Here is a 102,229-nt window from a genome sequence, read left to right as displayed (position 1 = left end):
CACTTGATACACCGTCAGCGCTCCCTCGCGCAGGGACAAGCCCATCGCCAGGTCACGACCGACAAAACTTCAGAAGGTCATTCACCAATCCCGCAACTCCCGTACGTCGTACGGCGTCCACGGAACCGGGAATGGTCCTCGGTTACACTAGACCCTCTTCACAATGTCCAAGACCCCTGATCCTCTCCTCGGAGACGATCAACAGGCGATCGCGATAGCGTCTCGCCTGTAATCTTTGCACAACGTCTTTTTGACAAACCCTTGTTGCTCTCTCCCAAGCCTCAACACCAGCCCGCTTAACGCTGAATGGTGGAGGCGATCGGGATCGAACCGACGACCTCATGCTTGCAAAGCACGCGCTCTCCCAACTGAGCTACGCCCCCGGAACCAATTCCGGACGCTGGGGATAGAGTGGTGGGCCAGGCAAGATTTGAACTTGCGACCTCACGCTTATCAAGCGCGCGCTCTAACCAGCTGAGCTACTAGCCCACGGGATCACGAAGCCTCAAGCCTCGCGCCGTTCTAAAGGGTCTGGAGAAGGGATGCGCCGACGGCGGAACCTACGGGCCGGTTAAAACCACGCTCACCCAAAACGGGCAAGCCGTGAACCCAGCGCAGGCAATCCTTAGAAAGGAGGTGATCCAGCCGCAGGTTCCCCTACGGCTACCTTGTTACGACTTCACCCCAGTCGCTGACCGTACCGTGGTCGGCTGCCTCCTTGCGGTTAGCGCACCGGCTTCGGGTAAAGCCAACTCCCATGGTGTGACGGGCGGTGTGTACAAGGCCCGGGAACGTATTCACCGCGGCGTGCTGATCCGCGATTACTAGCGATTCCAACTTCATGCACTCGAGTTGCAGAGTACAATCCGAACTGAGATGGCTTTTGGAGATTAGCTACCCCTCACGAGGTCGCTGCCCACTGTCACCACCATTGTAGCACGTGTGTAGCCCAGCCCATAAGGGCCATGAGGACTTGACGTCATCCCCGCCTTCCTCCGGCTTGTCACCGGCAGTTTCTCCAGAGTGCCCAACCAAATGATGGCAACTGAAGATGGGGGTTGCGCTCGTTGCGGGACTTAACCCAACATCTCACGACACGAGCTGACGACAGCCATGCAGCACCTGTCTTACCGTCCCCGAAAGGAAAAGTACGTCTCCGTACCGGTCAGTAGATGTCAAGAGCTGGTAAGGTTCTGCGCGTTGCTTCGAATTAAACCACATGCTCCACCGCTTGTGCGGGCCCCCGTCAATTCCTTTGAGTTTCAACCTTGCGGCCGTACTCCCCAGGCGGAGTGCTTAATGCGTTAGCTGCGACACCGAAGTTCTAAGAACCCCAACGTCTAGCACTCATCGTTTACGGCGTGGACTACCAGGGTATCTAATCCTGTTTGCTCCCCACGCTTTCGCGCCTCAGCGTCAGTATCGGTCCAGTGAGCCGCCTTCGCCACCGGTGTTCTTCCCAATATCTACGAATTTCACCTCTACACTGGGAATTCCACTCACCTCTCCCGAACTCAAGCCGCACAGTCTCAAGCGCAATTCCCAGGTTAAGCCCGGGGATTTCACGCCTGACTTGTGCAGCCGCCTACGCGCCCTTTACGCCCAGTAATTCCGAACAACGCTAGCCCCCTTCGTATTACCGCGGCTGCTGGCACGAAGTTAGCCGGGGCTTCTTCTCACGTTACCGTCATCATCGTCACGTGCGAAAGAGCTTTACAACCCTAAGGCCTTCATCACTCACGCGGCATTGCTGGATCAGGGTTGCCCCCATTGTCCAATATTCCCCACTGCTGCCTCCCGTAGGAGTCTGGGCCGTGTCTCAGTCCCAGTGTGGCTGATCATCCTCTCAGACCAGCTACCGATCGTCGGCTTGGTGAGCCGTTACCTCACCAACTACCTAATCGGACGCGGGCCCCTCCTTCGGCGATAAATCTTTCCCGATCAGCCTCCACGGCCAACCGGCTCATCCGGTATTAGCTCCAGTTTCCCGGAGTTATTCCGAACCAAAGGGCAGGTTCCCACGCGTTACTCACCCGTGCGCCACTAAGGCCGAAGCCTTCGTTCGACTTGCATGTGTTAGGCATGCCGCCAGCGTTCGTTCTGAGCCAGGATCAAACTCTCAGGTTCAATGCGGTATCTCATCGGCCTCGCGACCAACAAGAACCTCGACGGAAACCAACCGTAGTCGGCACCTAAACCCAAGTCCGTTCCTGTATCCCCAATCGCTCGGGGATCATTTCAGAGCATGTATTCAAGATGCGTTCTGGTCGTTTCCATGTTGCTGCCCGTACTGGGCCCATCATCGGAACCGCCGTCTGCGCATCCCTTCTCAAGACGTTCACTTGTTCAAGAACCCGTGGCCCAGACGCAAATACGCGCTCAAACCACAACCCCGTCCTTGGCCGATCCCCTGAAGGACCAACCCAAACCCGGACAGGAATGGCAAATTCCGTTTCGTCCAGCGGCGTCTCCGCCAGGACCGCCACCCCGTCATCACCAGCGTCAACCGCCAGAACTCAGGGATCGCTTCGCCGTCGCGCCGTTCGTTGTCGCCCGCCGCGTCGGTGAACGGGGTTATAGTGACCCCACCGGGGGGCTGTCTACAGAAATCTTGCAGCACCATGACGATTTTTGCCGAACCTCAAGACCCCATATATATGCTCGCGCGCCCGCGAGAATAAGGGCCACACCGCAGGATTTTGCCCACCTAATCGGAACAGGGCGACGATGAGGTCCGCCCCTGGGCGCACGCCGACAGGATGGCACGGCCTCGGTCTGACGACAGGAGGGCGTCCAAATCAGAGAACAAGCGGCGGCGCCAGTTGGGCCGCTCCCGGTCCGTGCCCGGCAGGTTCACGGCCTCCCCCTCCCCCGCCAGATCATCGGCCTGGGCCAGCATCAGGGCCGAGGGCGCCGCCGCGACGAAGGCGTGGATGGCGGCAGCCACCGCGTCGTCCAGTTCCCCATCTTCGGCGGGAAAATCGGCAGCCGGCAGCAGGCCGGCGGCGGCCACCTGATCCAGCAGGACGCACTTCTCCAGACGCCGGGCCGCCCGCGCTTCCACGGACGCGGTGTCGGTCAATAGGCCGAGGCTGCGCTTTTCCGTGATGTCGGCCCCTGTCCACCAACCAGCCAGGGTCGGCAGGTCATGGGTCGAGACGCAGGCGGCGGCGTTGGCCGGCCAGCGCACCGGGTCGCGGAAGCGATCCCCCTCCCGCTCGAACCACAGCACCCGGTAGGACAGGATACCGGCATCGGCCAGCCGCTCGCGGAAGCCTTCGGGGACGGTGCCCAAATCCTCCCCCACCACGGCGACGCCGGCGCGCTGGCTTTCCAGCAGCAGCCGGGCCAGCAAAATATCGAACGGCGCCCGGACATAGGCGCCATCGCGGCCGGAGGCGCCGTTCGGCACCCAGAACAGGCGGTTCAGGCCCATGACGTGATCGACGCGCAGCAGGCCGGCATGGCGCATGTTGGCCGCCAGCAACTCGGCGAACGCCGCCCCCGCCGTGGCCTCCTGCACCAGCGGAATGGGGGGCGGGAGGTTCCACACCTGCCCCTCGGCGGAGAACAGATCGGGCGGCGCGCCCACGGACGCGCCCAAGGCGAAGGCCCCTGGCGTCCCCCAGGTCTCCGCCCCGTCGGGGGCCGCCCCCACCGCCAGGTCGCGGTAAAAGCCGAGCCGCAGCCCCCCTGCGCTGCCGCCTGGGCAGCGGCGGCCAACTGGCGGTCCGCCAGCCATTGCAGCCAGACAGGGAAATCAGCCTCCCCGGCGGCGATGGACGCCGCGGGCGTGCGCGCAAGCTCCGGCCACGTGGCCCAGGGACCGGGATGCGTATCGGCCAGCACCTCGAACCGGGCGAAGCGCGCCAGGCTCTCGCCGCCGGCCGCGCGGAAGGCGGCCAGGTCCCGTAGGGTCGGATGGTCAGGATGACGCCGGGCCCAATCCTGGAAGCCGGCATGGGCGGCCGCCAGCGCCCGGCGCTTCAAGGCCCACACCGCCGGATAGTCGATGGCGCGACGGGCCGCCAACGTGGCCACCGCCAGGCTCTCTTTCGCCAGCAGGTTGGCCGCGGCGCCCAAGGGGTCGGCATCCCCCAAGGCGGCGATGTCGATATAGAGGGGGTCCAGGAAACGGCGATCCGAGGGATGGTAGGGGCTGGCCCGTTCCCGGTCGCCCCCGAACAGGGCATGAAGCGGATTGACGCCGATGGTGGCGGCGCCCAGGCCGCCGGCCCCGGCGCCCAGGCGGCCCAAGGTGGTGAAATCCCCCACGCCCTGGTCCCCCGGACGGCGCAAGGCATAGAGATGCGCACCGATGCCGAAGCAACGCCCATCGGCCAGCGCCGACGGCCAGTGCGCGCGGGGCGGCGCCACCACCACCGTTGCGGCCACTTCCGGCCGGTGGGCCAAAGCCAACCGGTGCACGCCCGCCGGCAGCGGCCCGATGTCCATGGTCACCGCCAAGCCGCGCCGGCCGTCAGGGGCCGTAACGGTATGACGGGCACCGTCCGGCACCCTGATCTCCCGCTCCCCTTCGCCCTCCAACTGCAGCACCAAGCCGGTGCCAGCCCCTGCTTCGGGCAGGGTCAGGCGCACCGGTTGGCCCGCAGTCGCCACCACCGTGCGGGGTAGCGGGCGGAAAGGGCCGTCGTTCGACAATTGCTCCAGCCCATCGCGCACCGCCCCATGGGTATCGGCATCCAACCCCATGGCCCCCAGCAGCGCGCGCTTACTGTCATCCGGCACCGTGTGATGGCCGCCCATCTCATCCCACCAGTCCGGGGCGATGCCGGCGGCGCGGGCGTAGCGATCCAGGAGGTCGGACGTGGGCAGGCCGCGCCGGAGCCCGGGGTCGGCAGCACGCTCGGCCAAGACGACCACGCTGCGGGCGCCCAGGGTGAAGGGGCCGGCCAGGACCACGTCCTCCCCCCACCCTCAGCACCACTGTCCAGCACCTGGTGCCAGGCGTGACCGGGCCGGTTCCAGGGAGGGACCGCCGTCCATTCCCGCCATCCCCGGTTCAGGAGGACGGCGACGCGGTCGATGGTGCCTTGCTCCGCCGGGGCGGCAAACACCGCGACCAGCGCGTCGGCGCCGCCCCAATCGCCCTCGGTCATCGCCTGGCCATCCAGGCGCAGCCATTCCACGTCGGGCACGCCATCGGACCCGGGCGCGCCCGTCAGGAAGTGGTCGGTCCGCAACGCGGGATGGTCGCGCCGCAGGGCGATGGCCCGCCGGGTGAAGTCATAGAGGCCGGTGTCGATGGCGCCGTGATCCAGCCAGTTCAGGCGATTGTCCTGGGCATAGGCGTTGTTGTTGCCGTCCTGGCTGCGTCCCGCTTCGGCCCCCATGCCCAGCATGGGCGTGCCCCGCGCCACCATCAGCGTGGCGATCAGGGCCTGCAGGTCACGGCGACGGGCGGCGATGATGGCGGGGTCGTCGCTGTCCCCCTCCACCCCATGGTTCCAGCTGGCGTTGTCGTCGGTACCGTCGCGGTTGGCCTCGCCATTGGCGTCATTATGCTTGCCCTGGTAGGCGACCAGGTCGGCCAGGCTGAAGCCGTCATGCGCGACGATGAAATTGACGCTGCGCGAGGGGCGGCGCTTGGCCCAGAACAGGTCGGACGATCCCGCCAACCGCGTGGCCAGCGCCCCCACCTTATGGTCGTCGCCACGCCAGAAGCGGCGCACGTCGTCGCGGAACTTGTCGTTCCATTCCCCCCAGACGGCGGGGAAGCCACCGGGCTGATAGCCGCCGGGGCCGATGTCCCAGGGCTCCGCGATCAGCTTGAGATCGCGTAGCACCGGATCCTGCGCCAGGGCCGACAGGAAGGGACTGTCGGGGTCGAAGCCGCTCCCGGTCCGTCCCAGGGTGGCGGCCAGGTCAAAGCGGAAGCCGTCCAGCCCCGCACGCACGGCCCAGGTACGCAAGGCGTCCAGCGCCAGGCGCATCATGGCCGGCCGGTCAACCGGCAGGGTGTTGCCGCAGCCGGTGTCGTTGACGTAATAGCGCGGATCGTCCCGGCGCAGGCGGTAGTAACGCGCGTTGTCCAGCCCACGCAGGCTGAGGGTGGGGCCCAGCTCGTCAGATTCGCCGGAGTGGTTCAGCACCACGTCCAGGATGACCTCGATGCCGGCGGCATGCAGGGCCGCCACGGCGGCGCGCACCTCCGCCCAGCCGCCCGGGGCCAGGCGGGGATCGGGTGCGTGGAAGGCGATGGGGTTGTAGCCCCAGGCGTTGGTGAGCCCCAACGGCGGCAGGTGGCGCTCATCCACCCAGGCCATGGCCGGCAGGATCTCCAGCGTGGTCACACCCAGGCGCTTCAGATAGTCCACGGCCGCGGGGTGGCCCAAACCGCCGAACGTGCCCCGTATCGCCTCGGGCACCCGCTCATGCAGGGCGGTGAAGCCCTTCACCTGGCATTCGTAAACCACGGTCCGGTCCCAGGGGACCCGGGGGCGCATCACGGGGCCGGGATCGACGGGCGCCTCCACCACCGCCTTGGGCACATACCGGGCGCTGTCAACCTGGTCGGCGCCCAGATCGGCATCGGCATCGCCCAGCCGGTGGCTGAACTGGCTGGGATGCAGGACGAAGGGACCATCCAGGCGGGTGGCGTACGGGTCCAGCAGCAGCTTCGCCGGGTTGAAGCGATGGCCGGCGCGGGGGTCGAAGGGCCCGTGGGCGCGCAGGCCGTAGCGCTGTCCCGCCACCACGCCGGCCACGAAGCCATGAAAGACATCGCCCGTCCGCTCCGTCAGCGACACCCGCGCCACCTCCGCCCCGCCCTCGAATAGGCAGAGGTCGATGGCCGTGGCGTGGGCGGAATAGACGGCGACGTTGATGCCACCGTCCACGACGCTCACGCCCAAGGGCTCAGGCTGGCCGGGGCCATCAGCCCGACGGCGCGGCGCCTGACCCGCAGAAAAATCGTCCATGGGAGCGCCGCTCACGGGCCACGTTCCTGAAGCAGGTCGCGGTAGAGCGCGGCATAGCGCCGGGCGGGGATGCTCCAGGAAACGTCCGTGGCCATGGCGTTGCGCCGCAGGCGCTTCCACACCGCCGGGTCGGCATAGAGGCCGGCGGTGCGCTGTATCGCCCCCTCCAGCGCCAGGGTCGAGGTGGGCTGGAACCGCACGCCGGTGCCGACGCCGGCGGCCACCGCCATCTCGTTGGCGTCGATCACCGTGTCGGCCAGGCCGCCCACGCTGGACACCACGGGGATGGCGCCATAGCGCAGGGCATAGAGCTGGGTCAGGCCGCAGGGCTCGAAGCGGGAGGGCACGATCAGCGCCTCCGCCCCGCCTTGGATGAGATGGGCCAGCGGCTCGTCATAGCCGATGACACAGCCGATGCGGCCGGGGTGGGCGGCGGCGGCGTTGCGGTAACCGCGCTCCAGCGCCGGCTCCCCCGCCCCCAGCAGCACCAGTTGGCCACCCGCGGCGATCAGGGTGGGGATGGCCTCCAGCAGCAGATCCAGCCCCTTCTGCCAGGACAGGCGGCTGACCACCCCGAACAGCAGGGCGTTGGGGTCGGTCGCCAGGCCGAAACGCTCCTGCAGCGCCGCCTTGGCCGCCGCCCGGCCCTTGAGCTGCTTGGCCGAAAACGGGGCGGGCAGGAAGGAATCGCTGGCCGGGTCCCAGATGGCGGTGTCCACGCCGTTGATGATGCCCGACAGATGGGCGGACCGGGCGCGCAGCAGCCCGTCCAGGCCCATGCCGGCGTCCCGCCCGCGGATTTCCTGGGCATAGGTGGGGGACACCGTGGTGATGCGGTCGGCCAGTTGCAGCCCCGCCTTGAGATACCCCACGGCGCCGTAATACTCGACCCCCTCCATGCCGAAGGAATGCGGCGGCAGGCCCAGGCGAGGCAGCAGCGTCGCCTCGAACTGCCCCTGGAAAGCCAGGTTATGCACCGTCATCACTGTGGCCGGGCGCCGCCAGCCATCATAGGTCAGGTAGGCTGGCGCCAGACCCGCCTGCCAGTCATGGGCATGGACGATATCGGGTTGCGGAACACCGCCCCGGCCCAGCCCGATTTCCGCCGCCGCGCGGGATAGGGCCGCGAAGCGCAAGGCGTTGTCCTGCCAATCCCGGCCGTCCGGTCCGATATAGGGGTTGCCCGAGCGGGCGAAGAGATGCGGCGCGTCCACCACGATGAGGGACAAACCATGGGCCGAGCCCGCCACCAGCCGGGCGGGGCCGCCGAACAGGTCGGCGAAGGCATGCACCTCCCGTCCCTCGCGCAGGGCCTCGGTCACGGTGGGATAGCCCGGCACCAGGGTGGTGACGGCCACATCCTCCGCCGCCAGGGCACCCGGAAGGGCCCCGACGACATCCGCCAGCCCCCCGGTCTTGATCAGGGGGAACACCTCCGAGGCGACCGAGAGTACGGAAATCGGCATGGGCATCTATCCTTCAGGCCTTCAGGCGATCGATCATGGCTTGGGTGATGAGGCAGACGCCGTTGGACGTGCGCCGGAAGCGCCGCGCGTCCTCCTCCGGATCCTCCCCCACCACCAGGCCGGAGGGGATGGTGACGCCGCGGTCGACGACCACCCCGGTCAGCCGCGCCGACCGGGCGACGTCGACATAGGGCAGCAGCACCGCGTTTTCGACGGAGGAGAAGGAGTTCACGCGCACGCCGGTGAACAACAGCGACCGCTTCAGCGACGCGCCGGAGACGATGCAGCCGCCCGACACCAGGGAGGAGATGGCCTGGCCGCGCCGCCCTTCCTCGTCATGGACGAACTTCGCGGGCGGCGTGATCTCGCTGTAGGTCCAGATGGGCCAGTCGTTGTCATACAGATCCAGGTCCGGCACCAGGTCGGTCAGGTCCAGATTGGCCTCGGCATAGGCGTCGACCGTGCCGACATCGCGCCAGTAGGGCTGGGCCTCGGAACTGGAGCGGACGCAGGAGCGGGAGAAGTGGTGGGCCACCGCCTTCCCGTGCTTCACGATGTAGGGGATGATGTCCTTGCCGAAATCGCGGGAGGACCCGGGCTCCGCGGCGTCGCGGCGCAACTGGTCGAACAGGAACTCGGTGTTGAAGACATAGATGCCCATGGACGCCAGGCAGCGGTCCGTCGACCCCGGCATGGTGGGCGGATCCTTGGGCTTTTCCACGAAGGAAATGATGCGATCGTGCGCATCCACATGCATCACGCCGAAGCTGCGGGCCTCATCCTTGGAGACCTCGAGGCAGCCCACCGTGACATCGGCGCCAGAGTCGACGTGCTGCTGCAGCATCAACTCGTAATCCATCTTGTAGATATGGTCGCCAGCCAGGATGACCATGTAACGCGGCTCATAATCCTGGATGATGTCCAGGTTCTGGTACACGGCATCGGCCGTGCCCTCGTACCAATGCTCCTCAGACACACGCTGGGACGCCGGCAGGATGTCGAAGCTCTCGTTCCGTTCCGGGCGGAAGAAGTTCCAGCCGTGCTGCAGGTGGCGGATCAGGCTGTGCGCCTTGTACTGGGTGGCGACACCGATGCGGCGGATGCCCGAGTTCAGCGCGTTGGACAGCGCGAAGTCGATGATGCGCGATTTGCCGCCGAAATAGACGGCGGGCTTGGCCCGGCGGTCGGTCAGTTCCATGAGGCGGGACCCGCGGCCACCAGCCAAGACGTAGGCCATGGCATGTCGGGCCAGCGGTCCCCTGCCGACAAAACGGTCACTGGATGCCCTGGTCATACGTTTAACGGGGCCTGTCACGGTCTTTCCCTCCCTGGGGCGGCTGTTGGCACCGCCCGTCATTGTCAAATCATCCCGTCTCGTCAGCCTTGATACCCGTCAAGGGCTAGCCACAGCGTCGCCAGCGGCGGCAGCGTCACCTCGGCCGACGCCGGCAGGCCATGCGATGGCTGGTCCGTGGCCATGACGGCGCCCAGGTTGCCCATGCCGGACCCACCATAGGCGGCCGCATCCGTGTTCAGGATTTCCAGCCACCGGCCCGCCGCCGGCAGGCCGACGCGATAGGCCGGGCGTGGCACGGGGGTGAAGTTGCACAGCACGGCCACCGGCCGCGCCCCCTGGCCCGAGGCTGGGTCCGCGAAGCGCAAGAAGGCGATCACCGACTGCTCACGGTCATCCACCACGCTCCAGCGGAAGCCGTCGGGCAGGCAGTCCGTCTGGTGCAGGGCCCCTTCGCGGCGGTAACCGGCGTTCAAGTCGCGGATCAGGCGGCGCAGCCCCTCATGCCGGGCGTCGCCCAGCAGATGCCAATCCAGCCCCTGTTCGAAATTCCATTCGGCGCGCTGGCCGAATTCCTGCCCCATGAACAGCAGCTTCTTGCCAGGATGGCCCCACATGAAGGCGTAGTAGGCCCGGGCGGTGGCAAACTTCTGCCAGTCGTCGCCGGGTATCTTCTCGATGATGGAGCGCTTGCCGTAGACCACCTCGTCATGGCTGAGCGGCAGGACGAAGTTTTCGGAAAAGGCGTAGAGCAAGCCGAAAGTCAGCTTGTCATGGTGCCATTTGCGGTGCACCGGCTCCTTGGACACGTAATCCAGCGTGTCGTGCATCCACCCCATGTTCCATTTGAAGCCGAAGCCCAGGCCGCCGGCATGGGCGGGCTGCGACACGCCGGGCCAGGAGGTGGACTCCTCCGCCACCGTCATGGCGCCGGGATGCTCGCCATAGACCAGGGTGTTGATGGTGCGCAGGAAGGCGACCGCCTCCAGGTTCTGGTTCCCGCCCTCCCGGTTGGGGATCCACTCCCCCTCCTTGCGGGAATAGTCGAGGTAGAGCATGGAGGCGACGGCATCGACGCGCAGGCCATCGACATGGAAGCGGTCCAGCCAGTAGAGGGCGTTGGCCGCCAGATAGTTCACCACCTCGCGCCGGCCAAAGTTGTAGATGGCGGTCTTCCAATCGGGGTGGAAGCCCTGGCGGGGATCCTGGTGCTCATACAAAGCCGTGCCATCGAACCGGGCCAGGCCGTGCACGTCCGTGGGGAAATGGGCCGGGACCCAATCCAGCAAAACCCCCAGCCCAGCGCGGTGCGCCCGGTCGACCAGGCGGGCGAAACCGTCGGGCGTGCCGAAGCGGGCCGTGGGCGCGAACAGCCCGATGGGCTGGTAGCCCCAGGACGGATCGAAGGGAAATTCGGAAATGGGCAGGAATTCCAGATGGGTGAAGCCCATGTCGGCGGCGTAGGGCACCAGCTGGTCCGCCAGTTCATCCCAGGTGAGGTAGCGTCCACCCTCCCCCCGCCGCCAGGAGCCCAGATGGACCTCATAGATGCTGATGGGCGTGCGGCGCGCGTCCATGGTTTTCAGATGCGCCATGTGGGCGTCATCCGCCCAATCGAACCGGTCCGTCCGGGCAACGACGCTGGCGGTGGAGGGGCGCAGCTCGCTGGCGAAACCGAAGGGATCGGCCTTCAGGGGCAGGACGGTGTTGTCGGCGCCCACGATCTCGTACTTGTAGATCGCGCCCTCCGCCAGCCCGGGGGCGAAAATCTCCCACACGCCGCTGTCGACGCGCCGGCGCATCTGATGGCGCCGGCCATCCCAGGCGTTGAAGTCACCCACCACGGACACCCGCCGGGCGTTCGGGGCCCAAACGGCGAAATGCACGCCGGGCACGCCCTCGTGCTCCTTGGGATGGGCGCCCAGTTTCTCATACAGCTGCTTATGCGTGCCTTCGGCGAACAGGTAATCATCGGTCGGGCCCAGGATGGGGCCGAAGCCATAGGGGTCGTCGAACTCCCAACCTCCGCCGGCATTGGCGCACCTCAGGCGGTAGCGGAAACGGCCCTTGCGCCCCGTCACCTTGCCCTCAAACACGCCGCCGTCATGCACGCGGGTCAGGGCCGCGATGACGCCGCTGTCCGCGTCCACGGCCTCCACCGTCTCCGCCCCCGGGACGAAGGCGCGAATGACCGTGCCCCGTCCCACCGTGTGCGGCCCCAGCACGCCGAACGGATCGTCATGCCGGGCACCCAGCAGGGCGCCAATATCCTCCGGGTCCGCCGTCCAGCCTAAGCCGCCTTTCGCCCGCGCCATCAGCCCTTCCTCAACCGGCGCTCGGGAGCGCCGGCTTGGGCAGGCCCCAGATGTCGGTGGCGTATTCCGCGATGGCCCGGTCGGAAGAGAAGAAGCCCATGCGCGCTGTGTTGATGATGGCGGAGCGCCACCAAGCCGGCGTGTCGTGCCAACGCGCGTCCACCGCGCGCTGGGCGGTGTAATAGGCGTCGAAGTCAGCCGCCACCATGAAGTAATCGTGGTAGCGCACGGCGTTGACCAGATCGCCGAAGCGCCCGGTATCACCTGGCGAGAACACGCCGGAGCCGACGGCGTCCAGCACCTCCTCCAGCTTGGGCGAGGCGGCGATGACGTCGGCCATGTCGATGCCCTTGCGCCGCCGCTCATCCACCTGCTCGGTGGTCAGGCCGAAGATGAAGATGTTGTCGTCACCGACATGCTCGCGGATTTCGACGTTGGCGCCGTCCAACGTGCCGATGGTCAGGGCGCCGTTCAGCGCCAGCTTCATGTTGCCGGTGCCCGACGCCTCCATGCCTGCGGTGGAGATCTGTTCCGACAGGTCGGCGGCGGGGATGATGGCCTCCGCCAGGCTGACGTTGTAGTTGGGCAAGAAGACCACCTTCAGCAGGCGGCGCACCACCGGGTCGCGGTTGACCACGCGGGCGACGTCGTTGGCCAACTTGATGATCAGCTTGGCCTGATGATAGCTGGCGGCGGCCTTGCCGGCGAAGATCTTGACCCGTGGCACCCAGTTGCCGCCAGGGTTGGCGCGGATGGCGTCGTACAGCGCCACGATCTCCAGGATATTCAGCAGCTGGCGCTTATATTCGTGGATGCGCTTGATCTGCACATCGAACAGGGCGTCGGGGCTGACCGAGACATCCAGGCGGCGGCGGATCAGGTTGGCCAGTTCCGCCTTCTTGGCGCGGCGAATGGCGCGGAACTTGTCCACGACGGCGGCGTCGCCGGCATACTTCTCGAAGTCCGCCAGGGCCATGGGATCGTCCATGACCTTGGGGCCGCAGCAGTCCACCAGCAGTTGGGTCAGGCCGGGGTTGGCCTCGAACAGCCAGCGGCGGAAGGTGATGCCGTTGGTCTTGTTGACGATGCGATCAGGATAGAAGCGATCCAGCTGGTGGAACAGGGTGCGCTTGACCAGGTCAGAATGCAGGGCCGAGACGCCATTGATCTTGTGGGAACCGACGAAGGCCAGGTTGCCCATGCGCACGCGCCGGCCGTGCGTCTCATCGATCAGGGAAAGTTCGGACAGCACGCCGCCGTCATGCTCGCCCCGGGACCGCACGGTATCCAAATGGCGGGCGTTGATCATGTAGATGATCTGCATGTGCCGGGGCAGCAACCGTTCCATCAGCGGAACGGGCCAGCTTTCCAGCGCCTCGGGCAACAGGGTGTGGTTGGTATAGGAGAACACGGCCGTGGTGATCTCCCACGCGTGGTCCCAGTCGAAATCCTCCAGATCGATCAGCACCCGCATGAGTTCGGCGATGGCGATGGCCGGATGGGTGTCGTTCAGCTGGATCGCCACCTTTTCCGGCAACAGTTCCAGGTCGCCATGGTGCTGCTTGTGCCGGCGGATGATGTCCTGCATGGAGGCGGACACGAAGAAGTATTCCTGGCGCAGGCGCAGTTCCTGGCCGGCCGGGGTGGCGTCACTGGGATACAGCACCTTGGAAATGGCTTCCAGCCGCACACGGGCGGCCAGGGCGCCGACATGGTCCCCCTGGTTGAAGGCGTCCAGCCGCAGGGCATCCGGCGCGCGGGCGGACCACAGGCGCAGGGTGTTGACGTGGCGGGCCCGCCATCCGGGAACCGGCGTGTCGAAGGCGATGGCGTCCACCGTCTCCTCCGGCCGCCAGTAGTGGCGGGTCACTTCCTCATTGACTTCGACCGTCTCCACCGTGCCGCCGAAGCCGACGGAATAGTCGACCTCCGGCCGCTCGAACTCCCAGGGGTTGCCGAAGGTCAGCCAGTTTTCCGGATATTCCCGCTGCCAACCGTCCTTGATGGCTTGGCGGAACAGGCCGTGGTCATAGCGGATGCCATAACCATGCGCGGCGATCTGCAGCGTCGCCATGCTTTCCATGAAGCAGGCGGCCAGGCGGCCGAGGCCGCCATTACCCAGGGCGGCGTCCGGCTCGATCTTGCGCAATTCATCGAGGTCGACGCCCAGGCTTTCCAGGGCCTCGCGCACCGGCTCCGTCAGGCCGGTCTCCATCAGCGCGTCGACCAGCAGGCGGCCGATCAGGAATTCCAGCGACAGGTAATAGACCCGCTTGCGCTTGGATTCGTAGGTGGCGCGGGTGGAGGCCATCCACTGGTCCACGATGCGGTCGCGCACCGCCAATGTGGTGGCGATGAACCAGTCGCGCTTGCTGGCCACCTCGGGGTTCTTGCCCACGGCGTACATCAGCTTGGCGACGATGGCGGCCCGCATCGCGTCGCTATCCACAGGTGCCGCGTCCGCCGGCGCTGGTGCGGGCACCCCCTGTTCCATGGCCAAGCCCCCGGCGGTCAGGTCCCCGGCGGTCAGGCTGCCGTCGCCGCCGGGCCCCTCTTTCGGGGAACTGGCCGAGGGGACAACCTCCGCGGTATCGGGAGAGGCGGGCGGAACAGGCTCATCAATCACGCTGTCGATCCTTTCAAGAGAAGAAGACATCGCTGCGCCAGCTTTGCATGTCCGCTGCACCGCGACAACAGGGACTCGCATGAAGGAATTAGGGCACAACCACACCGGGTCACGCCGTTGATAACGCGCTCCTTTGCGGCAACCAACCGCGCCATCCCCTTGTTCGGGGGAATGTCGCAGCGCGGCCGTCAGCGACGCGCCCTAATCTTGTGGCCGGCCACAGCGCCAGCACAAACCAACCCCAGAAGCCCCAGCCAGTCCCAGAAGCCCCAGAACGAGAGCCCCATGGATGAGGCCGGGTATGAACCGCCAAGACCACGCTCTGGTTCCCATCCCTCTTTGCCCCGAGCGAAAAGGGGCCGCGCGCGCCCATGCGCCATGGCTTTAAATTTTTCTGAAATAAAGCCTTGACCCGCTCAGGGCCTTCGCGTACATCACCGGCCTCACACGGCCTCGTCCCCTTCGTCTAGAGGCCTAGGACACCGCCCTCTCACGGCGGTAACAGGGGTTCGAATCCCCTAGGGGACGCCACACTTCCAGCCCTTTAGCTGGATTTTGCGGGACAATCACGGGGCAGTTTTCCTCAGCGACCATCGCGAGGATCTTCATCCCGTGGCCACCATCACTCCCCGGCAGAACTGAGACGGCCAGGCCATCGGCTACCAGGCCAAGGTCCGCCACATCGGTCACAAGCCCGTCTCCAAGACCTTCGAGAAGCGCCGCGATGCCGAACGCTGGGCGGAGTCCATCGAGACCGACATGGACCGGCACGTCTTCCAGGACTAGGGCCAGGCCGATGAAACCTCCCTGCCCCCCCTCCGCCGCCTCAGCGACCTCCCCCCGCAGAACAATCGCGAGCTTCCGCGACCGCATGCTGGCCGCCGACTAGGCCCCCGCCACGGTCGTGCGGCGCATGAAGCTCATCGCCATCGCGCGCGGGGTCGGGAGTGGAGCATCCACCTGCCGTCCAATCCCGCCGAAGCCAAGTTGACCGCCCGCCCGCTACATGACGCACCTGTTCGACATGCGCTGCCGCGAGAACGGCGTCGAGCGCTGGCTTACAAAGGTGAGGCATCTGCAAATGTCGGCATAATAGTCCAAACTATTCACGCTCAGTTCAATCCATAAAAGTCCAGAACCAAACACCTAATTATCTGGAACAAACACGTTTCTTAGAGAAAAAACAATGACGTATCCAAAATTATTACCATAGTCTGGGATAAGCATTGGAAAATTTGGCGAACCATGGCGCATAAATCACCTTTCTCGCAAGAATTTCACACACTTCCGCAGAATTAGAGGAATTAAACAGAATTGATCAATGTACTTCTCAGCGCGGGGAGATTACCCCGAAAGCGGTAGTCCAGGCCCCATGAAAGTCCGTGACGTAAACGGCCCATGGGAAGCCAAGCGCCTTTCCCGCCATGGGGGTTGGGGAGCGCCTGGCGGTCTGGCGGTGGTTGGGGGATGTTGGTCATGCTGAACGGTGGTTTGCGCCAGGCGCTGATGGCGGGGTCGTCGCTGGTCATTCTGGGGGCGCTGACGGCGGCACCGCGGCCCGCGGTCGCCGATACCATCGTCAGCACCAGCAGCGCCAGCGCCGTGAACATCAGCAGCGACCAGGGCTTGGTGACCATCCAGAGCGGCGTGGTCATCAGCGCCATCACGGGGGTGCTCACCAGGGCCGGCGTCAACATCGGCACCCTGGCCAACAGCGGCACAATCAGCGCCACCGCCGCCACCGGCATCCTCAATCACGGTATCATCGGCACCCTCATAAACACCGGAGCCATCACACCGGCCAGACAATGGCCGGGCATCATGACCGGTATCCTCAATAATGGAACCATCAACAGTATCCTGAACCTCGGTTCCATCAGCGGCGCTTCCGGCGCCATCGTAAATGGAACCAGGTACGTCATTGGAACCATCACGAATCAGGGAACGCTTTCGGGCCCAGGTCCGATCGTAAACTGGGGCACCATTGCTGAAATAGTCAATGGTGGCCAGATCAACGGATCGGCAACCGCGGTTTTTAACCGGAACGGTGGCACCATCGGCTCGCTGGCCAACGATGGCGCCATCACCGGGAAATTCGGGGTGTCCAACAATGGCGTCTTCACGCTGCTTGGCAATTCGGGGCTGATCAGGGCCACATCCACCGCCGTCTATGTGGGCAACACCCTGGGCACGCTGGTCAACAGCGGCACCATCACCGGCAGCCGGGGCATTCAAAACGTAGGAACGATCGGCTCTGTTAATAACGGCGGCCTCGTCGAGGGGCTGCTGTACAACGGGTTCTCCAACGACGGCGGCACCGTTGGCACTCTGGTCAACGGCGGCACCATCACCGGCCCCGTTGGCGTCAATAACACCGGCGTCTTCGCGCAGATCAACAACAGCGGCACTATCAAGGGTTCCTACACGGGATTATTCAATTCCGGCACCTTTGGCACGGTGATCAACAGCGGCACGGTCAGCGGCTATGTCGGGCTTTATGCTGGAGGAACCATCGGCGCGCTGGATAACAGCGGCACCATCACTGGCCACACTGGTATCAATTCCAACGGCACCGTCGGCACCCTGATCAACAGCGGCGCCATCACCGGCCGCCTTATCGGGGTTTCTTCCACCGGCACCATCGGCACGCTGGACAACCGCGGCACTTTGATCGGCGTGGGCGTCAATAGCGGCGGCGGTACGGGTGCGGGCGTCGCCAATTACGGGAGTATCGCCGCACTGTCCAACAGCGGTGTGATCCTGGTCGATGGCACCGGACATTTCAGCCTGGGCGTTGAGAATTTCGGCACCATCGAAACGCTGCTGAACAACGGCGGCACCATTGTCGCAACGCACAGCGGCGCCGGCATCCAGAACTTGGCGTTGATCGGCACCTTGGGGAACACCGGCAGCATCATCGGCGTCAGCACTGGTGTGGATAACAGGGGCACCATCCTGGTGCTCAACAATGATGGCACCATCACCGGCGCCAGCGGCCTGGAGAACAGCGGCAGCATCGGCACCCTGATCAACAGCGGCAGCATTGGGGGCTACGGGGCCCTGTTTCAGCATGATGGCGGCACCATCGGCACGCTGGTCAACAGCGGCACCATCAGCGGCGCCATCGCCAACAGCGGGGCCGGCGACCTGAGCATCGGCGGCGGCACTGCCGGCGCGGTTGGCACGATCACCGGTGGCCGCATCAGCAGCACGCAGTCCAATGTGGTGTTCACCTCGGGCGCGCTGGCCATCGGCGACAGCTTCGATGTCGGCGCCAACACGGTCGCCAACACCGGCGCCAGCCTGACCCTGACCAACGCGATCGGTCTCACGGGCAATTACAGCCAGTCGGCGGGCACACTGGTGGTCAACCCGGACGTCGGCGGCCAGTTGATCGTCAGCGGCGTGGCCAACATCAGCGGCGGCACCGTTCTTTCCAGCCTGTCCAGCACCGGCAATTACCTGGCGGGTGATTACACCCTGGTTCAGGGTACCACTGGTTCCAACTACGCCGGCGCCACCACCACCATCGTCGGCGACTTCCCCGGCCTCAGCGCCAGCGGCTCCACCGTCACGACGGATAACACCGTCGCCCTGCTGATGAACATCGGCAACGACTATGTCGGTGGAACGCTGGACGCCATCAGCAATACCGGGGTGGTCAGCGGCATCGGCACCGCCGTCTACATCGCCAGCACCGGGTCCCTGGGTACGCTGAGCAACGCGGGAACCTTGACCGGCGGAAACGACTCCACCGGCATCTATGTCGGCGGCACCATCGGCACGGTGATCAATGATGGCCTGGTCAACGCCGTCCATTCACCCAACAGCGGTGGCGCTCAAGGCGTGGTCGTGGACAGCGACGCCTTTGTCGACCAGATCATCAACCATGGCACCATCACCGCGTATTCAGGCGCCCTCCACGTCATCGGCTCGCTGGGGTCGCTGGTCAACAGCGGCGTGATCGCCGGTAACATCCTCAACACCGGTACCGCCGACTTGACGATTTCCGGGTCGGATGGCTGGCCCGTTGGCACGCTCACGGGGTATGCCACCGACAGCCAGGGAACGATCAGCAACCCCAATTCCAATCTGGTGTTCGTCAGCGGCAATCTGTGGCTGAACGACAGCATCAATGCCGGCGTCAATACGGTGCTGAACACCGGCGCCAACCTGGATCTGCCCAATACCGTTAGCATCACCGGCACCTACAGCCAGTCGGGCGGCAACCTGTCCCTGGAGACGGGCGCCCAACTGGTGGTCAGCGGGCCGGTCAGCATCACTGGCGGCGGTGTGACGGGCGGGTTTTCGCCGACCGGCAACTATCTGCCGGGGAATATCGTCGGCACGCTGATCACGGCGGGGGTGATCTCCGATTATTCCGGCGCCGTCGTATCCAGCGACCTGAGCGGGTTGGCGATCAGCGGGACCACGGGCAATGACGGCCGCGACCTCGTCGCTGTCGCCCAGAACTACTATGTGGGCGGCACGCTGGACGGAATCACCAATGCCGCCTCAATCACGGGTGTCACCTCTCCTGTCTTCGTCGCTCGGTCCGGCGTTCTGGGAAGCCTGGTGAATACCGGCCAGTTGTTCGGATTTGGCGGCGTCCTCAACGAGGGCGCCATCGGCACGCTGACCAACAGCGGTTCCGCCGGCGGCGTGTATGTTGGCATCAGCAACCAGGGCACCATTGGCGGACTGACCAACAGCGGCCAGATTTCAGGCGGCTCCACCGGTGTGGCCAACTACGGTACCCTGGGCACGCTGATCAACAGCGGCACCATCAGCGGCGCAAACGCCGCCATCATGAACGGCGGCGGCCTGTCCAGCGAGTCCACCGGCGTCGCTAATGTCGGCACCCTCGGAACGCTGGTCAACAGCGGCGTCATCGCCGGCAACATCGTCAATTACAGCACCGTCGCCCTGACCATCATCGGCGGCGCGGAGGGGGCGGTCGGCACCCTGACGGGCTATGATCCCACCAGCCAGGGCACCATCGTCAGCCCCGGCGCCAGTGTCGTGTTCGCGGGCGGCAGCCTGCTGCTGAACGACAGCATCGCGGCCGATGGCCAGACCGTGTTCAACACCGGCGCCACGTTGACGCTGCCCAGCACCGTCAGCGTGACCGGCAACTTCAGCCAGTCCGCCGGCATCCTGGACGTGGGCACGCAAGGGCAACTGGTGGTCAGCGGGGCGGCCAGCATCACCGGTGGCACCGTTCAGACCACGCTGTCCAGCACGGGGAACTATCTGGTCGGTAACGACGCCGGTACCCTGGTCCAGGGCGGCCAAGGGTCCAGCTATACCGGGGCCAGTGTCACCACGGGCGTGACCGGCCTGGCCATGACCGCCGGATCGGTCGCCGTGGGTGAGCAGATCGACCTGGTGGCGATGGCGGCCAACGACTATGTCGGCGGCACCCTGGACGCCGTGGGAAACTATGCGACCATCAGCGGTGTGGATTCCGCCGTCTACATCGCCAGCACGGGTTGGCTGGGCACGCTGGTCAACGGCGGCACCCTGGGCGGCAGCATCAATGGCGTCCTCAACCTCTTCGGCACCATCGGCACCCTGGCCAACAGCGCCATCATCATTGGTGGCGCCCAGGGCGTCCTCAATGACGGCGTCATCGGCGCGCTGTCCAACAGCGGCACCCTCAGCGGCGGGGACATCGGCGTCGGCAACGTCGGCACCATTTCGACGCTCTCCAATACCGGCACGCTGAGCGGCGGCCTTTACGGCCTGCTCAACCAGCGCCGGATCGACACCATCATCAACCAGGGGACCATCTCCGGCACGGTGGCGCTGTACAACCGGGGGGGCACCATCGGCACCGTGCTCAACTACGGCAGCCTGGTCGACGACGTCGCCCCCATGGCGGCGGGCCTGACGAATACAGGCCTGATCGGCCTGGTCGGCAACCACGGGACCATGACGGGTGCCGTATACGGCCTGAACAACACCGGCACCATCGGGACGGTGGACAACAGCGGCCTCATCGCCGGCACCGGCGCGAACGGCGGTATCGGTGTCTACTCCTCCGACACCATCGGCACGCTGGCGAACAGCGGCACGATCCGGGGCGTGACCACCGCCGTGCGCCTTGGTGGCTCGGGCAGCATCGGCCTGCTGTCCAACAGCGGCGTGATCGCGGGCAATATCCGCAACGGCAGCGGCACCGCCCTGACCATCGCGGGCGGGACGAATACCACCGGCACGCTGACCGGCAGCGATCTGGTCAGCCAGGGCACCATCCGCAGCACCGACGCCGACCTGGTGTTCGCGTCGGGCAACCTGCTGCTGAACGACAGCATCAACGCCGGGTCCAACACGGTGCTGAACGCCGGCGCCAGCCTGACGCTGCCCAGCAGCGTGGCCATCACCGGCAGCTATCGCCAGACGGACGGCACCCTGGCGCTGAACGCCGGCACCAATGCGCTGATCGTCAGCGGGGCGGCCAACATCACCGGCGGTACGGTTGTGGGTAGCCTGGACGCCGGCGGCAATTACACGGTGGGGTCGGCCGTCTACACCCTGGTGCAGGGCGGTGCCGGGTCCAGCTATGGCGGCGCCACGGTCACTAGCGGCCTGACCGGCCTGGCCACCGGCGGTGCCTCCGACGGCCAGAACCTGCTGATGACCATCGCCAACGACTATGTCGGCGGCACGCTGGCCAACCTCAGCAACAGCGGCACGATCAGCGCCGCCACCGGCATGTTCGTGGCCGGCACGGGCAGCGTCAGCACCCTGTCCAACGACGGCACGCTCAACGGCACCTGGGGTGTCAACAACCTGGGCCGCGTGGGTACGCTGCTCAACACCGCGCTGATCAGCGTGGCCGGCACCGGCATCATCAATGGCGGCACCATCGGCCTGTTGGCGAACAGCGGCACGCTGCTGGCCGAAGGCACCAACGGCATTGTCAATGTCGGCAACAGCAGCATTGGCACGCTGGTCAACACCGGCCGCCTGATCAGTACGCAGATCAACGCCGCGTCCGGCACGGCGGCGGCGGTGCTGAACCAGGGCACCATCGGCGTGCTGTCCAACAGTGGCCTGATCAGCGGGCCCGTCGCCCTGGCCAACAGCGGCACCATCGGCCTGGTCGCCAACAGCGGCACCATCGCCGGCGATATCCGCAATGACGGCGCCACCCCCCTCACCATCACCGGCGGCACCGATTTGTCGGTGGGCACCCTGACGGGCTACACCCTCAGCAACCAGGGCACCCTCACGAGCAGGTCCAGCGATCTGGTGTTCGCGGGCGGCAAGCTGCTGTTGAACGACGTCATCGACATGGGCGACCACACGGTGTTCAACGCCGGCGCCTCACTGGCGCTGCCCAACACCGTCAGCGTGACCGGCAACTACAGCCAATCGGCCGGCACGGTGGCGCTGGGCGTGGGCGCACAGCTGGCGGTCAGCGGCGCCGCCACCATCACCGGCGGCACGGTGGTGGCCACGCTGTCCAACAGCGGCAACTATCTGGTCGGCTCCATCGCCGGCACGCTGGTCACGGCGGGTGCCACCTCCGATTATTCGGGCGCCACCGTGGCCAGCGGCCTAAGCCAACTGGCGCTCGGCGGGACCATAGGCGGCGGCCGCGACCTGCTGGCCGTGGCGCACAATGACTACGTGGGCGGCGCGCTGGAGGCGATCGCCAACACCGGCACGATCAGCGGTGTCAACTATGCGGTCTACGTGGCCGCTTCCGGCATCCTGGGCAGCCTGGGCAACAGCGGCCTGCTGTCGGGCCGCTTCTTCGGCGTCAGCAATGACGGCGCCATCGGCACGCTGGACAACGGCGGAAGCATAGACGGCTACAACGGCGTGACGTCCAGCAACAGCATCGGCCTGCTGGTCAACCGCGGCACCATAACGGCGACGTCCTCCGCCATCGGGAACAAGGGCACCATCGGCGAAATCCGCAACAGCGGCGTCATCCTGGCCCGGGGCAGCACCAGCGCCGCCGCCGTCGGCGTCTATTCCACGGGCGCCATCGGCACGCTGTCGAACAGCGGCGTCATCAGCGGCAAGACCTACGCGATCTTGATCAGCCAAGGGGGCAGCCTGGGCACGCTGGTCAACAGCGGCACCATCGCCGGCGATGTCCGTAACGACGGCCCGGCCGGCCTGACCATCCTCGGTGGCGCCGACGGGCAGATCGGCACGCTGACCGGCTTCAACGGCGGCATCGGCACGCTCAGCAGCCAGCAGGCCGACATCGTGTTCGCGGGCGGTAGCCTGGCGCTGAACGACGACATCACTGTCGGCACCCATACGGTGGTGAACAGCGGGGCGGCCCTGTCGCTGCTGCGGACCGTCAGCATCACCGGCGGCTACAGCCAGAGCGGCGGCACGCTGGCGCTGGGCACCTACACGCTGGTGGTCAGCGGCGTGGCCAACATCAGCGGCGGCACGGTGACCACCAACCAGTTGGACGCCAGCGGGAATTACCTGGTGGGCGACAGCCACGGCACCCTGGTCCAGGGCGCCATCGGATCCAGCTACACCGGGGTCAGCATCCTTTCCGGCATCACGGGCCTGACCCTGGCCGCGAACACCGCCACCATCGGCGGCACGGTCGATCTGCTGCTGACCGCGGCCAGCGACTATGTCGGCGGCACGCTGACCAACCTGAATAACACCGGCACCATCACCGGCGTGCGGACGGCGGCCTACGTCACGGACGGCGGCGCCATCGGCACCCTCAGCAACAGCGGTGTGCTGAACGGAACCCGCTACGGCCTGTACAACCAGGGCGGCATCGACACCGTCAGCAACACCGGCACGATCAGCGGCACGGTGGGCCTGTATAATGTCGGCACCATCGGCACGGTGCTGAACGCCGGCGGCCTGGTGGACGATGTCGCGCCCCGGGCGTCCGGGCTGGCCAATTGGGGCCTGATCAGCGGTCTGGACAACCGGGGCACCATCACCGGCAAGTCCTACGGCGTGCTCAACCTCGGAACCCTGGGCACGGTCAGCAACAGCGGCACCATCGGCGGCCGGATCGGCCTGTCCAACAACGGCACCATCGGGGTCTGGGCCAATGCTGTGGCCGGGACCATCGCCGGCGGCAACACCGGCGTGGAAAATGACAGTGTCCTGGGCACCCTGACGAACAGCGGCACCATCGCTGGCTTCTCCATAGCCTTGTGGAACGGGGGCAGTATCGTCACGGTGACGAACGGGGCGGTCATCACCAGCAACCACACCGCGCTGTTCAACCGGGACACCCTGGGCACCCTGGTCAACCAGGGCACGATCAGCGGCGCCACCTATGGCGTGAACAACGCCGGCACGCTGGGCGGCATCGCCAACAGCGGCGTCATCGCCGGCATCACCGCGCTGTACAACAGCGGCAGCCTGGGCACCGTGGCCAACAGCGGCACCATCGCCGGCAACGTGGTGAACACCGGCGCCAGCGACCTGGTCATCGTGGGTGGCGGCAACGGCACGGTGGGCAGCTTCACCGGCGGCACCATCACCAGCACGCTGGCGGGGGTGACCCTGGCATCCGGCAGCCTGTCGCTGGGTGACGCGGTGAATGTGGGCACCGGCACGCTGGTCAACAGCGGCGCGTCGGTGACGCTGGCGGGTGCCATCCAGGTGACGGGCGCCTACAGCCAGGCGACCGGCAGCCTGTCCCTGAACGGGCAGGCGCTGACGGTCAGCGGGGCGGCCAGCATCACCGGCGGCAGCGTGCTGGCCGGCCTGTCGAACGAGGGCAACTATGTGGCGGGCGGGGTGACCACCCTGGTGGCCGCCGGGGCGGGCTCCACCTACACCGGCGCCACCGTCAGCAGCGGGGTCACGGGCCTGATCGCCACGGCGGGGGCCAGCGGCGACACCCTGGTGCTGACGGCGGTCAACGACTATGTCGGCGGCAGCCTGGCCAGCCTGACCAACAGCGGCACGGTGTCGGCGGCCACGGCGGTCTATATCGCCAGCACGGGCACCCTGGGCGGCCTGGTCAACAGCGGCCTCATCGAGGGCGCCATCGTCAACCTGTCGACCCAGGCCCTGAGCATCACCGGCGGCACGGGCGCCACCATCGGCACCCTGACCGGCTTGGCCGGGGCGCAGGGCACCATCATCAGCACCGGCGCCAATGTCGTGCTGGCCAGCGGCAACCTGGTCCTGAACGATGCGGTGACCGTCGGCACCGGCACCCTGGTGAACAGCGGCGCCAACGTGCTGCTGACCAGCATCGTCAGCGTCACCGGCAACTACAGCCAGACCAGCGGCACGCTGGCTTTGGGCCTCAACACACTGGTGGTCAGCGGCGTCGCCAGCCTCACCGGCGGCACCGTTTCCACGACGCAGATGCTGTCCAGCGAGGCGAACCATCTGGTCACCGACAGTGCGACACTGGTTCAGGGTGGCGCCGGCTCCGACTATGACGGGGTCAGCGTCGTGGCGGCCGTCAGCGGGCTGGCGCTCACCAGCAGCACGGCCACCCTCGGGTCCACCGTCGACCTGGTGCTGGGGGTCGTCAACGACTACATCGGCGGCACCCTGGGCACACTGAACAACACCGGCACCATCGCCGGCGTGGCAACGGCGGCCTACGTCGCCAACACCGGCAGCCTGGGCACCCTGGCCAACAACGGCCTGCTCAGCGGCACGCTCTACGGCATCCAGAACCTGGGCACGGTGGGCCTGGTCAGCAACAGCGGCACGGCCACGGGCCTAATCGGTCTGTACAACCAGGGCACCATCGGCACGGTGGTCAACACCGGCGCCCTGGTGGACGCACCGGCGCCGGCGGCGGCCGGCCTGAACAACGCCGGCAGCATCGGCGCCGTGGCCAACAGCGGCACCATCAGCGGTGCGGCCTATGGTCTGTTCAACAGCGGCAGCATCGGGGCGGTCAGCAACAGCGGCACCATCGCCGGCGTCACCGCCCTGTACAACCAGGGCAGCATCGGCACCATCGCCAACAGCGGCGTCATCGCCGGCAACGTGGTCAACAGCGGCGCCAACGCCCTGGTCTTCACCGGCGGCAGCGGCACGGTGGTGGGCACCCTGACGGGCAGCAACGGCGCCATCGGCACCCTCACCAGCACCGGCGCCAACGTCACCCTGGCCAGCGGCAATCTGCTGCTGAACGACCAGGTCAATGTCGGCACCGGCACGCTGGTCAACAGCGGCGCCAACGTGCTGCTGACCAACGTTATCAGCGTGACGGGCAACTACAGCCAGTCGGCCGGCACCCTGGCCATGGGCATTGGCAGCGGCACGGCGGGTGAGCTGCTGGTCAGCGGCGACGCCGCCTTCACCGGCGGCACCGTGGCGGTCACGGCGCTGTCGGGCAGCAACCTCATCGCCGGCCAGAGCTACACCATCGCCGAGGTGGGCGGCGCCCTGAGCACCAGCGGCCTGACCGCCGCCGCCAGCGGCTTCAGCGCCACCCTGGGCTCAGGATCCAACGGTGCCGCCACCGACCTGCTGCTGACCCTGCTTAGCGACTATGTCGGCGGCACCCTGGGCACGCTCAGCAACACCGGCACCATCAACGCCGCCACGGCGGTGCTGATCACCAGCGCCGGCAGCCTGGGCACCCTGGCCAACAGCGGCGCGATCATCGGCAACGTGGTCAACGCCAGCGCCCATGACCTGGTGATCGTGGGCGGCAGCAACGGCACGGTGGGCAGCTTCTCGGGCGGCACCATCCGCAACAGCCTGAGCAACCTGGCCTTCGCGTCGGGGGCCGTCAGCCTGGCCGACGCCATCGACGCCACCGGCCACACCGTCAGCAACAGCGGCGCCAGCCTGACCCTGGCCAGCGACGTCGGCATCACCGGCGCCTACAGCCAGACGGCCGGCACCCTGGCCGTGGCCGGCCATGTCCTGAGCGTCAGCGACGCGGCGCAGGTGACGGGCGGCGTGGTCAACGCCGGCCTGGCGGGCACCGCCAACTACCTGGTGGGCGACGGCGTCACCCTGATCCGGGGCGGCAACGGCTCGACCTACACCGGCGCCACGGTGGTCAGCGGCCTGACCGGCCTGGACGCCACGGGTGCCACCAGCGGCAGCAACCTGCTGGCCGTGGCCGGTAACGACTACATCGGCGCCAGCCTGGCCAGCCTCGCCGTCACCGGCACGCTCGTTAACACGGCCGGCGGCGCCACGGCGCTGTACATCGCCAGCACCGGCACCCTGGGCAGCCTGGCCAACAGCGGCACCATCAGCGGCAACGTGGTCAACCAGTCGGCGCGGGATCTGACGATTACCGGTGGCAGCGGCACGGTGGTGGGCAGCTTCAGCGGCGGCACCATCCGCAACACCGGCGCCAACGTGGTGTTCGCCTCGGGTGCGGTCGCCCTGGGCGACCAGATCGACGTGGGCGGCACGCACACGGTCAGCAACATCGGGGCGGCCCTGGCCCTGACCACGGATGTGGGTGTCAACGGCACCTACGCCCAGAGCGCGGGCAGCCTGACCATGGGCGGCCATGTGCTGACGGTCAGCGGCCCGGCGCTGGTCAGCGGCGGCACGGTCAATGCCGGGATCGGCGGCGCCGGCAACTATTTCGTCGGCGACAGCGTGACCATGATCCAGGGTGGGGCGGGCTCGTCCTACACCGGGGCCGTGGTCACCAGCGGCCTGACCGGCCTGGACGCCACCGGGGCCACCAGCGGCACCAGCCTGCTGGCGGTCGCGGGCAACGACTACATCGGCGCCAGCCTGAACACGCTGAACGTCACCGGCACGCTGGCCAATACCGCCGGCGGCGCCACGGCGCTGTACATCGCCAGCACCGGCACCCTGGGCAGCCTGGCCAACAGCGGTGTCCTCATCGGCAACGTGGTCAACCAGTCGGCACGGGATCTGACGATTACCGGTGGCAACGGCACGGTAGGCCGCTTCACCGGCGGCACCATCACCAACACCGCCAGCAACGTGGTGTTCGCCAGCGGCGCCATCAGCCTGGGCGACGCCCTCAACGTGGCGACGCATACGGTCAGCAACGCCGGCGCCAGCCTGACCCTGGCCAGCAATGTCGGCATCACGGGCAACTTCGCCCAGAGCGGCGGCACGCTGGCCACGGGCGGCCATGTCCTGACCGTCAGCGGGACGGCCAATGTGACGGGCGGCGTGGTCAACGCCGGCCTGACGGGCACCGCCACCTATCTGGTGGGCGACAGCGTCACCCTAATCCAGGGCGGCACCGGTTCCACCTACGCCGGCGCCACGGTCACCAGTGGCGTCACCGGCCTGTCGGCCTCCGCGGTGACCAGCGGCGGCAACCTGCTGGCGGCGGCGGGCAACGACTACATCGGCGGCAGCCTGGCCAGCCTGGCGGTCACCGGCACGCTCGCCAATACCACCGGCGGCGCCACGGCGCTGTACATCGCCTCGACCGGCACGCTGGGCGCCTTGGCCAACAGCGGCACCATCAGCGGCAATGTGGTCAACCTCAGCGCCAACGACCTGGTGGTCACGGGCGCGGCCACGACCACGGCGCCGGGCGTGTTCACCGGCGGCACCATCGACAACCGCCTGTCCAACCTGCGCTTCACCAGCGGCGCGGTGCGGCTGGCCGACGCGGTCAACGTGAGCGGCCACAGCGTGGTCAACAGCGGGGCCACCCTGCTGGTGACCAGTGCCGTGAACATCACCGGCGGCTACAGCCAGACGGCCGGCGGCTTGGTGATCGGGGCCACGTCGCAGACCAGCTACGGCAACCTGGTGATCAGCGGCGGCGCCAGCCTGACGGGCGGGTCGGTGACGCTGCAGGGGGCGGGCGGCAACGCCCTGCAGGCCGGCACCTACACCATCGCGGCGGCGGGCAACGGGCTGAGCCTCAGCGGGGTCAGCTTCAGCGCCACCGGCTACACCGTGACCAGCGACGTGGTGACGGTGGGGAGCAACACGGACCTGGTGGTGAAGGTGGCGGGCACCGCCACCAACTACACGGCGGTGGGCACCGCCCAGGGTGGTGCCGCGGTGGGCACGGGCTCGGCCCTGGACCAGATCGCGGCGCTGGCCAGCAGCAGCATCACCACCAACGCCCAGGTGGCGGCCTTCCAGCAGCAGGTGCTGGCGCCCCTGGCCACCCTGACGCCGGCGGCCAAGCAGGTGGCGGTGGCGCAGCTGTCGCCCAGCCAGCTGACGCCGCAGCTGACGGCGACCTCGGTCACGCCCACCACCACGGCCATCAGCCAGCACCAGGAGACGGTGGCCAGCCTGATGGACGGCAGCGAGAAGGGTGCCGCCGCCGGCTCCAACGGGCGCGAGGGCGTGATCTGGGGCGAGGTCGTGGGCGCCGGCGTGCTGCGCGGCACGACGACGGAGGCCGCGGGCTACCGCGCCAGCAGCTCCGGCCTGGTGCTGGGCGCCGACTGGTTCGCCAGCGACGAGGTCATGGCCGGCCTGGCCTTCAGCTGGATCAACAGCGCCTCGGTCGGCCAGGGCGTCATGTCCGGCAGCACCACCCGCGTGGGCAGCTACCAGCTGACCGCCTACAGCGTCTGGCGTCCGGACTTCGCCGACCAGAAGCTGTCGGTCGAGGGCCAGGTGGGCTTCGGCTACAACCACTTCGACCAGCGCCGCGTCATCCAGTTCCTGGGCGCCCGCGCCAACGCCAACTATGGCGGGGAGCAGTACCTGGGCAAGGTGACGGTGGGCTATGACCTGCCGTCGGCGGCGGACTTCACCCTGACGCCGCAGGTGAGCCTGCGGGCCGTGCGGCTGACCAACCACGGCTATCAGGAGCGGGACGCCGGGGCGGCCAACATGGCGGTGGACGCGCTGGTGACCAACGCCCTGACGCAGGAACTGGGGATGAAGGTGGACACCCGCTTCGACACGGGCATCGGCCGGCTGTTGCCCGACCTGCGGGTGTTCTGGGTGCACGACTACCTGAACGGCCCCATCGCCACCACGGGCGCGCTGGCGGGCGTCGCCTTCGCCAGCACCACCGGCCGCCCGCAAGCGGACGGCCTGGGCCTCGCGCTGGGCGCCACCCTGGAGAAGTCGGACGGCTTCAAGCTGCGGCTGGAGTACAACGGCGAGCTTCGCCGCGATTACCAGAGCCACGGCGGCATGCTGCGCGCCAGCTGGGACTTCTGACCCGGCGCCCTTGCAAAATGGGCCGGCACCGCCGCAGACGGTGCCGGCCCTTCATTCTGAGGATGGGACGCTGGGGGAGGAGGCTCAGCCCACCGCCACGCCTTATCAGTTCAAGGAACTCACCCAGCCCGAACTCAGCAACCACGCGGGACTGCCAGTGGGGCTGCCAGTAAGGAAGGCGACTTCCCGCTGGGGCTTTGCCATAGTCGTGGAATCGTGACGCCTTCGGATAAGCCGCCCTATGCTTCCGCCCTATCTGTCGGCCTACTGGGGAAAGGCCCAACCGCGGCCTGACGCCGCCCACGCCTGGCATCCGCTGGCCTATCACAGCCTGGACGTGGCCGCCGTCATGGGCGCCCTGCTGGAGGTGCGGCCCGCATGGCTCACGGCGATGGCGGCTCGATTGGGACTGCCCACCCCCACCTGCCGCCAGCGCCTGATCCTGGCCGCCGCCTTCCACGACCTGGGCAAGTTCGCGGAGAATTTCCAGGGCAAGGTTCCGGCCCTGCATCAGCAGTTGCTGGGCGCCATCGGCCGGCCCCCCATCCCCCGCCTCGCCACCGACGGCCACGGCGATGTCGGTCATAGCCTGTGGAGGACCTTGGCCAAGCCCCGGGGGCTGCGCGGCCTCACCCCCTGGGTCGAGGCCGCCGTCGCCCACCACGGCGCGCCAACGGCGAAGCCGCCGCTGAACAACGCCATGACCCAGGCCAGCATCGCCGACGCCGGCGCCTATGTGGACGCGGTGCTGGGCCTCTTGGGAACGCCCGACTTTCCTGGCGAACAGGCGGAGGAATTGGGCGCGGAAATCTGGCGCGCCGCGGGCTTGGTCATCCTGGCGGACTGGATCGGGTCCAACCAGAGCTGGTTCCCCTACACCGCCCTCACCCTGCCCCTGGACATCTACTGGGCGCGCGCCCAGGCACAGGCGGCCCGGGCCGTGGCGGAGGCCGACCTGGCCGAGGCGCCGCTGGCCGGCCGCCTGCTGCTGGCCGATCTGCTGCCCCAGGCGGAGGCGACACCCCTGCAGGCCCGGGCGGAGGACGAACCGCCGCCGTCCGCCCCCTGCCTCTACATCGTGGAGGACCTGACCGGCGCCGGCAAGACGGAGGCCGCCTTGATCCTGGCCCATCGCCTGATGGCGGCGGGCCAGGCGGAGGGGCTGTACTGGGCCCTGCCCACCATGGCCACCGCCAACGGGCTCTATGGCCGGCTGGCCGCGACATACCGGCGGCTGTTCGGCGACGGGGCGGCCGGGGCCCCGTCCCTGGTGCTGGCGCACAGCGCGCGCGACCTCAACACCGCCTTCCAACTGTCCATCCCGCGCGACGGGCACGCCGCCTACGGCCCCGACACGCGGTCCCCCGGCACCCGTTCCGGGGCGGAGCAGGCGCGCGGCGGCGAGGCCCAGTGCGCCGCCTTCATCGCCGATGACCGCAAGAAGACCTTCCTGGCGCAGGTGGGGGTGGGCACGCTGGACCAGGCCCTGCTGGCCGTCCTGCCCGTGCGTCACCAGGCCCTGCGCCTGGCCGCCCTGTCCCGGCGGGTGCTGGTGGTGGACGAGGCGCACGCCTACGACCCCTACATGACCCGCACGCTGGAGGCGTTGCTGCGCTTCCAGGGCCGGTTGGGCGGCAGCGCCGTGGTGCTGTCCGCCACCCTGACGGGGGCCCAGCGCCAGGCACTGGCGGGCGCCTTCGCCGGCCGCGCCGTTTCCCTGACCCGCCACGACTTCCCCCTGCTGACGCGCGTCAGCGCCGGCGCCGTCACCGAAACGCCCGTCGCCTCCGGCCGGGGCACCCGGCGCGACCTGCCCGTCCGCCGGCTGGACCGCCCGGAGGACGCCATGGCCGCCCTGCTGGACGCGGCGGGCCAGGGGCGATGCGGCGTCTATATCCGCAACACGGTGCGCGACGCCCTGGCGGCCGTGGACCACCTGCGCCGCCACGCCCCGGCGGGCGTGACCGTCGACCTGTTCCACGCCCGCTATTGCCTGGGCGACCGCCTGGCGCGCGAGGGCGCCGTGCTGGACCGCTTCGGCAAGGCCTCCACGCCAGAGGGGCGCCGGGGCCACGTCCTGGTGGCCACCCAGGTGGTGGAACAGAGCCTGGACCTGGATTTCGACCACATGGCCACCGACCTGGCCCCCATGGACCTGCTGATCCAGCGGGCCGGGCGCCTGCACCGCCATAGCCGCCCCGGCCGGCCGCCGCCCGAGCTGTGGGTGGTGGGACCGCCGGCGAACGCCGAGGCCGACGCCGCCTGGTACCAACGGCACTTCCCCTTCGCCGCCAAGGTCTATGACGACCCGGCCCAGTTGTGGCTGACGCAGCGCACCCTTGATGGAGCCATTGGGGATGGAGCCGGCGAGGCCAGGGCCAGCGGGGAGCGGACCAGCGGCCTGCCCCTGGCCAGCCGCAGCCCGCGCGACCTGATCGAGCCGGTGTTCGGCGCACACACCCAGGACCTGCCGCCCGCCCTGGTCCCCCAGGGGGAGGCCGCCGCCGGCCGCCGGGCGGCGGCGCGGGGGGTGGCGCGGCTCAACACCCTGGACCCCGACCTGTTCGACCGGGGCGCCGCCGCCTGGGACAGCGACATCGAAACCCCCACCCGCCTGGGCGACCCCACCCTGACCCTGCGGCTGGCCCGCTGGCATGACGGGGTGCTGACGCCGTGGTGGCGGGAGGCGCCCGGGGCCGGCGGGCATGAGGGCGGCCACCGGACCTGGCGCCTGTCGGAACTGACGGTGCGGGCGGGCCTGGTGGCGCAAGCGATGGCCCCGGATGTCCAGGCCCAGGCGGCCATCGGCGCCCAGCGCGCCCAATGGCCCGAAGACGCCCCCCCATCCTGGCGCTGACCCCCGCCCCCGACGCGCCGCCGGGACAAGACCTATGGACCGGCCGCTGGCAAGACCGCCGGGGCGCCGAGCAGACGGTGCTGTACGACGCGGCCACCGGGCTGCGGGTGGGATGAGGACGAGCGGAAGCGCCAGGAGCGGCAGCCCCGCGCCTGCGGGGAACACTTATGGCGGTTGCCAACCCGCCGAATTGGCACCGGTTCAGCCCCGCGCCTGCGGGGAACACATGCTCTTGGCGATGCTGTCGATCTGCTGGAGCGGTTCAGCCCCGCGCCTGCGGGGAACACAAGACCCCGGCACGTCGCGGTTCTGCATCGTGCGGTTCAGCCCCGCGCCTGCGGGGAACACGGATAAATGATCCATCGGGCATCACCGATCTCCGGTTCAGCCCCGCGCCTGCGGGGAACACATCGACCTGTGCAAGCTGGTGCTGCGGGCCTACGGTTCAGCCCCGCGCCTGCGGGGAACACTCGAGGCGCTGTGGGACGGGCCGTACTGCGAGCGGTTCAGCCCCGCGCCTGCGGGGAACACGGCCTGACCGTCGCGGATCTGGACCTGACCAGCGGTTCAGCCCCGCGCCTGCGGGGAACACCTTCTGGGCCTGAGACAGGTTGTTGTACACCTCGGTTCAGCCCCGCGCCTGCGGGGAACACTCCGACATGGGAATGTCGATAGACAGGGACGACGGTTCAGCCCCGCGCCTGCGGGGAACACGGTCGGCCGTGATCAACCCCCGGTCCACCCAGCGGTTCAGCCCCGCGCCTGCGGGGAACACATCAGCGGGGGCAGGGCGGCCCATCCCCGGTGCGGTTCAGCCCCGCGCCTGCGGGGAACACCTGGTCCGTCGTCGCAGCTTCGCCCCCGCCACCGGTTCAGCCCCGCGCCTGCGGGGAACACTGGGGGCCGGGTCTAGTTTGTGGCGGCCATAGCGGTTCAGCCCCGCGCCTGCGGGGAACACACCAACACCGCTTCGGCGCATTCCGGACAACGCGGTTCAGCCCCGCGCCTGCGGGGAACACCCCACGACGCATCCGGAGAGCTGATACACCGCCGGTTCAGCCCCGCGCCTGCGGGGAACACATGCCGTCCTGGAGTACGGCGGTGCCGTCGCCCGGTTCAGCCCCGCGCCTGCGGGGAACACTGTTCGCCGGCCAGCCTGATGTAGTCCTGTTCCGGTTCAGCCCCGCGCCTGCGGGGAACACATCGCTGGTGGTCGCCTTGGTGTTCTGCAGGGCGGTTCAGCCCCGCGCCTGCGGGGAACACGAAAAGCAGGGGGTGAAGGACGCCAAGGCGATCGGTTCAGCCCCGCGCCTGCGGGGAACACCTGGACCTGGACGTCATCCGCCGCCGCCAACCCGGTTCAGCCCCGCGCCTGCGGGGAACACACTCCCGATGGCCATTTTCGTGGGTGACCAGGCGGTTCAGCCCCGCGCCTGCGGGGAACACAAGCGGTCGGCTGGCCTGGCCAACGTCCAGCGCGGTTCAGCCCCGCGCCTGCGGGGAACACCCGTAGCCGCAGGCAAATCCTGGTTGGTAAGGCGGTTCAGCCCCGCGCCTGCGGGGAACACGGGATGATGGCGTTGGAATAGGTGAAGTTGCGCGGTTCAGCCCCGCGCCTGCGGGGAACACTGCTGGACCGTTACGCCAATCTTCCCGGACACCGGTTCAGCCCCGCGCCTGCGGGGAACACTCCAACTGGAGGCTATTGATTTGTAATACTTTTTACAATGTCCAAGAATCCACCGCCCGAAAACGGCCGTGGAGGCCCGATAGCCCGGCGCCCATTTTGCCCTTCGGCACCGGCAAGAAGGAGGGTCCACGCATCATCTTTTAGGTTGTATATCTCAAGAGCAGAAATCATAAATGCAAATACCCGATAGCGGACACATACCCGCCGACTAAGGTTGCCTGATGCCCCTCAACCTGATCACCGATGCCTGGCTGCCCGTGCGACGCGCCTCCGGGGCCCGGCATGCGGTCAGCCCGGCCGGGCTGACGGCGGATGGTGATCCGGTGGTGGCGCTGGACTTTCCCCGGCCGGACTGGAACGCCGCCGTCACGGAATGGCTGATCGGTGTGCTGTTCCTGGCCCTGCGGCCGGCGGGGCACCGGGCATGGGCGCGGCGCTTCGGCGCGCCGCCGACGCCGGCGGACCTGGCCGCCGCCCTGGCGCCGCTGGCGCCCTATTTCGACCTGGGGGGTGGCCCGGGGGGTGACGGCGCGACCGGCCCGGCCGCCTTCCAGGACTGGGACGCCCTGGCCGGGGCCGAGGCGCGGCCCCTGTCGGGCCTGCTGATCGACGCGCCCGGCGAGAACACGGTCAAGAACAACGCCGACCTGTTCATCAAGCGACGGGAGGATCTGGCGCTGTGCCTGCCCTATGCCGCCGCCGCGCTGATCACCCTGCAGACCTACGCGCCCTCCGGCGGGGCGGGGCACCGCACCTCGCTGCGCGGCGGCGGGCCGCTGACCACCTTGCTGGCGCCCAGCCGCAAGCGGGCGGACGGGACGGAGGTCGCCACCCTGTGGGACCTGCTGTGGGCCAACGTGCCGGATGCGGGCTATGACCCCATCGACGTCGCGGCGGCGCCGGAGCGCGTGTTCCCCTGGCTGTCCCCCACGCGGGTGTCGAAGAACGACCAGGCCACCACGCCGGACGACACCAGCCCGGCCATGGCCTTCTTCGCCTGCCCCCGCCGCATCCGCCTGGTGTTCGGCGCCGCGGAGGGGGCGTGCGGCCTGGGCGGCGGGCGCGGCCCCCTGGTCACCGGCTACCGCACCCTGAACTATGGCGCCAGCTACGCCAGCGGCTGGCAGCATCCGCTGTCGCCCTATCGTGAGGACAAGAAGGCCGGCCTGCTGCCCCTGCACCCCCAGGCAGGGGCCAGCGACTATGGCGACTGGCTGGCCTGGTGGGGCCTGCGCGGCGCCCCGGCGCGGGTGGTCGCGCTGTGGCAGGACCGGCGCGACGAGATCGAGGACCAACTAGGCCATGAGGGCGTACGCGCCCTGGGCTTCGACATGGACAACATGAAGGCCCGCCAGTGGCTGGAGATGCGGCTGCCCTGGGTGCCGGTGCAGGGGGATGAGGGCAAGGCGCTGAGCGCCGCCCTGCTGGCGGCGGCGGAGGCGGCGGAGGCCACGGCCCAGGCGGTGCGCTTCGCCGCCAAGCTGGCGCTGTACGGACAGCGCCAGGGCCACGGTTACCGCTTGCCGGAGACACTGCCCCTGGACGCCCTGCCGGAACCGGCGGAACGGTTGTGGCGGGAGACGGAGGGCGCCTTCCGCGCCCTGGTGACGGCCCTGCGCCTGCGCCACCGCGAGAGCCTGGCCGCCGACCACGACCTGCGCGAGGGGTGGACCAGCACGCTGCGGGCCGCCGCCTGGCGCATCTTCGATGAGACGGTGGACCTGGACGGCCTGACCGACCAATCCCCCCACCGCCTGCTGTACGCCCGGGACGACCTGGGCAAGCGGCTACTGAAGGCCGGCGGCATGGGCATCCGCAAGGCCCGCGCCTGACCCGCCGTCCTCCCGCCGCATCCCACGCCGAACCTGGAAAAGGGAACGCCGTTGACCACCCCGCCACCCCCCGCCCCCGCCGCCGATCCGGGCCCGATACCCGCCGGCGGCGCCCTCTCCAGCCCCCCGCGCGATCTGGTCACCCATTTCCGGCCGCTGTTCCAGGGGTGGTGGGATGGCCTGACCGACGCCGCCAACGGCCACCTCAACCCCAACCGCGCCGCCCTGGCCCGCCTGCGCCGCCTGGACACGCGCGACGACGGCACCGGGCCCGTGCCCGACCTGGCCACCGCCCTGACGGAGGAAGCCTTCCGCCGGCTGTACCGAACGGCCCGGGCATGGCAGCCGCAGACCCTGTTGCCCCTGGCGTGGGATGAGGCCCTGGTGGTGGTGGCCGCCACCCTGGCCCATGTGCGCGCCGACCAGCCCGGCCGGAAGACCGCCGCCCTACTGGGCGGGCCGGACGACGGCACGCCGCGCCTGCTGGCCGAGGCGCGCTTCCTGCGCCTGATGCGGGTGGAGACGGCGGCCGAGCTGATGGACCAGGCCCGCCGCCTGGTGGCCCTGCTGGGCCGGGCGGCGCCCGTGGGCGAGCTGGGCGCCAGCCTGTTCCTGTGGCGCGCCCGGCCGCAGGTGCGGCGCGCCTGGGCCCGCGCCTATTACGGCCTGGAGCCGGCGGGCCGCAGCGCCGCCGCCCCCACCCCTTCCACCCCCTTTGGCGAAGACGCCCCCGAACCCGGAGCCGCCTGACCATGCCGCGTTTCCTGCAACTGCACCTGCTGACCACCTACCCCGCCGCCAACCTGAACCGCGACGATACCGGCCGGCCCAAGACCGTGCTGTTCGGCGGGGCGGAGCGGCTGCGCATCTCCTCGCAAAGCCTGAAGCGGGCCTTCCGCACCTCCGCCGTCTTCGCCGATGGACTGCCCGGCGCGCTGGGCACCCGGTCGCAGGCCTTCGCCGGCGCGCTGGTGGACGCGCTGGTCGCCCGGGGGCTGACGCGGGAGGACGCGGTGGCCCGGGCGGAGGCGGTGATCACCGTCGCCAAGCTGGGCAAGGTCAAGAAGGGTGCCGTCGCCCTGACCGAGCAGCTCGTGCACCTGGGCCCGGATGAGCTGGAGGCCATCGCCGGCCTGGCCGAGCGTATGGCCCAACCCGACGCGCTGGAGGAGAAGTCCATCCTGGTGCTGAAGGACAAGCCGCGCGCCGCCGACATCGCCATGTTCGGCCGCATGCTGGCCGACAACCCGGTCCACAACATCGAGGCGGCGGTGCAGGTGGCCCACGCCTTCACCACCCACCGCGCGGTGGTGGAGGACGACTATTACACCGCCGTGGATGACATCAAGAACGCCGACCAGGCGGCCGACCGGGGCGCCGGCTTCATCGGCGTGCAGGAGTTCGGGGCCGGGCTGTTCTACCTGTACATCTGTGTCGACGCCGGCCTGCTGCTGGACAACCTGGCGGGGGACGCGGCACTGGCCGCCGACGCCGTCGCCGCCCTGGTGCGCGCCGCCACCACCGTCAGCCCGGGCGGCAAGCAGAACGCCTATGCCAGCCGGGCCAAGGCGCGCTACGCCCTGCTGGAAACGGGGGACGAGGCGCCGCGCAGCCTGGCCGGCGCCTTCCAACTGCCGGTGGGCGCGCGGCCGGGCGAGGCCGACCAGTACCAGGAGTCCGTCGCCCGCCTAACCGCCCTGCGCGACGGCTTCAGGCGCGCCTATGACGAGGACCTGGCCAGCCATGTGATGGACGTGGACGATCCCGGCAGCGCCAGCCTGGCCGACCTGATCGCCGCCGCCCGCGCCGCCGTCACCGATGCCGCCGCCAGTGCGCCGGCCACCGCCCGGGCCGGCGCCTGAGCCATGGCCAGCCGGGACTTCCTGATCTTCCGCCTGCAAGGGCCCATGGCCGCCTGGGGCGCCGTGGCGGTGGGCGAGCGCCGCCCGGTGTGGGACCTGCCGTCCAAGTCCGCCGTCCTGGGCCTGGTGGCGGCCGCCCTGGGCCTGACGCGCCAGGATACGGCCGGCCACGCGGCGCTTGAGGCCGGCCTGGGCTTCGCCGTCCGCCAGGACGCGGCCGGCCGGCCCTTGCGCGACTATCACACCGCCCAGGCGCCCAAGGCCCGCCGCAACGCCCAGTGGCGCACCCGGCGGGAGGAGCTGGCCGGCCCCAAGGACGAGGTGAACACCGTCCTGTCCGAGCGCCTGTACCGGCTGGAGGCGGCGGCGACCGTGGCCCTGTGGCACCGGGGGGACACGGCACCCGCCCTGCCGGCCCTGGCCGCCGCCCTGGCGCGGCCGCGCTACACCCTTTACCTCGGGCGCAAGAGCTGCCCGCTGGGGCGCCCACCCCGCCCCCGCACGCTGGCCGCCGAGGGTCTGCTGGCGGCCTTCAGCGCCTATGACGCGGCGGAGGGTGCCGCCGGCCTGAAGCTGCCGTCGTGGCTGACGCGCGTGCGACCGCCCGCCGACGCAGCCCGCGACGTCTGGTTCGAGTGGGACGCCGGCCTGGACGCGGAGGAGGCCCGGGTGCTGGCCGGGGACGAGGACGGGGAACACCGCCAGCGCCGCGACGCCGTGGACGACCGCGCCCGCTGGCATTTCACCGACCGGCGGGAGGGACGGCTGTCCTGGCGGGCGCCCATCGTCGGCGAGGGGGACGCGGCATGAGCTTCATCACCCGCGCCCATCTGCGCCAGGACGCGCCGGCCGCCCGCAACCTGGCCCGCCTGCTGCTGGACCAGAGCCAGACCGACCAGGGGCACCGGCTGGTGTGGACCCTGTTCGGCGACGACCCGGACGCGGCGCGCGACTTCCTGTACCGCGAGACGGAACCGGGGCGCTTCCTGGTCGTCTCCCGCCGCCCGCCGCTGGCCGACACCGGCATCTGGGTGGTGGAGACCAAGCCCTACGCCCCCGCCCCGCCGGAGGGCGGCGCCTATGCCTTCAGCCTGCGCGCCAACCCCGCCGCCAGCGTGGCGCGGCCGGGACAGCGCGGCCTGCGGGTGGACGCCGTCATGCACGCCCGCACCCGCAAGGGGGAGGCGCTGACGGTGGAGGAGAAGGAAGCGGCCGCCCTGTCCTGGCTGTACGCCCGCGCCGACCGTCTGGGCGTGGCCTTCGAGGCGGAGCGGTGTTCGGCCACCGGCTATCGGCAGGTGGCCGTGCCCCGCAAGGGCGCCCAGCCCGCGCGCTTCGCGGTGGCGGACTATGACGGCGTGCTGCACGTGCGGGACCCCAAGCGTCTGGCCGACGCCCTGCTGGCCGGTGTGGGCAAGGCCCGGGCCTATGGCTGCGGCCTGCTGCTGCTGCGCCCCCTGCCCCCGGTCTGAGCCGCCATGGCCGAGGCGCCCTTTGTTCCGCTGCGCCCCATACCGTTGAAGGAGCGGTCGGCCATCCTGTTCCTGGAATATGGGCAACTGGACGTGTTGGACGGCGCCTTCGTCCTGGTGGACCAGAACGGCACCCGCATGCAGATCCCGGTGGGCGGCCTGGCCTGCCTGATGCTGGAGCCGGGCACCCGTGTTTCCCACGCCGCGGTGGTGCTGTGCGCCCGGGTGGGCTGCCTGCTGATCTGGGTGGGGGAAGCCGGCGTGCGCCTCTACGCCGCCGGCCAGCCGGGCGGGGCCAGGGCCGACCTGCTGCTGTTCCAGGCCCGCACCGCCCTGGATGAAACCGCGCGCCTGAACGTGGTGCGCGAGATGTTCCGCCGCCGCTTCGGGGAGGAACCGCCGGAGCGGCGGTCGGTGGACCAGTTGCGGGGAATGGAGGGCGCCCGGGTGCGGGCGATGTACCAACTGCTGGCCCAGCGCCATGGGGTGACCTGGAAGGCCCGCCGCTATGACCAGGAGGATTGGACCGGCGGCGACCTGCCCAACCGCTGCCTCTCGGCGGCCAACGCCTGCCTCTATGGCCTGTGCGAGGCCGCCATCCTGGCGGCGGGGTATGCGCCGGCCATCGGCTTCCTGCACCGGGGCAAGCCGCAGAGCTTCGTCTATGACGTGGCCGACCTCTACAAGTTCGAGACGGTGGTGCCGGCGGCCTTCCAGGTGGCGGCGCGCATCCTGAAGGGAAAAGGTGGGCAAGAGCCGCCGGAACGGCAGGTGCGCATCGCCTGCCGCGACCTGTTCCGCCGCACCGGCTTCCTGGAGCGCGTCATCCCCGACATCGGCGCCATCCTCGCGGCCGGCGGCCTGGCCGCCCCGGAGGAGGCGCCGGAGGCGGCAGAACCCGCCATCCCACCGGAGGAGAGCAGCGGCGATGATGGTCATCGTGGTTGAGAACGCCCCACCCCGCCTGCGCGGCCGCCTGTCCCTGTGGCTGGCGGAGGTGCGCGCCGGCGTCTATGTCGGCGTCTACTCCCGCCGCGTGCGCGAACGCATCTGGGACGAGGTGGGGCAGATGATCGGCGAGGGCAACGCCGTCATGACCTGGAGCGCCCCCACCGACAGCGGCTTCGCCTTCGCCGCCCTCGGCCCCAACCGCCGCGAACCGGTGGATATCGACGGCCTGACCCTGGTGAAGTTCCGCCCCCCACCGGCACCGGACACCCCGCCGTTTTAACGCGTCGCGCTGGCCGCAAAAACGCCGGTGGATTGTTGGACATTGTGAATAGGTAAGGGAATCAATAACCTCCAGCTGGAGTGTTCCCCGCGCATGCGGGGCTGAACCGTCATAGATATTGAGGAAGATGATAAGTCTGGAGTGTTCCCCGCGCATGCGGGGCTGAACCGAGTATCAGGCAGACCGTTCTTACTTGCAACAGGTGTTCCCCGCGCATGCGGGGCTGAACCGGAGGCTTCGGCTGCGGCGGAGTATGCCCGCGCGTGTTCCCCGCGCATGCGGGGCTGAACCGGAGATTGCGGACGGGGCGAGGAAACGGCGTCAGTGTTCCCCGCGCATGCGGGGCTGAACCGGGCGCGGTACAGCGAAAGATCGGTGTCGGATAGGTGTTCCCCGCGCATGCGGGGCTGAACCGGCTTCTGCCTGGATCTGATCGACTTGGCGCTGGTGTTCCCCGCGCATGCGGGGCTGAACCGCACGCCACTGACGGCCAGCACGGCGCCCCGGAGTGTTCCCCGCGCATGCGGGGCTGAACCGGTTCTTGATGATCACATGGCCATGGATTTCCCGTGTTCCCCGCGCATGCGGGGCTGAACCGTCGTCCGATGGTGACATGGTGGCGTAGTTCCGGTGTTCCCCGCGCATGCGGGGCTGAACCGTCGTTGCGATAGCCGCAGCCATCCGACACCCAGCGTTCCCTGCGCGTGCGGGGCTGAACCGTCGAATACCGCCTCATCCGCGCTGCCTGCCGCGTGTTCCCCGCGCATGTGGGGCTGAACAGGCATCGTACTATTTCAACCATCTCAGCAAGCCATGCTCCCGCCTGACGGTTCTTCAGGCACGATGAGCCACGGCACAGGGGCTTGAAGGGGAAGGCGGCGCCTTGTCAAAGAGCCGCGGGGTCAAAGAGCCGCGGGGTCAAAGAGCCGCGGGGGATAGAAAGGCGCGAAACGCCGGGGAGGCGTCGGGCCCGAACATGTGAGCGGGCGGGCCGCTGGACTCGACGCGCCCGTTCATCAAGTGCACCACCCGGCTGGACACATCGCGCGCGAACGCCATTTCGTGGGTGACGACGATCATGGTCCGCCCCTCCTCCGCCAGGGACCGCATCAGGGCCAGCACTTCGCGCACCCGCTCCGGGTCAAGGGCGGAGGTCGGTTCATCAAACAGGACCAGCTTCGGGTTGGTCGCCAGGGCCCGGGCGATGGCCACCCGCTGCTGCTGCCCGCCGGAGAGGCGCTTGGGATAGGCGGCGTGGAAACCCGCCATGCCGACACGTTCCAGCAGGGTCCGCGCGGTGGCCAGAACCTCGTCTCGGTCGCGGCGATGGACGCGCAAGGGCGCCTCCATGACGTTCTGCAGCACCGTCAGGTGGGGCCAGAGATTGAAGCCTTGGAAGACCATGGCCGTCTGCGTCCGCAGGCGGGCGGCGACGCGGCCGTCGGAAACCACCAGGCGGCCGTGGCGGTCGCGCGCCAGGGGCGCCTGCACGTCGCCGATGGCGATCTGGCCCTCGTCGGGAACCTCCAAAAGGTTGAGGCAGCGCAGGAAGGTGCTCTTGCCCGAGCCGCTGCCCCCCAGGATGGAAATGACCTCCCCCTCCCGCGCCTCCAGCGAGACGCCGGCCAGCACCTCCCGGTCGCCGAAGGACTTGCGGATATTGGTTGCGGTCAGCACGGTGGGGGATGGCGGGGTCATGACAGCGGCTCCACGACGGGCGGAACGGAGATGGACGAGACGGCGCGATCGACGTCCAACCGGCGTTCCAGGGCCGCCAGCAGGGCCGACAGACCGGCGTTGATCAGCAGGTACAGCGCCGCGGCGGCGCAGAACACATCCAGGGTGCGGTAGCTGTGGGCGATGACCTGCTGCGCCACGCCGGTGATGTCCAGCACCGTGATGGTGCTGGCCAGCGAGGTCGACTTGGTCATCATGATGATTTCGTTGGAATAGCTGGGCAGCGCGATGCGGATGAGCGACGGCGCGATCACCCGCCGCAGCAGCATGAACCCGGTCATGCCACAGGCGCGGCCGGCCTCGATCTCCCCGCGCGGCACGGCGGCCAGGGCCCCACGGAAGATTTCGGCGATATAGGCCGAGCAACAGCAGGTCATGGCCAGGCAGGTGCAGAAGACGGGATCCCGGAACGCCGTCCAGAGGAAACCGTGGCGTATCCAGGGGACCATGGCGAAGCCGTAGTAGATCATGAAGATCTGCAGGATCAGCGGCGTGCCGCGGAACAGGAAGGTCCAGGTGCGCTGGAACAGGCGCGGCAGCGGCGACCGCGCCACCGACAGGACCGTGAGGCCGGTGGCCAGCACCGTGGCGCAGACGCCGGACACCGCCAGGATCAGCAGGGTCACGGGCACGGCGCGCACCAGCTGCGCGGTGACCGACCCGATGAACGTCAGATGCTCCCCCATCGCGCTCAGCCCCTGTCCCACCGGTTGGAATACCGGCCGCCATAGTGGAAGGCCGTGCTGGAAAGGGTGGTGAGCACCAGGTAAAGCGCCATGGCCACGCCGAAAAACAGGAAGGGATGCCGGGTCGACCCGGCGGCCACCAGGCTGGTGCGCATCAGCTCGCTCAGCCCGGTGACGGCGATAAGGGCGCTGTCCTTCAGGTTGAACTGCCAGACGTTGCCCAGCGCGGGCAGGACGACGCGCGCCACCTGTGGCAGGACGATGCGGTGGAAGCACAGGAGGTCGCCAAAGCCCATGGCCCGCGCCGCCTCGAACTGGCCCCTGGGAATGGCGCCGACCCCACCCCGGAAAATCTCGGCCTGGTAGGCCGCAGACACCAAGCCGACGGACAGGCTGCCGACCAGGAAGGGCGGCGGCAGCCCCGGGGCGTCCCAGCCGAAGGTCTCGGCCAGCGACAGGATCAAGGAGGGCAGACCGAAGTACAGCAGCAGGATGACCAGCAACTCCGGCACGCCGCGCAAGACCACGCCATAAACCAGCGCCGTCCGCCGCAGCCAGCGCGGCCCCTTCAGCCGCGCCCAGGCCAGCAGGACGCCCAGCACCGTGCCGATGGCCATGGAGGCGGCGGACACCGCCAGGGTGAGCAGGCAGCCCTTCAACAGCAGGGGCGCCCAGCCGTCCGGCCCGAAGCCGAGGAGCGTGAGGTCGTCCATCACGGTTGGGGGCTCCCGCCGGCGGCGGCCGGATGAGGCTCCAGGGTCGGGGTGGCGTCAGCCTTGAACCATTTCAGGCTGAGGCGCCGCACGGTGCCATCCTCCACAGCGGAGCGGATGGCGGCGTTCAGGCGTTCCGCCAGAGCGACGTCGTCCTTGCGCAAGCCGAAACCCTCACCGGCGCCCAGTTCGCCGCCGATCAACTCCGGCCCCACCAGGACCAGGTCCTGCGCGTCGGGTGCGGCCAGCAGCGGCCGCAGGTAGGTCGTGTCGTCCAGCGTCAGGTCGATGCGGCCGCTCAGCAGGTCCAGGTCCCGTTCGCCCATGGTGCGATAGGATTTAACGGTGATGACGCCGGCCAGGTACTTGTCCAGGAAGGCGTCGTAGGTGCTGGAGATGGCGACGCCCAGGGTCTTGCCGCGCAACTCCTCGCGCAGGGCCGCCAGCGCCTGGGTCTGGCGCTCGGGCGTGGGGCTGGCGTCCAGGTCCAGCACCAGGCCCCGGTTGGCCATGCGGGCCAGGGGGCTGTCCTTCTGGGTGACGAAAACCCCGGTGGTGATGGCGTACGGCAGGGAGAAGGCCAGCACGGCCTTGCGCGCCGGCGTGATCTGCAACGCGTCGGCGATGACATCGATCTTATGGGCCTGCAACGCGCCGATCATGCCGTCCCAATCCTGGGCCACCAACTGGCACCGCAGGTTCGCCCGCTGGCAAAGGATCTGCAACAGATCGGGCTCGAAACCGATGAGGGTGCCGTCGGGCCGGGTGATGTTCCACGGCGGGAAGGCCCCCTCCGTCCCGATCACGACGGTCCGGGGCGGCGGCTCCTCCGCCCCGGAGGCCCTTCCCCAGGCGGCCGACAGGGAAAGCGCCGCCGCCATTGCGAAACCAATACCCGCGCGCAAAAGCCTCCTCATGGTACGTCCGCACCGGTCAGGGGGACGATGTCGACCAGCCAGCAGGCTGCGGCGGCCTGGACCAAGACGGGCGCCGTCATGCCGGAGGCGAATGACAGGGCGTCCAGCCGGCCGAGGGTGTACGTCTCATCACCGCAGGTCACCCGCGCCTCGCCGGCCGCCACCAGCAAACGCGTCGCCGTGGGGTTGGCCGACAGCGATGACGGGCCTGGGGGCAAACGGTGTTGCGCGCCCCGCGCGGCCCCCCGGCGCACCATCAGGTTCAGGTCGGTGACGGCCCCGCCATCCGGCGTTCCCGATACCGGCACGTCGCCGGGAAACGCGTGGGCTGCCGTTTCCGGCGTCACCAGGACGGGGACCGTGCCGCCGCCGAAGTCCAGCAGCAAGCGGCCGTCCAGCACCGCCAGCACGCGGTCGATGCCCGGGAAGTGGGAAAAGGGCCCTGCCTCCCGCACTTCCGCTATGCTGACGCGCCAGAGGATGTCGCCCGTGCCGTCGTCCTGGCGGGCGACCTCGCGGGTGACGCCGCCCCCGTTCTTCCACGGCTGGGCGGGCCGTGAGGCCGAGGGAAGCAGCCGGACACCGCTCATCCCAGGGCTCATCCCAGGATGCCGGGCAGGTCAAGGCCCATGGCGCGGGCACAGTCGCGGGCGATGTCGTAGCCGGCATCGGCATGGCGCATCACGCCCGTGGCCGGGTCGTTCCACAGGACGCGCTCCAGCCGCTTGGCGGCTTCGGGGGTGCCGTCGGCGACGATGACCATGCCGCTGTGCTGGGAATAGCCCATGCCCACGCCGCCGCCATGGTGCAGCGACACCCAGGTGGCGCCCGACGCGGTGTTCAGCAGCGCGTTCAGCAGCGGCCAGTCGGAGACCGCGTCGCTGCCGTCCCGCATGGCTTCCGTCTCGCGGTTGGGGCTGGCGACGCTGCCGCTGTCCAGATGGTCGCGGCCGATCACCACGGGGGCCTTCAGCTCACCCTTGGCCACCATCTCATTGAAGGCCAGGCCCAGGCGGTGGCGATCCCCCAGCCCGACCCAGCAGATGCGGGCCGGCAGGCCCTGGAAGCGGATCCGCTCCCGCGCCATGTCCAGCCAGTTGTGCAGGTGCCGGTTGTCCGGCAGCAGCTCCTTCACCTTGGCGTCGGTCTTGTAGATGTCCTCGGGATCGCCGGACAGGGCCGCCCAGCGGAAGGGGCCGATGCCACGGCAGAACAGCGGGCGGATGTAGGCGGGCACGAAGCCGGGGAAGTCGAAGGCGTTGGCGACCCCCTCGTCCTTCGCGACCTGGCGGATGTTGTTGCCATAGTCGACGGTGGGCACCCCCGCCGCCTGGAAGTCCAGCATGGCCTGGACGTGCACCGCCATGCTGGCGCGCGCGGCGGCGGCCACGGCCTGCGGCTCGCGTTCCCGCCGCTCGACCCACTCGCCCACCGTCCAGCCCGCGGGCAGGTAGCCGTTCACGGGATCGTGGGCCGAGGTCTGGTCGGTCAGCAAATCCGGGCGGATGCCGCGCCGGACCATCTCAGGCAGCAGTTCGGCGGCATTGCCCAGCAGACCGACCGACACCGCCTTCTTCTCGGCACAGCTGCGTTCAATGATGGCCATCGCCTCATCAATGGTTTCGGCGGCATGGTCCAGATAGCCCGTCCTCAGGCGCATCTCAATACGGCTGCGCTGGCATTCGATGGCCAGGCAGGAGGCGCCGGCCATGACGGCGGCCAGCGGCTGCGCCCCGCCCATCCCGCCCAGACCGGCGGTCAGCAACCAGCGGCCCGAGAGGTCGCCACCGTAATGCTGGCGGCCCATCTCGACAAAGGTCTCATAGGTCCCCTGCACGATGCCCTGGGACCCGATGTAGATCCAGGAACCGGCCGTCATCTGGCCATACATGGCCAGGCCCTTGCGATCCAGCTCGTGAAAATGCTCCCAGGTGGCCCATTTCGGCACCAGGTTGCTGTTGGCGATCAGGACGCGCGGGGCATCGGGATGGGTGCGGAAAACGCCCACCGGCTTGCCGGACTGGACCAGCAGGGTCTGGTCGGCCTCCAGCCGCGTCAACGCCTCCACGATCCGGTCATAGCTCTGCCAGTCGCGGGCGGCGCGGCCGATGCCACCGTAGACCACCAGCTCCTCCGGGCGTTCCGCCACGTCGGGGTGCAGGTTGTTCATCAGCATGCGCAGCGCCGCCTCGGTCAGCCAGCTTTTGGCGGTGCGTTCCGTGCCGGTGGCGGGGCGGATGACACGGGTGTTGTCGATGCGGCTCATAGGGTCCTTCCCAGGCTGGTGGCGAAGGCGAGGCAGTCGTTCAGGATCCCGGTCAGGATCGTGACGAGAGGGCTCGCGTATGCGGGGTCGAAGGGGGCGGCCAGGTGCCGGGGCCGGGCTCGTCGGGTTCGGCGAGATAGCCCCGGATGGCCAGTTCCATCTGAATGGCGTGGATGCCCTCGGCGGGGCGGCCGTAGTGGCGCGTCGTCCAACCGCCTTTGAACCGGCCATTCAGCACGTGGCTGTGGCCGCTGGCGGCGCAGCGGTCGTGGATGGCGGTCGCCAGCGCCCCATCGCAGGTGACGCCGCCGTTGGTGCCGATGTTGAACTGCGGCAGGGGGCCGTCGAACAGGCGCGGGATGACGCTGCGGATGGAATGGGCGTCATACAGGACGACGGCGCCATGGCTTCGCCGCAGCCGGGCCAGCTCGGCCCGGATGGCGGCATGGTAGGGATCGAAGTAGGCCGCCCGCCGCGCGGCGATGTCGGCGGCATCCGGCGGGGGCCCGGCGTAAAGCGGTTCCCCATCGAAGGTGGTGACGGGGCAGAGGTCGGTTGTCGCTTGACCCGGATAAAGCGACGCGCCGGAGGGGTCGCGGTTGACGTCGATGACGCTGCGCGACAGCCGCGTCCGGATGGTGGTGGCCCCCAGGTCCGCCGCGAAGGCGTACAGCCGGTCGATCCACCAGTCGGCGTCCTTGCGCGCCAGCCAGGGCGACGCGAAACGGCCGAGCAACCCACCCGGTATGTCGGTGCCGGTATGGGGAAAGGTCACGACCAGGGGCGCGTCGCCGCGGTGGATTTCCAGCCAGTCCGTCATCTCACCAGTCCGTCATCTCAGTTGCCCCGCCAGACGCGCGCGTGCAGGGGGTTGAACCCCATGCGATAGACCAGGTCGGCCGGCCGCTCGATATCCCAGATCGCCAGGTCGCAGGACTTGCCCACCTCCAGCGTGCCGATCTCATGCTGCAGCCCCAAGGCGCGGGCGGCGTTGCGGGTGACGCCGGCAATGCATTCGTCCACCGTCATGCGGAACAGGGTGGCGCCCATGTTCATGACCAGCAGCAGCGAGGTCAGGGGCGAGGTGCCGGGGTTGCAGTCGGTGGCCAGGGCCATGGGCACGCCGGCCGCACGGAAGGCGTCCACGGGTGGCAGCTTGGTTTCCCGCACGAAATAGAAGGCGCCGGGCAGCAGCGTCGCCACGGTGCCGGCCGCCGCCATGGCCGCCACGCCGCCGGCGTCCGTATGTTCCAAGTGGTCGGCCGACAGCGCACCGTGCCGGGCCGCCAGCGCGGCACCCGCCAGGTTGGACAACTGGTCGGCATGCAGCTTGACCGGCAGGCCATGGGCGGCGGCGGCGGCGAACACCCGCGCCGTCTGATCCGGCGTGAAGCCGATGCCTTCGCAGAAGGCGTCGACGGCATCGGCCAGCCCCTCCCCCGCCGCCGCGGGCAGCACGGTATCGCAAAGGAAGTCGACGTAGCCGTCGGCGTCACCGCCGAATTCAGGCGGCAGCGCATGGGCGCCCAGGAAGGTGGTGGCGATCCGCACCGGCCGCGCTTGCCCCAGCCGCCGCGCGGCGCGCAGCATGCGCAACTCCGCCTCCAGGTTCAGCCCATATCCTGATTTGACCTCCACCGTCGTCGCCCCTTCCGCCATCAGGGCGTCCAGACGGGGCAGCGCGCTGGCCGTCAGCGCCGCCACATCGGCGTCGCGCGTGGCGCGCATGGTGGAAAGGATGCCGCCGCCGGCCCGGGCGATCTCCTCGTAGGAGGCGCCGGCCAGCCGCAATTCGAACTCATGCGCCCGGCTTCCGCCATGGACCAGGTGTGTGTGACAATCGATCAAGCCGGGGGTGATCCAGCGGCCAGCGCAGTCCACCACCACGTCGGGGTCGAAATCGGGCGCGTCGGCGATGGCGCCGGCGTAGGCGATCAGGCCGTCACGCATGGCCACGACACCATCGCGAACGATGCCCAGCCCAGACCGCGCCCCGACCAGAGTCGCCAAATGGGCGTTTGTCCAAAGCTTGTCGCAACGCATGCCCGTTCTCCCGGCGGCTCAGGTCCGCCTCTATGGTTGCGTTCGCACCTTAGAATGTATAGACATATGGCGCAACAGGAGAATGCACCATGGGCACTGACGGCGGTTCGAACGGGGCTTTCCATTTCGAGCAGGCCCTGCTTCCCGAGGGTTGGGCGGACAATGTGCGGCTGACGGTCCGGGACGGCGTCATCGCCATCCTGGAACGGGACGCGCCCCCCAGGCCGGTGATGAGCGGCGGCCGGTGGTCACACCGGGACTGCCCAACCTTCACAGCCATGCCTTTCAGCGCGGCATGGCCGGCCTGGCGGAGGTGCGCGGGCCGGCAGGCGACAGCTTCTGGACCTGGCGCGACGTCATGTACCGCTTCGTCGACCGCCTTTCGCCCGACGACCTGCACGCCATTGCCGCCCTGGCCTATATGGAAATGCTGGAGGGCGGGTTCACCCGTGTCGGGGAATTCCATTACCTCCATCACGACCGCGATGGCGGGCGCTTCGCCGACCCGGCGGAAATGACCGCCGCCATCGTCGCGGCGGCGGCGGAAACCGGCATCGCGCTGACCCACCTGCCCGTGTTCTACGCGCATTCCGGTTTCGGCGGCGCGGCGCCGGGGCATGGACAGCGGCGCTTCCTGAACGACCTGGACGGCTTCGCCCGCCTGCTGGATGGGGCGCGGACCAAGGCGCGGGCCCTGCCCGACGCGGTCGTCGGCGTGGCGCCGCACAGCCTGCGCGCGGTGACGCCCGAGGAATTGGACCAGGTGGTCGGCCTGGCCGGCGCCGCCCCCGTGCATATCCACATCGCCGAGCAGGTGAAGGAGGTTGAGGACTGCGTGGCCTGGAGCGGAGCGCGGCCGGTGGAATGGCTGCTGGCCAACGCCGCCGTGGACGCCCGCTGGTGCCTGGTGCACGCCACCCATGTGACGCCGGCGGAGGTCGCGGCCATGGCGGCGCGCGGCGCGGTGGCTGGCCTCTGCCCCATCACCGAGGCCAACCTGGGCGACGGCATCTTCCCGGCCGCCGCCTACCTGTCCGCCGGCGGCCGGTTCGGCGTCGGATCGGACTCGAACGTCCTGATCGACGCGACCGAGGAACTGCGGCTGTTGGAATACGGCCAGCGCCTGGCGGGCCGCAGCCGCAACGTGATCGCGACGGCACCGGGACGGTCGACAGGCCAGGATTTGATGGAGGGCGCGCTGGCGGGTGGCGCCGCCGCACTGGGCGCCCCGGCCGCCATCGCGGTCGGACACGCGGCGGACCTGGTCAGCCTTGACACCCGGCATCCCTCCCTGCATGGCCGGCGGGGCCCGGCGCTGTTGGACGCCCTGATCTTCGCCGCCGGCCGGCAGGCCATTGACGGGGTCTGGCGCCGGGGCGAGCAGGTGGTTAATACTGGCCGGCACCAACGGCGGGACGCCATTGTCACCCGTTACCGCCAAGTCCTCGAAAGATTGACCCAGTGACGCTTTCCCTGCATGAGCGCATTCGAACGGACATAGAGTCGGCCATCCTGTCGGGAAAGCTGGCACCGGAAGACCGGCTCCCCGTCGAGCATGAGCTGATGCAGACCTATCAGTGCTCGCGCATGACGGTTAACAAGGCGCTGTCCGCCTTGGCCGCGGCCGGTCTGATCGAACGGCGCAAGGGCGCCGGTTCCTTCGTGGGGCGCCCCCACGCGCATTCCATGATCCTGGACGTCCCGGACCTGCCGGTCGAGGTGGCCAAACGCGGCCATGTCTACGGCTATCAGCCGCTGGTGCGGAAGCTGCGGGCGGCCGCCCGGGGGAACGCCGAGGAGGAGTTTCTGGCCGGCGGGCGCCGGCTGCTGCAGTTGGACGGCCTGCATTCCGCCGACGGCGTCCCCTTGGCGGTGGAACGCCGCCTGGTCAGCTTGGCCGCGGTGCCGGCCATCGCGGACGCCGACCTTGAGAAGGAGCCGCCGGGAACCTGGCTGTTGCGGCATGTGCCGTGGACGGAGGCGGAAACCCGCATTTCCGCCGTTCCCGCCGATGCGGAGATCGCGCGTCTTTTGAAAACGCCGGCCGGCACGGCCTGCTTGCTGGTGGAACGGCAGACCTGGCGCAGTTCGGAACGGATCACGGCCGTGCGCCAGTATTTCCTGGGCACGGCCTATCACCTGGTCGCGCGGTTCGGCAGCAGCCGGCCGTGACGGCCTGCGGGCCCGAGGGACCGCAGGCCAGACGGGACATCAGAACTTCTGACCGAACTTGACGCCGAACAGTCGCGGCTTCGTGGGATAGATGCGCGCGTACTGGCCGGAGATTTCCGGAGCGGAGAAGGTGTTCCGGGTCAGCCCCCCACGTTCGTCGAACAGGTTCTGGATATAGAACTCGGCGGTGGTATTGCCGATCTTGCCGCCCATTGACACGTCGACGGTGGTGAAACCCGGGCTGTCGCCGACGAGTTCATCCGCCGTGGTCCCCAGGAAGCTGCGCGTGCTGCTCTGGTGGTTCAGGGAACCCTGGACGAAGCTGTCCACATCCCCCAGCAGGAATTCATAGCGCGCCGTCGTGTTGAATTTGATGCGGGGCTGCACCGGCAGCCGCGTGCCCTTCGGCGCCGCGATGATGCCGGAGGCGCAGTCCGGGTTACTGTTGGCGCCGATGGCGCAGAAGTCGGTCGTCAGTCGGGCGTCGTTGAAGGCGCCCGATGCCGACAGGGTCAGGCTGCGGGTGACGGCCCATGTGATGTCCGTCTCGACGCCGTACACCCGGGCGTCGCCGGCGTTGTAGATGTTGGTCACGCTGCCGGAGTTGAGCGCCACCAGGGCGTATTGCAGGTTGTTCCATTCCTCGTAATAGACGGCGCCGTTGAAGCGCAACTTTTGATCGAACCAGGACGTCTTCCACCCCAGCTCGTAATTGTCCAGGGTATCAGAGCCATAGGGCTCAACCGCCGCCCGCCGGTTGTTGCCGCCGGGGCGGTAACCGGTGGAATATGTGGCATAGACCATGCGATCCGGGTCGATCTGCCACGTCACGTTCAGTTTGTGGGTCTCGCCGGAATCGTTGAAGCTTTTCTTGAGGTAGGAACAGCTGTTCAGCGACGGGAAGGGCGTCACGCAGCCGGCCTTCGCAGCGTCGCTGGCGAAACCCGAGAAGCCGGTCAGCGTGTTGTCGGCGATGAACCCGCGCACGCCACCGGTCAGGGTGACGCTGGGCAGGATGTCATAGGAAGCCTGGCTGAACACCGCGTAGTCGCGATCGACGATGTGCACGTTGGTCAGGAAGATGTCGTCCTGATATACGGGCGATCCCTGCTGGGACGACCCGTAGCCCGGGGCGTAATAGTTGGCCTGGAACTGGTTGGTCTGCTCTTGATAGAACAGGCCGGCGGTGACCCGCCAGCGGTTGGCGGCGGGTGAGCTGAAGCGCAGCTCATGGCTTTGCTTGGTCAGATCCTGATGCCCATAGTAATATTGGGTCGGGTCGATCTGCTTACCCATGGAATTCGTGAAATAGCCGTAGTTCGGATAGGCGTCGTACGCGACGGTGTAATAGCTGTAGTCGGCATGGGTGTCGATCGACCGCTGCATATAGCCGCCGGAATAGAGCACATCCCAATCCCAGACCTTGCCCTCGACCGTCAGGGCCGCCTGGTACCACTTGTCGATATTGCGTTCCGGCGCATAGTCGTGGACCTGCAGGTCACCGGCCTTGGGATCGTAAAGGAAGGAGCCGTTGGACCGCTGGTGCTGGGCGATGACCTGCGGCGTCACGGTCCAGTCGTCGTCCAGGTCGATGCCCAGGGCCACGCGGCCGCCATAGGTGTCGACATCGTTGAAGTTCTTTTTGACGAACTTGGAGTTGTCCACGGTGATGGGGCTGTTGACCACCGTGCCGTCGTCCAGGGTATGGGGGCTCTGGTAGGTGCGCTGGTGGTAGGTGTTGTCGATGTAGCCGCCGTCGTGCTCATCATAGCCGACGATGCGCACCGCCGCCTTGCTGCTCAAGGGAACGTTGACGAAGCCCTCGATGGTGCCGCCCAGGCTGCCCTTGTCGAAGCGGGTGCCCTGGACGTCATAGCCGGCGGAGAACTTGGACGTGTCCGGCTTGTTGGTGATGATGCGCAAGGTGCCGGACAGGGAGCTGGCGCCGTAGAGCGTACCTTGCGGCCCGGACAGCGCCTCGACCCGGGCGACGTCGTAGATATGGATGTCCAGCAGGGAGCCGATGGTGGTGACCGGAATTTCGTCCAAGTAAAAGCCGCTGGTGGGCAGGGCCCCGAACGGCAGGCCGTCGCCGCCGGAGGAGATGCCGCGGAAGAACAGCTGGCTTTGGCCCGGCCCGAAAGACTGGAAAGACACGCTGGGCAATTGCTTGGCGTAGTCGTCGAAGGACTGGACCTGGTGTTGCTCCAGCGTCGCAGCACCCAGGGCCTGCAGGCTGATGGGCACGTTCTGCAGGTTCTCGCTGCGCTTCTGCGCCGTCACCAGGATTTCCATCAGGCCGTCATTCGCCGCAGAGTCCGGGACCGCCGGCGCGGCGGGAGGGACATCGGCGGCCAGAGCCGATTGCAGGCCCGACAGTGGCGCCAGCGCCGTGGAGGCCAGCAGCAGGACCAGCCTGCTGGCCCGCGTGGTCTTAACTCTCATTATGATCGCCCTTTCCCATGAAGTTCCGCTTCTGTCCCTGTTCTTGTGGGTCTTCCGCCCTTTGGTATTTTGTTCTTTTTATTTATATTGACTTACACAACTACAGCTCAACTTCCGGATATGTGTGCAGCACGGTCCCCAGCGCCGCCTTCAGCGGGGCCAGCCAGGGCTCGAAACGCCGCCAGTGGTCCAGCCCTTCGGTGAAGATGGGCTGGCGCACCTGCTCGGAACTGGGAGTGCGCACGGTGCGCCTGTTGTCCCAAAAGGCCAGGCAGCCGTCCTCGAACGGCAGGCCCAGATGGTCCAGCAGCGCATGGACCTCGTTTTCGGTGTCGGCCACCAATCGTTCATAGATGACCCGGTGCACGCAGCCGGGTGCCGCCCGGTCCACATGGGCCATGAGCGTGGCGTAATCCGCGTAATAACGCCCCAGCTCCGCCAAGTCGTAGGTGAAGGCCTGGCCGCGCGCGAAATGCTGCTTGTAGGCGGACCAGCCGACGCCCAGGGGATGCCGGCGGACATCGACGATCCGGGCCTTGGGCAGGATGGCGCGGATCAGCGCGACGTGCATCCAGTTGTTGGGCATCTTGTCGATGAAGAACGGCTTCGCCTCGTGCCGGTGCACCCGCGTCCGCGCGATGTATTCGGCCCCCAACGCCGCCAAGGCGTCGGGGGGAAGATCGTCCAGGCATTCCGGATACCGCCCGGCGGCCGCCCCTTTGCCGGGGGACGCCAGACGCGCGGCGATCGCCATCATGTCGGGCAGTTCGCTGGTGCCCTCGACCATGCTATGGCTGGCCAGGATCTGTTCCACCAGGGTGGAGCCCGACCGGGGCAGGCCGACGATGAAGATGGGGTCGGGCGCCTGGCAGCCGCCACGGTCCCGGGCCAGGAATCCCTGGTCGACCATGGCGGTGATGCGGGCGCACTGGTCGTGGGTCTCATCCGCGTCGTAGCTCAGCTGGGCCCGGCGCAGGCGATTGCCCTCGGCATAGGCCCGGAAGGTGGCCGCGTCATCACTTCCCGCATCCTCAAGCGCCTTGCCCAACGCGAAATGCAGGTGCAGCCGGTTTTCGTCGTCCGCGGTGGCGCGCAAGCCGCGTTCCATGGCCGCCCTGTCGTCGGCGGAAAAGCGAAAGGTCTTGAGGTTGGCCAGGCTCCACCACGCCTCGCCCAGCGTGGGTTGCTGGCCGAGGGCGGTGCGATAGGCGGTGATGGCGTCGTCGACCCGGCCGATCGCCTTCAGGACATGGCCGTAGCTCATCCAGCCTTTGGCCTGCTGCGGGTGGCGGGCCAGGACGTGGGCGTAGACGGCGGCGGCGCCATCCTGGTCGCCAATGCGAACCAGCAGCGAGGCCTTGAGCATCAACACCGACGGATTGTCCGGCTCCTCCGCCAGCAGATGCTCCACCTCCGCCAGGGCCTCAGCCGGCCGGTTGTGCCGTTGCAGCGTGCGGGCCAGCAGCTCGCGGGCCGCCGTGAAGGCGGGCGCCAGTTCCAGCGCGCGCCGCAGCAGGGTGATGGCATCGTCGTACCGGCCCAGGCGCACCGCCAGCTCAGCCATCATGCGAATGGCCGCCACATCCGTGGGCTGGGCGCGCAACCGGTCGCGCAGCGCCCGTTCCGCCACGTTCAACCGCCCCTCGATCATGGCCACGGCGGCCTGGGCCAGGACGGGATCACGGGTGGAGGCCTTCACGCCAGCCAGGTGGGCCCGCTCCGCCTCCTCATGCTCGCCGGCGAGGGCCAGCGTGTCGGCCAGCGCCCGCCAGGCGGCGGCCAGATCCGGGCTGAGCGCGCCGGCGCGGCGCATTTCGGCCAGGGCATCGGTAAGCTGGCCCAGGTCGCGCAACGCCATGCCTAGTTCCAAGGCCGTGGCGGCCGACTTCGGCTCCGCCACCGCCAGCCGGCGGAGTATCTCCACCGCTGCCTGGACGTCCCCCGCCAGCCTGAGGGCGCGCCCCTGGATCAGCCGCGCGCGCGGGTGATCGGGTACCGCGCCCAGCACTTCCGCCACCTGCGCGATGGCCAGCGCCGGGGCGCGGTCGACCAGCGTGGCCGCGTGGTCCAGGGCCGTATCGATGGAAACCAGGGACGGCGCGGCGCCGGTCATGCGCCCCTCGCCTGCGGACCGGGATGGAAGGGATATGCAAGGTCCGACATGGAATGCCAACTCCTGCTTCGTTTGGGATGGCCCGTTTGTCCCCGCTGGGCCGGGTTCCGTTGCCGGCGCCGCCCGTTCATGCATATTGTCTATACATTCACGCGTCGATTTAGTCTATACATAATTGCCAGATCGCGCCGCCGGCCGCATGAATCTTGCGGCTTATGGACCAAAGGAGCAAACAATGACGCCACCCGTCCTGCTGAATGGTCCCCTGACCTGGCGCGATCTCAGCGCCGTCGCCCGGGGCAGCGACCTGGTGCTGTCCCCGGACGCCTGGGCCCGCATCGGGAATGCCCATGCCGTGGTCGAGGCCATCGTGGCGCAGGGCATCCGGGCCTACGGCGTCAACACCGGTGTCGGCGCGCTGGTGAGCACGGTGGTGGACCGCGCCAAGCAGCGCGACCTGTCGCGCAACCTGGTTATGAGCCATGCCTGCGGCATGGGACAGCCGCTGGAGACGGCGGCCGTACGGGGCATCATCGCCGCCCAGATCAACAATTTCGCGCATGGCCGCTCCGGCGTGCGACCCGACCTGGTGCAGGGCCTGCTGACACTGTTGGCCCGGGGCTGCATACCGGAGGTGCCGTCACGCGGGTCGGTGGGCTATCTGACCCACATGGCCCATATCGGCCTGGTCCTCATTGGTGCCGGCTCTGCCTACATGGGTGGGCGGCGCCTGTCGGGGCGGGAGGCGCTGGACGCCATCGGCATGCCGCCCTTGGTGCTTGATTCCAAGGAAGGGCTGAGCCTGGTGAACGGATCGCCCTGCGCCACCGGCCTGGGCGGCTATGCGCTGTCGCGGATCGAACGCCTGCTGGCCGCGGCGGACGCCGTCGCGGCGCTGACGCTGGAGGCGCTGGGCGCCCAGATGTCGGCGTATGAGGCCCAGGTGCTGCAGATACGGATGTCGAACGGGCTGCACCGTACCGGCGCCGCCCTGCGGAACTACCTGGCGGGCAGCCGCCGCCTGGAACGGGCCGCGGGGACCCGGTTGCAGGACGCACTCAGCCTGCGGGCCGTGCCGCATGTGCACGGTGCTGTGCGGGACGCCTTCGACGGCGCCTGCGCCGTCATCGACCGGGAACTGCAATCCGTGACGGACAACCCCATCGTCTCCGGCACGCCAGCGGCGCCGGTCGTCGAGTCCGAGGCGCACGCCGTGGCGCCCGCGCTGGCCATCGCCCTGGATTCGTTGGCGATCGCCATCGCGCACCTGGGGGCCATCTCCGAACGTCATACCGACCGGCTGGTCAATCCGCTGGTCAGCGGCCTTCCGCCTTTCCTCGCCAGCGATCCCGGCGCCACCACCGGCTTCATGATCGCGCAGTACACCGCCTCCGCCCTGGTGGCGGACAACCGCCGCCTGTGCGCGCCGGCCAGCCTGGACGGCGGCATCAACTCCGCGCTGCAGGAGGACTATCTGGCCCATCCCACGGCGGCGGCCACCAAGCTTCTGGCCGTCATCGACAACACCGAACACATCCTGGGAATTGAGCTGCTGGCGGCGACCGAGGCGCATGACCTGGCGGTCGATCCGGCGGACCGCGCGCCCGGCACGGCCGCGATCCACGACCATGTGCGCGCCTGCGTCGGCCGTTATCGCGACGACCGGCCGCTGGCCGATCACCTCAACATCGGCGCCGACATCATCCGGAATGGCCTGCCGGCGTGACCGGCAGGCCATGGCGCTGGATCGCAGGACACATGGGGGCTTAGCGTGCGATGCCCGGGCGCTATCTACCGTTGGATCGGACCTGGTTCCGTGGCGGCACCACCCGCGAACAGCATCGTCAGATACTTGATGGCCTCACCCCAGCGCATGCGAATACCCGCGTTCACCTGGTCCAGATGAGCCTCGAACCGGCGCGCCAGGTCAGGTTCGCGCGCCCTGAACAGCACCGGATATTCCGGCATTTTTCCTGCCGTGCGGGCCGGGGCCTGTTCCCGCCAAATTTCGCTGAGCACCTTGTCCTTGCAAGCCTCATCCGCATCCGACCATTCCGGATCCGGCACCAACTCTCTTAGAAACCCCCAATTCCTGAACATCTGAACCAGTAGGCTGGGGGAGTCGCGCAGCGGCCAGGCCGCCGCCTCCCAAACCGAATACTGTAATTTACGCCGGTCGCCAGGCTGGGGATTCTCTTCCGACAGGGCGAGCAGTTCCTTGCGGATGCCGGCCCAATCGGCGCGCGGGACCGTTTCGCCGGCCCAAACCCTTTGGTGGAGTTTCGACAGGCGACCGGCGATGTCCGATGGGTCGATGTCATCCCGCGGCGGAACCAGCATCATCAGCAGGAAGCTATACAGCGCCGGGGTCAAGTCCGCCCCTGGCTCGATGGCTTCCACCAAATCACGCCAGGCCGCGATGTCGCTCTCGCTGCCCGCGAAGATCGGCATGACGTCCAGCACCAGCACCAAGGACGGGGGCAGGCCGTAGAACTGCGAAAAATCCTCAACCTCGATGGACATCAGGGCGGTAAGGGGCTTGGCATTCCGCCGGCCGGTGATGTGCCCCTCACGGATCAGCCCGTCGATCGTGTTGATCAGCGTCTGCTTCAAATCCGGACGACCGTGGAAGGCGGGTGTGTGCACCGTCATAACTTCTGCTCGATGATGGCGGTCAGTTGCGTGCGGGAGAGCGTGCCGACCCGGCGATGCACTTCTTCCCCGCCCTTGAACAGGATCAACACGGGGACGGTCTGGACACCAAAGCGGGCGGCCACGTCCGGTTCCGCCTCGATATCCACCTTGTAGACATCCATCTCGCCATCGAAATCGGCGGCAACCTCGTCAAGCACCGGTGCGAGGGCGCGGCAAGGCCCACACCACGGCGCCCAGAAATCCACCAGAACAGGGGTTGCCGTCCCCAATACCTTCGACTCAAATTCCACAGAATTGACGCTTGTCGCTTTCTTCATTTCGATTCCTCCAGACTACAAACTGCCACTTACGACCATTTCATCGATCCGCAGGGTCGGCTGTCCCACGCTGACGCTTACCGTTTGGCCGGCTTTGCCACAGGTGGCGATGCCCTCATCCAGGGCCCAGTCGTGGCCGACGGCGCGGATATGGCGCAGCGCCTCATGCCCGACGCCCACCAGCGTCACCCCCTTTACCGGGGCGGTGATCTTGCCCTCCTCGATGAGGTAGGCCTCGATGGCCGTGAAGTTGAAACGGCCGCTGGTGATGTCCACCTGGCCGCCGCCCATCCGGGGGGCGTAGATGCCCCGCGCCACCGAGGCGACGATGTCGTTCGGATCCTCCTGGCCAGCCAGTAAGAAGGTGTTCGTCATGCGCGGCATGGGCAGATGGGCATAGGACTGGCGTCGCGCGTTGCCCGTCGGCGTCATGTTCATGAGCCTGGCGTTCAGGCGGTCCTGCATCAGCCCCGTCAATCTTCCATTCTCGATCAGCGCGGTCTTTTGCCCGGGCGTGCCTTCATCATCGACACCCACGCTGCCCAGCCGGCCGGGTAACGACCCGTCATCCAGGACCGTCACCGTCTCGGGCGCGATACGCTCCCCCATGCGGCCGGCGAAGGCCGACAGGCCCTTGCGGTGATGATCGCCCTCAAGGCCATGGCCGACCGCCTCATGGAACAGCACACCCGCATAGCCCGGGCCCAACACGACGGGCATCACCCCCCGGGCGCGGGCCGGGCATCGAGGTTGACGGTCGCGATGCGTACGGCCTGGGACACGACCGGCGCCACCATCTCGTGCGTCAGGCCCTCCAGCCCATAGCGTCCGCCAACACCGGCACTTCCTTGAGCCCGCGTCCCGCCACGTTCCAGCACGACATGGATGAACAGCCGCGTCACCGGACGCGCGTCGGCGACCAACTGCCCATCGGTATTGGCGATCAGCACCACCCGATGCGACGATGACAGGGAGGCGTTGACCTGGCGGACGGCGGGATGCTCCGCCCTTGCCAGCATGTCGACCTTTTCCAGCAGTTGGACCCAGGGCAACAGGTCGGCGGACGCCAAGGGGTCCTTCCGGGTGTACAGCCCATGGTCCGCAACCTGCGGGACAAGCGATACCGAGGGGGCCGACGCCACCCCGCCCCCCAGCTGGGTCAGAGCCCGGACCGTCTGGTGAGCGGACCTTATGGCTTCGGGCCGAAGGTCACTGGTATGCGCGAACGAGACCCGGTCGCCACATACGGCCCGGGAGCCAAGCCCCTGCCCGATGGAAAAGCTGCCCGCCGATACCTTGCCGTTGTCCAGCCGCCACTCCCGCGACTTGGTGCTTTCGAAGAACATGTCGGCGAAGTCGGCACCCGCCGCCAACTGCTCCAGCGCGCGCGACAGTTCGACCTCATCCAACTGATTGGGATGGAGGATCAGACGCCGCGCCCAATCCATGTGTGGCGGATTGTTCATGCCCGTCCTCCGATATGCATACCGTCAATCAAAATGGAGCCGACGCGAAAAACGCCGAACCGCTCGACGTCATCGCCGACATGGGTGATTCCCCGCAGCATCGCGCGCATGTCCCCGCCAAGGGTGACGCCAGCGACGGGGAAGCGCCGGACGCCGCCCTCAATCCAGTACCCCTCGACCGCGCGGCTCCAATGGCCCGTTGCCGGGTCTGTCCGGCCGCCGGTGATGGCGGTGACCAGCAAGCCCGTGCCAAGACGCCGCTGCATCGCCTCGGCGTCACCCCCGGCATGGCGGCTGGAGAGGGTCAGGTTATACGGCCCGCTGGCGTTGCCCGTCGTCCGCATGCCCAGGCGCCGGGCATTCAGGCTGTTCAGGAAGTAGCCGTTGACCACGCCGGCCTCGAGAACGAGGCGGCGGCTGCCGGCGACGCCTTCGGCATCGTAGGCGCCGCTGGCCAGCCCCCAGGGCTCAAACGGGTCCTCAATCAGGTTGAGATGATCCGCCGCAACCTGTTCCCCCAACGCCCCTGCCAGAAAACTGGCGCGGCGGTACTGGGCGGCCCCCATGAGCGCGCCGACCAAATCCTCGATCACCGTTTGCGCGGTACGCGGATTGAACAGGACCGGCCCAGTCACGGATGGCACGGGCCGTGCCCCCAATTGCTCGGCCGCCCCCCGCAGGGCACGCTCGGTCAACCATGCCGCCCCTCGGAGGTCACCTTGCCGGCGGGCCATGGACTGGGCGTAGTCCCGCGCCATGGCACCGTCCCGCATCGCTGTCACCGAACACCAGCGCGCCAAATTGGAACCGAGGCTCGAACGGCAAAAGCCGGACGAAGTGACCATCACCGACAAGGTCTCGGAACAGCTGAGCCCCACTTCCGACGTCCGCACTTCCGTCCCAGCCGGCCTTTCAACGGCCCGCAACGCGCGCTCCATGTCCAGCGCCTCATCGGCCAGCGCCGCCGCATCATCGCTGGCGGGCTCGAACAATGGGGGATGGGGAACGTCGTGGGCCAGATCGGCGGCCTCCGCCAAACCGTTGTCGGCGTCCGGCTGGGCCCATTGCATGATGCTGACCGCCTCCTGCACCAGGCGCTGGATGGCCCCGGCGTCAAAGGTGGTCGCGGAGGCCGATCCGACCCTGCCCTCCTTGAAGACTGTCAGATTCAGGAAGCGATGGCCGCTCCGCAGGGCCGTCTCCAACCGCCCGTCCCGTAAGCCAAGCTGAAGCCCGCCGCCGGAGGACGCATTGGCGCTCGCTTCCTTGGCGCCGGCGCGCAGCGCCAGTTCCACGGCCTGCTGGCTGGCGGCGCGCAGGCCCGCTTCGCCGTCGCTGATATAGGCGCTTATCATATGACTTCCTCTTCCGGGGCCAGCGTGGACTGCGTCGCCCCGTTCGCCGCCAAGGTCAGGCAATGGGTATGGAACGGCTTCAGGCGCTCATCATGCACGACGCTGATCAAGGTGATGGACGGCAGCCGCTCAAGCAGGGTGGTGTAGAAGTGCAACGCGTTCGCCATGTCCAAGGCGCTGGTGGCCTCATCGAGGACAAGGCGATCCGGCCGGTACAGCAGGATGCGGACCAGGGCCAATCGCTGCTGTTCCCCGGGGAGAGCTGATCCGCCCAGGAGCGGGATTCATGCAGACGCGGGGCGTGTTTCTCCAGCCCAACGACGCTGAGCAACGAAATGACCTGATCGTCCGCGTACCGCTCAGGCGAGGCGGGAAAACAGATGGCGTTCTTCAGGGTTCCGATGGGCAGGTAGAGGCGCTGGGGCACGAACATCGTCAGACCCTGGGACGGCACTTGAACCACCCCGGCGCCATCCGGCCATAGGCCGGCGACGGCCCTCATGGTCGAGCTTTTCCCTATCCCCGAGGGTCCCATCACGACCCAGCGCTGACCCGGCAGGATCGTCCACTCCCCAATGGTCAAGGACGCATTATTATAGAAGTCCAGCCGGAGACCCCGGGTGGAAATAGTGTCATCACCGTCCCTTATTATTTGGATATCGGTGGCGCCCTTCCGCTCCAACACCTGGTCGAAAGCCCAGATACGGTTGACGTTGGCAATTTGCTGGGCGAATGACTGAAAGGCCTGATAGAAAAATGAAAGGGAAGATGTCATTTGGCGGAATGCATCCTGCGCCGCCATAATCCCACCAAAGGTCAACGTACCGGCAAAATATCTCGGAATGGTCAGAAACAGAGGCAAAACCTGCCCAATATTACCGAACGCGTGCTGGGTCAAGTTGATGCCCATCTGGGCAAAAATCAGCCGGTGATAGTTCTTCCTGATATGGTCGAACGCCTCGCGCAAGGACTGAACTTCTGTTGACGCGGCATTCAGGAACGCGATTTGTTCAGCATTGCGGCGAATGTAGATCAAGCCGAAGCGGAAATCGGCCTCCACCTGCTGCTGGCGCATGGTGCGGGAAATCAGGGGCCGACCGACCCAAATGATGGCCCCGGTGGTCAGCGCCGTGTACAGCAGGGAGTACCACAGCATGTCGCCGGGTATGGAGATGTGATATCCCGCGATCAGGAACCGTATCGGCGCCGCCGCGCTCCAAAGCACAGAACCAAAACTGATGCCGGCCGTTATGGAACCAAAGAGACCTACTACTATGGCCATTACACTATTTGTGAAATCCCTAATATCTTCGGCTATTCGCTGGTCCGGATTATCAATCAGCGCGGCCCTTTCCATGGAATAGAACCCATTGTTCCTCATCCAGCGCGCCACGTATTCCGTGGTCAGGACAGTCCGCCATCTCATGGAGAACATGCCATAGAAGTACAAATCAAGGACGACGGCCAGGGCCGAACCGCCATTAATCAGAAAAAACTTGATCACCAGAGGCAAAAACAAGTCTATCTGTTTATTTTGGACGGCATCATAGAAAGAGTGCTGCCAATTATTGGCCTGAACGGACAGATAAATAACGATGTACTTTCCGCACAAAAGGAAAGCGGTGCCGAACCAGGCAAACATCCAATCCGAGGAAACCCAGTATGATGTCAGCAACTTGAGAAAGTGACGTACCCGCACCTCGGTACTGACGCTGGGGAGCCCGGCCTGTGGCCGGGCTCCCTGCACTGTATCGTTCGACATGCTCATTCAGGCGACACTCGATCTCGGCGAATTAGAAGAATTTGTAGGACAAGGTGGCGCGCCAGGTGCGCGGCTCCAGGATGGGGATGTAGCTGTCGGCAACAGAGGTGCCATAGTTGCGTCGGTCAAAGAGGTTCTTGACGCCTACATTGAGCTGCCAGGACTTGTAGGCGCCAATGACATTGACATCGAATTGATTGACGCTCGGAATTTGCTCCGTCCCCTTTGTATTAACGTAAGAACTGGAGTTTCCGTAAAGACCACCCGATGCGGTCACCGTCATGTCCTCATCGACATGGTAGGCATAGGATGTGTATAGGCTGTACTTCACGCGCGGCTGACCGGCCACATAGGCGCCCAACTTGGCGTTCAACTGATCAAACTTGCTGTAAGTGAAGGTGGAAACGACCGTCCAGCCAGGCAGGATGGTGCCACGCAAATCGAGGTCGACGCCTTTGCTTTCCTGGCCGGGAGCGGCGAGGTAAAAGCCGGGGTGGGCCGGGTCGGAAATCACTACGTTGCTTTGCTGGAGGCGGAACACCGATGCCACAAACTCCAACTTTTGATTCAGCATGGACAGTTTCACGCCGCCTTCAAGATTCTTGGTATCCATGTCAGGCAGACGATTCTTTTGGTAATCCAAAGAAAAATTTGGATTGAAGCCAAGCGCGTAGTTACCGAACAACGACAAATTGTCGGTGATCTCGTACACCGCACCATAACTGGGCACCGCCGACGTGGCGGACGTTTGGCTGGTCGACGGACGCGGCCCATAAATATGGCTGGTAGTATCGTACCAATTCTGGCGCACGCCACCGATGAAATGTACCGGCCCCCAGGTCATGATGTCCTGAAAGTAAAACGCCTTTTCATTATAATCCAAGGTGTAGGACATCTCGTTGATGGAAGGCAGCGGTTTGACAACACCAGTTGTCAAGCTGAAGGGAAACATGCTGCCCTTCGACGAGTCCAGCGCATCGTCATGCGTCTGAACATAGCTATAGCCGATATTGATATTATGATTGATGACAGAGGTGTCGAACTTCAACCTGGCATAGTTGTCCAGGGACCAAGTCCTGTTGCGCTGCTCCTGAGGATTATTGGATACCAGCAGGTTCGTGGGCGACAGCACGACAAAAGGCGCGTAGAAACCGAAACTCAGGTCCTGGTTCTGATATTGCCCGCGGCTGACAAGCGTGAGCCAATCGGTGGCCTTGTGCTCAACCGAATAGCCGACTTCCTTGTCATTCGCGTCGAAACCGGCGTCGGCGGGGCCGATGGGCTGGGTCCTCACCGGGACGATTTGCCCCTTGTACATATAGGTGTAGGGATTGACGCCGGTGGACTGGTCGTAGATCTGGGCGCTCAGGATCGCGTCGGTCTTCTCATCCTTGAACCGCAGGCTGGGGGCGATGAGGTAATTCTGGTCCCCCCGGTAATTCTGCCAATTATGGTCGGCATCAGCACCGGACAGGATGAGACGACCACTAATTCTATCGTCGTCGCTCAGCGCGTCGGAGGCGTCGATCGTGCCTCGCCGCCCCTGATAGCTGCCATATTCCAGCGAGGCGTTCAGCAAGGGATCCGCCGTCGGCTTCTTAGTCACCAGGTTGATGGTGCCGCCAAGGCTGGAGGAGCCATTCAACAGGGCGTCCGGGCCCTTCAGCACCTCGATGCGCTCCAACCCCGCCACCGGCTGCGACGCCCCCGCGATGGAGCTGCTCCCCACGGAGGAGGCAAGGCCGTTCGTCAGACCGGTGGACGCGAAGCCGCGGACGCTATAGGTGTTGCCGCCCTGGACGGTGGCCAAGTTGGGGATGACACCGCCGGCGTCCCGCAGCGCATCCTCCACGCTTAGCGCCTGCTGGTCCTCCATCAGCTTGCTGGAAATGACCGTCGTGTTGCGCGCCTGCTCACGCAGGGAGGCGCCGCTGCGGCTGGAGGTTGACGCGTCACGGACCAGCAGGTTGGTCTCAGCCTCATCGCGGTGCGCCATGACCACGATATAGCTGATGATGGTGGGAACGCCCTTGACATCAATGAGCACCAGCCGCGTTCCCGCGATGGCGGCCTCGATGGCGCTGTCGGCGCTCTTTCCACCGCTCACGGCGACGGACGTCAAGCCGCGCACCGCGTCCGGGTCGTAGTCGACCTTCTGACCCGACTGCCGTCCGATTTCATCCAGCGCCTGCTCCATCGGCAGAGACGGCACGTTGATCTGCATATCCCCCGCAATTGCCGGCGCCGCCGCGACAAAGGTCGCAACGGCCGAGACACCGGCCAACCAGTCCCAGCCCTTCATTCCCCTGCTCCTGTTCTGCCAGCCGCCATCGTTGCCGGAATCGCGACGGATTCCTGACTACCACGTTAGGCGTGCTGAATATTATTTTCCTTATGGCACCAACCTATTAAGGAATGGTGCACATTTGCCCGTTCTTTATTTCCACATGACACGCCGATCGCATCAAATCACGAGACGATCGGACATCGCTTCATCCGAAGCTGTGTATTAAGTTGGGAAAATACGGGCTGCTTGGCAAATCGGTTTTGCCAATGCCTATATCAGCCTAGTTTATGGAGGGGGAAGCGCGCCGCCTCGTCATGGATGAGGGACGTAAGCCATCGCATGAACGGTTCCGCCTCGCGGTGGGCGGGCCACTGCATGCTGATGGAGATATATTCCGCCTTGAACGGGGTGGTCACCACCTTCAGGGGCAGCATAGTGGCGAATTGCTGCGCGAATCTTCCAATGGTCGTCACGATCAGGTCGGTCCCAATGACCGCGATGGGAAGCATGGCATATCGGGCCGTCCTGATAGAGACATGACGGCGGTCCAGATAGTCGAATGCTTCGCTGCCGGGCGGTGATGGGATTTCCATCTCACTCAGCAGCGCCGCATGCTTGCCATTCAAATACGCTTCCAGGCTTATTTCGTGACCGGTGAACGAACTTTCACTCCAGACCATGCACGACAGGGATTCATAGAATAGATGGACCTTGGGTAACTGGCTCGATTCCAGGTGCTGGGGAACGATCACCAGATCCACGTTCCTCTCCAACAACACGTCCGCTTGCACATAGTCGAAGGGCACGAAATGGATGTCCACGCCCGGCGCCTCTTGCTGGATGCGGCGAATGACATTCGGCAAGAAGGTGATTTCCACCATGTCCGGCGCGGCTATGCGCACCGTTCTCTGATCCACCTTTGGATCGAAGCTCAGCGTGGTGCCGAATACGTTTTCAGCCTCCCGCAGCAAATGCCGCACCCGGGGGCGAAGCGCTTGGGCCAGCGCCGTCACCTGCCTCTGGCCATTATTGTATACGACCAGTTCATCACCAAAATGATCGCGCAGCTTTTTAAGGGCGAGGCTCATCGCCGGCTGACTGATGTGCATGCGGGCGGCCGCCTCCGTTATGGAGGTCGTATTTAAAATGGCGTCAAGGGCGTAAAACTGGTTGAGGTTGCTTCTTCTTAGTGAATCCATTTCACCAGCCTAAATATATTCCATGCCATTATTCGAACCATCCTGAGATCCAGCCCGCGCTCCGCGAAGAACCCTCCCCGGGGTGAAACAGGAGACGCTCACCAAGCTGGCAACATGGAAACCAGCCCCTACCCCAACCGCCCCCAGGGGACGGGCGACACTTTGACGGCGGACGCGATCATGGTGGCTAACGCCGCGTTGCCGGCCATGTATTGACAACAACTTCGTGGCCCCGCCCTCGCCTCTTCAGGTGCATCGACATTCCCTGTCCGCGTGTCGCCAAAGGCCCCGTGTCACCCGTGCCAAGACTTGCATAACAACGATCATATGGCGAGGGCGTTAACGCTTCATTTGCACCCAAAGCCCCGGGCGGTTCTGAAGTGAGCTTCCCCCAATTAAGTGGACACCGCCTTTCTCGGCCTGATCCGGGGTGATGTGTCCGAGGGTGGAGTGAACGCGTTGGCAGCTTTTTGGGCCGGCGTCCCCATCACGCGCGCGGCAGGGCAGCCGTCGAGCCTCGGGCGACGCAACGGCCGGACAGCACCACCTTGCGCGTCGGCGCGTCCGGGGTCTTCAGGCGCTGGAACAACAGGGCCATGGCCTCGCGGCCTATGGTTTCGACCGGCTGCTCGATGACGGTCAGGCCCGGTTCAACCAGTTCCGTCCAGGGTTCGTTGTCGAAGCCCGCGACGGCGATGTCCTGGGGGATGCGCAGCCCCAGGGCGCGGGCCGCCTTCACCACGCCGGTGAGGAACAGACCATTGCTGACCAGCAGGGCCTGGGGCCGGTCGGGTTCGCGCAGCCAGGCGGCGGCGGCGCTTTCAGCGGCATCCACCGACGGCGGCACGAAGCGCGCCTCCCCCGTCAAACCCCGAGCCGCCATGGCCGCCAGATAGCCGTCGCGCCGTTCGACGCCGGTGGTGCTGGTGGCACCGAACAGGCCACCGATGCGGGTGTATCCCCGGGACACCAGATGATCGACCAGGGTGGCGCTGGCCTCGCGATTGTCCAACAACACGGTGTCGAACTGCCCGCCGGGACCGGCGCGGTCGATCAGCACCATGGGGAAATCCAGGGTGTCGGCCTGCAACCGATCAACGGTCGCGCGGGTCGGGGCGAAGATCAGCCCCGTCACCCGTTCTTCCTGCATCAGGGTCAGGTAGAGCGCCTCGCGCGCGGGGTCCTCATCAGTGTTGCACAGGATGACCCGCATGCCGGCGCGGTAGGCCGCGTCCTCCACCGCCCGACCGACGGCGGTGAAGAAGGGATTGCGGATGTCGGCGACGATCAAGCCGATGGTCTGGGTACGTTGCGAGCGCAGCCGCCGCGCCGACAGGTTGGGCTTGTAACCCGTGGCACGCACCGCCGCCTGCACCTGTTCCCGCACCTCTGCGCTGACCGGCCCCTCCCCCAAGGCGCGGGACACGGTGGAAACCGAGACACCGGCAACCCGGGCGACGTCCTTGATGTTGACCGTCATGTTCGCAATCGTTTCCAGTTATTTTGCCCCAGTCTAAAGCCTTCCAACGCGGGTTCAAAGGGAATATGGCGCCTACACCCAGAGCCACCTTGGGGATTCCCTTTGACAATTTTTGTGGAAACGTTACCACTAAGCACAAGAATGAAATCGGGAGGTTCCGAGAATGCCCTTCGCCGTTGAGAGCGACCTGCTGCCCCGCGAGCTGATCCGCCTCGGCGCGCGTCCGGCTGGAAAACGTGACGCCATTGGCGAGGCGGCACAGATGCTGGTCGCCGCCGGGTGCGTCGACCCCGCCTACGAACAAAGCATGGTCCGCCGGGAAGAGGTGGCCAACACCTTCCTGGGCCAGGGTGTGGCCATTCCCCACGGCCTGGGGGAGGACCGCCACCTGGTCCGCCGCAACGGCCTGGCCATCCTGCAGGTTCCTGACGGCGTGGAGTGGAACACGGGCCAGCGCGCGCGCCTCGTGGTCGCCATTGCCGCCCAGTCCGACGCGCACATCACCATCCTGCGCCGCCTGACCCGCCTGATCCAGGACGGCGACCGGCTGGAGCGTCTGTTGGCGACCACCGACGCCGGCGAGATCGCGGCCGCCCTGGGCGACGAAACGCCCCCGGCCGGGGGCGCGGACGAAGGCGGGTCCGGCGCGCCGATGGTCGACCTCGGGCCCGGTTTCGACTGGACGGTGGATTATCCCAGCGGCCTGCACGCGCGGCCGGCCGCCCACTGGGTGGACACCGCCCGCCGCTTCGCCGCCCAGGTCCGGGTCCGCCACGCCGACCAGGCGGCGGACGCCAAGAACCTGATCGCCCTGCTGCAACTGGGCCTGCGCGCCGGTGACACGGTGGTGGTGTCCGCCGCCGGCAGTGATGCCGCGGGGGCGCTGGTGGCCATGCGCCAAGCCATGACCGGCCTGAGCGCCCAGGAAAAGATGGACGCGGCCCTGGCGGCCAGCCGCGCCCGCCAGACGCCCCGCACCGGCTGGACGCCCCCAGCACCGCTGACCGCCATCGGCGGCGTGCCGGCAGCGCCAGGATTGGCCATCGGCCCGCTGCATGTGCTGAAGGCGGCGGACCCGGTGGTGCCGGACAATCCCGTCGCCCTGGCGGAGGGGGGCAGCCTGCTGCAGGAGGCGCTGAGCCGCACGCGCCAGCAACTCAAGGCGCTGGCCGACGACACCGCCCGCCGGCTGGGCGCGGCCGACGCCGGCATCTTCAAGGCCCAGGCGGAGTTGTTGAACGACACCGACCTGATCACCCTGGCCTGCCAGTTGATGGTGGACGGTCACGGCGTGGCCTGGGCCTGGAACCAGACGGTGGATCGCATGGCCGGCCGCTTGGCCGCGCTGGGCAATCCCGTCCTGGCCGCCCGTGCCGCCGATCTGCGCGACGTGGGCCGCCGGGTGCTGGGGCATATCGACCCCTCCCTGCGCGCCAACTCGCTGCTCGACCTGCCCGACACACCCTGCATCCTGGTGGCGCCGGACCTGTCCCCGTCGGACACCGCCGGCCTGGACCCGGCCCGCGTGGTGGGCTTGGCCACGGCCTCGGGCGGCCCCACCTCACACACGGCCATCCTGGCCCGCACCCTGGGTCTGCCGGCCGTGGTGGGGGGCGGTGCCGCCCTGCTGGAACTGGCGGATGGCACCAGCGCCATCCTGGATGGCCAGTCGGGACAGTTGTACCTGGAACCGGGCGACGCCGACCTGGCGTCCGCCCGGCAATGGCTGGCGGTCAAGGCGGAGGCCCGCGCGCGTGAAGCGGAGGCGCGCGCCCTGCCCGCGCGCACCCGCGACGGCCACACCGTCTCCATCGGGGCGAACATCAACCTGCCCGACCAGGCGGCCTTCGCCCTGTCACAAGGGGCGGAGGGTGTGGGCCTGATGCGCACCGAGTTCCTGTTCCTGGAACGGGGCGAAACCCCCAGCGAGGACGAACAGTTCGACATCTATCGCGCCATGGCCGAGGCCCTGGGCAACCGGCCGCTGATCGTCCGCGCCCTGGATATCGGCGGCGACAAGCAGGTGGCCCATCTGAACCTGCCGCATGAGGAAAACCCCTTCCTGGGCGTGCGCGGGGCCCGGCTGCTGCTGCGCCGGCCCGATCTGCTGGAGCCGCAGTTGCGCGCCCTGTACCGCGCGGCGCGCGCGGGCGCCAGCCTGTCCATCATGTTCCCCATGATCACCACGGCGGCCGAGATCATCGCCCTGCGCACGGTCAGCGAGCGCATCCGGGCCGAGGTCGAGGCGCCGGCGGTGCCGCTGGGCATCATGATCGAGGTGCCCGCCGCAGCCCTTCAGGCCGAAAGCCTGGCCCGTCATGCCGACTTCTTCTCCGTCGGCACCAACGACCTGACCCAGTACACCCTGGCCATCGATCGCCAGAACCCGCAGTTGGCCGCCCAGGCGGATAGCCTGCACCCCGCCGTGCTGCGCCTGATCCAGGCCACCGTGGCGGGGGCGGCCAAGCATGACCGCTGGGTTGGCGTCTGCGGCGGCATCGCCGGCGATCCCTTCGGCGCCGCCTTGCTGACCGGCCTGGGCGTGCACGAACTGTCGATGACCCCGCGGGAGGTGCCGGCGGTGAAGGCGCGCCTGCGCGACAGCGAGTTGACGGCGCTGCGCGCGCTGGCGGCCCGGGCCGTGGCCTGCGAGGCCGCCGAGGACGTGCGGGCGCTGGAAGGAGGCATGGCATGAGCATTGATCTTCACACGGTCACCCTGAACCCGGCCATCGACGAGACCGTCACCCTGGACGGCTTGCGGCCAGGCCAGGTGCACCGGGCCGTGGCCGTGCGCCACAATGCCGGCGGCAAGGGCGTGAACGTGGCCTCCTGCCTGGCCGACTGGGGCCTGCATGTCGCCGCCACCGGCCTGCTGGGCGTCGACAACACCGCCCCGTTCGAGGCGCTGTTCGCCGCCAAGGGCATCCTCGACCGCTTCTTGCGCGTGCCCGGTGAAACCCGCACCAACATCAAGCTGCTGGATCGCCACGACGGCGGCACCACGGACATCAACCTGCCAGGCCTGGTGGCGGTCCCGGAAACTGTGGGGCGGATCCAAACCTATCTGGAGGAATCCGTCGGCCCCGGCACCTTGGTTGTGCTGGCCGGCAGCCTGCCCGATGGATTGCCCCCCGACACCTATGCCCAGATGGTGGCCGGCCTGGCCCATACCGGCGCCCGCGTTGTCCTGGACAGCAGCGGGGAGCCGCTGGCGCGGGCCCTGGCCGCCAACGTCCTGCCCCATTGCGTGAAGCCCAACCGGCACGAGCTGGAGGGCTGGGCCGGCCGGCCGTTGGCGCCCCCCGACGTGCTGGCGGCGGCGCGGCACCTGCAAGGACACGGCATCCCCCTGGTGGTGGTGTCGTTGGGCACCGGCGGCGCCCTATTCGTGGACGCCAACACCGCCCTGCACGCCCAGGCCCCCGAGGTGCGGGGCAGCAGCACCGTGGGCGCCGGCGACGCCATGGTGGCCGGGCTGGCGGCCGGTCTGCATGCCGGCCTGGGGCTGGAGGCGATCGCCCGCCTGGCGACCGGATTCGCCGTGGCCAAGTTGGGCCGCGCCGGCCCCCACCTTCCAGGGGTGGAGATCGTCCGGGCCCTGGCCGGCCAAGTCACGCTGACACCCGCCGATGATTGGGCATCAACCACCGCGACGCATGCGCCGCACTGAAGAATGAAGGGCGGGCGGGCCGAACACCCGCCCCCGGGGAGGAACCATGTCCGCATTGTTGGCTGTGATCGACGCCGGCGAAATGACCATCCACGCCCTGCTGGCGGCGGAGGCCCTGCGCAAGGCCGCCACCAGCGGGGGCCACACCATCGCCGTGGAGGTGCAAACCGGACAGGGCGTCCTGGGCGCGTTGGAACCAGCGCGGATCCAGGAGGCGCGCGCCGTTCTCCTGGTGGGAACGGGCATCCTGGACGCTGAACGCTTCGGGGCGCTGCCCCACCACGGCACCAGCATCGAGGCCGTCCTGGCCGATCCCGCCGCAGCCCTGGCCCCGCTGGTCCAGGCTGAACCGGAACCGGCCAAGCCACAGGGGGCCAAGCGGGATCAGGCCGCCGCCTCGTCGAAAGCCGACGGTCCACGACACATCGTGGCCATCACCTCCTGCCCGACGGGCATCGCCCACACCTTCATGGCGGCCGAGGGCCTGCAGCAGGGTGCCAAGGCACTGGGGCACGTCATCCGCGTTGAGACGCAGGGATCGGTCGGGGCCCGCGACGGCCTGACGGATGACGAGATCGCCGCCGCCGACATCGTCATCATCGCCGCGGACCGCCAGGTGGACCTGGGCCGCTTCGCCGGGAAACGGGTGTTCCAGTCGGCGACCAAACCCGCGATCACCGATGGCGCCGGGCTTATCCAGCGGGCCCTGGCGGAAGCGACCGCCTTGGCCGGTCCGGGGGGCGCCGCGCCGGACGAGGGACGGGCCACAGTCGCTTCACCACAAGCCGCCGCCGGGGCGAAGGCCGGGCGCGGCGGGCGCACGGGCCCCTATAAGCATCTCATGACCGGTGTTTCCTTCATGCTGCCGTTCGTGGTGGCCGGGGGGCTGTTGATCGCGCTGGCCTTCGCGCTGGGCGGCATCTACGCCTATGACGACGCCCACAAGGGCACGCTGGCCTACGCCCTGTTCCAGGTGGGGGCCAAGGGGGCGTTCGTGCTGATCGTGCCCGTGCTGGCGGGCTACATCGCCCATTCCATCGCCGACCGGCCGGGCATCGCCCCCGGCATGATCGGCGGTATGGTGGCGGCCAATCTTCAGGCGGGCTTTCTGGGGGGCATCCTGGCCGGGTTCATCGCCGGCTACGGCACCGCCTTCCTGAACCGCCATATCCGCCTGCCCCGGACCCTGGAAGGCCTGAAGCCGGTGCTGATCCTGCCCTTGCTGGGCACCTTGCTGACGGGCCTGCTGATGATCTACGTCGTGGGCGGCCCGGCGGCCGGTGCGCTGGCCGCCATGACCACTTGGCTGAAGGGCATGCAGGGCAGCAGCGCCATCCTGCTGGGCGTCCTGATCGGCGGCATGATGGCCTTCGACATGGGCGGCCCCATCAACAAGGCGGCCTACGCCTTTTCCACGGGCCTGATCGCCAGCCAGGTCTACACCCCGATGGCGGCGGCCATGGTCGCCGGCATGACCCCGCCCTTGGGTCTGGCCCTGGCCGCCCAGGTGTTCGCCAACCGCTTCACGGCGGAGGAGCGGGAGACGCGCGGCGCCGCGGCGGTGTTGGGCCTGGCCTTTGTGACCGAGGGGGCCATCCCCTTCGCCGCCCGCGATCCGCTGCGGGTCATCCCCGCCCTGGTGGCGGGGTCCGCCGTGGCGGGCGCCATCTCCATGGCCATTGGCGCGGAACTGCGGGTGCCCCACGGTGGCGTGTTCGTGCTGCCCATCCCCAACGCCGTCAGTCATGTCGGCGGCTATATCGCGGCGCTGGCCATCGGCGCCGGTGTGACAGCCGTCGCCCTGCGCATCCTGAAGCGCCCGGTCTGAAGGCCGGGGCCGACCAACCAACATGGCCGCCTCAAGGCGGTAACCAGAAGATCTAACCAGAAGATCCTAGGGAGGGATGATCCATGCGTCAAATCGCACGCTCAGTGCCAAGCCCATTGCTGCGTCCCGTTGTGGAAACGTTTCCAGTGGCCGCCCTGGCCATGATGCTGTCCGGCGCCGCCCTGGCCGCCGAACCAGGCACGGGCGAGACCATCGACTGGCTGGCCAGCTACACGGGCGAGGCGGCGGCCAATCCCAGCGGCGGCATGCGCCAGGGGGCGGACTATGCTGGCCAAATCCTGCTGGGCGCGGACGTGAACCTGAACAACGTCCTGGACTGGAGCGGGGCCACCCTGCATGTCGCTGCCGTGAACCGCCATGGCAGCAACCTGGCGGCCCAGTATCTGGGCAGCACCACCTCGTTGCAGGAGATTTATGGCGCGCAGAACACGCGCCTGGCGCGCTTCACGGTGGAACAGTCGCTGCTGGACGGCCGCTTGGTGGTGGAAGGTGGGCGCACGGTGGCCAACATCAGCTTCCTCGGGTCATCGCTCTGCGCCAATTTCCAGATCAACTCCGCCTGCGGCAATCCCACCTTCGTCTTCAAAACCAGCAGCTTCACCTGGTGGCCGGTATCCAGCTGGGGCGCCCACGCCACCGCCTGGCTGACACCGACGGTCTATCTGCATGTCGGCGCCTACGAAGTGAACCCCAGCCACCAGTCCAGCACCGAGCATGGCTTCGATTGGGGCACGTCCACCGCCACGGGCGCCATCGCGCCGATGGCGCTGGGGTATCAGACCACGTTTGACAACGACCGCCTGCCCCGCAAATACGAAATCGGCGGCTGGTACGATGGCGCCGATTATACCGACCCCCTCCGCGACGCGAGCGGGCGCGCCGCCGTGGTCAGCGGCCAGCCCAATGCCACCCTGAACGGCCGGTCGGGCGTGTTCTTCCGCTTCGAACAAATGGTCCTGCGTCCCGACGATACGTCGCAGCGGGGCTTGACCCTGTTCGGCGTGGCGATGACGGGCGTGAGTGGCCGGCTGATCGAAGACCATTTCCTGGAATTGGGCTTGGTCCAGCGCGGCACCTTCGCGGGACGCGACGACGACACCATCGGCTTCGTCGTGAACCAGCAGAAGTACAGCCACGACGCCCTGGAGGCCCTGAGCCTGGCCCGCGCGGCGGCTGGCGGCCACGGCACGCCGGCGGACGACCAGATCATGATGGAGTTGAGCTACGGCGTGCAACTGGACCGCGCCGTCCGCATCCAGCCCAACCTGCAATATGTCATCCATCCAGACCAGTTCAGCGACCCCGCCCGCCTGCACGACGCCCCGGACGCTTTCGTCATCGGCTTGCGGTTCGACCTGGACCTCGCGGCACTTTTGCGGGGGCGTTAAAGTGCGATCGCTTCAGATGGACTCATCTGAAGCGTGAATCGCACGACAGAACAAAAACTTAGAGTTTCTGTGACGCTTCAACGAAAGTCAGCCGTCGGCCATGCGGGTTCGTGACCACCGTGACGCCAGCTGCGCATTGGCCCAGCAAGCCACGCAGGCCCCGCCGGGGCCACGCCCGTGGCAAGCGCTTGCCACGGGCGTGGACCGGATGGGTTCGTCTTCTCAATCGGCCGTCTGGTGGACCGACCGGCTGAATTCCACCGGCAAGGCCTCCAGCGCGCCGATCACCTTGGCGGACGCCGCCGCCATGGCGGCCACGTGCCGTTCAGCCGTGAGCTTGTCACCCTGGGCCAAGGCCAACAGGGCCTTGCGCCCCTCCTGATGCACGGTGACATGGGGTTCGGCCATGTCCACATAGGCATGCAGGTCACGGGTGGCGCGGTCGCTCACGGAATCATACCAGCGGCCTAGCCGGCAGGAATGGTGGGTGGACAGGTCGGCCGCCATCAGGCCACCCCCGTTGGCCACCGCAGCCGTGACCTTGTCGATAAAGGCGTGATGATCGTCGATGGCCAAGTGGCTCATCAACCGCGCCCCCTCCTCCGCCAGGCGATTGACCAGGGCCGTATCCAGGGGGACATCCAGGCGCAGGTGGACCCCGGTATGGGTGCGGGCGACCACCGTGCCCTGGACCGTGGGATTGCCGGCGCCAAGGGGGACCGACAGCAGGGCGCCCGGCGACACCATCAGGTCGCACTCCACGAACAGGCCGGTTTCGGACAGGTCGCGCACCAGGCCATGCACCTCACCGGCGGGGCCGCTGACCGTGGTCTCGATGTAGGCGGGACGGCGGCGCTCCTGCCGGCGGTCCACCGCCTCGGCCGAGGTGCGGATGGCACGGCTCAACAAGGGCGGCAGCGTCTCCAGCCCCTCGCGCATGCGGTGGGCGCTGCCATCGACCACACGGGCGATGGTGGTGGCCGACTGGGTGACCTGGTGCACGTCCTGCATCAGGGCGGAGACACGATTGGCGCTGTCCGCCACCAGGGAAACGGTGCGGGCGATCTCCTGGGTGGCGGCGGTCTGCTGCTCCACCGCCGCGGCGATGGAGGCATTGATGGCCGACAGCGTGCCGACAGCGCCCCGCACCGTGTCGACCGCCTCGGCCGCGGACAGGGAGACGGCGCGCATGCCGGCCACCTTGGCGGCGATGTCCTCGGCGGCGTGCGCCGACTGGTTTGCCAGGCTCTTGACCTCGCTGGCCACGACGGCGAAGCCCTTGCCGGCCTCGCCCGCCCGCGCCGCCTCGATGGTGGCGTTCAACGCCAGCAGATTGGTTTGCGCGGCGATGTCCTGGATGATGGTCAGGATGCCGCCGATCTCGTGCGCCGCCTCCCCCAGGCTGTCGATGACGGTCTTGGTCCGCTCCGTCTCCGTCACCACGGCATCGACGGAACCCTGGGCGCCCCCCACCTGGTGATTGATTTCGGCGATGGACGCGTGCAGTTCCTCCGCGGCGCTGGACACCGTCTGGGCGGCGGTGAGCGTATCGGCGGATGCCGCCCGCGCGCCTTCGGTGCTCTGCTCCACCTGGGTGCAGACAACGTTCAGATCCCGTACCGAGCGGGCCAGATCGTCGGTGAAGTAAACCAGGCTATCAACGCTGTCGTTGGCGTTCCGCTCGATGTTCCCCACCATGGAGTCAATCAGGGCGGTTTGGGCCTCGCGGTCCCGTTGCGCCAGGGCGGCCAGCAAGTCGCCCAGGTCAGCGCTCAGCCGGCGGGCCACGGCGGCGACCTCCCCGCCCGCATCGTGCCGGTGGAAGAAACCGTGGGCCGGCGCGGGCGCGGCGGCCGCCTCAAGCAACACGGCCATGGATCGGGCGAGGTCGCCGGCGTCCAGGCCCGCCTTATCCCAGGCGGCGACAAGATCAGCCGACGCGCTTCCCCCGCCCAGCACCGCGCGCCAGTGAGCGGCCAGGGCGGCGGCGGCGGCGTCCCGGGCATCGGCGGAACCAGCGGCGTCGCGCCAGTTTGCACGCGCGGCGGCCACCAGATCGGCCAGGCGGCCTCGCAGCCGTTCCGACAAATCCGGAGCAAAGAACGTTTCCTGGCGATGGCTTGAGACGGACATGAGGACACACCTGTTGAACGGTCGTCGATTGTCCATTGAGCGTATTATTCGCCATCTTGCCCAGCCACGGCGCAAAACGGAACGCTGCCATGCCTGCCCATTATTCAGAATTATTTTATCAAAGACACATAGTACGGCGAATTAACTGTGTTTTGGCAAATATATATTCCCTCAAACAAAATCAAGATACTTAACGTTGGCGGATAGCAACCGCGAATGGGAGACCGCATCATCGCGGTCGATGATACCCCTAAGCGGACGCCATGAGGGCCGCGAGCACGGCCTGCCCCAGCGCCAAGCCGCCGTCGTTGGCTGGCACCTGCCGGTGCGCTATCGGCCGGCAACCGGCGGCTTTCAGGCGGACCTGAATCTCCTCCAGGATAATGCGGTTCTGCAGGACCCCGCCCGACAGCGGCACCCAGGTTCCAGCACCCGCCCCCAGGCGCACGGCGGCGGTGGCCAAGGCATCGGCGACCCCCCGATGGAAGCGGGCGGCAACCAGGCCCGGCGGCTCGTCCGCCTGAAGGTCGGCCAACAGCGCCCGCCACATCGGCAACCATCCGATAACCAAGGGCCCAGCCACCAGGGACCCAACCGGCGCCGGTTGGCTGAATGCCACCGGATAGGGGTGGGCGGCGGCCATGTAAGGGCGCGCCAGCGCCTCCAGCGCCATCGCGGCCTGGGCCTCATGCCCGATGCGCGCGGTGTGGATGCCCAGCGCCGCCGCCGCGGCATCGAACAACCGGCCTGCGGAGGAACAGGGCGGCGCGTTGGTGCCCGTCTCCATCATGCGTTCGAGCACGCCCACGGACGCGGTGGCCGACAGCCGGTCCAGCACCGGGGTGGCCTGGTCCCGCCACGCGGGGCCGAAGGCATGGCGCAAGTGGGCGACCAGGTTGCGCCACGGCTCCCGCATCGCCGCGGCGCCGCCGGGCAGGGCCACGGGGGCGATATGGGCGGCACGGGTCACGCCGCGATACCCCCCGCGCAGAATCTCGCCCCCCAGAGGGTCCCATCCGCACCCAGGCCAAGCCCGTCCAGGATCAGCCCGACGGCCCCCTCCGCGCCATCCGCCAGCCCGATGCCGCCATCAACCAGGCAGGCGGCCATATGGGCATGATGGTGCCCCACGGGCACCAGGCGGGCACCGCATTCCTGCGCCAATGCAGCGCCCAGCGTCGTTGACAGATAGTCCGGATGCGCGTCGACCGCGATCACCGCCGGGGTGAAATCGAACAGGTCGCGGTAGAGACGCAGCATGGCGCGGTAATCATCCAGGGCGGCGGCGTTCTCCAGGTCGCCGATGTGCTGGGACAGGATGGCCTGCCCATCCCGCACCAGGCAAAAGGTCGCCTTCAGTTCCCCGCCCATGGCCAGGGTGGGGGCAGGCCGTCGAAGCCGGCCGGCAAGGGCAGCGGCGCCGGGGCATAGCCCCGCGCCCGGCGCAGGACGACGGGCGCACCGGACGTGGTGGCGACGACGCTGTCATCCAGGCGGTTGAGGATGGCGCGGTCGTGCATCAGCCAGGCATCGGCCAATCCGGCCAGGCGATCCCGCGCATCCTCGTTGGTGATCACCTGCGGCTCATCCGACCGGTTGCCGGAGGTCATCACCAGGGGCCCCTCCAGACGTGCCAGCAGCAGGTGATGCAGCGGCGTATAGGGCAGCATGAAGCCCAGGTGATCCTGGTCCGGCGCCAGTCCATCCGGCAGTGGCGGGCCATCGGGCCGTCGGGGCAGAAGCACGATGGGCGCCGCAGGCGACCGCAGCAGGGTGCTGGCCGCGTCGTCCAGTTGGCAATACCGCCCGACCTCGTCCACCGACCGGGCCATCAGGGCGAAGGGCTTGGCATCGCGCGCCTTGCGCCGCCGCAGTTCCGTGACCGCCGTGGTATCGGTGGCATCACAGGCCAGGTGGAAGCCGCCGATGCCCTTGACGGCGACGATGCCGCCCGCCCGCAGCAGCGCCGCGGCCGCATCCAGCGGGTCCGTTCCCGCGTCCGGGGCGGGTTCCAGCCACAGCCGGGGGCCGCAGGCGGGGCAAGCGGTGGGCTGGGCATGGAAGCGGCGGTCGGCGGGGTTGGCGTATTCGGCGGCGCAGTCCGGGCACATCGGGAACGCCGCCATGGCCGTGTTGGCGCGGTCATAGGGGATGGCGCGAACGATGGACAGCCGGGGCCCGCAATGGGTGCAGTTGCCGAAGGCGTAGCCCTGGCGCCGGTCGGCCGGGTCGAACAGTTCCGCCCGGCAGGCGGGGCAAGTGGCGGCATCGGGCACGATGCCCGTCCGCACCGTTCCGGCAGCGCTGGCGGCAATGGTGAAGCCCTGGGGCGCCGGCCCGTCATGCGGCCACACCTCAATGGTATCGATGCGCGCCAGGGGCGGCGCCCCCTCGCCCAGCCGGTTCTGGAAGCCATCCAGCGTGGCGGCCTCCCCCAGACGTGGATGACCACGCCCTCGCCATCGTTGGCGACGCTGCCGGCGATGTCCAGCGCCCGCGCCAGGCGCCAGACATGGGGCCGGAAGCCCACCCCCTGCACAAGGCCCCGCACGCGGATGCGACGCGCCACCATCAATGCACCGTGCAGACCATGCACGGGTCGAAAGAGCGGACGATGTGCTGTACCGCCACCGGCTCGGTCTCCCCGTCTCGCACCGGGGCGCCGCGCAGCGCCTGTTCCAACGGCCCGGGCGTACCGGCGGCGTCGCGGGGGAGAAGTTCCAGGTGGTGGGGGCGATGATCTGGTAGTTGGCGATGCGCCCGCCCTGAATGGCCACCCAGTGGCCCAGCGAGCCCCGGGCGGCCTCCGTCAGGCCGGCACCCTCACCCGCAGCCGGCAGGGGCGTATGGTCAATGAAAGGCGCCGCCGCATCGATGGCGCGCAGCCAGCGCTCCATGGCCATGGTGACCAGGGCGACCTCCAGCAGCCGCGCCACCACCCGCGCCTCCACCGTCGCCCCATCCCGCGCCACCAGGTCGCGCGGCAGCGGGTGCCCGGCGACCAGTTGGCGCGACAGGGCGCCCACCTCCGCCACCTCACCCTCCAGGCGCGGCGCCTTGCACCAGGAATAGGCGTCATCCCGCGTGGCATCGGGCGGCATCCCCGGGTCGCGGGGGGGCCGCGGCGCCCCGTCCGGCGCGGCCTGATACCAGGCGTGGCTGACATCCTCGGTGATGCGGTCCACCGGCAGGACGCCACCGACGCCCCGCCTGAACAGGCCCCGCGGGAACAAGGGCCCGTCCGATGACGGATAGGCGCCGAAACTCATGTGCCGCAGGTCCGTGCGGCCCAGGCGGTTCAGGCCCGTCGCCTGCGACAGCAGGACAAAGCAGGCGAAGTCGCCTCGCGCGGCCTCCGCCCAGGCGAGCAAGGCGTCGCGGGTCGAGAGGGCCGCCACCGCCTCCAGCGCATCGGCGAACAGGACGCGTTCCAGGAAGCGGCGGAAGCCGGCCAGCAGGGCGCCCAGCCGCGCCAGTTCGGCCCGCGACACGGCGCGCGTGGATCCCCCGGGCTGGATCGCCAGGGTGTGGGGCCATTTACCGGCCAGGATGCCCAGCAGGTTCATCAACTCCGCCCGGGCGGGCAGGAAGTCCTGGGCGGCTGTGCCCTTCACCGCCGCGAACCGCGCCGCCGCGTCGGCATGCCAAGGTTCGCCCGCGTAAACGGCGCGGGCGAAGTCCGGCATGAAAAACAGGTAGAAGTGGGTCAGGTGGTCGGCGACGTTCTCGACCGCATGGATCAGATTGACCGCCAGTCCCCCATTGGCGGGCACCGGGACGGAACCGGTCGCCGCCAGCGCGCGCGCCGCCGCCAGCGACTGGGACACAGAACAGATGCCGCAGATGCGCGGCGCGTAGACCAGCGCGTCCAACGCCGGCTTGCCCACCAGCATGGCCTCGAACCCGCGATACAGCGGGGAGACAACACGGGCGTCGGCCACCATGCCGGCGCTGATGTCCAGCCGCACCTCCAGGTCCCCCTCGACACGGTTGAACGGACCGACAATCAGGCGGCTCATGCGCTGTCCTTGCGCTTGTCATGGGGAAGAAGGGCGGGCGTGGGCCGCGCGGCGTTGTCGCGCAGACGCTTGGGTGTCGCCGCCTTGGACAGGGAGGCCAGTGCCACGAACCAGGCCTTGGGCATGTCCGTCGGCAGGCCGATGGGGATGCCGGCCAGCTTGGGTGTGACGGCAAAGGCGTGGCCCGGCTCCTCGAACCCCGGCGCCGTGCAATTGATGCAAGCGTAGTTGCCGTCCAGGCAGGAGCCGCCGCCATTCCACGGCCGGATGTTGCAGTCGGCCCGCGCCTGGGTGCCCTTGCATCCCAGGTTCTCCATCATGCAGCCCAAGTCGCCCGGCTGCTCGGCACTGGCCTTGAACTCGTAGAACTCATTGCGGGCGCAGCCGTGGTGGACCAGATGGGCGGTATAGGCCAGCGGACGCTCCCACTCATCCAGGTCGGTTGCGCTCAAGGTGCCGGCGCCGATCTGCAGCAGGGTGTCGGTGAACCAGCCGGGATGGATGGGACAGCCGGCGATGTTGATGACCGGCAAGCCCCGGGCGGAGCGGAAGTCCGCGCCCAGCAGGCCGCCCGCCCGGGTGCCGTCATAGGCCAGTCCGCACGCCTCCACCTCATTGCCGCCGGCGGCGGTGACGCCCCCGAAGGCGGCGCAGCTACCCACGGCCACGACATAGCCGGCGCGGCGGGCGATGGCGGCGACCCAGTCGCGCATGGGCTTGCCCGTCCCGGCCATCAGGTGGAACCGGCCGGTGCCCCCCGGCCCGTTGATCACCGATCCCTCCAGGCACAGGATATCCACCGGCGGCCCGTCGCCGGCCGCGGCCTCCAGGATGGCCCGGGCCTCGCCGCCCGTCGCCTCACTGAGGGAGGGGTGCCACAGCAGTTCGACATTGGCCACGGCCAGCGCGGTCAGCAGATCCGGCTTCTCCGCGCCCAGCAGCGACAGGGTGCAGCCGCCGCAGCCGCCGGATTGCAGCCACAACAGCCGCAGCGGCCGGGTCGGTTCAGAGACCGCGGTCATCGACCGGCACCTTGAGGGTGAAGGTGGCGCCGCCCCCTTCCGCGTCCACATAACTCAGGCTTCCCCCAACTTTTCCGCCATGTTGTAACTGACATAGAGCCCCAGCCCTGTGCCGCTGCCGATGGGCTTGGTAGTGAAGAAAGGCTCGAAGATCTTGTTCTGGTTCTCCGGCGGCACGCCGGGGCCGTTGTCGCTGACCGTCAGCACGACCCAGCCATCCTGTTGGCCCGCCGCGATCCGGATGAGCGCCCCGTCGCGGCCCTCCACCGCGTCCACCGCGTTCTGCATGAGATTGACCAGAATCTGATGCAGTTGCCCCTTGCGGCCCACGATCTCCACCTGCGGCGGCAGGTCAAGCCGCAGTTCCGGCTTGGTGCGCTGCGCCTTGATCACCCAGTCGATGGCGGTGTGGATCAGGCGGACCAGGTTGAACGCCTCCGGCTCCTCCCGCTGGTTGGAGGAGAAGCGCCGCAGATCCTGCACGATGTCGCGCACCCGCTCCGCCCCTTCCAGGGTGCCGTCCACCAAGGGGCCGATGTCGGCCAGCACCTTGTCGATGCGCAGGCTGTCACGCAGGGCCGCCAACTCCGCCGGCGGCTTGCCGGCGTCGATAGCGGCCAGATAGCCGGTGATGGCGGCGCCGTAGCGCTTCAGCGCGTACATGTTGCCGAAGACGAAGCTGATGGGGTTGTTGAGTTCATGCGCCACCCCGGCCACCAGCCGGCCCAGGGCCGCCATCTTTTCCGAGGTCAGCAGTTGCTGCTGCGTCTGGCGCAGGCGTTGGTGGGCCTTGTCCAGGTCCCGATAGGCGCGCAGCAGTTCGCCAATGGGCCGGCCGGCCAGCACCATGCCGGCATACCGGCCCCGCGCGTCGCGGCGGGGGGCGCCGTTGACGGACACGGCCGCCCGCTGGCCATCCGCGGCCAGCAGGTGCCAGCTCTTGTCCTCGATCGGTTGCCCGTTGGCCAGGCAGGCCCGGATGTCGGCATGGTCGGCGGGGTCGAACAGGTCCAGCAAGGGGGCGGCCAATAGGTCACCCTCCTCCCGCCCCAAGGCCGTCGTCAGCGCGGCGTTGACCCGCAGCACCGCGCCGGCGGCATCGCAGACGATCAGCACGTCGTTCATGGCCCCCAGGACCGACTGCATGAAGTCGCGCGCCTGCTGCAGGCGCTGGTTCTGTTCCTCCAGCGCCACTTGCGAGGCCACGAGGTCGCTGTAGACCACGTCCATGCGGCGGATGACGTCGATCCACAGCTGCTCGCCCTCGCCATCCCCATCGGGCGGCGCGTCACCAAAGGGCAGCGCCGGGTCGTGGCTGCCCATGGCTCAGCCCCCCGCCATGCGCTTGGGCGCCGCAGGGGGCGCCGCAGGGGGCGCCAGCGGGTGGACATTCTCCAGCCCATAGCGTTCCAGCTTGGCGCGCAAGCCCACCCGCGACAGCCCCAGTTCCCGCGCCGCCTGGCTCTTGTTCCAGCGGTGGCGGATCAGCGTCTCGCGGATGATGCGCGCCTCCATGGCGCTGACCCGCTCACGCAGGTCGCCGGCCAAGCCGGCGATGTCGGTGAAGTCGTCCTCGCGGGCGCCTGCCCCCTGCGGCTCCGCCCGCAGGATGTGGGGGACAGCAGGTCCGCCTCCAGCCGCCGCCCCTCGGTGCCGCGCACCACCAGGCGCTGCACCTCGTTCTGCAACTCGCGGACATTGCCGGGCCAGTCGTAGCGGGCGAGACACTCCAGCGCCTCCGGCGAAATGCCGGGCACACGCTTGCCCATCTGCGCCATGGCCCGGTCCAGCAAGGCCTCCACCAGCAGCGGCACGTCGCCTTTGCGGTCCTTCAGGTCGGGCAAGCGGATGATCATCCCGGCCAGGCGGTAGAATAGGTCGGCGCGGAAGCGCTTGGCCCGCACCTCCTCCTCCAAATCCTTGTTGGTCGCGGCGATCACGCGCACGTCCACCTTGCGGGTGCGGGAGCCGCCCAGCGGCCGTATCTCCCCCTCCTGCAACACGCGTAGCAGCTTGACCTGGAAGGCGGGGGAGACTTCGCCGATCTCATCCAGGAACACGGTGCCGCCGTCCGCGCGTTCGAACAGGCCGACATGGTCCTCGATGGCGCCGGTGAAGGCGCCCTTCTTATGCCCGAACAGCTCGCTTTCCAGCAGTTCGTCGGGCAAGGCGCCGCAGTTCTCCACCACGAAGGGCTGGTTCCAGCGCAGGGAGCCATAATGCAGGGCGCGCGCCGCCAACTCCTTGCCCGTGCCGGAGGAACCGAACAGCAGCACCGGCACGTCGAAGGGCGCCACCTGGGCCAGGCTGCCGCACACCACATCCATGGGGCTACCCTTGGCGCGGACGATGCCGTCGTCGAAACTGTAGGCGCGGCGCAGCTTCTCCTTCCGCTCCCCAACCACGCGGGAGGCGGCGGCCGGCAGCATTTTCATTTCCACCGCCAGCAACTCGTTCTGCCGCTGCAGCGTGTAGAGGCGGCAGGCCCCCTTCAGCGTCAGCAGCAGGTTCTCGGGGTGCCAGGGCTTGGTGATGTACTGGAATATGCCCGCCTGGTTGATGCCGTCGATGATGTCGTGGGCGTCGGTGTAGCCGGAAATGATCATGCGGACCACATCCGGCCAGCGTTCCTTCACCTCCGTCAGGAACTCCACGCCGGTGCGTTCCGGCATCCGCTGGTCGCACAGCACCACCTGCACCAGATTGTCGGCCAGGCGCCGCTCGGCCTCGACGGTGCTGGCGGCGGTCAGCACCTCGAAATCCTCCTCCAGGATGCGCCGCAGCGATTCCAGGGAGCGCAGCTCGTCATCGACGATCAGTATGGTGGGCAGATCGGTGGAAGACTCGGCCATCGCTCCTCTCCGCTAGCAGATGCGCGGCAGCTGTTCGCCCGACAGCCAATCGACCACGCGCTGGCCGCCGATGGCGGTCGTCATGCGGACGAAACTGGGCCGGTCCACGGTAACATGACCGATCCGCGCCGCGTCACGGCCTTCCGCATGGCCGCGCATCACGGCCAGCACGGTCTCCGCATCCTCCGGCTCGCAGACGCAGACCAGCTTGCCCTCGTTGGCGACGTTGAGGGGATCGAGGCCCAGCAGTTCGCAGGCCGCCGCCACCTCGGGCCGGACCGGAATGGCCCGCTCGTCCAGCAGCATGCCCACGCCGGCGGCGTTGGTCAGCTCGTTCAGCGTGGCGGACAGGCCGCCCCGGGTGGGGTCGCGCAAGACCGCGATACCCGCCGGGACGGCCGCGACCATATCGGCCACCATGCGGTGCAGGGCGGCGCTGTCGGACCGGATTTCGGTGCCGAATTCCAGGCCTTGGCGCTTGGACAGGATGGCGATGCCATGGTCGCCGATGGGGCCCGACAGCAGGATGGCCTGCCCCGGGCGCAAGCGGCGCGGGCTGATGTCCAAGGCCGGCGGCACCACGCCGACGCCGCTGGTGGTGATGAAGACGCCGTCGCCCTTGCCGCGCTCCACCACCTTGGTGTCGCCGGTCGCCACGGGCACGCCGGCATCGCGGGACGCCCGCCCCATGCTGGCGGCGATGCGGTCCAGGTCCGCCAGGGGGAAGCCTTCCTCGATGATGAAGGCGGCGGTCAGCGCCACCGGGCGGGCGCCGGCCATGGCCAGATCGTTCAGCGTGCCGTGCACGGCCAGCGATCCGATGTCGCCGCCGGGGAAGAACAGGGGCGAGATGACGTGGGCGTCGGTCGTCATGGCGATACGGCCGGAGCCCAGGTCCAGGCAGGTGGCGTCATGCCCCTGATCCAGCAGGGGGTTGGCCAGGTGCCGCAGGAAGATATCGCGGATCAGGCGCGCCATGGCCCGGCCGCCACCGCCATGGCTCATGTCCACCGCACCGGAAAGATCAGGGGCACCGGAAAGATCGGGGGGCGGGTTGGTCATTCGGCCGCCATCTCCGCCAGGGTTTCCATCCGCCGGTAGGTCCAGTAGGCGGCGCACGCCCCTTCGGAGGAGACCATGCAGGCGCCCATGGGCGTTTCCGGCGTGCAGGCCTTGCCGAACAGCTTGCAGTCCTTCGGCTTTTTCACACCGCGCAGGATGGCGGGGCATTCACAGGACTTGGTTTCACGGCTCTGCTTTTCGCTAAGGGTGAAGCGCTTCTCGGCGTCGAAGGCGGCATACTCCGCCCGAATGGCCAACGCGCTGTCCGGCACGCTCCCCAGGCCGCGCCATTCGAAACTGGGACGCAGCTCAAAGATACGGTCCACCAGCCCCTGCGCCTTGGCATTGCCGTCCCGCGTCACCACCCGGGTGTATTGGTTCTCCACCGCCACGCGGCCCTGGTTCACCTGGTGGATCAGCATCAGGACCGACTGCATCACGTCCAGCGGCTCAAAGCCCGCGATGACCACCGGCTTGGCATAGCGGGCGGCCAGGAACTCATAGGGCCGGGAGCCGATGACCGCGCTGACGTGCGACGGGCCGAGGAAGCCATCCAGTCGGGCGGCCTGGCTGGGGTCGATCTCCGGCGCCTCCAGGATGTGGCGGATGGCCGGCGGGGTCAGCACATGGTTGCAGAAGACGGAAAAGTTGGCGATGCCCTCCGCCTGGGCCTGGGCGATGGCGACCGCGCTGGGCGGCGTCGTGGTCTCGAACCCGATCCCCAGGAACACCACCTCGCGCCCCGGGTTGGCCCGGGCGATATCCAGCGCGTCCAGCGTCGAATAGACCATGCGGACGTCGGCACCGTCGGCCTTGGCTTTCAGCAGCGAGCGCCGACCGCTGCCCGGCACGCGCAGCATGTCGCCGTAGCTGCACAGGATGACACCGTGCCGCTCCGCCAACTCGATGGCGTCGTCGAGGCGGCGGGCCGGCAGGATGCAGACGGGGCAGCCGGGGCCGTGGACGAAGCGCACATTGGCCGGCACCAAGTCCTGCACGCCATAGCGGAAGATGGCGTGGGTGTGCCCGCCGCAAAATTCCATGAAGTTGTAATCGCGCGCCGGGTCAGCCGCCACGGCGATGGCGGCGGCCAGGGTGCGCGCCAGGTCGCGGTCGCGGAATTCGTCCACGTATTTCATGCCCCCACCCCCGCGCTTTCCGGCAGCCCCACCATGTCAGCCACCTCGGCCTGCAGCAGTCCCGCCTCGGCCATCATGACCAGGGTGCGCCGCGCCTCCTCCTCACTGACGCGGTGCAGGGCGTAGCCGACGTGCAGCAGCACGTAGTCACCCACCGCCACCTCCTCCAGCAGGGCGACGGAGACCTGCTTGGCGATGCCGCCGACCGAGACGCTCGCCATCGCGCCGTCATGCAGCGCCGTCACCAGCGCGGGTATGGCCAGGCACATGATCCCGCCCCCTATTCCGCCGCCTGCGATGGCCGGCCGGACAGCGCCATCAGGCGGGCGCCCCGGATCCAGTCCAGCCAGGCCGCCATGCCTTCGCCCGTGCGGGCCGAAACCTGCAGCAGGCGCACCCGGTGATTGACCTTGCGCGCGTTGGCCATGGCCTGGTCAACGTCGAAGTCGAGATGGGGCAGCAGGTCCGTCTTGTTGATCAGCACCAGATCGGCGACGGCGAACATATCGGGGTATTTCAGGGGCTTGTCCTCCCCCTCCGTCACCGACAGGATCGCCACCTTGTGCGCCTCGCCCAGGTCGAAGGCCGCCGGGCAGACCAGGTTGCCGACATTCTCGATGAACAGCACGGAGGCGTCGGGCGGGTTCAGATGGTCCACGGCGTGGCCCACCATGTGCCCGTCCAGGTGACAGCCCTTGCCGGTGTTGATCTGGATGGCGGGGGCGCCCGTGGCCCGGATGCGATCGGCATCGGCGCTGGTCTGCTGGTCCCCCTCGATGACCGCGCAGGGGAACTCGCCCGCCAGCAGGGCCAGGGTACGGCACAACAGCGTGGTCTTGCCCGAACCGGGGCTGGACACCAGGTTCAGCGCCAGGATGCCGGCCTTTGCGAAGCGGGCGCGGTTGGCGGCGGCATAGCCGTTGTTCTTGCCCAGGATGTCGGCCTCCAACTGGATCAGGCGCGCCTGGCTCATGCCCGGAACGGCGGTGCCCGCAGGCCCGGCGCCATAATCCAGCGTCCCATCCGGGCCATGATGATGGTGATCATGGTGATGGTGGGCGTGGCCATGGTCGTGGTGATGGTCATGCCCATGATCATGGTCGTGCCCGTGATCATGGTGGTGGTGATCATGGTGGTGGTGATCATGGTGGTGGTGATCATGGTGGTGATCATGTCCATGAGGATCGGCCTCGATCTTGACCTGGCCCTCGCCGCATCCACAGACCGTGCACATCACGTCACCTCCAATTCGCGTATCTTCATTTCTTCCCCGCCCGACACCTGCACTTGGTGCGAACCGCAGCGGGGACAAGGATCATAGCGCCGGCCGATGGACACGGTCATGGCGCAGGGCAGGCACCAGGCGGTGCCGGCCGTCTCGACGATCTCCAGCCGGGCGTCGGCGGCCACGCTGCCGCGCATGACGACATCGAAGCCGAAGCGCAACGCCTCCACCTCCACGCCGGACAGGACACCGATTTCCAGGCACACCCGGTCCACCCGGCTGAAGCGCTGGGTGCGGGCCTGTTCCTCGATCAGGAGGCGGATGTTCTCGCAGATGGCCATCTCATGCATCAGGCCACCTCGACCGCATAGTCGACGCAAGGGTCCAGCGCCAGCATCATCACCTCCGCCCCTCGCGCGCGGTCAGCGGGCGGCCAGGCGCACAGCCTCTGGACCTGCCGTTCCGCCCACCCACCGGGGGCGAAGGCGCGATCCGTGGGCGACAGGATACGATAGCGCTCCACCCGCCCGGCCACCACGCCGACCTCATGAACCAGAGTGCCCCGGGCGCAGGGCACCGACGCCATTCCCAAGCCCGGCCCCAGGGACAGGCCACGCAAAAGGGCGGTGTCATCAGCCGTGCGCAACGCATCCAGGCGCGCCGGCACCCGGCAAAGATCGATCAGCCTGGCGACATGGCACGCGATGAGCGACCCGGCAGGCAGGGCCCGGGCCAGCAGGGGGTGATCGGCATGGCGCGCCGCCAGCGACCCCGGGTCGACGGCCCCCGGCGACGTCAGCATTGCCGCGTCGAACAGGGTGGCGATGAAGCGGGCCGCCACCGTGCGCCCAGCGCCCGCCCAGCGGGCCAATTCGCCCGTGGAGGTCATGGCCAGCCATTGTTCCGGCGACAAGCCGGTCACGGCATCCGTGATCAGCGCCGTGGGATCGTCCGTGGCGGACAGCGCCACGAAGGCGCGCGCGCGGGGCAGGTCCGGTGCCTGCCCCAGCAGGCGGGCCCAATCCAGGCAGATGCGCAAGCCGTGCTCCCGCACCACTTCCGTCCATGTCCTGATTTCACGCTCCGCCAGCGTCTGCGGCGCGGCCTCCAGGCCCAGGGCGGCCTCCACCGCCAGCTCCGCCGCATGCCCCTGGGCATGGGCGCAGACGGCGAACAGCGTCCGGACCACGGCCGGGACCCGCTTCACCGGCACGGCCGCCAACAGGCCGATGATGTCCCCGCGCGGCGTGTAGCTCAAGGTCACCGCGTCCCCGGCCTCTCCGGGCAGCCGCACAAGGATGGCGGGCCGGGTCATGGGCCCGCCCCTTCACCCAGGCGGAACAGCGCCCGGCGGCTGAGCGGCGGGGGCGGCTCGGTCCGGGTCGGCGGCGGGGCGGAAGTGTTCCCCGCCCAGATCATGGCCATGCCGTCATCGCCGGCGCCATCACCGGTCCCCGCCTCCGGCACCGCCATGATCTCCATGAGGGCGGCGTCGGCCGTCGCGATGGCCGTCTCCTGGTCCACGAAGTCGAACATGGGGGAGAACAAGGAACAACTCCAATACCCGCCTAGGTCGTCCTCATGCCCCCAGATGGCTTCATAGCTGCCGGACGGCAGCGCCAGGGCCGCCTTCTCCCCCACCCGCCGGGGCGCTTCGTCCGCCACGGGCACCAGCAGCAGATTCATGAACCAGGGCGTCACCAGCACGCCGACCCAATGTCCACCATGGCGATGCAGCCCGCGGAGGGCCACCGACAGCGCAGGATTCATGACCGGCACGCCGGCCATGCGCGTCACCGCGATGCGGTCGAAGGCGGCCTCGATGCGGGTGGAGAGGGCGAGCGCGTCGGTCATTCGTCAGCAATCACCATGAAACCCGCCTTGGCGCTGTCGCACTCGGGACAGGTCCAATGCTCCGGCAGGTCCGCGAAGGCGGTGCCCGGCGGCACCTGCCAGTAGGTGTCGCCCACCGCCGGGTCGTAGACATGCCAACAAATCTTGCACTCCAGCTTCGTCTGGGGGCCGATCTTGCTGACGTCGCCCCCGAACGATCCAGCGAAGAAATGGTCCGTCACCGATAGATCTCCATGATCTCGCGCAAGCGCTCGGCGGAATTGGCCAGGTCCTCCGCCGCCGCCAGGGCGACCTGCGGAAGGCCGCAAATCTCGATACTGTTCAGGATCAGCGTGTCCTGGGAATTGAAGTACTGCGTCCACCAGCAGCCGCGCGTCCCCGTCGACCGGATGCGGCAGTTGCCATAGCCGCGCGACAGGATGACCAGACCGCCGCGCCCCAGCGCCTCATCCAGGAAGGCCAGATCCTCCTCGGTATGGGGCAGCAGGGACAGATTGATGACATGGCCCGGCGCGCCCGGCCCACCCGCGGCACCCAGGCCGGGGATGTGCTCATTGATCTCGGCGACCAGCGGCGGCGCGTTGAAGATATTGGGACGCGCCGTTTCCGGCAGGATGGCCTGGGCCCGCGCACCCTCGAAGGCACGATCCACCAGCCCGGTGGGGAAAGGGCCGCAATCGACATAGTCGCGGACGCGCCGGCCGCAGGCATCGCTTTCCCGCACCCGCCACACGCCCGCCAGGACGGACTCCTGGACCTGGACGTCGGTGCCGAACATCACCGAAACCTCGCCCTCGCCCAACAACTGGTCGATGAAGGCCAGGTTGGCGGCATCCAGGTGCGTCAGGTCCACCTGCTGCGGGCGGGCACCGTCCACCACACGACCCAGGGCCGCCAGGATGGCCTCCCCCGCCGCGACACCCTGGGGCACCGCCTGGGCGACGTCGGCCTCCGGCACGTTGGCGGCGGAGAAGACGGCCATGCCATCGGGCATGACCATGTAATCCAGCCGGCCGCCGTCAAAGTCCGTGGGCTGGCTGCCGGGCCCGACCAGGGCGCCACCGGCGGGAGCCATAAGATCAGTCATCGCTCTCTCCTCAATGCACGGCGTCGGTGCCGCAGCCGGCCGGCAGGCGGAAGGCGGGGGGAACACTGGGTTCACGCTCCAGGATCTCCGGGATCTCGCGCATGTAATCCGCCCAGTCGCGGATGCCCTCGATGGCGCCCAGATAGTCACCCAGGCGCAGGAAGACCAAGGCGGGGTAGCGGGCGAAGCGGAAACGGCGCTGCAGGGCGCGTTCGTCCGCCCGCGCGGCGATCAGCGGCACGACATGGCCGCCCATGGCGTCATCCAATTCCGGCAGGATGGCGGCGACATCATCGCTCTCCGCTACCCGCCAGTGGTCACCCGCCAGGAACAGCACGGCCAGTGGCTGGCCGGCGCAGACTTCCACCAGCGCCGCCTCCGTCACCACCTGATAGCCGCGCCGACCCATGACGGACCGCAGCAGGGGGAAAAATCATCACGTGCATCGCTCATGCTTCAGGCTCCGGGGTGGGGCGCAAATGGTCGGGTAGCAAATGGTCGGGTAATCGCGGTTCGCGGCCGATCAGGTCGGCGAAGGCGGCATCCAGGTCGGCGGGCTCCCCGCGCATGACCGCGTCCAGGGCGGCCAGCGCCGCGAGGGAGCGCTGGGCGGCCTCTGCGCTCATCACCTCCCGCGCGGCACCCAGAAAGGTCATGAGCCAGGTGCCGGGGGCGACGTCGCCCACCAGGCTGGTGTCGATGGAGTGGATGTCTGCGCCGGAGCGGCAGCGGGCCTGGCCGGCGCCAGCCTCCACCACCTGCATGGGAATGCCGATGCACATCAGGCGCCCGTCCCCGGCGCGCCCGCCAGGGGGCCGGCAACCAGGGCCTGCATCTCCGCCTCGAAATCCGCCGGCCCGGTCCAGCCGCCAGCGCCCAGGACCCGCGCGTCGCCGCCGCGGAAGGCCGCCCCCTCGTCCGGCCGCTCGGCCTCATAACGTTCCAATATCATTTCCAGCGATCCGATCCCCTGCTCCACCGGCAGCGGCACGGGGCGCGGGATGGCGGCGATGCCGAAGCCCGCCAGATAGTCCAGCGCCAGCGCGATGGCCGGCTCCACCTGGGCCTTGACCTCCGGCCGCAGGCTGCCACCGAAGTCCTCCAGTTCGACCGGCTGCACGCCGATCAGCAATTGGTGGGTGGGGCCGTCGCCCATCATCTCCGCCATGGCCAGCACTTCCTGGAAGCCGGTCTGGTGCAGGGAGATTTTCTTGGCGCCCAGGAACTTCGGCACCTCCGCCCCCTCCACCCGCTTCAGGGTGCCGGGCGGCAGGGCATAGTCGACGGCATCGAAGACGACGAGGATGTCGGCCTCGCGGATTTCCTGGACCAGATAGATGCCTTGGGTGCCGCCATCGATCAGGCGGACATGGGCGGGAAAGGCATAGTGGCGGTGCATATGCTCCACCGCCCGCACACCGAACCCTTCATCGGCCCACAACAGGTTGCCGATGCCCAGCACCAGCACGCGGGGCCCGCTTGCGGTCGTCACTTCCACGCGTTCTCACTCCCCTATCATCCAACTTGCCGGATGTTGGGCAGGTATTCAGCAAGGGGCATGCCACCGCACCGTTCACCGCCGAAATGGCTGAAGCCCTGGGGACGGACAGGCCGCCCCCGTCGCCCCACTGGATAGAAACCTTCCAATTGGAAGGTTGATTGGAAGGAAATTTGCCAAATGGAAAAGGGGGCCGCGAAGCCCCCTTTCCTGATTGGAAACTTGCCTGGACCTCAGTGCTCGTCGGTCGGCCCGCCGTCCCGGAAGGTGCGCCACCCGGAGAACATCGAGGAGATGATGGACTGGCGGGACATGATGTCCTCCCGCACGGCGGCATAGATGTGGACGATGGCGAAGATCACGATCACCCACATGGCCATGTGGTGCCAGGTGTGGACCGTCTGGCTTTGCCCGAACAGGGGGATGACCCAGCTGGTGAACAGCCGGTGGATCCAGCCCGGCCCCTGGCCCTCGCCATACAGGGCAAGGCCGGTGACGATCATGAACAGCGTGCCCCACACGAACAGGACGTGCATGGACAGAATGGCCAGCGGGTTGTGCCCGCTGTATTTCTTGGGCTCGCTTTCCAGCATGGCGTACCAGCGGATCTCATGGATCACGCCCAGCCAGAAGCTTTTGCGCCACACCGGCGGCCGGAAGATTTCGCGGGCGTGGGTGTTGCCCACGAAGGACCAGTAGAAGCGGAAGACGAAGCCGACGACCAGGATTTGCCCCGCCGAGAAATGCAGGAAGCGGATCCAGCCGAACAGGAAATGGGCGCTTGGCTCACCATGGATGGATGGCGGGGGCGAGCCGATCAGATAGCCGGTGACGCACAGCACCAGGATAGCCGCGGCATTGGCCCAGTGCCACAAGCGCACCGGCGCCTCATAGACGTAGACCGCCTCTTCCTGATGGACTCCCGACTTGTGTGTTCCCGCCTTGGGGGCTCCCAGGGAGGCCTCGCTCATGGCGCGTCCCCCCTTACAGCGCGGCGAGCGCGAGGCCCGCGACGCCCAAGGTCAGGCCGGAGGCCAGACGCCCCCAGCGGGTGGCCAGCAGGCCGCCGCCGAGGCGCCAACCAGCGGCGTGCAGCAGGGCCGACGCCACCATGAAGCCGGCGAAGTAGCCCAGCAGATGGCCTCCCGCCTCCATGCCATGGGCATAGCCATGCACCAGGGCGAACAGGGCGATGAGGCCCAGGCCCGCGGCGTCGGGCAGCAGCGGGGCCACGATCAGCATCAGGCCTAGCAGGGTCACCGACAGCGCGGCCATCGTGTCCATGGGCGCGAAGGCGCCGCCGGCCACGCCCGCCAGCGCGCCGACCGCCAGCATGGCGACGAACAGCACCGGCGCCTGCCAGGCGCGCGCCGCCGGCCGGGTGGCCGCCCACAGGCCCACGGCCACCATGGCCGCCAGGTGGTCCAGACCCGTCAGCGGATGGAGGATGCCGTCGGCGAATCCCCCGTCATGCCCCGGATGTGCCAAGGCCGGGGTGGTGATGAAGCCCGCCGCCAGCACAGCCGCCGAGACGCGGGGGACCGATTTCGTGATGAACGTCTTCATGGGATCAGTCTCCTTGGGATCAGCGGACTTTGACTTCGGCCAGTTCCTGCCCATCCGGCCCCATGACATGGGTGGAGCAGGCCAGGCAGGGGTCGAAGCTGTGCAGGGTGCGCAGGATTTCCACCGGCTCTTCCGCACGGGCCACCTTGGTGTTCATGAGCGACGCCTCGAAGGCGCCGATATTGCCCTTATTGTCGCGCGGACTGCCGTTCCAGGTGGTGGGCACCACGCACTGGTAATTGTCGATCTTGCCGTCCTTGATGCGGATCCAGTGGGCCAGCGCGCCGCGCGGCGCCTCCGTGAAGCCCACGCCCTTGACCTCGGATGGCCAGGTCTTGGGATCGAACTTCGCCGTGTTGGCGGTGGAGGTGTCGCCCGCCTTGATGGTGGCGATCAGCTTGTCCAGGAAATAGCGCTGCTTGCGCGCCGCCCACTGGGCCTCCAGCGCCCGCGCCGCCGTCCGCCCCAGGGTGGAGAACAGCGCGTCCAGCGGCACGTTCAACGCCGACAGGGTGCGGTCGACCTGGTCCTTGATCTCGGCATTGCCCTGCATGTAGCCGACCAGGTAGCGCGCCAGCGGCCCCACCTCCATGGCGTGGCCGCGCCAGCGCGGGGCCTTGATCCAGCTATACTTGGCGCCCTCGTCCAACTGCACGATGTTGGTGCTGGTGCCCTTGGCGTTGGGGCCCAGCTGGTAATGGGGTTCGGTCACGCCGTCCCAGGGATGCAGGCCCTTGCTCTCGTCCGGGTACTTGTACCAGCTATGGGGCACGAACTCCTGCACCTGCTCGGGATCGGTCAGGTCGACGGGGTGCACCTCCGACAGCTTGCCGTCGATGATGGCGCCGTGGGGCATCAGCAGGTTGCGCGGGCTGTAGTCGTTGGCGCGGTCGGGGATGTCACCGTAGGCCAGCACCGACTTGTTCGACAGGCCGCCGCCGTACAGCCAGTCCTTGTAGAACCCGCCGATGGCGATGATGTCGGGTATGTAGACGTTCTCCACGAACTCGATGCAGCGATCGGTGATGGAGGAAACGTAGTTCAGCGACGCCATATTCACCGGCGCGCCCGCCGCCATGTCGCCATCCAGGTTGATGGCGCAGGGAACGCCGCCCACCAGCCAGTTGGGATGGATGTCCTTGCCGCCGAAGATGGTGCGGACCCGCATGATGTCCTTCTGGAAGTCCAGCGCCTCCAGATAATGGGTCACCGCCATCAGGTCGGCTTCGGGCGGCAGCTTATAGGCCGGGTTGGTCCAGTAGCCGTTCTTGAATGGCCCCAGCTGCCCGGATTCCACGAACTTGCGCAAGCGGGTCTGGATGTCGCGGAAATATCCCGGGGAACTGTTGGGATGGTGGGGGGAGACCGCCTGCTGCAGTTCCGACGTGGCCTTGGGGTCCGCCTTCAGGGCGTTGACCGGGTTCACCCAGTCCAGGGCGTGAAGGTGGTAGAAATGGACCAGATGATCATGCACCTGCAGCGACAGCTGCATGATGTTGCGGATGCTGTTGGCGTTTTCCGGAATCTGGATGTTCAGGGCATTTTCCACCGCGCGGACGGAGGTCAGCGCGTGGGTGCCGGTGCAGACGCCGCAGATGCGCTGGGTGAAGGCCCAGGCGTCGCGCGGGTCGCGCCCCTTCAGGATGACCTCCAGACCGCGCCACATGGTGCCGGTGGACACGGCGTTGCGGATGACGTTGTCGCCGTCGAGGTTGACCTCGCAGCGCATGTGGCCCTCGATGCGGGTGACCGGGTCGACGACGACGCGCTTGCCGCTGGTGTCGAGCTGGTAGCCGTTGGGTGTCGCAAGCGTGGGCATCAGTCCCGTCCCTCTCTCTTATCGTTCGTGCCGCTGTTGGAGCGGGCGCGCTTGACCGCGCTGGCCGCGGCATGCACCGCGGCGGCGGCGCCGACGATGCCGGCGGCCGTGCCGCCGATCTTGTCGGCGTTGGCCTCGATGCCGAAGCCGTGGACGTCGCTCAGCCGTTCATAGAAGCCGCCCTTGTCCCAGAAGCCGTCTTCGGAACAGCCGATGCAGGGATGACCGGCCTGGATGGGGAAGCTGAGGCCCCCGTTCCAGCGCACGGTGGAGCAGGCGTTGTAGGTGGTCGGGCCCTTGCAGCCGACCTTGTACAGGCAGTAGCCGCGGCGCGCCCCCTCATCATCGAAGCTTTCCACGAACTGGCCGGCGTCGAAGTGGGGGCGGCGATAGCATTTGTCGTGGATGCGTTGGGAATAGAACATCTTGGGCCGGCCCTGCATGTCCAGTTCCGGGAAGCGGTCGAAGGTCAGGATATAGGCGATGACGGCCGTCATGACCTCGGCGATGGGCGGGCAGCCGGGCACCTTGATGATGGGCTTGGCCGGCAGACCGGGCACCTTGTGGATGGGGGTGGCCTGGGTGGGGTTGGGCCGGGCCGCCTGGACGCAGCCCCAACTGGCGCAGCTGCCCCAGCTGATGATGGCCTTGCAGTGGTCGGCCGCCTTCTTCAACTGCTCCAGGTACGGCTTGCCGCCGATGATGCAGCTCATCCCCTCCTGGTTCAGCGGGGGGTTGCCCTCGCACGCCAGGATGAAGTTGCCGTTATACTTCTCGATGGTCTCATCAATGATGGACTCGGCCTGGAAACCCGCCGCCGCCATGATGGTGTCATCATAGTCGAGGCTGATCATCGACAGGATGACGTCCTTGGCCAGGGGATGGGCCGACCGGATGAAGCTTTCCGAACAACAGGTGCATTCCAGGCCATGCAGCCACAGCACCGGGATGCGCGGCTTGGTCTCCATGGCGGTTTCGATGGCCTGGGCGTAGGAGGGGCCCAGGCCCAGCGCCGCGGCCGTCAGGCTGCAAAATTTGGTGAAGCTTCGCCGGGTGATGCCCTGCCGGCGCATCACCTCGTAAAACGTCTCGCTCGCCATTCCGGCATTTCCTCCAACGTCCCCGGCGGGGCTGTCTCGTCCCGCATCACCACACAGTTTGGCAAGAAGCATGCCAAGCCGCGATATGAGTAAATTCAAGGGGTTGGGCGTGCCCGCCGGAGCCATGGGGATGGAAAGCGACTTTCCGACTGTAAGGTAAGCTCGCAACCGCCCAGGCTAGACCATTCCCAATTCCAACCGGGCCGTCTCCGTCATCCGCTCCCGCGTCCAGGGCGGATCCCACACCAGGTCGACCAGCACCACGCTGACGCCCGGCACCAGCGAGACCAGGTTCTGGACCTGGCCTGGCAACATCGTTGCCACCGGACAGGCGGGCGTGGTCAGCGTCATTTCAATGTGGACCAAGCCGTCGCGACGGACCACCACCTGGTAGATCAGGCCGAGATCGACCAGGTTGACCGGAATTTCCGGGTCTTGCACGGCGCGCAACGCCTCGAACACCGCCGCCTTCAGGGCCGGGGAGCCCTCGTCCGCGCTGGGGTCGGCCGGGGTGGGGTCGGCCAGCAACGGTTCTTCCCGGATGATGCCCATGGCCCCCTACTCCGTCTTCACCGGCGCGGGCAGGCCGCCGCCTTTCAACGCCGCCTCCAGCGTGTGCCAAGCCAGGGTCGCGCACTTCACCCGCGCCGGGTAGGCCTTGACCCCCGCCAGGGGCTGCAGCCGCTCCCCCTCCTCCACCAGCGCGTCCGGCAGTCCCGACGCCGTGTCGCTGGTCACCGTGCCATGGAAATGGCCGAACAGGGCCTCCGCCTCCGCCAGCGTCTTGTTCAGGACGACTTCCGTCATCAGCGACGCCGACGCGGTGGAGATGGCGCAGCCCTTGCCCTCGAAGCTGACGTCCACGATGCGGTCACCCTCCAGCCGCAGGAAGATGGTCACCTTGTCCCCGCACAGCGGATTGTGACCGTGGGCGAAATGGCTGGGCGCCGCCAATACCCGGAAATTGCGGGGGGAGCGGCCGTGGTCCAGGATGATGTCCTGATAGAGATCGCGCAAATCCATGGGACTTCCCCTTTTTACCGGGCCGCGACGCCGAACAGCCTCTGCGCCGCGCGGATGGCCTCCGCCAGGCGATCCACATCCCCTTCCGTGCTGTAGACCCCGAAAGAGGCGCGCGCCGTCGCCGGCAGGTCCAGCCTCTCCATCAGCGGCTGGGCGCAGTGGTGGCCGGCCCGAACGGCGACGTCGTGCTGGTCGAAGATGGTGGCGAGGTCATGGGGATGGATGCCGTCCACCAGGAACGACAGCGCGCCCAGCCGATGACCACCCGCCCCAACCAGGCTCACGCCCGGGATCTCCGCCAGTCGCACCTCGGCATAGCGGGTCAGGGCCGCCTCATGGTCGCGGATGGCGGCCCGGCCCAGGCTGTCCATGAAGTCCAAGGCCATGGCCAGGCCGATGGCGCCGGAAATGTCGGGGGTGCCCGCCTCGAACCGCTGCGGGGCGTCCTGGTAGGTCGTCTCGGCGAAACTGACGGTGCGGATCATGTCGCCGCCCCCCTGCCAGGGCGGCATGGCGTCCAGCAGCGCGCGCTTGGCGTAAAGCGCCCCGATGCCCGTCGGGCCATAACATTTGTGGCCGGAAAAAACGTAGAAGTCACAGTCCAGCGCCCGCACGTCCACCGGCAGGCGCGGCACCGCCTGGCAGCCGTCCAGCAGCACCTTGGCCCCCTGCGCGTGGGCCAGGCGCACCACCTCCGCCACCGGCACGACATGGCCGGTGACATTGGCCAGGTGGGTCATCGCCACCAGGCGGGTGCGGGGACCCAACAGGCGTTCGAACGCGGCCAGGTCCAGGCCGCCATCGGCGCCGATGGGCGCGACCACCAGCTCGATGCCCAGGCGCTGGCGCAGCATCTGCCACGGCACGATGTTGGAGTGGTGCTCCAGTTCCGACACCACCACCTGGTCACCGGCGCGCAGGAAGGCCGCCCCCCAGGACTGGGCCACCAGGTTGATGCCTTCCGTGGCGCCCCGCACGAAAACAACCTCCGACGGGTCGGCGGCGTTCAGGAAGCGCGCCACGGTTTCCCGCGCCGCCTCGAACCGGGCGGTGGACCGGGCGCTCAAGCCATAGACGCCGCGATGTACGTTGGCGTAGTCGGTGCGATAGAACTCCGCCACGCCGTCGATCACGGCGCGCGGCTTCTGGGCGCTGGCGGCGGTGTCCAGGAACACCAGGCCGGGGTTGCGTCCGAAGATGGGAAACTGGCGGCGGATCGCCAGGGGATCGAAGGTGTTGGTGTCCGGCCAGGTCTCCGCCCGGTCTTCCAGCAGCATGGTCATGAGCCCCTCCCGTCCAGCCAGCGGCGCAGGTGCCGATGGGCCAGTTCCGCCAGGGCGTCCGGCAGGCCGGCGGCTTCGATGGCCTCCGCCGCGAACGCCTCCACCAGCATGCGGCGGGCCGTTTCGGGGTCGATACCCCGCGCCTGGAGATAGAACAGCGCGGCCTCGTCCAGGCTGCCGACCGTGGCGCCGTGGGCGCACTTGACGTCATCGGCCAGGATTTCAAGCTCGGGCTTGGTGTCGACGCGGGCCGTCGGGCTCAGCAGCAGGTTACGGTTGACCTGGCGGGCGTCGGCGCCATCGGCCCCGGGCGCCACGGCCAGGGTGCCCAGGAACACGCCATGCGACGCCCCCGCCAGCACGCCCTTCACCACCTCTTCCGTATCGCAGCCCAACCCCAGGTGATCCGCCCGGACGGACAGCGTCGCCTCCTGATCCCCATCAAGCAGGTAAGCGCCGTGCAGCCGGAATTCGGCCTCGTCACCGGCCAGGATGACGGCCATGTCCCGGCGGGAAAGACGCGCGCCGGTGATGAGCGCGCAGGCGTCGTAGCGCGCCCGGTCCGCCAGCACCGCCCGCACCGTCGCCGTGTGGCAGGCCGCCGGCCCCTCGGCCTGGACGTGCAGGTGGGTCAGGACCGCGCCGGCCCCCAGGGTGACGACACCGACGGTATTGCCCCAGCTTGCCACCCGGCCGGCAGGCCCACCCTCCGCCCCTTCATCCCCCGCCGGACCCATCGCCGTCTCCACCACCGTGGCGCGGGAGCCGGCGCCCAGGGCGATGTGCAGGCGGGCGTGGGCGCCGGCCGCTGACGTGTGGTGGATGATCTCCACCGGGGTTTCCAGGATAACGCCCGGCGCCAGCGCCAGGACCACCCCATCGGTGAACAGCGCGGCGTTCAGCGCGGCCAACGCCCCGCCCTCATCGCCAAAGGCGCCTTCCAGCAGGTCCGGCCGCCGCCGCAGCGTCTCCGCCACCGACGCCAGCCAGACGCCGTCCGGCAGCGGCGGCCCGGCCGACAGCGACGGCGCGACGTGGCCATTGGCCAGCACCAGCCGGTGGGTGGAGACGGGCAACAGCCAGGGCCCCAGCGACGCCGGGGACGGCGGCGGGTCATCTCCCGCCGCGGCCCTTGGCAGGGGTGCCGCCGCCGTCAGCGGCTCCAGGTCGGTGAACCGCCACGCCTCCTGCCGCCGGGTGGGGAAGCCCAGCAGGGCGAAGCGGTCCATTTCCGCGCGCCGGCGGAACGTGAGCCACACGGGTTCCGCCACCGTCGCCAGCATCTGGTCGAAGCCCTCGCGGAAGGGGGCGCTATCGTCGGTCATCAGCATGACTCCCCCCGCCTCAAGCCGCATCGACCAGATGGGCGTAGCCGGTGCGCTCCAACTCGGCGGCGAAGGTCTTGTCGCCCGAGGCGACGATGCGGCCATCGGCCAGGACATGGACCCGGTCGGGCACGATATAGTCCAGCAGCCGCTGGTAATGGGTGATCATGACGATGGCGCGGGCCGGGTCGCGCAGGCGGTTGACCCCATCAGACACGGCGCGCAGGGCGTCGATGTCCAGGCCGCTGTCCGTCTCGTCCAGGATGGCCAGCCGGGGTTCCAGCATGGCCATCTGGAAAATCTCGTTCCGCTTCTTCTCGCCGCCGGAGAAGCCGACATTGACCGCGCGGCGCAGCAGGTCGTCGCCGATGTCCAGCAGCTTCAGGCGCTCCCGCACCGACTTCAGGAACTGCTGCGCGTCCAGTTCCGCTTGTCCGCGCTGGCGCCGGCCGGCGTTGAGCGCCGCGCGCAGGAAATACATGTTGTTCACGCCCGGGATCTCCACCGGGTACTGGAAGGCCAGGAACACCCCTTCCCGCGCCCGCTCATCCGCCGGCATGGCCAGCAGATCGTGGCCCAGGTAGCGCACCGTCCCCTCGGTCACCTCATAACCCGGCTTGCCCGCCAGCACGCTGGACAGGGTGCTTTTGCCGGCACCATTGGGGCCCATGATGGCGTGCACCTCCCCGGGTGACACATCCAGGTCGATGCCCTTCAGCACCTCGCGCCCCCCGGCGATGCGGGCCCGCAATCCACGGATTTCCAGAAGCTTGCTCATAGTGGTTCCCTTCGCTGGGTCGGGGTGGCGGGAGGGGGCGGGCGGCTAGCCGACGCTGCCCTCAAGGCTGACGGCCAAAAGCTTCTGCGCCTCGACCGCGAATTCCATGGGCAGCTCGTTCAGCACTTCCTTGCAGAAGCCGTTCACGATCAGCGACAGCGCGTCCTCCGCCGTCAGGCCGCGCTGCTGGCAGTAAAACATCTGGTCGTCGCTGATCTTGGACGTGGTCGCCTCGTGCTCCACCGTGGCGCC

Annotated in this window: 71 protein-coding genes, 3 tRNA genes, 2 rRNA genes, 5 pseudogenes and 2 CRISPR repeat arrays (2 of these 83 running past the window's edge); of the genes and pseudogenes, 18 read left to right on the top strand and 63 right to left on the bottom strand. The window is 68.1% G+C overall.

The features are described 5' to 3' along the window. From ULB03_RS23145 to ULB03_RS23095, 11 genes and pseudogenes are all read right to left on the bottom strand, one after another. A 23S ribosomal RNA gene (locus ULB03_RS23145) occupies window positions 1-9 on the bottom strand; it reaches 2,745 nt to the left of the window's first position. 298 nt (window positions 10-307) lie between these two features. Further along, a tRNA-Ala gene (locus ULB03_RS23140) sits at window positions 308-383 on the bottom strand. Window positions 384-412: 29 nt separating this feature from the next. Then, window positions 413-489: transfer RNA gene (locus ULB03_RS23135), tRNA-Ile, on the bottom strand. A 140-nt stretch (window positions 490-629) separates the two neighbouring features. Further along, window positions 630-2,127, bottom strand: a 16S ribosomal RNA gene (locus ULB03_RS23130). The 16S and 23S rRNA genes sit together here with 2 tRNA genes alongside, the layout of an rRNA operon. A gap of 580 nt (window positions 2,128-2,707) precedes the next feature. Next, window positions 2,708-3,742 carry a 4-alpha-glucanotransferase gene (gene malQ / locus ULB03_RS23125; protein ID WP_322485447.1) on the bottom strand — a complete coding sequence of 345 codons (1,035 nt, stop codon included), beginning with the start codon at window positions 3,740-3,742 and terminating at the stop codon, window positions 2,708-2,710. Beyond that, window positions 3,700-4,599: pseudogene (locus ULB03_RS23120) on the bottom strand (4-alpha-glucanotransferase); the annotation flags it as partial. The pseudogene ULB03_RS23120 and the gene malQ, both read right to left, overlap by 43 nt. After that, complete coding sequence (glgX, locus tag ULB03_RS23115; protein WP_322485446.1) at window positions 4,590-6,869, bottom strand: glycogen debranching protein GlgX; 2,280 nt, start codon at window positions 6,867-6,869, stop codon at window positions 4,590-4,592. The gene glgX and the pseudogene ULB03_RS23120, both read right to left, overlap by 10 nt. Window positions 6,870-6,952: 83 nt before the next feature. After that, window positions 6,953-8,407 carry a glycogen synthase GlgA gene (gene glgA / locus ULB03_RS23110; protein WP_416211182.1) on the bottom strand — a complete coding sequence of 485 codons (1,455 nt, stop codon included), beginning with the start codon at window positions 8,405-8,407 and terminating at the stop codon, window positions 6,953-6,955. 13 nt (window positions 8,408-8,420) lie between these two features. Further along, on the bottom strand, window positions 8,421-9,701 hold the full coding sequence (gene glgC / locus ULB03_RS23105; RefSeq protein ID WP_322485445.1) for a glucose-1-phosphate adenylyltransferase: 1,281 nt from the start codon (window positions 9,699-9,701) through the stop codon (window positions 8,421-8,423). Between the two features lie 83 nt (window positions 9,702-9,784). Further along, on the bottom strand, window positions 9,785-12,016 hold the full coding sequence (glgB, locus tag ULB03_RS23100; RefSeq protein WP_322485444.1) for a 1,4-alpha-glucan branching protein GlgB: 2,232 nt from the start codon (window positions 12,014-12,016) through the stop codon (window positions 9,785-9,787). Between the two features lie 10 nt (window positions 12,017-12,026). Then, entirely contained in the window at window positions 12,027-14,642 is a 2,616-nt protein-coding gene (locus tag ULB03_RS23095; RefSeq protein WP_416211181.1) for a glycogen/starch/alpha-glucan phosphorylase, read from the bottom strand. A gap of 455 nt (window positions 14,643-15,097) precedes the next feature. Between ULB03_RS23095 and ULB03_RS23090 the strand changes: the two genes are divergently transcribed. The 10 genes from ULB03_RS23090 to cas2e all read left to right on the top strand — a co-directional run bounded on the left by ULB03_RS23090 (window position 15,098) and on the right by cas2e (window position 40,670). Further along, window positions 15,098-15,173: transfer RNA gene (locus ULB03_RS23090), tRNA-Glu, on the top strand. Window positions 15,174-16,118: 945 nt separating this feature from the next. After that, on the top strand, window positions 16,119-29,726 hold the full coding sequence (locus ULB03_RS23085; protein WP_322485443.1) for a hypothetical protein: 13,608 nt from the start codon (window positions 16,119-16,121) through the stop codon (window positions 29,724-29,726). A gap of 241 nt (window positions 29,727-29,967) precedes the next feature. Continuing rightward, window positions 29,968-32,583, top strand: a complete 2,616-nt coding sequence (gene cas3, locus ULB03_RS23080; protein WP_322485442.1) for a CRISPR-associated helicase Cas3' — start codon at window positions 29,968-29,970, stop codon at window positions 32,581-32,583. Window positions 32,584-32,719: 136 nt separating this feature from the next. Continuing rightward, window positions 32,720-34,273: direct repeats of the CRISPR family, unit length 29 nt; unit sequence CGGTTCAGCCCCGCGCCTGCGGGGAACAC. Window positions 34,274-34,494: 221 nt separating this feature from the next. Beyond that, a complete protein-coding gene (casA, locus tag ULB03_RS23075; protein WP_322485441.1) occupies window positions 34,495-36,105 on the top strand; it encodes a type I-E CRISPR-associated protein Cse1/CasA in 1,611 nt (536 codons plus the stop codon). 51 nt (window positions 36,106-36,156) lie between these two features. After that, window positions 36,157-36,855, top strand: a complete 699-nt coding sequence (casB, locus tag ULB03_RS23070; protein WP_322485440.1) for a type I-E CRISPR-associated protein Cse2/CasB — start codon at window positions 36,157-36,159, stop codon at window positions 36,853-36,855. A 2-nt stretch (window positions 36,856-36,857) separates the two neighbouring features. After that, a complete protein-coding gene (gene cas7e / locus ULB03_RS23065; RefSeq protein ID WP_322485439.1) occupies window positions 36,858-37,967 on the top strand; it encodes a type I-E CRISPR-associated protein Cas7/Cse4/CasC in 1,110 nt (369 codons plus the stop codon). 3 nt (window positions 37,968-37,970) lie between these two features. After that, window positions 37,971-38,777 carry a type I-E CRISPR-associated protein Cas5/CasD gene (gene cas5e / locus ULB03_RS23060; RefSeq protein ID WP_322485438.1) on the top strand — a complete coding sequence of 269 codons (807 nt, stop codon included), beginning with the start codon at window positions 37,971-37,973 and terminating at the stop codon, window positions 38,775-38,777. Beyond that, window positions 38,774-39,439, top strand: a complete 666-nt coding sequence (gene cas6e, locus ULB03_RS23055; protein WP_322485437.1) for a type I-E CRISPR-associated protein Cas6/Cse3/CasE — start codon at window positions 38,774-38,776, stop codon at window positions 39,437-39,439. The genes cas5e and cas6e overlap by 4 nt, the downstream gene beginning before the upstream one ends. Before the next feature lie 6 nt (window positions 39,440-39,445). Beyond that, on the top strand, window positions 39,446-40,387 hold the full coding sequence (cas1e, locus tag ULB03_RS23050; protein ID WP_322485436.1) for a type I-E CRISPR-associated endonuclease Cas1e: 942 nt from the start codon (window positions 39,446-39,448) through the stop codon (window positions 40,385-40,387). After that, entirely contained in the window at window positions 40,368-40,670 is a 303-nt protein-coding gene (gene cas2e, locus ULB03_RS23045) for a type I-E CRISPR-associated endoribonuclease Cas2e (RefSeq protein WP_322485435.1), read from the top strand. The genes cas1e and cas2e overlap by 20 nt, the downstream gene beginning before the upstream one ends. Before the next feature lie 80 nt (window positions 40,671-40,750). Further along, a CRISPR array of direct repeats spans window positions 40,751-41,451; the repeat unit is 29 nt; unit sequence GTGTTCCCCGCGCATGCGGGGCTGAACCG. A 137-nt stretch (window positions 41,452-41,588) separates the two neighbouring features. On the opposite strand, the gene ULB03_RS23040 is transcribed toward cas2e, so the two are convergent. The 8 genes from ULB03_RS23040 to hutI are packed head-to-tail and all read right to left on the bottom strand — an operon-like array spanning window position 41,589 to window position 49,032. Then, window positions 41,589-42,368 carry an ABC transporter ATP-binding protein gene (locus ULB03_RS23040; protein WP_322485434.1) on the bottom strand — a complete coding sequence of 260 codons (780 nt, stop codon included), beginning with the start codon at window positions 42,366-42,368 and terminating at the stop codon, window positions 41,589-41,591. Then, complete coding sequence (locus ULB03_RS23035; RefSeq protein WP_322485433.1) at window positions 42,365-43,093, bottom strand: ABC transporter permease; 729 nt, start codon at window positions 43,091-43,093, stop codon at window positions 42,365-42,367. The genes ULB03_RS23040 and ULB03_RS23035 overlap by 4 nt, the downstream gene beginning before the upstream one ends. A gap of 5 nt (window positions 43,094-43,098) precedes the next feature. Continuing rightward, window positions 43,099-43,806, bottom strand: coding sequence for an ABC transporter permease (locus tag ULB03_RS23030; RefSeq protein ID WP_322486227.1), 708 nt, complete (start codon window positions 43,804-43,806; stop codon window positions 43,099-43,101). Continuing rightward, window positions 43,806-44,687, bottom strand: coding sequence for a transporter substrate-binding domain-containing protein (locus tag ULB03_RS23025; protein WP_322485432.1), 882 nt, complete (start codon window positions 44,685-44,687; stop codon window positions 43,806-43,808). The genes ULB03_RS23030 and ULB03_RS23025 overlap by 1 nt, the downstream gene beginning before the upstream one ends. Before the next feature lie 32 nt (window positions 44,688-44,719). Next, a complete protein-coding gene (locus ULB03_RS23020; protein WP_322485431.1) occupies window positions 44,720-45,313 on the bottom strand; it encodes a HutD/Ves family protein in 594 nt (197 codons plus the stop codon). An 8-nt stretch (window positions 45,314-45,321) separates the two neighbouring features. Then, a complete protein-coding gene (gene hutU, locus ULB03_RS23015; RefSeq protein WP_322485430.1) occupies window positions 45,322-46,989 on the bottom strand; it encodes a urocanate hydratase in 1,668 nt (555 codons plus the stop codon). A 52-nt stretch (window positions 46,990-47,041) separates the two neighbouring features. Then, complete coding sequence (gene hutG, locus ULB03_RS23010; RefSeq protein WP_322485429.1) at window positions 47,042-47,809, bottom strand: N-formylglutamate deformylase; 768 nt, start codon at window positions 47,807-47,809, stop codon at window positions 47,042-47,044. Between the two features lie 17 nt (window positions 47,810-47,826). Then, complete coding sequence (gene hutI / locus ULB03_RS23005) at window positions 47,827-49,032, bottom strand: imidazolonepropionase (protein ID WP_322485428.1); 1,206 nt, start codon at window positions 49,030-49,032, stop codon at window positions 47,827-47,829. An 89-nt stretch (window positions 49,033-49,121) separates the two neighbouring features. On the opposite strand from hutI, the pseudogene ULB03_RS27530 reads away from it, so the two are divergent. The 3 genes and pseudogenes from ULB03_RS27530 to hutC all read left to right on the top strand — a co-directional run. Then, window positions 49,122-49,211: pseudogene (locus tag ULB03_RS27530) on the top strand (hypothetical protein); the annotation flags it as partial. Window positions 49,212-49,276: 65 nt separating this feature from the next. Beyond that, window positions 49,277-50,497 carry a formimidoylglutamate deiminase gene (locus tag ULB03_RS23000; protein WP_322485427.1) on the top strand — a complete coding sequence of 407 codons (1,221 nt, stop codon included), beginning with the start codon at window positions 49,277-49,279 and terminating at the stop codon, window positions 50,495-50,497. Continuing rightward, complete coding sequence (hutC, locus tag ULB03_RS22995) at window positions 50,494-51,204, top strand: histidine utilization repressor (protein WP_322485426.1); 711 nt, start codon at window positions 50,494-50,496, stop codon at window positions 51,202-51,204. The genes ULB03_RS23000 and hutC overlap by 4 nt, the downstream gene beginning before the upstream one ends. Before the next feature lie 39 nt (window positions 51,205-51,243). Here hutC and ULB03_RS22990 read toward each other — a convergent pair whose 3' ends face one another. Both ULB03_RS22990 and ULB03_RS22985 read right to left on the bottom strand, forming a co-directional pair. After that, window positions 51,244-53,649, bottom strand: a complete 2,406-nt coding sequence (locus ULB03_RS22990; protein WP_322485425.1) for a TonB-dependent receptor — start codon at window positions 53,647-53,649, stop codon at window positions 51,244-51,246. A 100-nt stretch (window positions 53,650-53,749) separates the two neighbouring features. Further along, on the bottom strand, window positions 53,750-55,762 hold the full coding sequence (locus tag ULB03_RS22985; RefSeq protein WP_322485424.1) for a tetratricopeptide repeat-containing sulfotransferase family protein: 2,013 nt from the start codon (window positions 55,760-55,762) through the stop codon (window positions 53,750-53,752). Window positions 55,763-55,997: 235 nt separating this feature from the next. Here ULB03_RS22985 and ULB03_RS22980 point away from each other — a divergent pair, with 235 nt between their 5' ends. Next, entirely contained in the window at window positions 55,998-57,488 is a 1,491-nt protein-coding gene (locus tag ULB03_RS22980) for an HAL/PAL/TAL family ammonia-lyase (protein WP_322485423.1), read from the top strand. A 65-nt stretch (window positions 57,489-57,553) separates the two neighbouring features. Here the strand turns inward: ULB03_RS22980 and ULB03_RS22975 are convergent, their stop codons facing one another. The 10 genes from ULB03_RS22975 to ULB03_RS22930 form a co-directional block, all read right to left on the bottom strand. Further along, on the bottom strand, window positions 57,554-58,375 hold the full coding sequence (locus ULB03_RS22975; RefSeq protein WP_322485422.1) for a hypothetical protein: 822 nt from the start codon (window positions 58,373-58,375) through the stop codon (window positions 57,554-57,556). 35 nt (window positions 58,376-58,410) lie between these two features. Next, complete coding sequence (gene trxA / locus ULB03_RS22970) at window positions 58,411-58,734, bottom strand: thioredoxin (RefSeq protein ID WP_322485421.1); 324 nt, start codon at window positions 58,732-58,734, stop codon at window positions 58,411-58,413. A gap of 15 nt (window positions 58,735-58,749) precedes the next feature. Then, complete coding sequence (locus ULB03_RS22965; protein ID WP_322485420.1) at window positions 58,750-59,454, bottom strand: metallopeptidase TldD-related protein; 705 nt, start codon at window positions 59,452-59,454, stop codon at window positions 58,750-58,752. Beyond that, a complete protein-coding gene (locus ULB03_RS22960) occupies window positions 59,454-60,200 on the bottom strand; it encodes a PmbA/TldA family metallopeptidase (protein WP_322485419.1) in 747 nt (248 codons plus the stop codon). The genes ULB03_RS22965 and ULB03_RS22960 overlap by 1 nt, the downstream gene beginning before the upstream one ends. Continuing rightward, window positions 60,197-61,555, bottom strand: coding sequence for a TldD/PmbA family protein (locus tag ULB03_RS22955; protein ID WP_322485418.1), 1,359 nt, complete (start codon window positions 61,553-61,555; stop codon window positions 60,197-60,199). Before ULB03_RS22955 ends, ULB03_RS22960 begins: the two co-directional genes overlap by 4 nt. Beyond that, window positions 61,552-61,722 carry a hypothetical protein gene (locus tag ULB03_RS22950; protein WP_322485417.1) on the bottom strand — a complete coding sequence of 57 codons (171 nt, stop codon included), beginning with the start codon at window positions 61,720-61,722 and terminating at the stop codon, window positions 61,552-61,554. Before ULB03_RS22950 ends, ULB03_RS22955 begins: the two co-directional genes overlap by 4 nt. After that, complete coding sequence (locus tag ULB03_RS22945; protein WP_322485416.1) at window positions 61,662-63,323, bottom strand: ABC transporter ATP-binding protein/permease; 1,662 nt, start codon at window positions 63,321-63,323, stop codon at window positions 61,662-61,664. Before ULB03_RS22945 ends, ULB03_RS22950 begins: the two co-directional genes overlap by 61 nt. 25 nt (window positions 63,324-63,348) lie before the next feature. Further along, on the bottom strand, window positions 63,349-65,619 hold the full coding sequence (locus tag ULB03_RS22940; RefSeq protein ID WP_322485415.1) for a TonB-dependent siderophore receptor: 2,271 nt from the start codon (window positions 65,617-65,619) through the stop codon (window positions 63,349-63,351). A 260-nt stretch (window positions 65,620-65,879) separates the two neighbouring features. Further along, complete coding sequence (locus ULB03_RS22935; RefSeq protein ID WP_322485414.1) at window positions 65,880-66,803, bottom strand: LysR family transcriptional regulator; 924 nt, start codon at window positions 66,801-66,803, stop codon at window positions 65,880-65,882. Between the two features lie 487 nt (window positions 66,804-67,290). Then, on the bottom strand, window positions 67,291-68,283 hold the full coding sequence (locus ULB03_RS22930) for a LacI family DNA-binding transcriptional regulator (RefSeq protein WP_322485413.1): 993 nt from the start codon (window positions 68,281-68,283) through the stop codon (window positions 67,291-67,293). A gap of 163 nt (window positions 68,284-68,446) precedes the next feature. On the opposite strand from ULB03_RS22930, the gene ptsP reads away from it, so the two are divergent. From ptsP to ULB03_RS22910, 4 genes are all read left to right on the top strand, one after another. Beyond that, window positions 68,447-70,978 (top strand): phosphoenolpyruvate--protein phosphotransferase, encoded by a 2,532-nt coding sequence (gene ptsP / locus ULB03_RS22925; RefSeq protein WP_322485412.1) that lies wholly within the window; start codon window positions 68,447-68,449, stop codon window positions 70,976-70,978. After that, window positions 70,975-71,955 (top strand): 1-phosphofructokinase, encoded by a 981-nt coding sequence (gene pfkB, locus ULB03_RS22920; protein WP_322485411.1) that lies wholly within the window; start codon window positions 70,975-70,977, stop codon window positions 71,953-71,955. The genes ptsP and pfkB overlap by 4 nt, the downstream gene beginning before the upstream one ends. Window positions 71,956-72,001: 46 nt before the next feature. Further along, window positions 72,002-73,783, top strand: coding sequence for a fructose-specific PTS transporter subunit EIIC (locus ULB03_RS22915; protein ID WP_322485410.1), 1,782 nt, complete (start codon window positions 72,002-72,004; stop codon window positions 73,781-73,783). A 146-nt stretch (window positions 73,784-73,929) separates the two neighbouring features. Then, complete coding sequence (locus ULB03_RS22910) at window positions 73,930-75,192, top strand: carbohydrate porin (protein WP_322485409.1); 1,263 nt, start codon at window positions 73,930-73,932, stop codon at window positions 75,190-75,192. Between the two features lie 222 nt (window positions 75,193-75,414). On the opposite strand, the gene ULB03_RS22905 is transcribed toward ULB03_RS22910, so the two are convergent. From ULB03_RS22905 to sufB, 32 genes and pseudogenes are all read right to left on the bottom strand, one after another. Next, on the bottom strand, window positions 75,415-77,325 hold the full coding sequence (locus ULB03_RS22905) for a methyl-accepting chemotaxis protein (protein WP_322485408.1): 1,911 nt from the start codon (window positions 77,323-77,325) through the stop codon (window positions 75,415-75,417). Between the two features lie 250 nt (window positions 77,326-77,575). Further along, window positions 77,576-78,295, bottom strand: coding sequence for a Kae1-like domain-containing protein (locus tag ULB03_RS22900; RefSeq protein WP_322485407.1), 720 nt, complete (start codon window positions 78,293-78,295; stop codon window positions 77,576-77,578). Continuing rightward, window positions 78,292-78,696: a hypothetical protein gene (locus ULB03_RS22895; protein WP_322485406.1), complete on the bottom strand. Its 405-nt coding sequence runs from the start codon at window positions 78,694-78,696 to the stop codon at window positions 78,292-78,294. Before ULB03_RS22895 ends, ULB03_RS22900 begins: the two co-directional genes overlap by 4 nt. Next, window positions 78,681-79,538: pseudogene (locus ULB03_RS22890) on the bottom strand (Sua5/YciO/YrdC/YwlC family protein); the annotation flags it as partial. The pseudogene ULB03_RS22890 and the gene ULB03_RS22895, both read right to left, overlap by 16 nt. A gap of 269 nt (window positions 79,539-79,807) precedes the next feature. Then, window positions 79,808-79,897, bottom strand: a pseudogene (locus ULB03_RS22885) (acylphosphatase); the annotation flags it as partial. A gap of 187 nt (window positions 79,898-80,084) precedes the next feature. Further along, window positions 80,085-81,218: pseudogene (locus tag ULB03_RS22880) on the bottom strand (nickel-dependent hydrogenase large subunit); the annotation flags it as partial. Window positions 81,219-81,340: 122 nt separating this feature from the next. Beyond that, complete coding sequence (locus ULB03_RS22875) at window positions 81,341-82,366, bottom strand: NADH-quinone oxidoreductase subunit B family protein (protein WP_322485405.1); 1,026 nt, start codon at window positions 82,364-82,366, stop codon at window positions 81,341-81,343. Between the two features lie 54 nt (window positions 82,367-82,420). Beyond that, window positions 82,421-83,689, bottom strand: coding sequence for a PAS domain-containing sensor histidine kinase (locus tag ULB03_RS22870; RefSeq protein WP_322485404.1), 1,269 nt, complete (start codon window positions 83,687-83,689; stop codon window positions 82,421-82,423). A gap of 3 nt (window positions 83,690-83,692) precedes the next feature. After that, window positions 83,693-83,881, bottom strand: a complete 189-nt coding sequence (locus ULB03_RS22865) for a helix-turn-helix domain-containing protein (protein ID WP_322485403.1) — start codon at window positions 83,879-83,881, stop codon at window positions 83,693-83,695. Further along, entirely contained in the window at window positions 83,851-85,218 is a 1,368-nt protein-coding gene (locus tag ULB03_RS22860) for a sigma-54-dependent transcriptional regulator (RefSeq protein WP_322485402.1), read from the bottom strand. Before ULB03_RS22860 ends, ULB03_RS22865 begins: the two co-directional genes overlap by 31 nt. Before the next feature lie 12 nt (window positions 85,219-85,230). Next, a complete protein-coding gene (hypE, locus tag ULB03_RS22855; protein WP_322485401.1) occupies window positions 85,231-86,280 on the bottom strand; it encodes a hydrogenase expression/formation protein HypE in 1,050 nt (349 codons plus the stop codon). After that, window positions 86,277-87,419, bottom strand: a complete 1,143-nt coding sequence (gene hypD, locus ULB03_RS22850) for a hydrogenase formation protein HypD (RefSeq protein WP_322485400.1) — start codon at window positions 87,417-87,419, stop codon at window positions 86,277-86,279. Before hypD ends, hypE begins: the two co-directional genes overlap by 4 nt. Further along, window positions 87,416-87,688, bottom strand: a complete 273-nt coding sequence (locus ULB03_RS22845) for a HypC/HybG/HupF family hydrogenase formation chaperone (protein WP_322485399.1) — start codon at window positions 87,686-87,688, stop codon at window positions 87,416-87,418. The genes hypD and ULB03_RS22845 overlap by 4 nt, the downstream gene beginning before the upstream one ends. 11 nt (window positions 87,689-87,699) lie before the next feature. After that, window positions 87,700-88,653 carry a hydrogenase nickel incorporation protein HypB gene (gene hypB / locus ULB03_RS22840; protein ID WP_322485398.1) on the bottom strand — a complete coding sequence of 318 codons (954 nt, stop codon included), beginning with the start codon at window positions 88,651-88,653 and terminating at the stop codon, window positions 87,700-87,702. Continuing rightward, window positions 88,653-88,994: a hydrogenase maturation nickel metallochaperone HypA gene (gene hypA, locus ULB03_RS22835; RefSeq protein WP_322485397.1), complete on the bottom strand. Its 342-nt coding sequence runs from the start codon at window positions 88,992-88,994 to the stop codon at window positions 88,653-88,655. The genes hypB and hypA overlap by 1 nt, the downstream gene beginning before the upstream one ends. After that, on the bottom strand, window positions 88,994-89,959 hold the full coding sequence (locus tag ULB03_RS22830; RefSeq protein WP_322485396.1) for a hypothetical protein: 966 nt from the start codon (window positions 89,957-89,959) through the stop codon (window positions 88,994-88,996). The genes hypA and ULB03_RS22830 overlap by 1 nt, the downstream gene beginning before the upstream one ends. After that, window positions 89,956-90,498 carry a [NiFe]-hydrogenase assembly chaperone HybE gene (gene hybE / locus ULB03_RS22825; protein WP_322485395.1) on the bottom strand — a complete coding sequence of 181 codons (543 nt, stop codon included), beginning with the start codon at window positions 90,496-90,498 and terminating at the stop codon, window positions 89,956-89,958. The genes ULB03_RS22830 and hybE overlap by 4 nt, the downstream gene beginning before the upstream one ends. After that, the gene (locus tag ULB03_RS22820; RefSeq protein ID WP_322485394.1) at window positions 90,495-90,719 is read right to left on the bottom strand and encodes a rubredoxin; all 225 of its coding nucleotides are present in this window, start codon (window positions 90,717-90,719) and stop codon (window positions 90,495-90,497) included. The genes hybE and ULB03_RS22820 overlap by 4 nt, the downstream gene beginning before the upstream one ends. Next, window positions 90,716-91,585 carry a hydrogenase expression/formation protein gene (locus tag ULB03_RS22815; protein WP_322485393.1) on the bottom strand — a complete coding sequence of 290 codons (870 nt, stop codon included), beginning with the start codon at window positions 91,583-91,585 and terminating at the stop codon, window positions 90,716-90,718. Before ULB03_RS22815 ends, ULB03_RS22820 begins: the two co-directional genes overlap by 4 nt. Before the next feature lie 10 nt (window positions 91,586-91,595). After that, a complete protein-coding gene (locus ULB03_RS22810; protein WP_322485392.1) occupies window positions 91,596-91,994 on the bottom strand; it encodes a thioredoxin domain-containing protein in 399 nt (132 codons plus the stop codon). Between the two features lie 40 nt (window positions 91,995-92,034). Continuing rightward, entirely contained in the window at window positions 92,035-92,367 is a 333-nt protein-coding gene (hypC, locus tag ULB03_RS22805) for a HypC/HybG/HupF family hydrogenase formation chaperone (protein ID WP_322485391.1), read from the bottom strand. Further along, window positions 92,367-93,083, bottom strand: a complete 717-nt coding sequence (locus ULB03_RS22800) for a HyaD/HybD family hydrogenase maturation endopeptidase (RefSeq protein WP_322485390.1) — start codon at window positions 93,081-93,083, stop codon at window positions 92,367-92,369. The genes hypC and ULB03_RS22800 overlap by 1 nt, the downstream gene beginning before the upstream one ends. Before the next feature lie 233 nt (window positions 93,084-93,316). Further along, window positions 93,317-94,054, bottom strand: a complete 738-nt coding sequence (gene cybH, locus ULB03_RS22795; protein WP_322485389.1) for a Ni/Fe-hydrogenase, b-type cytochrome subunit — start codon at window positions 94,052-94,054, stop codon at window positions 93,317-93,319. 13 nt (window positions 94,055-94,067) lie between these two features. Beyond that, window positions 94,068-94,649 (bottom strand): HupE/UreJ family protein, encoded by a 582-nt coding sequence (locus ULB03_RS22790; protein ID WP_322485388.1) that lies wholly within the window; start codon window positions 94,647-94,649, stop codon window positions 94,068-94,070. 19 nt (window positions 94,650-94,668) lie between these two features. Next, window positions 94,669-96,468, bottom strand: a complete 1,800-nt coding sequence (locus ULB03_RS22785) for a nickel-dependent hydrogenase large subunit (protein WP_322485387.1) — start codon at window positions 96,466-96,468, stop codon at window positions 94,669-94,671. After that, window positions 96,468-97,568, bottom strand: a complete 1,101-nt coding sequence (locus ULB03_RS22780) for a hydrogenase small subunit (protein WP_322485386.1) — start codon at window positions 97,566-97,568, stop codon at window positions 96,468-96,470. The genes ULB03_RS22785 and ULB03_RS22780 overlap by 1 nt, the downstream gene beginning before the upstream one ends. 177 nt (window positions 97,569-97,745) lie before the next feature. Next, window positions 97,746-98,120, bottom strand: a complete 375-nt coding sequence (locus ULB03_RS22775) for an iron-sulfur cluster assembly protein (RefSeq protein ID WP_322485385.1) — start codon at window positions 98,118-98,120, stop codon at window positions 97,746-97,748. A 6-nt stretch (window positions 98,121-98,126) separates the two neighbouring features. Further along, entirely contained in the window at window positions 98,127-98,591 is a 465-nt protein-coding gene (gene sufU / locus ULB03_RS22770; protein WP_322485384.1) for a Fe-S cluster assembly sulfur transfer protein SufU, read from the bottom strand. 14 nt (window positions 98,592-98,605) lie between these two features. Continuing rightward, entirely contained in the window at window positions 98,606-99,874 is a 1,269-nt protein-coding gene (locus ULB03_RS22765) for an aminotransferase class V-fold PLP-dependent enzyme (protein ID WP_322485383.1), read from the bottom strand. After that, window positions 99,871-101,199, bottom strand: coding sequence for a Fe-S cluster assembly protein SufD (sufD, locus tag ULB03_RS22760; protein ID WP_322485382.1), 1,329 nt, complete (start codon window positions 101,197-101,199; stop codon window positions 99,871-99,873). Before sufD ends, ULB03_RS22765 begins: the two co-directional genes overlap by 4 nt. A 19-nt stretch (window positions 101,200-101,218) precedes the next feature. Further along, window positions 101,219-101,977, bottom strand: a complete 759-nt coding sequence (sufC, locus tag ULB03_RS22755; RefSeq protein ID WP_322485381.1) for a Fe-S cluster assembly ATPase SufC — start codon at window positions 101,975-101,977, stop codon at window positions 101,219-101,221. Between the two features lie 45 nt (window positions 101,978-102,022). Next, window positions 102,023-102,229: the final stretch of a Fe-S cluster assembly protein SufB gene (sufB, locus tag ULB03_RS22750; RefSeq protein ID WP_322485380.1), read on the bottom strand. 1,278 nt of this gene lie beyond the right edge of the window; only the last 207 of its 1,485 coding nucleotides appear in the window; the start codon falls outside the window, past its right edge — the gene reads right to left on this strand; it ends in the stop codon at window positions 102,023-102,025.

Source organism: Nitrospirillum goiasense (assembly GCF_034427435.1).
Classification (GTDB): Bacteria; Pseudomonadota; Alphaproteobacteria; order Azospirillales; family Azospirillaceae; genus Nitrospirillum.
This window is presented reverse-complemented; position numbering and strand designations above follow the sequence as displayed.

Coding starts and splice junctions, on each gene's coding strand:
- ULB03_RS22875 (WP_322485405.1), bottom strand. CDS start 82,366: ATGACCGCGGTCTCTGAACCGACCCGGCCGCTGCGGCTGTTGTGGCTG.
- ULB03_RS22780 (WP_322485386.1), bottom strand. CDS start 97,568: ATGGCGAGCGAGACGTTTTACGAGGTGATGCGCCGGCAGGGCATCACC.
- ptsP (WP_322485412.1), top strand. CDS start 68,447: ATGCCCTTCGCCGTTGAGAGCGACCTGCTGCCCCGCGAGCTGATCCGC.
- cas7e (WP_322485439.1), top strand. CDS start 36,858: ATGCCGCGTTTCCTGCAACTGCACCTGCTGACCACCTACCCCGCCGCC.
- ULB03_RS22955 (WP_322485418.1), bottom strand. CDS start 61,555: ATGATAAGCGCCTATATCAGCGACGGCGAAGCGGGCCTGCGCGCCGCC.
- ULB03_RS22860 (WP_322485402.1), bottom strand. CDS start 85,218: ATGGCCGAGTCTTCCACCGATCTGCCCACCATACTGATCGTCGATGAC.
- ULB03_RS22950 (WP_322485417.1), bottom strand. CDS start 61,722: ATGGCGAACGCGTTGCACTTCTACACCACCCTGCTTGAGCGGCTGCCG.
- hypD (WP_322485400.1), bottom strand. CDS start 87,419: ATGAAATACGTGGACGAATTCCGCGACCGCGACCTGGCGCGCACCCTG.
- cas5e (WP_322485438.1), top strand. CDS start 37,971: ATGGCCAGCCGGGACTTCCTGATCTTCCGCCTGCAAGGGCCCATGGCC.
- glgA (WP_416211182.1), bottom strand. CDS start 8,407: ATGCCGATTTCCGTACTCTCGGTCGCCTCGGAGGTGTTCCCCCTGATC.
- hutG (WP_322485429.1), bottom strand. CDS start 47,809: ATGACGGACTGGCTGGAAATCCACCGCGGCGACGCGCCCCTGGTCGTG.
- ULB03_RS22815 (WP_322485393.1), bottom strand. CDS start 91,585: ATGACTGATCTTATGGCTCCCGCCGGTGGCGCCCTGGTCGGGCCCGGC.
- ULB03_RS22960 (WP_322485419.1), bottom strand. CDS start 60,200: ATGAACAATCCGCCACACATGGATTGGGCGCGGCGTCTGATCCTCCAT.
- cas3 (WP_322485442.1), top strand. CDS start 29,968: ATGCTTCCGCCCTATCTGTCGGCCTACTGGGGAAAGGCCCAACCGCGG.
- cybH (WP_322485389.1), bottom strand. CDS start 94,054: ATGAGCGAGGCCTCCCTGGGAGCCCCCAAGGCGGGAACACACAAGTCG.
- ULB03_RS22845 (WP_322485399.1), bottom strand. CDS start 87,688: ATGTGCCTGGCCATACCCGCGCTGGTGACGGCGCTGCATGACGGCGCG.
- ULB03_RS22980 (WP_322485423.1), top strand. CDS start 55,998: ATGACGCCACCCGTCCTGCTGAATGGTCCCCTGACCTGGCGCGATCTC.
- sufC (WP_322485381.1), bottom strand. CDS start 101,977: ATGAGCAAGCTTCTGGAAATCCGTGGATTGCGGGCCCGCATCGCCGGG.
- ULB03_RS23030 (WP_322486227.1), bottom strand. CDS start 43,806: ATGGACGACCTCACGCTCCTCGGCTTCGGGCCGGACGGCTGGGCGCCC.
- hypE (WP_322485401.1), bottom strand. CDS start 86,280: ATGACCAACCCGCCCCCCGATCTTTCCGGTGCCCCTGATCTTTCCGGT.
- ULB03_RS22965 (WP_322485420.1), bottom strand. CDS start 59,454: ATGCCCGTCGTGTTGGGCCCGGGCTATGCGGGTGTGCTGTTCCATGAG.
- ULB03_RS22945 (WP_322485416.1), bottom strand. CDS start 63,323: ATGAGCATGTCGAACGATACAGTGCAGGGAGCCCGGCCACAGGCCGGG.
- ULB03_RS22830 (WP_322485396.1), bottom strand. CDS start 89,959: ATGACCCGGCCCGCCATCCTTGTGCGGCTGCCCGGAGAGGCCGGGGAC.
- ULB03_RS23040 (WP_322485434.1), bottom strand. CDS start 42,368: ATGACCCCGCCATCCCCCACCGTGCTGACCGCAACCAATATCCGCAAG.
- glgB (WP_322485444.1), bottom strand. CDS start 12,016: ATGGCGCGGGCGAAAGGCGGCTTAGGCTGGACGGCGGACCCGGAGGAT.
- ULB03_RS22905 (WP_322485408.1), bottom strand. CDS start 77,325: ATGTCCGTCTCAAGCCATCGCCAGGAAACGTTCTTTGCTCCGGATTTG.
- ULB03_RS22990 (WP_322485425.1), bottom strand. CDS start 53,649: ATGAGAGTTAAGACCACGCGGGCCAGCAGGCTGGTCCTGCTGCTGGCC.
- sufD (WP_322485382.1), bottom strand. CDS start 101,199: ATGACCGACGATAGCGCCCCCTTCCGCGAGGGCTTCGACCAGATGCTG.
- ULB03_RS22865 (WP_322485403.1), bottom strand. CDS start 83,881: ATGGAGGCGCGCATCATCCGCGAGACGCTGATCCGCCACCGCTGGAAC.
- ULB03_RS23085 (WP_322485443.1), top strand. CDS start 16,119: ATGCTGAACGGTGGTTTGCGCCAGGCGCTGATGGCGGGGTCGTCGCTG.
- hypB (WP_322485398.1), bottom strand. CDS start 88,653: ATGTGCACGGTCTGTGGATGCGGCGAGGGCCAGGTCAAGATCGAGGCC.
- hutI (WP_322485428.1), bottom strand. CDS start 49,032: ATGCGTTGCGACAAGCTTTGGACAAACGCCCATTTGGCGACTCTGGTC.
- ULB03_RS23020 (WP_322485431.1), bottom strand. CDS start 45,313: ATGAGCGGTGTCCGGCTGCTTCCCTCGGCCTCACGGCCCGCCCAGCCG.
- ULB03_RS23035 (WP_322485433.1), bottom strand. CDS start 43,093: ATGGGGGAGCATCTGACGTTCATCGGGTCGGTCACCGCGCAGCTGGTG.
- trxA (WP_322485421.1), bottom strand. CDS start 58,734: ATGAAGAAAGCGACAAGCGTCAATTCTGTGGAATTTGAGTCGAAGGTA.
- ULB03_RS22935 (WP_322485414.1), bottom strand. CDS start 66,803: ATGGATTCACTAAGAAGAAGCAACCTCAACCAGTTTTACGCCCTTGAC.
- hypC (WP_322485391.1), bottom strand. CDS start 92,367: ATGTGCATCGGCATTCCCATGCAGGTGGTGGAGGCTGGCGCCGGCCAG.
- hutU (WP_322485430.1), bottom strand. CDS start 46,989: ATGAGCCGCATCGACAACACCCGTGTCATCCGCCCCGCCACCGGCACG.
- cas2e (WP_322485435.1), top strand. CDS start 40,368: ATGATGGTCATCGTGGTTGAGAACGCCCCACCCCGCCTGCGCGGCCGC.
- ULB03_RS23025 (WP_322485432.1), bottom strand. CDS start 44,687: ATGGCGGCGGCGCTTTCCCTGTCGGCCGCCTGGGGAAGGGCCTCCGGG.
- cas1e (WP_322485436.1), top strand. CDS start 39,446: ATGGCCGAGGCGCCCTTTGTTCCGCTGCGCCCCATACCGTTGAAGGAG.
- ULB03_RS22930 (WP_322485413.1), bottom strand. CDS start 68,283: ATGACGGTCAACATCAAGGACGTCGCCCGGGTTGCCGGTGTCTCGGTT.
- ULB03_RS22940 (WP_322485415.1), bottom strand. CDS start 65,619: ATGAAGGGCTGGGACTGGTTGGCCGGTGTCTCGGCCGTTGCGACCTTT.
- ULB03_RS22810 (WP_322485392.1), bottom strand. CDS start 91,994: ATGGGTCGGCGCGGCTATCAGGTGGTGACGGAGGCGGCGCTGGTGGAA.
- ULB03_RS22790 (WP_322485388.1), bottom strand. CDS start 94,649: ATGAAGACGTTCATCACGAAATCGGTCCCCCGCGTCTCGGCGGCTGTG.
- cas6e (WP_322485437.1), top strand. CDS start 38,774: ATGAGCTTCATCACCCGCGCCCATCTGCGCCAGGACGCGCCGGCCGCC.
- ULB03_RS22915 (WP_322485410.1), top strand. CDS start 72,002: ATGTCCGCATTGTTGGCTGTGATCGACGCCGGCGAAATGACCATCCAC.
- casA (WP_322485441.1), top strand. CDS start 34,495: ATGCCCCTCAACCTGATCACCGATGCCTGGCTGCCCGTGCGACGCGCC.
- ULB03_RS22895 (WP_322485406.1), bottom strand. CDS start 78,696: ATGGGCGGGGAACTGAAGGCGACCTTTTGCCTGGTGCGGGATGGGCAG.
- ULB03_RS22765 (WP_322485383.1), bottom strand. CDS start 99,874: ATGACCATGCTGCTGGAAGACCGGGCGGAGACCTGGCCGGACACCAAC.
- malQ (WP_322485447.1), bottom strand. CDS start 3,742: ATGGCTGGCGGACCGCCAGTTGGCCGCCGCTGCCCAGGCGGCAGCGCA.
- ULB03_RS22985 (WP_322485424.1), bottom strand. CDS start 55,762: ATGACCGGCGCCGCGCCGTCCCTGGTTTCCATCGATACGGCCCTGGAC.
- glgC (WP_322485445.1), bottom strand. CDS start 9,701: ATGACCAGGGCATCCAGTGACCGTTTTGTCGGCAGGGGACCGCTGGCC.
- sufU (WP_322485384.1), bottom strand. CDS start 98,591: ATGGATTTGCGCGATCTCTATCAGGACATCATCCTGGACCACGGCCGC.
- hypA (WP_322485397.1), bottom strand. CDS start 88,994: ATGCATGAGATGGCCATCTGCGAGAACATCCGCCTCCTGATCGAGGAA.
- pfkB (WP_322485411.1), top strand. CDS start 70,975: ATGAGCATTGATCTTCACACGGTCACCCTGAACCCGGCCATCGACGAG.
- hybE (WP_322485395.1), bottom strand. CDS start 90,498: ATGACCGACGCGCTCGCCCTCTCCACCCGCATCGAGGCCGCCTTCGAC.
- ULB03_RS22870 (WP_322485404.1), bottom strand. CDS start 83,689: ATGGGCAGCCACGACCCGGCGCTGCCCTTTGGTGACGCGCCGCCCGAT.
- ULB03_RS22775 (WP_322485385.1), bottom strand. CDS start 98,120: ATGGGCATCATCCGGGAAGAACCGTTGCTGGCCGACCCCACCCCGGCC.
- ULB03_RS22785 (WP_322485387.1), bottom strand. CDS start 96,468: ATGCCCACGCTTGCGACACCCAACGGCTACCAGCTCGACACCAGCGGC.